General features: G+C 37.2%; 92 protein-coding genes (1 of these 92 running past the window's edge). 24 read left to right on the top strand and 68 right to left on the bottom strand.

Features of this window, described 5'->3' with window-relative positions:
• Positions 1-402 precede the first annotated feature (402 nt).
• Entirely contained in the window at positions 403-723 is a 321-nt protein-coding gene (locus JFL43_RS11355; protein ID WP_200749134.1) for a PaaI family thioesterase, read from the top strand.
• 76 nt (positions 724-799) lie between these two features.
• Here JFL43_RS11355 and JFL43_RS11350 read toward each other — a convergent pair whose 3' ends face one another.
• Positions 800-2,269, bottom strand: a complete 1,470-nt coding sequence (locus JFL43_RS11350; RefSeq protein WP_200749133.1) for a UDP-N-acetylmuramoyl-L-alanyl-D-glutamate--2,6-diaminopimelate ligase — start codon at positions 2,267-2,269, stop codon at positions 800-802.
• A gap of 87 nt (positions 2,270-2,356) precedes the next feature.
• On the opposite strand from JFL43_RS11350, the gene JFL43_RS11345 reads away from it, so the two are divergent.
• Positions 2,357-3,157 carry an amino acid kinase family protein gene (locus JFL43_RS11345; RefSeq protein ID WP_234447736.1) on the top strand — a complete coding sequence of 267 codons (801 nt, stop codon included), beginning with the start codon at positions 2,357-2,359 and terminating at the stop codon, positions 3,155-3,157.
• On the opposite strand, the gene JFL43_RS11340 is transcribed toward JFL43_RS11345, so the two are convergent.
• Positions 3,124-4,194: a CAP domain-containing protein gene (locus tag JFL43_RS11340; protein WP_198517888.1), complete on the bottom strand. Its 1,071-nt coding sequence runs from the start codon at positions 4,192-4,194 to the stop codon at positions 3,124-3,126. The genes JFL43_RS11345 and JFL43_RS11340 overlap by 34 nt on opposite strands.
• Positions 4,195-4,341: 147 nt before the next feature.
• Between JFL43_RS11340 and JFL43_RS11335 the strand changes: the two genes are divergently transcribed.
• Together JFL43_RS11335 and ytvI are read left to right on the top strand one after the other, a co-directional pair.
• Positions 4,342-4,707, top strand: a complete 366-nt coding sequence (locus JFL43_RS11335; protein WP_200749132.1) for a YugN family protein — start codon at positions 4,342-4,344, stop codon at positions 4,705-4,707.
• A 105-nt stretch (positions 4,708-4,812) separates the two neighbouring features.
• On the top strand, positions 4,813-5,868 hold the full coding sequence (gene ytvI, locus JFL43_RS11330) for a sporulation integral membrane protein YtvI (protein WP_200749131.1): 1,056 nt from the start codon (positions 4,813-4,815) through the stop codon (positions 5,866-5,868).
• Between the two features lie 40 nt (positions 5,869-5,908).
• Here the strand turns inward: ytvI and JFL43_RS11325 are convergent, their stop codons facing one another.
• From JFL43_RS11325 to cyoE, 7 genes are all read right to left on the bottom strand, one after another.
• Positions 5,909-6,370: a DUF420 domain-containing protein gene (locus JFL43_RS11325; protein ID WP_100796352.1), complete on the bottom strand. Its 462-nt coding sequence runs from the start codon at positions 6,368-6,370 to the stop codon at positions 5,909-5,911.
• A gap of 31 nt (positions 6,371-6,401) precedes the next feature.
• A complete protein-coding gene (gene ctaG, locus JFL43_RS11320) occupies positions 6,402-7,322 on the bottom strand; it encodes a cytochrome c oxidase assembly factor CtaG (protein WP_200749130.1) in 921 nt (306 codons plus the stop codon).
• A 1,120-nt stretch (positions 7,323-8,442) separates the two neighbouring features.
• Entirely contained in the window at positions 8,443-8,772 is a 330-nt protein-coding gene (locus tag JFL43_RS11315) for a cytochrome C oxidase subunit IV family protein (RefSeq protein WP_100796349.1), read from the bottom strand.
• Entirely contained in the window at positions 8,772-9,398 is a 627-nt protein-coding gene (locus tag JFL43_RS11310) for a cytochrome (ubi)quinol oxidase subunit III (RefSeq protein WP_100796348.1), read from the bottom strand. Before JFL43_RS11310 ends, JFL43_RS11315 begins: the two co-directional genes overlap by 1 nt.
• A complete protein-coding gene (ctaD, locus tag JFL43_RS11305) occupies positions 9,398-11,269 on the bottom strand; it encodes a cytochrome c oxidase subunit I (protein ID WP_200749129.1) in 1,872 nt (623 codons plus the stop codon). The genes JFL43_RS11310 and ctaD overlap by 1 nt, the downstream gene beginning before the upstream one ends.
• Positions 11,270-11,303: 34 nt before the next feature.
• Positions 11,304-12,386, bottom strand: a complete 1,083-nt coding sequence (gene coxB / locus JFL43_RS11300) for a cytochrome c oxidase subunit II (RefSeq protein WP_200749128.1) — start codon at positions 12,384-12,386, stop codon at positions 11,304-11,306.
• Positions 12,387-12,482: 96 nt separating this feature from the next.
• On the bottom strand, positions 12,483-13,400 hold the full coding sequence (gene cyoE / locus JFL43_RS11295) for a heme o synthase (RefSeq protein WP_100796345.1): 918 nt from the start codon (positions 13,398-13,400) through the stop codon (positions 12,483-12,485).
• Positions 13,401-13,724: 324 nt separating this feature from the next.
• On the opposite strand from cyoE, the gene JFL43_RS11290 reads away from it, so the two are divergent.
• Positions 13,725-14,645: a COX15/CtaA family protein gene (locus JFL43_RS11290; RefSeq protein ID WP_100796344.1), complete on the top strand. Its 921-nt coding sequence runs from the start codon at positions 13,725-13,727 to the stop codon at positions 14,643-14,645.
• A 65-nt stretch (positions 14,646-14,710) separates the two neighbouring features.
• Here the strand turns inward: JFL43_RS11290 and pyc are convergent, their stop codons facing one another.
• The 3 genes from pyc to JFL43_RS11275 all read right to left on the bottom strand — a co-directional run bounded on the left by pyc (position 14,711) and on the right by JFL43_RS11275 (position 19,666).
• On the bottom strand, positions 14,711-18,142 hold the full coding sequence (gene pyc, locus JFL43_RS11285; protein ID WP_200749127.1) for a pyruvate carboxylase: 3,432 nt from the start codon (positions 18,140-18,142) through the stop codon (positions 14,711-14,713).
• On the bottom strand, positions 18,132-19,316 hold the full coding sequence (locus JFL43_RS11280) for an FtsW/RodA/SpoVE family cell cycle protein (RefSeq protein ID WP_200749126.1): 1,185 nt from the start codon (positions 19,314-19,316) through the stop codon (positions 18,132-18,134). Before JFL43_RS11280 ends, pyc begins: the two co-directional genes overlap by 11 nt.
• 68 nt (positions 19,317-19,384) lie before the next feature.
• Positions 19,385-19,666 (bottom strand): YlaN family protein, encoded by a 282-nt coding sequence (locus tag JFL43_RS11275; RefSeq protein WP_100796341.1) that lies wholly within the window; start codon positions 19,664-19,666, stop codon positions 19,385-19,387.
• Between the two features lie 178 nt (positions 19,667-19,844).
• Between JFL43_RS11275 and JFL43_RS11270 the strand changes: the two genes are divergently transcribed.
• Complete coding sequence (locus tag JFL43_RS11270) at positions 19,845-20,345, top strand: hypothetical protein (protein ID WP_100796340.1); 501 nt, start codon at positions 19,845-19,847, stop codon at positions 20,343-20,345.
• A 13-nt stretch (positions 20,346-20,358) separates the two neighbouring features.
• On the top strand, positions 20,359-20,562 hold the full coding sequence (locus JFL43_RS11265) for a YlaI family protein (RefSeq protein WP_100796339.1): 204 nt from the start codon (positions 20,359-20,361) through the stop codon (positions 20,560-20,562).
• A 111-nt stretch (positions 20,563-20,673) separates the two neighbouring features.
• Here JFL43_RS11265 and JFL43_RS11260 read toward each other — a convergent pair whose 3' ends face one another.
• Together JFL43_RS11260 and typA are read right to left on the bottom strand one after the other, a co-directional pair.
• On the bottom strand, positions 20,674-21,063 hold the full coding sequence (locus JFL43_RS11260; RefSeq protein ID WP_234447734.1) for a YlaH-like family protein: 390 nt from the start codon (positions 21,061-21,063) through the stop codon (positions 20,674-20,676).
• 29 nt (positions 21,064-21,092) lie between these two features.
• On the bottom strand, positions 21,093-22,934 hold the full coding sequence (gene typA / locus JFL43_RS11255; protein WP_100796337.1) for a translational GTPase TypA: 1,842 nt from the start codon (positions 22,932-22,934) through the stop codon (positions 21,093-21,095).
• Positions 22,935-23,120: 186 nt separating this feature from the next.
• On the opposite strand from typA, the gene JFL43_RS11250 reads away from it, so the two are divergent.
• Positions 23,121-23,306, top strand: coding sequence for a DUF5325 family protein (locus JFL43_RS11250; protein WP_100796336.1), 186 nt, complete (start codon positions 23,121-23,123; stop codon positions 23,304-23,306).
• Positions 23,307-23,371: 65 nt separating this feature from the next.
• Here JFL43_RS11250 and JFL43_RS11245 read toward each other — a convergent pair whose 3' ends face one another.
• A complete protein-coding gene (locus tag JFL43_RS11245) occupies positions 23,372-24,163 on the bottom strand; it encodes an inositol monophosphatase family protein (RefSeq protein ID WP_200749125.1) in 792 nt (263 codons plus the stop codon).
• Between the two features lie 142 nt (positions 24,164-24,305).
• On the bottom strand, positions 24,306-24,503 hold the full coding sequence (locus JFL43_RS11240) for a hypothetical protein (protein ID WP_100796334.1): 198 nt from the start codon (positions 24,501-24,503) through the stop codon (positions 24,306-24,308).
• 158 nt (positions 24,504-24,661) lie between these two features.
• Here JFL43_RS11240 and JFL43_RS11235 point away from each other — a divergent pair, with 158 nt between their 5' ends.
• Positions 24,662-25,294 carry a YktB family protein gene (locus JFL43_RS11235; protein ID WP_200749124.1) on the top strand — a complete coding sequence of 211 codons (633 nt, stop codon included), beginning with the start codon at positions 24,662-24,664 and terminating at the stop codon, positions 25,292-25,294.
• Positions 25,295-25,317: 23 nt separating this feature from the next.
• Here the strand turns inward: JFL43_RS11235 and JFL43_RS11230 are convergent, their stop codons facing one another.
• The 5 genes from JFL43_RS11230 to JFL43_RS11210 form a co-directional block, all read right to left on the bottom strand.
• A complete protein-coding gene (locus JFL43_RS11230) occupies positions 25,318-25,605 on the bottom strand; it encodes a UPF0223 family protein (RefSeq protein ID WP_200749123.1) in 288 nt (95 codons plus the stop codon).
• 39 nt (positions 25,606-25,644) lie between these two features.
• Positions 25,645-26,607: an NAD(P)H-dependent flavin oxidoreductase gene (locus JFL43_RS11225; protein WP_100796331.1), complete on the bottom strand. Its 963-nt coding sequence runs from the start codon at positions 26,605-26,607 to the stop codon at positions 25,645-25,647.
• 129 nt (positions 26,608-26,736) lie between these two features.
• Positions 26,737-27,414 carry an LrgB family protein gene (locus JFL43_RS11220; protein WP_200749122.1) on the bottom strand — a complete coding sequence of 226 codons (678 nt, stop codon included), beginning with the start codon at positions 27,412-27,414 and terminating at the stop codon, positions 26,737-26,739.
• The gene (locus JFL43_RS11215) at positions 27,411-28,034 is read right to left on the bottom strand and encodes a CidA/LrgA family protein (RefSeq protein WP_234447733.1); all 624 of its coding nucleotides are present in this window, start codon (positions 28,032-28,034) and stop codon (positions 27,411-27,413) included. Before JFL43_RS11215 ends, JFL43_RS11220 begins: the two co-directional genes overlap by 4 nt.
• A 160-nt stretch (positions 28,035-28,194) precedes the next feature.
• Complete coding sequence (locus JFL43_RS11210; RefSeq protein WP_200749121.1) at positions 28,195-31,284, bottom strand: efflux RND transporter permease subunit; 3,090 nt, start codon at positions 31,282-31,284, stop codon at positions 28,195-28,197.
• A 60-nt stretch (positions 31,285-31,344) separates the two neighbouring features.
• Between JFL43_RS11210 and JFL43_RS11205 the strand changes: the two genes are divergently transcribed.
• Positions 31,345-32,220, top strand: a complete 876-nt coding sequence (locus tag JFL43_RS11205; RefSeq protein WP_157812946.1) for a TetR/AcrR family transcriptional regulator — start codon at positions 31,345-31,347, stop codon at positions 32,218-32,220.
• Between the two features lie 400 nt (positions 32,221-32,620).
• On the opposite strand, the gene JFL43_RS11200 is transcribed toward JFL43_RS11205, so the two are convergent.
• From JFL43_RS11200 to pdhA, 5 genes are all read right to left on the bottom strand, one after another.
• Positions 32,621-33,403 (bottom strand): SDR family NAD(P)-dependent oxidoreductase, encoded by a 783-nt coding sequence (locus JFL43_RS11200; RefSeq protein WP_200749120.1) that lies wholly within the window; start codon positions 33,401-33,403, stop codon positions 32,621-32,623.
• 348 nt (positions 33,404-33,751) lie between these two features.
• Positions 33,752-35,167, bottom strand: coding sequence for a dihydrolipoyl dehydrogenase (gene lpdA / locus JFL43_RS11195; RefSeq protein ID WP_200749119.1), 1,416 nt, complete (start codon positions 35,165-35,167; stop codon positions 33,752-33,754).
• Between the two features lie 4 nt (positions 35,168-35,171).
• Positions 35,172-36,494, bottom strand: coding sequence for a dihydrolipoamide acetyltransferase family protein (locus tag JFL43_RS11190; RefSeq protein ID WP_200749118.1), 1,323 nt, complete (start codon positions 36,492-36,494; stop codon positions 35,172-35,174).
• A gap of 30 nt (positions 36,495-36,524) precedes the next feature.
• A complete protein-coding gene (locus JFL43_RS11185) occupies positions 36,525-37,502 on the bottom strand; it encodes an alpha-ketoacid dehydrogenase subunit beta (RefSeq protein WP_100796324.1) in 978 nt (325 codons plus the stop codon).
• Between the two features lie 3 nt (positions 37,503-37,505).
• Positions 37,506-38,621, bottom strand: a complete 1,116-nt coding sequence (gene pdhA / locus JFL43_RS11180; RefSeq protein WP_100796323.1) for a pyruvate dehydrogenase (acetyl-transferring) E1 component subunit alpha — start codon at positions 38,619-38,621, stop codon at positions 37,506-37,508.
• Between the two features lie 365 nt (positions 38,622-38,986).
• On the opposite strand from pdhA, the gene def reads away from it, so the two are divergent.
• A complete protein-coding gene (def, locus tag JFL43_RS11175; RefSeq protein ID WP_200749117.1) occupies positions 38,987-39,544 on the top strand; it encodes a peptide deformylase in 558 nt (185 codons plus the stop codon).
• A 53-nt stretch (positions 39,545-39,597) separates the two neighbouring features.
• Here the strand turns inward: def and JFL43_RS11170 are convergent, their stop codons facing one another.
• Entirely contained in the window at positions 39,598-40,371 is a 774-nt protein-coding gene (locus JFL43_RS11170) for a Cof-type HAD-IIB family hydrolase (protein WP_200749116.1), read from the bottom strand.
• Positions 40,372-40,651: 280 nt separating this feature from the next.
• Between JFL43_RS11170 and JFL43_RS11165 the strand changes: the two genes are divergently transcribed.
• Both JFL43_RS11165 and rnjA read left to right on the top strand, forming a co-directional pair.
• Positions 40,652-40,861, top strand: a complete 210-nt coding sequence (locus JFL43_RS11165; RefSeq protein ID WP_200749115.1) for a DNA-dependent RNA polymerase subunit epsilon — start codon at positions 40,652-40,654, stop codon at positions 40,859-40,861.
• A gap of 4 nt (positions 40,862-40,865) precedes the next feature.
• Complete coding sequence (rnjA, locus tag JFL43_RS11160) at positions 40,866-42,533, top strand: ribonuclease J1 (protein WP_100796319.1); 1,668 nt, start codon at positions 40,866-40,868, stop codon at positions 42,531-42,533.
• 242 nt (positions 42,534-42,775) lie between these two features.
• Here rnjA and JFL43_RS11155 read toward each other — a convergent pair whose 3' ends face one another.
• From JFL43_RS11155 to aceA, 7 genes are all read right to left on the bottom strand, one after another.
• A complete protein-coding gene (locus JFL43_RS11155; RefSeq protein ID WP_100796318.1) occupies positions 42,776-43,435 on the bottom strand; it encodes a potassium channel family protein in 660 nt (219 codons plus the stop codon).
• A 143-nt stretch (positions 43,436-43,578) separates the two neighbouring features.
• The gene (locus tag JFL43_RS11150; RefSeq protein ID WP_100796317.1) at positions 43,579-44,037 is read right to left on the bottom strand and encodes a TlpA disulfide reductase family protein; all 459 of its coding nucleotides are present in this window, start codon (positions 44,035-44,037) and stop codon (positions 43,579-43,581) included.
• A 105-nt stretch (positions 44,038-44,142) separates the two neighbouring features.
• The gene (locus tag JFL43_RS11145) at positions 44,143-44,685 is read right to left on the bottom strand and encodes a peroxiredoxin (protein ID WP_100796316.1); all 543 of its coding nucleotides are present in this window, start codon (positions 44,683-44,685) and stop codon (positions 44,143-44,145) included.
• 365 nt (positions 44,686-45,050) lie between these two features.
• Complete coding sequence (locus JFL43_RS11140; protein ID WP_198517887.1) at positions 45,051-45,329, bottom strand: hypothetical protein; 279 nt, start codon at positions 45,327-45,329, stop codon at positions 45,051-45,053.
• A gap of 119 nt (positions 45,330-45,448) precedes the next feature.
• Positions 45,449-45,571 (bottom strand): YhfH family protein, encoded by a 123-nt coding sequence (locus tag JFL43_RS11135; RefSeq protein ID WP_198517886.1) that lies wholly within the window; start codon positions 45,569-45,571, stop codon positions 45,449-45,451.
• A gap of 19 nt (positions 45,572-45,590) precedes the next feature.
• The gene (aceB, locus tag JFL43_RS11130; protein ID WP_200749138.1) at positions 45,591-47,189 is read right to left on the bottom strand and encodes a malate synthase A; all 1,599 of its coding nucleotides are present in this window, start codon (positions 47,187-47,189) and stop codon (positions 45,591-45,593) included.
• A gap of 25 nt (positions 47,190-47,214) precedes the next feature.
• The gene (aceA, locus tag JFL43_RS11125) at positions 47,215-48,498 is read right to left on the bottom strand and encodes an isocitrate lyase (RefSeq protein WP_200749114.1); all 1,284 of its coding nucleotides are present in this window, start codon (positions 48,496-48,498) and stop codon (positions 47,215-47,217) included.
• 183 nt (positions 48,499-48,681) lie between these two features.
• On the opposite strand from aceA, the gene JFL43_RS11120 reads away from it, so the two are divergent.
• The 7 genes from JFL43_RS11120 to JFL43_RS11090 all read left to right on the top strand — a co-directional run bounded on the left by JFL43_RS11120 (position 48,682) and on the right by JFL43_RS11090 (position 55,361).
• Positions 48,682-49,353: a LytTR family DNA-binding domain-containing protein gene (locus JFL43_RS11120; protein ID WP_234447732.1), complete on the top strand. Its 672-nt coding sequence runs from the start codon at positions 48,682-48,684 to the stop codon at positions 49,351-49,353.
• Positions 49,354-49,725: 372 nt separating this feature from the next.
• Complete coding sequence (locus JFL43_RS11115; RefSeq protein WP_200749113.1) at positions 49,726-50,268, top strand: helix-turn-helix domain-containing protein; 543 nt, start codon at positions 49,726-49,728, stop codon at positions 50,266-50,268.
• Between the two features lie 15 nt (positions 50,269-50,283).
• Positions 50,284-51,390: an ABC transporter ATP-binding protein gene (locus tag JFL43_RS11110; RefSeq protein WP_100796312.1), complete on the top strand. Its 1,107-nt coding sequence runs from the start codon at positions 50,284-50,286 to the stop codon at positions 51,388-51,390.
• The gene (locus JFL43_RS11105; protein ID WP_100796311.1) at positions 51,380-52,204 is read left to right on the top strand and encodes an ABC transporter permease; all 825 of its coding nucleotides are present in this window, start codon (positions 51,380-51,382) and stop codon (positions 52,202-52,204) included. Before JFL43_RS11110 ends, JFL43_RS11105 begins: the two co-directional genes overlap by 11 nt.
• A complete protein-coding gene (locus JFL43_RS11100) occupies positions 52,188-52,991 on the top strand; it encodes an ABC transporter permease (protein ID WP_200749112.1) in 804 nt (267 codons plus the stop codon). The genes JFL43_RS11105 and JFL43_RS11100 overlap by 17 nt, the downstream gene beginning before the upstream one ends.
• Positions 52,988-54,061 carry an ABC transporter substrate-binding protein gene (locus JFL43_RS11095; protein WP_200749111.1) on the top strand — a complete coding sequence of 358 codons (1,074 nt, stop codon included), beginning with the start codon at positions 52,988-52,990 and terminating at the stop codon, positions 54,059-54,061. Before JFL43_RS11100 ends, JFL43_RS11095 begins: the two co-directional genes overlap by 4 nt.
• A 130-nt stretch (positions 54,062-54,191) precedes the next feature.
• Positions 54,192-55,361: an MFS transporter gene (locus JFL43_RS11090; RefSeq protein WP_200749110.1), complete on the top strand. Its 1,170-nt coding sequence runs from the start codon at positions 54,192-54,194 to the stop codon at positions 55,359-55,361.
• A 34-nt stretch (positions 55,362-55,395) separates the two neighbouring features.
• On the opposite strand, the gene JFL43_RS11085 is transcribed toward JFL43_RS11090, so the two are convergent.
• The 17 genes from JFL43_RS11085 to JFL43_RS11005 all read right to left on the bottom strand — a co-directional run bounded on the left by JFL43_RS11085 (position 55,396) and on the right by JFL43_RS11005 (position 78,591).
• Positions 55,396-57,996: a VWA domain-containing protein gene (locus JFL43_RS11085; RefSeq protein ID WP_200749109.1), complete on the bottom strand. Its 2,601-nt coding sequence runs from the start codon at positions 57,994-57,996 to the stop codon at positions 55,396-55,398.
• Positions 57,980-59,749, bottom strand: coding sequence for a vWA domain-containing protein (locus JFL43_RS11080; protein ID WP_200749108.1), 1,770 nt, complete (start codon positions 59,747-59,749; stop codon positions 57,980-57,982). Before JFL43_RS11080 ends, JFL43_RS11085 begins: the two co-directional genes overlap by 17 nt.
• Positions 59,750-59,759: 10 nt before the next feature.
• Positions 59,760-60,638, bottom strand: coding sequence for a DUF58 domain-containing protein (locus tag JFL43_RS11075; protein WP_200749107.1), 879 nt, complete (start codon positions 60,636-60,638; stop codon positions 59,760-59,762).
• A complete protein-coding gene (locus JFL43_RS11070; protein WP_200749106.1) occupies positions 60,635-61,630 on the bottom strand; it encodes an AAA family ATPase in 996 nt (331 codons plus the stop codon). Before JFL43_RS11070 ends, JFL43_RS11075 begins: the two co-directional genes overlap by 4 nt.
• Before the next feature lie 12 nt (positions 61,631-61,642).
• A complete protein-coding gene (locus JFL43_RS11065; protein WP_200749105.1) occupies positions 61,643-63,103 on the bottom strand; it encodes a hypothetical protein in 1,461 nt (486 codons plus the stop codon).
• Positions 63,104-63,115: 12 nt separating this feature from the next.
• The gene (locus JFL43_RS11060; RefSeq protein ID WP_100796302.1) at positions 63,116-63,964 is read right to left on the bottom strand and encodes an ABC transporter permease; all 849 of its coding nucleotides are present in this window, start codon (positions 63,962-63,964) and stop codon (positions 63,116-63,118) included.
• Positions 63,961-64,890, bottom strand: a complete 930-nt coding sequence (locus JFL43_RS11055) for an ABC transporter ATP-binding protein (RefSeq protein WP_200749104.1) — start codon at positions 64,888-64,890, stop codon at positions 63,961-63,963. The genes JFL43_RS11060 and JFL43_RS11055 overlap by 4 nt, the downstream gene beginning before the upstream one ends.
• Positions 64,887-67,277 carry a DUF7408 domain-containing protein gene (locus JFL43_RS11050; protein ID WP_200749103.1) on the bottom strand — a complete coding sequence of 797 codons (2,391 nt, stop codon included), beginning with the start codon at positions 67,275-67,277 and terminating at the stop codon, positions 64,887-64,889. Before JFL43_RS11050 ends, JFL43_RS11055 begins: the two co-directional genes overlap by 4 nt.
• 434 nt (positions 67,278-67,711) lie before the next feature.
• Positions 67,712-68,842: an N-acetyldiaminopimelate deacetylase gene (locus JFL43_RS11045; RefSeq protein WP_200749102.1), complete on the bottom strand. Its 1,131-nt coding sequence runs from the start codon at positions 68,840-68,842 to the stop codon at positions 67,712-67,714.
• Positions 68,843-68,855: 13 nt separating this feature from the next.
• Positions 68,856-69,569, bottom strand: a complete 714-nt coding sequence (gene dapD / locus JFL43_RS11040) for a 2,3,4,5-tetrahydropyridine-2,6-dicarboxylate N-acetyltransferase (protein WP_100796298.1) — start codon at positions 69,567-69,569, stop codon at positions 68,856-68,858.
• Between the two features lie 64 nt (positions 69,570-69,633).
• Entirely contained in the window at positions 69,634-70,542 is a 909-nt protein-coding gene (locus tag JFL43_RS11035; protein WP_200749101.1) for a LysR family transcriptional regulator, read from the bottom strand.
• Positions 70,543-70,850: 308 nt separating this feature from the next.
• Positions 70,851-71,294: a cyclic-di-AMP-binding protein CbpB gene (gene cbpB, locus JFL43_RS11030; protein WP_100796296.1), complete on the bottom strand. Its 444-nt coding sequence runs from the start codon at positions 71,292-71,294 to the stop codon at positions 70,851-70,853.
• A 207-nt stretch (positions 71,295-71,501) separates the two neighbouring features.
• Positions 71,502-71,741, bottom strand: coding sequence for a hypothetical protein (locus JFL43_RS11025; protein WP_100796295.1), 240 nt, complete (start codon positions 71,739-71,741; stop codon positions 71,502-71,504).
• Between the two features lie 60 nt (positions 71,742-71,801).
• Positions 71,802-72,569, bottom strand: a complete 768-nt coding sequence (gene fadH, locus JFL43_RS11020; RefSeq protein ID WP_100796294.1) for a 2,4-dienoyl-CoA reductase — start codon at positions 72,567-72,569, stop codon at positions 71,802-71,804.
• Between the two features lie 130 nt (positions 72,570-72,699).
• Positions 72,700-74,727 (bottom strand): sensor domain-containing protein, encoded by a 2,028-nt coding sequence (locus tag JFL43_RS11015; RefSeq protein ID WP_100796293.1) that lies wholly within the window; start codon positions 74,725-74,727, stop codon positions 72,700-72,702.
• A gap of 210 nt (positions 74,728-74,937) precedes the next feature.
• Positions 74,938-77,049 carry an RNA degradosome polyphosphate kinase gene (locus JFL43_RS11010; protein ID WP_200749100.1) on the bottom strand — a complete coding sequence of 704 codons (2,112 nt, stop codon included), beginning with the start codon at positions 77,047-77,049 and terminating at the stop codon, positions 74,938-74,940.
• A 3-nt stretch (positions 77,050-77,052) separates the two neighbouring features.
• Positions 77,053-78,591, bottom strand: a complete 1,539-nt coding sequence (locus JFL43_RS11005) for a Ppx/GppA family phosphatase (RefSeq protein ID WP_200749099.1) — start codon at positions 78,589-78,591, stop codon at positions 77,053-77,055.
• 149 nt (positions 78,592-78,740) lie between these two features.
• Here JFL43_RS11005 and JFL43_RS11000 point away from each other — a divergent pair, with 149 nt between their 5' ends.
• Positions 78,741-79,214 (top strand): YkyB family protein, encoded by a 474-nt coding sequence (locus JFL43_RS11000; protein WP_200749098.1) that lies wholly within the window; start codon positions 78,741-78,743, stop codon positions 79,212-79,214.
• A 69-nt stretch (positions 79,215-79,283) separates the two neighbouring features.
• Here the strand turns inward: JFL43_RS11000 and JFL43_RS10995 are convergent, their stop codons facing one another.
• The 5 genes from JFL43_RS10995 to JFL43_RS10975 form a co-directional block, all read right to left on the bottom strand.
• Entirely contained in the window at positions 79,284-80,183 is a 900-nt protein-coding gene (locus tag JFL43_RS10995; protein ID WP_100796289.1) for a chemotaxis protein, read from the bottom strand.
• Positions 80,184-80,250: 67 nt separating this feature from the next.
• On the bottom strand, positions 80,251-81,570 hold the full coding sequence (locus tag JFL43_RS10990) for an MFS transporter (protein ID WP_100796288.1): 1,320 nt from the start codon (positions 81,568-81,570) through the stop codon (positions 80,251-80,253).
• Positions 81,571-81,790: 220 nt separating this feature from the next.
• Entirely contained in the window at positions 81,791-82,660 is an 870-nt protein-coding gene (locus JFL43_RS10985) for an NAD(P)-dependent oxidoreductase (protein ID WP_100796287.1), read from the bottom strand.
• 242 nt (positions 82,661-82,902) lie between these two features.
• The gene (locus JFL43_RS10980; protein ID WP_100796286.1) at positions 82,903-83,097 is read right to left on the bottom strand and encodes an aspartyl-phosphate phosphatase Spo0E family protein; all 195 of its coding nucleotides are present in this window, start codon (positions 83,095-83,097) and stop codon (positions 82,903-82,905) included.
• Between the two features lie 91 nt (positions 83,098-83,188).
• Positions 83,189-83,377, bottom strand: coding sequence for a hypothetical protein (locus JFL43_RS10975; RefSeq protein ID WP_100796285.1), 189 nt, complete (start codon positions 83,375-83,377; stop codon positions 83,189-83,191).
• 123 nt (positions 83,378-83,500) lie between these two features.
• Between JFL43_RS10975 and JFL43_RS10970 the strand changes: the two genes are divergently transcribed.
• Positions 83,501-83,689 (top strand): YkvS family protein, encoded by a 189-nt coding sequence (locus JFL43_RS10970; RefSeq protein ID WP_100796284.1) that lies wholly within the window; start codon positions 83,501-83,503, stop codon positions 83,687-83,689.
• Between the two features lie 244 nt (positions 83,690-83,933).
• Positions 83,934-84,545 (top strand): CPBP family intramembrane glutamic endopeptidase, encoded by a 612-nt coding sequence (locus tag JFL43_RS10965; protein WP_200749097.1) that lies wholly within the window; start codon positions 83,934-83,936, stop codon positions 84,543-84,545.
• Positions 84,546-84,617: 72 nt separating this feature from the next.
• On the opposite strand, the gene JFL43_RS10960 is transcribed toward JFL43_RS10965, so the two are convergent.
• The 3 genes from JFL43_RS10960 to JFL43_RS10950 all read right to left on the bottom strand — a co-directional run bounded on the left by JFL43_RS10960 (position 84,618) and on the right by JFL43_RS10950 (position 86,613).
• The gene (locus JFL43_RS10960; protein WP_100796282.1) at positions 84,618-85,064 is read right to left on the bottom strand and encodes a MarR family winged helix-turn-helix transcriptional regulator; all 447 of its coding nucleotides are present in this window, start codon (positions 85,062-85,064) and stop codon (positions 84,618-84,620) included.
• Positions 85,065-85,166: 102 nt separating this feature from the next.
• A complete protein-coding gene (locus JFL43_RS10955) occupies positions 85,167-86,120 on the bottom strand; it encodes an ATP-binding protein (protein ID WP_200749096.1) in 954 nt (317 codons plus the stop codon).
• Positions 86,080-86,613 (bottom strand): PAS domain-containing protein, encoded by a 534-nt coding sequence (locus JFL43_RS10950; protein ID WP_200749095.1) that lies wholly within the window; start codon positions 86,611-86,613, stop codon positions 86,080-86,082. The genes JFL43_RS10955 and JFL43_RS10950 overlap by 41 nt, the downstream gene beginning before the upstream one ends.
• Before the next feature lie 279 nt (positions 86,614-86,892).
• Between JFL43_RS10950 and JFL43_RS10945 the strand changes: the two genes are divergently transcribed.
• The gene (locus JFL43_RS10945) at positions 86,893-88,641 is read left to right on the top strand and encodes a B12-binding domain-containing radical SAM protein (protein ID WP_200749094.1); all 1,749 of its coding nucleotides are present in this window, start codon (positions 86,893-86,895) and stop codon (positions 88,639-88,641) included.
• 283 nt (positions 88,642-88,924) lie between these two features.
• On the opposite strand, the gene JFL43_RS23055 is transcribed toward JFL43_RS10945, so the two are convergent.
• From JFL43_RS23055 to JFL43_RS10905, 9 genes are all read right to left on the bottom strand, one after another.
• The gene (locus JFL43_RS23055; protein WP_267907788.1) at positions 88,925-89,053 is read right to left on the bottom strand and encodes a hypothetical protein; all 129 of its coding nucleotides are present in this window, start codon (positions 89,051-89,053) and stop codon (positions 88,925-88,927) included.
• Positions 89,050-89,205: a hypothetical protein gene (locus tag JFL43_RS22565; protein ID WP_234447731.1), complete on the bottom strand. Its 156-nt coding sequence runs from the start codon at positions 89,203-89,205 to the stop codon at positions 89,050-89,052. The genes JFL43_RS23055 and JFL43_RS22565 overlap by 4 nt, the downstream gene beginning before the upstream one ends.
• A 154-nt stretch (positions 89,206-89,359) precedes the next feature.
• A complete protein-coding gene (locus JFL43_RS10935) occupies positions 89,360-90,709 on the bottom strand; it encodes a TrkH family potassium uptake protein (protein ID WP_100796277.1) in 1,350 nt (449 codons plus the stop codon).
• A 178-nt stretch (positions 90,710-90,887) separates the two neighbouring features.
• Complete coding sequence (locus JFL43_RS10930) at positions 90,888-91,652, bottom strand: TerC family protein (protein WP_200749093.1); 765 nt, start codon at positions 91,650-91,652, stop codon at positions 90,888-90,890.
• Between the two features lie 283 nt (positions 91,653-91,935).
• A complete protein-coding gene (locus JFL43_RS10925) occupies positions 91,936-93,021 on the bottom strand; it encodes an SDR family oxidoreductase (protein WP_200749092.1) in 1,086 nt (361 codons plus the stop codon).
• 20 nt (positions 93,022-93,041) lie between these two features.
• Positions 93,042-96,110: an efflux RND transporter permease subunit gene (locus JFL43_RS10920; RefSeq protein ID WP_200749091.1), complete on the bottom strand. Its 3,069-nt coding sequence runs from the start codon at positions 96,108-96,110 to the stop codon at positions 93,042-93,044.
• A 316-nt stretch (positions 96,111-96,426) separates the two neighbouring features.
• On the bottom strand, positions 96,427-98,001 hold the full coding sequence (locus tag JFL43_RS10915) for a peptide chain release factor 3 (RefSeq protein WP_200749090.1): 1,575 nt from the start codon (positions 97,999-98,001) through the stop codon (positions 96,427-96,429).
• Between the two features lie 168 nt (positions 98,002-98,169).
• Complete coding sequence (locus JFL43_RS10910) at positions 98,170-99,645, bottom strand: UDP-N-acetylmuramoyl-L-alanyl-D-glutamate--2,6-diaminopimelate ligase (protein WP_200749089.1); 1,476 nt, start codon at positions 99,643-99,645, stop codon at positions 98,170-98,172.
• On the bottom strand, positions 99,645-100,390 hold the 3' portion of the coding sequence (locus JFL43_RS10905; protein ID WP_200749088.1) for a M42 family metallopeptidase. The gene runs 322 nt beyond the window's last position; only the last 746 of its 1,068 coding nucleotides appear in the window; its start codon lies beyond the right edge, outside the window; its stop codon occupies positions 99,645-99,647. Before JFL43_RS10905 ends, JFL43_RS10910 begins: the two co-directional genes overlap by 1 nt.

Below are 100,390 nucleotides of genomic sequence, written 5' to 3'. Positions count from 1 at the left end.
CGCTTTCCGCGGGCAAGCACCGAGCCGCTTCCTCCGCTACAATCAACTAAAAAATGTAGTAACATACGTTAATATTGAATATAAAAAAATATTTTAACGGTAAATAACAACCTAATATTCCCCTAATCAACACACCTGTTGCCATAGATAATTATAGTAACCAGATCCGTCTTTTTTAAACTAATGAGCCAAATTATTTTGCTAACCTATTAACGAAGTAATATAAAGCAAGTATGGGAGGCAATAAGCCCCACCACCTACTACAGTTACACCAACAGTTTGAGTTTTCTGCATTTTTTTAGAATGAGCTCTAGCTACTATTGTTCGAGAAGTTTTACGAGGGACAAGTTATAAAACTTATCAATAGATATTCCAGAAAGTGGATCAAAAAAAGATACAATCATGTTAGATAAAATTCTGACAGGCATAAGAGATTGTCAACAAGGTGAGCGTTATACCTATATAGATGCCCTCTTGAATATAGATTATGCTATTACAGATAATTACTGCACCATTACCGTTCCAATTTTATCTGTTAATCAAAATACATTAAAGCTACCACATGGTGGTGTCGTTGCAAAAATGGCAGATACTTGTATGGGAACTCATGCTAATCATGTCATAGCAGATGGTCACAGTGTAGTAACGAGTAATTTGACAATGCATTATGTGACGTCAGCTAAGTTAGATACTTTGACAGCGAAATCACAATTTTTTAAGTAAAGGGAGCCATACAATGGTGCTCGAAGCTTCAGTTGAACAAGCAGATGGCAAACAAATTGCGTTTGCAACTGACTCATTATTCGTCATTGAGCCCCATATTTAAAAGACTTACATAAGCTCTTGAAATTTCAAAATCAGAAAATGGAACAACTTGACTACCAATAATTTGGGTCGTTTCATGCCCTTTTCCTGCGATTAAAACTGTATCACCTGGACTAGCTTCAGCAATTGCACTTTCAATTGCTTGCTTGCGATTAATTTTAATCGCATATGGCGTCAGTTTAATGCCTTGCGCAATTTGTGCAATTATCATATCTGCTTGTTCCCTGCGCGGATTATCACTTGTTAACCAAATTTTATGTGCATAGCAATCCGCTACCTTCCCCATCTCCTGTCGTTTTCCGTGATCACGGTCCCCGCCACAACCAAAGACTACCGTTAATCTTTTCTTCGCTGTTTGTTTTAAAGATTGTAATACAGCTGCAAGAGCACTCGGTGTATGAGCATAGTCAATGACGATACGTATACCTTTAGTATTTTCTACTTCCTGTTGTCTACCTAACGGCAAAGTGAGCTGCGGAATTTTTGGGGCAATCATTTGTAGTGGATAACCTAGTTGTTGCACGGTCGCAACTGCTGCTAAAACATTTTGTTGATGATGATCTCCAATAAATGGTATCTTCAGTTCGACTGGATTTTCCAAATATTGTACAAGTAAAATTGTTGATGTGTCTTCAATTTCCTTATGAATGATGCTAATATCTGCTGTTCGATACTTGCCAAACGTAAAAGTTCTTACATGATGCTGTTTCATACTTAAGCAAAATGGGTCATCAGCATTCACGATAATTTTCTTCGCTAATGTCGTTAATTTTCTCTTCGCTAATTCATATTTTTCCTTACTACCATGTTCATCATAATGGTCTCTACTCATATTTAAATAAACACCATAATCGATCGGGCAATGATCTAGACGATGCTGTGAAAGTCCTAAGGAAGACGCTTCTATAACAACATGCGTCACGCCCATTTGTACGCATTGTGAAAAAATACGATACAAATAGGCAGGAGGAGGAGTTGTCATAGAGGAAGTGTACTGATCCTGGCGTTCACCATTAATCCATAATCCTAATGTGCCAAGTACCGCTACTTTAGCACCAAGCTGTTGTAAAATTTGTCCGATAAAGTGTGTTACCGTCGTCTTTCCGTTTGTTCCGGTCACCGCAACAATCTTCAACAGTTCAATTTGATCACCTACAAAAGCTTTACATGCATAGGATAAAAATGTTGAACAATCAGGCACCCAAATATGGGGGACTTCTGCATGTTGAATTGGCTGGTCTTGGTCATACACAATGGCTACTGCGCCTTTTTCCATTGCTTGCGAGACAAAATCCCAACCATTATGCTGTTTCCCCCTTCTTGCTACGAAAATGTTACCTGGCTCGATTTGACTTGCTTCATCTGTAATTCCATTGATTTGTATACGTATCGAGCCACCCTGTACTTCACAAGGCCAATCCTTAATAAGCTCTGCTAAGATCAACTGTTTTCCTCCTGCACCTTTTTAACATCATAGAATACATTATTACAATCCGCTATTCACTTTTATCGTATGAAGAGAGTGCACAAAATGACACGAAGAAAGATGGGAGTATTCACTATGATTATTCAAAAGTTTGGTGGAATGGCAATGCAATCCGAAGCTTCGCGTAAACATTGCATCCTTCATATACGTAACGCTATTCGTCAATATAATAAAGCCGTCATTGTTGTTTCAGCAATGGGACGCGCTGGCGATGCTTATGCCACTGACACTTTAATAACATTAACTAGCGCTTTTAAGAGCGACTCCAAGGCAAAGGATCTCGTTGCAGCTTGTGGAGAAATGATTGCCGCGGCTGTCATTTCGGCAGAGCTAGAACGAACCGGTATTGAGAATAAATTATTGTATGGTCAAAGCATCGGCCTTGAAACTTCCGAAAATTTTGGCGATGCTGAAGTTCAAGCTGTTCACACATCAGCTATTGAGAAGGCATTAGATGAAACTTCTTGCGTCATCATTCCTGGGTTTCAAGGAACGACAGCTGAAGGAGATATTACAACGCTAGGACGTGGCGGCAGTGATTTAACTGCAGCACTACTCGGCGCTGCCTTGAAGGCTCAATTTATCGAATATTATAAGGATGTTCCAGGTGTTATGACTTACAATCCTAAGGAAAATGCCGACGCCGTATTAATTTCAAAATTGACGTATCCTGAATTCCATCAACTATTAAATAACAGCCATCCAATTGTGCAAAAAAAAGCAGCGGAGACGGCTGAACAACACCATCTCACGCTGCATATACGAAATACCTTTTCTATGGACCAAGGGACTTTAATCGTTCCTGCCATTCATCACGGCTCATCTGACATACTCTCCACTCGTTGAATAAACACTTGTGAAAAGTGTTTGCCAAATGCGCCTGAACCAAGCTGATTGAAATCTTCATTTAATAATGTATCTCGGTGTTTCTCAGAATTGAGCAAGCCATTAATCGCTTCTGGAGCATCTAAGTAGTCCTCTGCAATATTTTCTGCAGCAACATCAAATTCAATCGTTGCATTTTTCAATCGGTTTTTTAGCGTGTCAGACTGGACTGTCTCTTGCGAAATTTTACCGAGGGCTAAGCTTTCAGTATGACTTTGTGCAATATTGTTTAAATCTATTGCAGCATTTAATGCTGGCAAGCCTTTTTGAATGCGATAAACATTTGTCAAATCAAAAAGTTGTTGCTGATTAGCTAAATCGATTTCAGCTTGTAAATAGGACGATGGTACGCTCGGTGTAATCATATCGCCGACGTAAGTCATATCATATGGTTGCTGTTTTACGAGCGTTTCGCCATCTATAAAACGTACCGCCCTTAAGGACTGATCTGTCGCATCAAAATACATTTGTGCATACAAACCATCATACATCGTTAATATCCGCGTTTTCATATCCACTTCATTTAAAATAAATGTGTAAATATTTTCATCTATTTGCACATTCACTTCTGTATCAATAATTGTTGATCGATAAATATCATCTAGAGATTGACCAATCTTAAATGGTTCGGCTTCCACATTAGCACCAGAGATATACACTTGTGTCACTTTACCAGCCTCTACACCGAACATCATATAATTATCGTAATTCTTATCGTACACCCACCAATCATAGCCATAGGCAGAGGGTTCTTTACGAGAAGGCTCGCCTTTTAATTTTGCTAGTGACTTAGTTGATTTTCCTATTAGTGTAGATAAACCGTCTTTAGGTCTAGGGATTGCTTCACCATTAACAGTTGGTGCCTCTTTTTGCGGAATCACTTTCCCATTTGAATTTGGAGCTGTTAACAATTCATTTTCCTTTACGGATTGATTTGTATAAAAGAAAACGACTAAAATAGCCGCTAATATGAGTAAAATTCGAAATAATGCTTTCACAAGGCCTCTCTCCAATTTGTTTAGTTATTTTATTATACCAATTGCAACGATGTATTCACAATGTTGTCATTGCAACCGGTGCATTTTTGTTCTATTATAAAATGGAACGTATATATCGTACGATGAGTAAAAGGAGGACGAAAAATTATGTATTTCGAAAATACAGGACTTGAAAATACTTTAGCTGACATTACACTTCTTGATGATCTTATGCGCGATCATGGTTTAATCCGTGCTACAGGCTGGGATTACGAGCGCGTAACTTGGGACAGACGCTTTGATGTACGTGAAGGAACATTCTACCTACGTGTATTCGGTTTTACAAAAGACGGTGATATCGGTGCTAACGATGCGATGATCACTCTTTTCAAACCAGCTCTTGGTAAACATTACTTCCCACACGGTGTTGAATATGGTGAAGGTGAAGCATTCCCTGCTCATCTAGTAAAATCTTGCCAAGAAATTTTGAAATCTCTTGAAAAACAAATTAAAGTATTTGAAATTCATGCTTAATTTGTTTTAATCGAAGTGCTGGAATCTTCCAGCACTTTTTTAGTTGCATAAAAAAGCCGAAATCACCCATACTATGAGCCTAAATTTAAAAGATAGGTGATTTGATTGGCCAAATCCAACTTTTTTACAGTATTAAAAAAAGGCTTACTAACAATCATAGTTCTATTACTATTATATATTTTAATTCCCGCATCTATTCCTATTTTACTCGCCCTTCTCACTGCACTTTTACTAGAGCCAACTATTCAATTTCTCCAACGAAAATGGATAAAATCTAGACGCTTGTCTGTCGTTATCATATTCTCATTGTTTTTAATTTTGCTGTCAAGCATCCTTTACTTTGTCATTACAAATGTCTTCACTCAAGTCACCCACTTTTCAGCTAGGGCTCCTGAACTTTTCGATCAATTAACAGCCTCTTGGATTAATCTGCAAACCCGTTTAGCAAAAATCACCTACGATTTTCCTATCGAAATTATTACTGAGATACAACTCGGTATTAATCGTCTATTAGAAAGACTCCAATCATCTTTTATCGAATTTTTTAATTATGAGCGATTGAAAATGCTCGTATCTAAATTACCACAGTTCTTGCTCAACTTATTTGTATATATATTTGCCCTATTCCTTCTAATGTTAGAATTGCCACAACTAAAAAAACGCTTTGCTATATATATTTCTAAAAACAAGGCGGAAAAATGGAAAGTGCTCATTCAAAAACTTCATATTGTATTATTCGGTTATATAAAAGCAGAATTAATCGTTAGCTTAATCATTTTAGTCGTCACTTTTTGCTCTTTACTATTCATCATTCCTAAATACGCTTTTATCATGGCTTTAGTTATCTGGTTCGTCGATTTATTACCTATTTTAGGGTCTATTATTATTTTAGCTCCTTGGGCTCTTTACGCTATGCTTACTGGACAGATGGCACTGGGAGTAAAGTTAGGTATATTAGCGATTGTTTTAATTATTCTCCGCCAAATTTTAGAAACAAAGGTGATGAGTGCCCAAATCGGCTTACCTCCACTTGCTACTTTAATCAGTATTTACGTAGGTTTGCAGTTATTTGGCTTTTTTGGCTTTTTTATTGGCCCATTAATTGTCATGGTATTCGTAACTGCAAAAGAAGCTGGGTTGCTATCTCGTTTTATCAAATAAAAAAGCTATCCCGTAAATTTGGGACAGCTTTTTTTGGCGTTTAGCTATTTAAAATAGCTTTAATAACTGAGGTTGTTTCTCCACCTTTGTACAACACATAGAGTAAAGTATACACTGCTACGCCAGTTATCGCAGTGAAGAACCAAATCACACTTGTAATTGGTCCAATTTTGCGATGACGTACAAGATTGTTTTTGAACCCTGCAAGTAATGTCACGATACCGAAAACGGCACCTGTAGTTGCTAAACAGATGTGGAACACTAGGAAAACTGTGTAATAGATTTTCAAGTTATCTGGGCCACCAAATGCTGTATTACCAATGAATACAGTACGTGACGCATAGATGATAAAGAATAGTAATGCTGATATTGCGGCAGCAATCATCGTTTTCTTATGTGCTTCAATCTTTCTTTGCTTAATCAGAATCCAACCAATCGCTACTAAAATAGCACTTAACGCGATAAAAGCGGTACTGATCGTAGGTAAAATAGGTACACTCATCCGTTTTTCTCCTAACAATCTTTTTTTGTAATTAGCGATATTGATTTGCGTTTAATTGCTGTCTTTCCAATAAAGCTTTTTGCGTAATTTCATCCGCATTTTGTTCTTCATTACGATACCATTTAATAAATACTTTACCTAATACAACTGCGAAGATAATCTCTTGAATGATTTTCATAATGACTCCGCCTAGTTGCTGATCGTACATAGGATCCATATTGGTAAATAATTCAGGACCCGATAAAGATAGTCCTGCTAAAGTTGATGAAGGTACGCATAGTTCCATTGCTTTCATCCACAATTCACCGTCTGTATACGTAGCATAGAATGGTGCTGAAGCAAACATAATTAACGCACAAGCAGGCGTAATAAGTATCGCATTTCCGATAATATAGCCCATTTTGTGTAAATCCTTCATACGTGGTTGTCCTTCCACTGTATTAATAAGTGGCCAGTACATAAATAATGCTGCTAAAAACAGAATGAATGTATACATCCCATGTAATGTTTCATCTAATTTAATATAGTCCAATACCATTGGTAGATGATAGAATGAGAATAATGCAACAAAAAAACCTAAAGCAAATATCGGTCTAGTCATAAAATGAAATACTGGCTTGATATATGGTAGTTCAATAACATACTTCCATAACCAATTCGGAATACCTTGAATCAAGACAATAGGTATTAATAAAAGTAGTAAAGCCATTTGCACCATATGCATTGTAAACATAATATGGGCCATTAAATCTACTGGCGAACCCATAACAATATATAGCAAAATCATACTGATTACGAAATTGATCGCCTCACGTTTCTTCAAAGGTTCACTCTCTTTGAAGTCCGTTCTCCATTTAACAGTAACAAGAAAATACAGTACAGTTAAAAACAAAATGACGCCTATCAAATACGGGCTCCACATTGCTTGAAATCCAAATATACTTAGAGGCATTGAAATTCGCTCCTTTAGTTTCAGTACCTCCATTATAAGTCCCAACCCCACGAACATCAATGAACGAATCATGACAATTTATTTTTAGTGCTTTGCGCGTTCGTTCAGCGGCGACTAGCACTGGAATTTTCGAATCAAAGTCTTCTTTTCAGACTTTGACCGAGGAAATGGAAGTGACCTCGAGCCGCTAACGCGCAAAGCTGGATATCTACTTAATGCTGAAGGCGCTCGTTCAGCGGCGACTAGCACTGGAATTTTCGACTCAAAGTCTTCTTTTCAGACTTTGACCGAGGAAATGGAAGTGACCTCGAGCCACTAACGCGCAAAGCTGGATATCTACTTAATGCTGAAGGCGCTCGTTCAATCCCGACAAGCGTTGTAGAAAGGAACACAGTCTAAGACCACCACATCCTGTGGCAACGACTGCGTGACCCGCATCGTGCGGGCCTGAAACAAAAGCTTCCTTTCAGCTTTTGTCCGAGGAGACGAAAACGACCTCGAGGGATTGGCCGCTGAAGCTGGATATCTTACTTAATGCTGAAGGCGCTCGTTCAGCGGCGACTAGCACTGGAATTTTCGAATCAAAGTCATCTTTTCAGACTTTGACCGAGAAAATGGAAGTGACCTCGAGCCGTTAGCGCCTGAAGCTGGATAGCTACTTAATGCTGTAGGCGCTCGTTCAACGGCGACTTGCACTGGACTTTTCGAATCAAAGTCATCTTTTCAGACTTTGACCGAGAAAATGGAAGTGACCTCGAGCCGTTAGCGCCTGAAGCTGGATATCTACTTAATGCTGAAGGCGCTCGTTCACCGGCGACTTGCACTGGAATTTTCGAATGAAAGTCATCTTTTCAGACTTTGACCGAGAAAATGGAAGTGACCTCGAGCCGTTAGCGCCTGAAGCTGGATCTCTACTTAATGCTGAAGGCGCTCGTTCAACGGCGACTTGCACTGGAATTTTCGAATCAAAGTCATCTTTTCAGACTTTGACCGAGAAAATGGAAGTGACCTCGGAGGGTTTGACCGATCAAGGTGGATCTCATCTCACAGCTTCAAATGCAATCTAGTAAAAAAACAAAAAACCGAGCCTATAAATAGACTCGGTTTTTTGCTCTGGTTCTTACCACCAAATAATTGTTATGAAAGCAAGAATCATTGTAAATGCTATGAATGCGGCTGAGTACATGAAGAATTGAGCCATACCATGTCCTTTTTCGCTCCAATGCATGAAGTAATACAATTGTAACGCTACTTGTACAGCCGCAAATAATAAAATTAACGGTGCAACTAAGTAAGCTGACATTCCTGCTTGAACAGACGCAAATGCGATAAATGTTAAGAAAATCATAAGCGCAAATACTGTTACCTGATTACGCATACCAAGGTTTGCGCGTTTACGATCATATTCATACTCTTGTTGAGTTCTTGTATGTGTTACGTCATGTGACATTAGTCCAACACTCCCATCAAGTAAACTACAGTGAAGATGAATACCCAAACAACATCGATAAAGTGCCAGTATAATGATGCTAAGTAGTACTTAGGTGCATTATACAGGTTTAAACCACGTTTAGAGTTACGCAGCATTAATAGGATGAACCAAGCTAAACCGATTATAACATGCAGTCCGTGAGTTCCTACTAGTGTATAGAATGAAGATCCGAATGCACTTTGAGTAAATGTAAATCCAAGATGTACATAGTGATAGAATTCATAGATTTCAAGGCCAAGGAATCCAAGACCTAAAACAACTGTAACTGCTATCCAAGCTTGCATTGCTTTGAAATTATGATTTTTCATATGGTACATTGCATAAACACTTGTTAAAGAAGATGTTAAAAGTAACATCGTCATAATGAATGCAAGTGGCAACTCAAAAAGACTTTGAGTTGAGAATTCCATACCATTTGGTCCTTTATTTTTTAGTGCTAAGAATGTAGCAAATAAAGTGGCAAATAAAACTGTTTCACCGCCAAGGAAAATCCAAAATCCTAAAGTTTTGTTTTTCCCTTCAAGAGTTGCATTCTCTGGATGTGCTGGCCAAGATTGTGGGGTAAATTTAGTTTTCAAATCCATTATTTTTTACCCCCTTTTTCATTCATTAATTCCTCTTTATGAATATGATAACCTAAGTCATCTTTCAGAGAACGAACGATCATTGATAAGAATGTAATCGCTAAACCAGCAATTAGAACTGGAAGTGACCACGCTTTGTCAGCATCTTGGTGATAAAGTGCACCGAATGCTGCTACGAATAAACCAAATGAAATCATGAACGGAATGAAAGAATTGTTTGGCATATGGATATCTGAAATTGGCTCAGCATATGTCATACCTTCTTTATTTCCTTCCATTTTTTCAATCCAGAAAGTATCTAGACCACGAACAAGTGGTGTTTGTTTAAAGTTGTAATATGGTACTGGTTGTGGAATAGCCCATTCAAGAGTACGACCATCTTTCCAAGGATCGCGTCCTGCTGGTTCACCTTTAATAGCAGTAATAATTACATTTACTACTAATAAAATAACACCGATTGCCATTAAGAAGGCACCAATTGTACTGATATAGTTAAATAGGTCCCAACCTTGGTCGCCCTGGTAAGTGAATACACGACGTGGCATACCCATTAAACCTAAGAAATGTTGAATAAAGAATGTGCAGTGGAAACCAACAAAGAAGAATACGAATGTAATCTTACCAAGCGTTTCGTTTAACATTTGGTTGAACATTAATGGCCAGTAATAATGTGCTGCCGCAAATAATGCCAATACGATACCACCAACGATAACGTAGTGGAAGTGAGCTACGATAAAGTAAGAATCGTGTAGTTGGTAATCAAGAGGTGCAGATGCTTGCATAACCCCAGTTACCCCACCAGCTACGAACGATGGGATGAAACCTAATCCATATAGCATTGGTGTCGTTACTTTAATGTTTCCGCCCCAAATTGTTAGTAGCCAGTTGAAGACTTTCATACCAGTTGGAACAGCAATCGCCATTGTAGCAACAGCGAAGATTGCGTTTGCTGTTGGCCCAAGACCTACAGTGAACATATGGTGAGCCCACACCATGAAGCCTAAGAAACCGATTAAGATTGTCGCAAATACCATTGAAGAGTAACCGAATAAACGTTTACGTGAGAATGTTGCGAAAATCTCAGAGAATAAACCGAATGCAGGAAGTACTAGGATATATACTTCAGGGTGCCCAAAGATCCAGAATAAATGTTCCCAAATAATTGTGTTACCACCATTAAGATGATCAAAGAAATTTGCATCAAACATACGGTCAAAAATCATAAAGAATAATCCCACAGTAAGTGGAGGGAAAGCGAATAAAATTAATGCAGACGCTACAAATGTAGTCCATGTGAATAATGGCATACGCATGTAAGTCATACCTGGTGCACGCATGTTAATAATCGTTACAAGGAAGTTAATCCCGGCGATTAACGTACCAGCACCTGAAATTTGTAAACCTAAAGCATAAAAGTCAATACCATGGGTTGGTGATGCTAGAGATAATGATGCATATGAAGTCCAACCAGCATCAGGAGCTCCACCAAGGAACCATGAAAGGTTTAAGAATAAACCACCAAATAAGAACAACCAAAAACCTAATGAGTTTAGGAATGGGAATGCAACGTCACGTGCACCAATTTGTAATGGTACAGCAGCGTTCATGAATGCAAATAACAATGGCATTGCAGCTAAGAATATCATTGTTGTACCATGCATTGTAATAATTTCATTGAAAAGACCCGCACTTACAAAATCATTATTTGGTTCTGCAAGTTGGATACGAATGAGCATTGCTTCTATACCACCGATTACGAAAAACAATGTACCGGCAATAAGGTAAAGAACGGCGATTTTTTTATGGTCTACTGTAGTTAAGTAGTCCCAAATAGTTGCGCCAAAGCCCTTTTTCTTTGCAGTTGAGCTCACAACTTTAACCTCCTTCAAAATGATTTGACTCAAATTATTTTTCTACAGATAAGCCCATTAAGTATGCAGCTAATGCATCAAGCTCTTCATCTGTGAATTCTTTACCTTTATTTAAATCTTTTTCTACCGGCATTAGATTTCCTGGTTTAAGCTTTTGTGAGTTTTTAATCCAGTCTTTAATACCCTCTTCTGAGTGTTCGATGAAACCAGCAACACGGTTACGATCTCCAAATGTAGCTAAGTTAGGATAAATAGCTGCAGTACCTTCACCAGAAACTGCATGACAAGAAATACAACTATTAGCAAATACTTGTTCACCTAAGTCAGTTGAATTCTTATCAGCTTTTTTACCTTTTGTAGCTTGCATATTTTTAACCCAAGTGTCGAAGTTATCTTTGCTAAGTGTCTTAACTTTGAAATCCATTAATGCATGTGAAGGACCACAAAGCTCAGCACATTTACCATAGAATACTCCGTCTTTAAGACTATCTGATTCTTTATCAAATGTTAAATAGAATGTGTTGATATTATCAACGTTTGTATCCAATTTACCACCGATTGCTGGAATCCAGAATGAGTGTTTTACATCAGCAGCTTTTAAGTTGAAGTAAACTTTCTCACCTGTAGGAACTACTAATTCTTGAGCAGTTATGATACCTTGCTCTGGGTATTCGAATTCCCACCAGTATAATTTAGCTGTTACATTTACAGTAACTGCTGTTGCATTACCATTTTCGTCTTTAGCTTCCATAGCTTTAGTGTCCGCCAATTCGTAAGTTAAACTTACAGTCGGAACTGCTATGATTAGTAATAGGACGATCGGTATTGCTGTCCAAATAATTTCTAGAATATGGCTACCTTCAACTTGCTTAGGAATTGTATTCTCTCCAACTTTTTTGCGTCGGAACTTAACAATAACAAGTACATAAATGATAACCACTACAATAATAACTAACAGCATGATTACAGATGTTAAGAGCAATAGTTTGTATTGTTCTTTAGCAACTGTGCCTCCTGGAGTTAAAGTCGATAAATACTCTTCGCCACACCCAGAAAGGAAAATTGTTAGCGCTGCTAACAATCCGAATAGACGCCATTTTTTAAGCCCTTTCATCATAGCCTAATTAAACCCCTCTTTCTTTGTTGTATTTGCATGTGTAACTAGGACTGTGGTTCGTTCTATATGAATTCTTTTAAAGAAAGAATCCCGAAGTTAGGCAAAGACAGAGAAAATAATCATTGAAACAAATAAGATTGTCATATAATTCAAGGAATAAATAAACATCTTATTGGCCCATTTTAAATCATCTGCCGCTTTAAATCCTGTTAAAGCGAGTCCGAACCAACCAAGGTTCAATACTGTTGCGAGAATAATAAATCCAATTCCCAGCTTCATTAGCAAGAATGGTAGTGGGAACAACAATAGTACCCATGCTAACATTGAACGTTTCGTTCTTGCAAAGCCTTTGACAACTGGTAGCATTGGAATATTTGCAGCTCGGTATTCTTCCGTACGTTTCATAGCAAGTGCATAGAAATGCGGTGGTTGCCATACAAACATAATTAAGAATAATGCCAATGCCCCTGAGCCAAGTGCTGGCTCAACAGCAGCCCATCCGATTAACGGCGGAATTGCACCGGAGATACTACCTACAACTGTATTACTGACATGCTTTCTTTTTGACCACATGGAATACAAAACAACGTAACTAAGAATGCCTGCAAGTCCCCACATACCGGCAGCAAAAGATGCCATAAATAACAAAATTTCACCTACAATTAAAAGTGAGAGAGCGATTGCCAATACAAAGCTCGATTTGAATCTACCAGTAACTGTTGGTCTAGATTTTGTCCGTTTCATAATTGGATCAATATCTTGATCAATATAGTTATTCATTGCACCGGATCCTGCAATAATGAATGCCGCACCTACTAAGGTATAGAACATAACATCAAGTTCTTGTAGAAAATGTTTATCGGTGAATTGAAATGCTAACCAGAGCCCTGTAAACGTAGTCACTAAATTTGAATTGACGATTCCAATTTTTATAAGTGCTAAAAAATCTTTTACAAATGAACTTGCTTCTGGTTCCGTATTTCGACTAGCAGTCAATGTTCGACCATTTGACATATTACTCCTCCTTTCGATTGGTAAGCATATTCCGTTAACCCTACTATAACGAAAAATAACAATGATTTCTAGACGAAAAGTTAAATTTCGTATCGCAGGTGAATGGGAACCGGTTTATCTAACACAACATATCTATAGTAAATCATTTTGGCGATTCAATTGTGAAGGTTCTTGTACGAAATTATGAACAATTTGTGAAATGGCCTTCTCTTTAGAAAGTCAATCCTCATTACAAGTTGTTTTTTAACCCTATTTTCGCTATCATCAGAAAGGCAGGTACCACCTTTCTAAAGGTGATTACTATATACAAAGTAGGTGGCAATTATGCAATATAGTAAATACATGAAATGGTTTGCTGTTGCTGCAACAATTGGAATGTTGCTCATTTTATTGGGCGGAGCACTCGTCACAAAGACTGATAGCGGTATGGGCTGTGGTAGAAACTGGCCTGATTGTAACGGATCTCTAATACCAAAGGACATTACTACAGAAGTATTAATCGAATTTTCTCATCGTGTCATTACCGGAGCTGTATCCCTTTTCATTTTAGTTTTAACCGTATGGGCTTGGAGAGCATTGGGACATATTCGAGAAGTGAAATTCTTATCTGCCATGGCATTATTCTTCTTGGTTGCACAAGCTTTAATCGGTGCTGCTCAAGTTTTATGGGGACAAGGTAATTTCATATTAGCACTTCATTTTGGTATATCGCTTATTTCATTCGCAGCAGTACTCTTACTCACATTAATTATTTTCGAAGTTGATCAAAAGTTTGATGCAGACAAGGTGAAAATCGGACGTACGCTAAAACGACATACCATCGGCGTAACTTTATACTCTTATCTTGTAGTATATACCGGAGCACTCGTTCGCCATACAAAAGCAAGCTTAGTTTGCCTTGATTGGCCGTTTTGTAATAATACAGAGATTGGTTTACCCACTAACTTTTATGAATGGGTTCAAATGGGACACCGATTCGCAGCTGGCTTAATCTTTGTTTGGATTTTAATTATTGCAATCCACGCCATTAAACATTATAAAGAACAACGCGTCCTTTATTGGGGTTGGGTTATTGCATTAATTATCGTAACTCTTCAAGTATTAGCTGGTATGGCTGTAGTACTTTCACGCTTAGATATAACATTAGCATTACTACACTCATTATTAATCACACTATTATTCGGCCTATTGTGTTATATGATTCTATTATTATCGAGAAGCCATGAAAATGAAAAGGGTGATTAAGCAATATTATTAACACAATATAAAACACGCCTCCGCGAATGCAAAGGCGTGTTTTTATATGCTTATTATTCCATTTCAATTAGTAGATCACCGGTTGAAATTGCGTCACCGGCTACAACATAAATTTCTTTAATAACGCCGTCCTTAGGTGCTTGAACAGTCGTTTCCATCTTCATCGCTTCTGTAATAAGTAAGTGCTCGCCGCGTTTTACAGAGCTACCTTTAGAAATCGCTACCTTCAAGACCGTACCAGGCATTGTAGCACCAATTTGATTTGGATTTGCAAGGTCGGCTTTCGACTTACGATCACCATCTACTTCAATTGTCATATCCTGAATAAGGATTTCACGAGGCTGACCGTTTAACTCAAAATAGATTACACGTGTACCATCATGCTGTGCTTCGCCAATAGATACGAGCTTAATGATTAGTGTTTTTCCTTTTTCAATCTCAACTTCAATTTCTTCACCAAGTTTTAAACCGTATAAGAATGTCGGCGTATCTAGGACAGATACATCCCCAAATTGTTCAGCTGTCTTCATATAGTCTTCAAATACTTTAGGATATAAAGCAGCTGCAAGTACTTCATGACTTGTAACTGGGCGGTTATATTTTTTAAATAAGTCATCACGAAGTGCTTGTAAATCTATTGGTTCTAACAATTCACCAGGTCTCACTGTAATAGCTTCGCGGTCCTTCAAAATAACCTTTTGTAATTCTTCTGGGAAACCGCCATATGGTTGGCCTAAATAACCTTGGAAGAACTCAATTACTGAATCCGGGAAATCAATTGTTTTACCACGTTCAATAACTGTATCCTCATCTAAATCATTTTGTACCATGAATAAAGCCATATCTCCTACTACTTTAGAAGAAGGTGTTACTTTAACGACATCCCCAAACAATAAGTTCACGCGGGAATACATCTTTTTCACTTCTTCCCAGCGGTCCCCCAGCCCTACACCTTTTGCTTGCTGTTGTAGGTTACTATATTGACCACCTGGCATTTCATGAACATAAATTTCAGAATGTGGGCTGTTCATACCACTTTCGAAATCACTGTAATATTTGCGAATATCTTCCCAGTAATATGAAAGTTTTTCTAGTCCATCGATATCAGCTCTTACTTGGCGTTTGCTACCTTTCATCGCATAGTAAAGCGAGTTGGCACTTGGTTGCGATGTAAGTCCTGCCATTGAACCTAGTGCTGTATCGATAATATCAACACCTGCTTCAATTGCTTTTGCGTATAAATAAATACCATTTCCGCTCGTATCATGTGTATGCAAGTGGATTGGTAAATCTGTCGATGCTTTCAACTCCGATATTAAACGATACGCAGCTTCTGGCTTCAATAAGCCCGCCATATCTTTAATAGCTAAAATATGTGCTCCTGCAGCCTCTAATTCCTTCGCCATGTCTTTATAGTATTGCACTGTATATTTCGCTCTAGAGTCGTCTAGAATGTCCCCTGTATAGCAAATAGCGGCTTCTGCAATCTTACCTGACTGTCTAGTCGCATCAATTGCCACTTCCATTCCTTTAACCCAGTTCAGACTATCGAAAATACGGAATACATCTATACCTGCATCTGCAGATTTTGAAATAAACTCTCTAATAATATTATCTGGATAGTTTTTATAACCTACTGCGTTCGCTCCACGCATCAGCATTTGGAATAGGACATTCGGCATTTTCTCGCGGAGTTTCATTAAACGATCCCATGGGTTCTCTTTTAAGAAACGATAGGCAACGTCAAAGGTTGCACCGCCCCACATTTCAAGTGAGAAGAAATTATTCATAATTTGTGCTGTTTCATCCGCAATATCGAACATATCACGAGATCGTACCCGTGTTGCAAGTAATGATTGGTGTGCATCACGCATCGTTGTATCAGTTAATAACACATCATCTTGCTCTCTAATCCATTGCACAAGCCCCTCTGGACCTCGTTCGTCTAAAATTTGCTTCGTACCTGCAGGAATCGATTGCGCAATTTTAATTTCAGGCATATGAGGTTTTGGGAAAATTGGTTTTTGTTTATATTCAATACCAGGGAAGCCATTAATCGTTACATTCCCGATATAACTTAATAATTTTGTTCCACGGTCTTTACGTGGGGAGAATAAAAATAGCTCTTGCGTCGAATCGATGAAGCTCGTATCAAATTGACCATCGATGAAATTTGAATGACGGACAACATTTTCTAAAAACGGAATATTTGTTTTAATACCACGAATACGGAACTCTTGTAAATTTCGATCCATCTTCGCAGCAGCTTCTTTAAACGTCATACCCCAAGTCGATACTTTCACTAATAACGAATCATAATATGGTGAAATTACTGCACCTTGGAAGCCGTTACCAGCATCTAAGCGGACACCAAAACCTCCACTTGAACGATAAACCATCAATTTACCTGTATCAGGCATGAAGTTATTCAATGGGTCCTCAGTCGTTACACGAGACTGAATAGCAAATCCAAATAGTGGGATTTGAGATTGTTCAGGAATTCCTATTTTCTCATCATGTAATGAAAGACCCTCTGCAATTTTAATTTGTGCATGAACAATATCAATTCCTGTGATCATCTCAGTAATCGTATGCTCTACTTGAATACGAGGATTTACTTCGATGAAATAAAAATGATTGCCTGCAACTAAAAATTCGACCGTCCCAGCATTTATGTAAGACACATTTTTCATTAACTTTATTGCAGCTTGGCAAATTTCCTCACGGAGTTCCGCTGTAATCGAGTTAGAAGGTGCGATTTCAACAACCTTTTGGTGACGACGTTGAATCGAACAATCACGTTCATATAAATGAACGATATTACCTTCTTTGTCTCCTAGAATTTGTACTTCAATGTGCTTTGGTTTTTCTACAAATTTCTCTACATATACTTCAGCAGAACCAAATGCCGCTTTCGCCTCGGATTTTGCACGTTCGTATGCTTCAGTAGTATCGTCAGCAGTGTTTACAACGCGCATACCACGTCCTCCGCCTCCAAGTGAAGCTTTTATCATGAGCGGGAACCCATGCTCCTCACCAAACGCTAACACTTCATCAACGGATGCAACTGGCCCATCTGTTCCAGGAATAACTGGAATGTTAGCTGCAACAGCTTGCTCACGTGCTTTTACTTTATCACCAAACATGTCCAAATGTTTAGAGGTTGGACCGATGAAAATAATACCTTCTTCTTCACAACGTTTTGCAAAATCTAAATTTTCAGATAAAAAACCATAGCCGGGGTGAATCGCGTCCGCCCCAGAGTCTTTAGCAATGGCTAAAATCCCCTCAATATCTAAGTACGCATCAATTGGTTTTTTGCCATCCCCAACAAGATAAGCTTCATCTGCTTTATATCTGTGATAAGAGCCACTATCCTCTCTCGAGTAAATTGCGACGGTCGTAATATTTAACTCCGTACACGCTCGAAATACACGAATAGCAATCTCACCACGGTTTGCCACTAGAATTTTTTTAATTGCCATTGCCATTTCCCCCTTTACTTTCTCTTTTCACAAACATGGAGACGTTTATGAGAATCCCCATAGCTAAAGATAACAAAATTAATGATGTTCCGCCATAACTAATAAACGGTAGAGGTACACCGGTTAACGGAATAATTCCTGTTAACCCACCCACATTGATAAACGTTTGAAAACCTATCATACTCGCAATTCCAGCAGCAATCATACGCGCCATAGGATCCTTTGTACGTAGAGAGATTACCAATGCGCGAATGACGATATAACCAAGACCAAACAGTACAATGGCTACACCAAAAGTGCCAAGTTCCTCAGCGATAATAGCTAATATAAAGTCGGTTTGAGGTTCTGGCAAATACCCCATCTTTTGTACAGATTGACCTAATCCTAATCCTTTAATACCGCCAGCACCAATTGCTAAATAACCATTTACAACTTGATATCCGAAAAATTGCTCATCCTCAAACGGGTTAAAATAAGCGTTAATCCGTCCCATTCTTTTTTCAGTAAAAAATCTATCTCTTATAAAGAAAATACCAATCAACGCAATTACCATACAAGCACCTAATACACCAAGAATTTTACCAAAGGTTTTAAATTTAATGCCACTTGCTGCAATAACTGAAACAGCGATAAAGAATATAATGACCAATGTACCTAAATCCGGTTCGAGAAAGATAAGAAATGAAGCTGCAAATAAAACAACAATAGGCGGAATAATAGATTCATTAATATTATCGAGTTTACCTTTTTCATATTTCTTCGCAAAGACAGCGGAGAAATACAAAATAATAATAATCTTCACAAACTCAGATGGCTGTAAACTAGCAAAACCTAGATTAAGCCAACTTTTCGCTCCAGAGTCTCCTGGACTAAAGCCAAAGAAGTAAACAGCTAATAGCAAAGCAAACATGACTCCCAGCATTGAAACAATCACATTATTTTCTTTGTAAATTTTGTAAGGAATAAAAGCTCCAACTACAAAAGCAACTGCCCCTATACATAGGTTCGTGATTTGCTTTTTATAAAAAAAGTCAGGGCTTCCTCCTAATTGATTCACTGCCCACACCATACTGGCACTATAAACCATAACCAAACCAAAACAGCAAAGTAATAAGTATGTAAAAAACAGTGGATAATCGAAATTTCTGGCGTATCTTTTTAAGTATGATTTCATGAAACAACCTCTTTTTTATTAATCTTGTAGCAAAAAAACCCAAACAATAAGATGTTTGAGTTTTTTACTTATTTCTCTGTGAATGCCTCATGCAACACAGATAATTCTTTTTCAAGTGAATCAAGAATCTCTTTTCCCTTTTCACGTTCAAGCAAGCCTAACTTAACTGCGAAATCAATTTCACGTGATAAGCCAAACATTTGTGTATCTAAAACTTCTTCGTACAGCGGACATTGTGGCATTGTCAAATGCTCCATTTGTACTCTAATAAGCTTAGCAATTTTATCAGCATCGCCAATAAGAAGTTCCAATGCTTTTTCCTGATACGAACTTTGCGATATTGTATCCATGAGGACGCCCCCATTACCTGATATTTCTTCTATTCTATCTTAATAAAGTTTATCTTTTGCACAGGAAAATTGCAAGTATATAACTGTTTAAACCGATTAACTCATTTTATTTCTTTATAAATTACACAAAATAGCTGTATACTGAGATATGAAATGTACTATTCAAGGAGGAATAAACATGGAATCCATCGTCCAAATTAAAGGTGCCGTGAACTTTGCTATCACATTAGATCCAACTGTATGGATTTTTGATGATCGTAAATTAGATCTAGACACATATTTTACAGAAGAACGCGTAATTGTAAATGCTGATGAAGAGTATATGGAAAAAGCCGGAAAACACTGGTCGCGTGAAATTATGGAAGGCGCAACTTTCCCACCAACTTTACAATCCGAACGTAAATTTGAACGAAAGAAAATGATGACAGGTACATTCGGTATCGAATTAAAGCCTTTCCTCAAAAATGCTGAAATCAAAGACGGAGCAACTACAGTTGTTCTTGAATGTCGCGATGGTGAAGAATATAGCTTCACAGTAGAACAAGCAGATACACTTATTTTAAAATATAGCCAAGACGGTAAAATGCTTACAGATAACGGCCCTGTTTATGTATTAAACGGAGACGGTTCAAATGTAGAAAAACCAATTAAGGGTCTTGTTGCAATCCGAGTAGAATAGGAGGCTTTGAACGATGCGAGTAAAATGTGTCATTTGCGATACAATTAACGAATTACCCGATTTTTCACCAGAAGCCAAAAAATTACGTAATCGCCCTATTCATACGTATATGTGTAACACTTGTCATGATCGCATTACAGAGAAAACAAACGCTCGTATTGCGACCGGTCAATTCATTTTCAGAAAAAGGCATTCGCTTATCGAAGATGATTTTTAATTGATCAGTGACAGCAGTCTATTTTAAAAAACAAAAAGAGCAATTGAGTATTAGCTATAAGCTTATCCTCAATTGCTCTTTTATATTGTTCATCTACTAAATACTAGCCAATTATTGTGCTGCTTGCGCTTTTTTATCTCTGCGTAAACCAATTTTATACATGATTAGCACAAGTGCGATAATCAATAATCCCTCTACAACAGGTAAATAGATAGCAAAGAATGTTAAAAAGATACAACCAACAAATAAGAAGAAGTAAATAACGATGTTTTGCCAAAATTTGAGTTTTTTCGCAAAGCCAAGATTGTAAACAATAATCGACAAAGCAAAAATGACAATTAATAAAATCATACTAGCCATACTATAATCAGATGCATGTTGATAAACATACTTGGCTACCGGATACATTTTATCAAATACAAATGCATCTTTATTTGATACATCAGGTGCGGCAAGTTGAATAAAATTCAGTTCATTTAAAAAACCGGATTTAATATCCAAGACTTTCCTTCCTTTCATTTAGCGAATGATTACTCAGCGCTACGTGTTTTTTTGGCTGATTTTTCACGTTCGTTTTTGTTTAAAATTTGTTTACGAAGGCGAATAGATTCTGGTGTTACTTCACAGTACTCATCATCAGCCAAGTATTCTAAAGCTTCTTCAAGAGTTAAGATACGAGGTTTTTTAATAACATTCGTTTGGTCTTTATTAGCTGAACGCACGTTTGTTTTTTGTTTCATCTTGATGATATTAACAGTGATGTCGCTATCACGTGTATTTTCACCAACGATCATACCTTCATAAATATCAGTACCTGGTTCAACAAATAGTGTACCACGGTCTTCAATTTGCATCATACCATAAGTAGTTGATTTACCTGTTTCCATAGAAACTAGCACACCTTGACGACGTCCGCCAATTTTACCTGATAGTAGTGGTTGATAGCTATCGAATGTATGGTTGATAATACCGAAGCCTTTTGTTAAAGACATAAATTCAGTTGTATAACCAATTAATCCACGAGCTGGTACCATGAAGATTAAACGAACTTGGCCACTACCATTGTTCACCATATCTAACATTTCACCTTTACGTAAACCTAATGATTCAATAATTGAACCTACAGCATCTTCTGGTACATCGATTTGTACACGTTCTACTGGTTCACATTTTTTACCATCAATTTCTTTAATGATAACTTTTGGTTTAGATACTTGTAATTCGTATCCTTCACGACGCATATTTTCGATTAGAATCGATAAGTGAAGTTCACCACGTCCTGAAACAGTCCAAGCATCTGGTGAGGCAGTATCTTCTACACGTAAACTTACATCCGTTTGTAATTGAGAGCGTAAACGTTCTTCAATTTTACGAGATGTTACCCATTTACCTTCACGACCTGCGAATGGTGAGTTATTTACTAAGAAAGTCATTTGTAATGTTGGTTCATCAATACGTAATGGTGTTAAAGCTTCTTGGTGCTCAGTCGGACAAACAGTTTCACCTACGTTAATGTCTTCCATTCCTGAAACTGCGATTAAATCACCTGAGTATGCTTCTTCAACTTCCTCACGTTTTAAACCGAAGAAACCAAAGATTTTAGTAACACGGAAACTTTTCACAGAACCATCAAGTTTCATAAGTGAAACTTGTTGTCCAACATGGATTTTACCGCGGAATACACGACCGATACCGATACGACCTACGTAATCATTATAATCAAGTAATGCTACTTGAAATTGTAATGGTTCTTCACGAGTATCAGCTGGTGCTGGGATGTGGCTAATAATTTCCTCGAATAAGCATTTCATATTTTCTTCTTGTTTAGATGGGTCTGAATCAAGTGATGCAGTTCCATTTACACCAGAAGCAAATACGACTGGGAATTCTAATTGATCTTCATTAGCACCTAATTCGATTAGTAAGTCGATTACTTCATCTACTACTTCTGTAGGACGAGCTGAATCTTTATCGACTTTGTTTACTACTACGATTGGTGTTAATTTTTGTTCCAATGCTTTTTTCAATACAAAACGCGTTTGAGGCATACATCCTTCATATGCATCAACAACTAAAAGTACACCGTCAACCATTTTCAGGATACGTTCTACTTCACCACCGAAATCAGCGTGTCCAGGTGTATCTAAAATATTAATTCTAGTACCTTCGTAGTTAACTGCTGTATTTTTCGCTAAAATTGTGATACCACGTTCACGTTCGATGTCGTTTGAATCCATTGCTCTTTCTGCGACATTTTCGTTTGAACGAAAAGTACCTGATTGTTGTAATAATTGGTCAACCAATGTCGTTTTACCATGGTCAACGTGAGCTATAATTGCAATATTTCTAATGTCTTGACGTAAATTTGTCATTGTTCCACTCCACATTCTTTTTTTCGAGTCCATAACTGTGTTATTATAACACAAGAGATATTACTTGTCTTTTCTTAACAACTAGTATTTCAAATTTTTTTATAATTTCACAGTATAATCATTACTTCGACATTAAGTTATTATTACTTATTAGTCAAATGAATTCATAAACTGGAGGATTTTAAAATGAAAAATGCTAAATTCGTTATGGCTGTTTTTGCGTTAGCTGCTGTGCTAGCAATGTGTTCAATCGGAATCGCTGTTGCCTATAATAGTCTACTCGGTATAATTGGTGGCATTCTTTTAGTTTGCGCTATTATGGGGTTCGGCTTCAAAACAAAGCGTCAATTCCGCGAAAAAGGCTTGCTATAACTTTTCCAAATAAAAAGAATGAACTTGCGATTTGCGAGTTCATTCTTTTTATTTATATTTATATTCTATTTCAAATTAATGTATTGTTCAATGATTGTCTTATGAATTTCCGGATTTGCGATGATAAATGTGTCTTGCTTCTCCAAATTTACCGCTTCATTTTTCAAATTTGAGACAATCGCACCGACTTCAGATGCAATTACTGCGCCGCCGGCAATATCCCATGGTGATAAACGCATCGACATATATGCATCCATACGCCCACAAGCAACTGCGGCGATTTCTAATGTAGCAGAACCATAAGATCTTGTCCCTCTTACAAAATGCACTAAATCGATCATCTTCTCATGTTCAATATAACGATTTGGGGTAGCCCATGTAGCGTTAACTCCAATAATAGCTTCATGTAATGGCAATGGCCGTAAATGCTCAAGCTTACGCTCATTCAAATAAGCTCCTTGCCCTTGGATTGCATAGTACAAATCATTGCGCATTACATCATATATGTATCCTAATTTCCCGATGCCATTTACATAAATACCAACTGAAATCGCAAAGTTACAATGTTGGCGTATAAAATTCATCGTGCCATCAATTGGATCAATTATCCATACGACACCTTCTAATGAATCCAGGGGTTCCCCCATGCCTTCTTCACCGAGAATTTTAAATGAAGGATCATAGGATTTAATTTGTTCAATAAAAAACAGTTCTGTTTCACGATCAATATTCGTTACAAGGTCATTGGCATTCGCTTTTGTTTCAATTTCCAACTTTTCTGAAAATGATTGGCGAATTCGCTCCCCTGCTTCTTGAATAATTTTAAGTGCAAAATCATGCATTACTGTAATCTCCACAATAGCCCCACCTTTCGAAGCAAAAACACATCGATTATTTAGTCCAAATTCTATGGTCATTGCCTATTTCTATTATAACAAAAAAAAACATCTGCTTCTCATTTGATTAGCAGATGTTCACCGGCGAATATTTATTCTCTCTTTAGGCAAAAGCATGAAATGCCTCCAGTTCCATATGAATTTCAGAAAGGCGACCTTTACTCAGCTCGATTTGTTTTACATCCTCACCTTGCAGAGCATCGAATAATGTTGCTAGTTCATAATCCATTTCTAGTTGCAGACCTTTTACATATTGCTTTTCAAAATCAACTTTGCGAATAATGTGTACTACCTGTTTCATACTAACCAGCTCCTTTTTATTTACTGTTTGCGCAAGCAGGACTTAAAGTGTCTTATAACATTATATGCACGTTGTGAAAAATGATAAGTCCTTCTACAAGATTTTTTCCCACATTTCTAATAAAATAAACATAAACTTTCTAAAGGAGTTAAATTATTATGCCAAGTACTAAATGGACTCAAAAAGATTTCGACGTTTTCACTATCGATGGTCTAGAACCTCGCATGGAAGCACTTATCAATACAGTTAGACCAAAATTCGAAGAATTAGGGACGACTTTTTCTACATATTTCTCAGCTAAAACTGCTGATGAATTTTTCCCTCACGTAGCAAAACATGCACGTCGTAAAGTAAATCCCCCAAAAGATAGCTGGGTTGCTTTTGCTCCTTACAAGCGTGGCTACAAAGCAATTCCTCATTTCCAGGTTGGCTTATTTGGTACACATTTATTCATTATTCTTTGTGTAATTTACGAAGCACCGAGCAAAATAGAAATAGCAGAACGTTTATTAGAAAAACAAAATTTATTTAAAAAGCTACCCGGTAATTTTTATATTTCAGGTGATCATTTTTCACCATTGGGTATCAATGTAAAAGAAGCTGTGAAAGATGGCCAATTAGAAGGCTTACTTGAGCGTTTACGCGATGTGAAAAAAGGTGAATTTATCGTTGGTTTACAACTTCCAAAAGAAGAAGCCATTCACCTATCTGCAGAGGAGTTTGAAAAATTAACAGAAGAAACATTTGATGCATTACTCCCTATTTACAATATTATGGTCAATAAAAAATAAAAGAACAGGCAAATGCCTGTTCTTTATTTTCTTTTTCTTGACTCACCTTTAACCTTTGCACCAGCAGGGGCATCTTTCATTTGCTTAATAATTGAATAACTAACATATCCACTTTCTTCTTCAAATTCCCGAAAGATTGTTTTTTCCTCAGCCATCGTTGGGACAATTTCTTTAAAACGTCTATATCTTGGCATTAATTCTTCACGTTTAACACCAGTTTCGTATGCTTTTTCTATCGCTTGAAAGAAAGCAATAACATCTACAATTTCATCTGTCGACCAGTCCGTTGAGAACGGATAAGAGTATTCCATTATAATACCTACCTTTTGATTTAGGCTGTCACAAGCCTTTTATTGTTCTCCCCATTTTAAGCGTATTTCCATAGCTTGTGCAACCATTCGCTGTAGAAGTTCCTCTACAGTAGGTTCGTCATGAATTAAACCCATCACTTGGCCTGCCCATCCAAATCCCTCTTGTTCTTTACCTTCATAGATGAACTTTTTATTTGCTTGACCACTTATATGATTTTTTAAAGCTTCGTATGTTGGTGTTTTTTTCTCAATATCATGAATTTGCTCTGTCCAACTATTTCTAATAGCGCGTGCTGGCGAACCAAGAGAGCGTTTAATAACAGTCGTATCTGCTTCAGTACTATTAATCAAAGCATTTTTATATACAACTGATGCATCGACACATTCTTTCGTGGCAATGAAGCGCGTACCCATTTCAATACCTTCTGCACCTAAAGCTAATGCTGCCATCCAACCACGGCCATCACCAATGCCGCCTGACGCAATTACGGGAATTGATACAGCATCCACAACTTGAGGTACAAGCACCATCGTACCGATATCATCACGCCCTAAATGACCGCCACCCTCCTGCCCTACAACCATCACCGCATCTGCGCCTAACTCCTCTGCTTTTTGGGCTTGTCTACGCGCTGCGACTAATACCAACTTCTTAATCCCTGTCCCTGCTAGTTGCTCGAGAATCGGTGCAGGATTGCCGCCTGTCATCGACACAACTGGCACCTTCTCTTCAATCGCTACCGCTAACATTTGCTCAAATGAACGACCATGCTGACCAATTGCATAATTGACTCCGAATGGTCGACTTGTTAATTGACGTACTTTTTGAATTTCTTTTCGCAATGCTTCAGGACTTTCTAAACTCATCGCTGTAATTTGCCCTAATCCACCCGCATTCGATACAGCAGCAGCTAAATCCGCGTATGCTAAATATGCAAGTCCCCCTTGAATGATTGGATATTCTATTCCTAATAAATCTGTCACTCTCGTTTGCCATTTCATAAGTTGCACCCCTTTGTTTTCCCATACTATTTTGGTTCGCCATAAGCTGTTAAAATCCTCTTTCTATTTTTATTGCCCAGGAAATAAAAAAATATGTGAAAGTCCAACAAGAACTTTCACATATCTATTTCAGAAAATAAGCAGTGCAAATAATGGGCAAATGAAAGCACCGATTACAGCGCTCAAAGTCATAGATACTGATCCCATTGATAGTGTTTTTTCACCGTATTCTGTTAGTTTTGATACGCCGAATCCATGAGCACCACTTCCCATTGAAACGCCTCTGCTCACTGCACTTTCAATTTTGCAAACGCGGAAAATAAAAGGTCCTAGAATGGCTCCAGTAAATCCAGCTATCATAACAAATACCGCTGTCATTGGAGGAACCCCGCCTAATGAATCACTAATTTGCATCGCAACTGGTGTCGTAATTGATTTCGGCAAAAGTGATCTTATCATTCCATCATCAAAGCGCATTAGCTTTGCCAAGGAAAAAATACTAATTAGCCCTGAGATCATCGCTATAACAACACTCGAAATGATAGATAATTTATACTTTTTAATCATATCTCGTTGTGTATACAATGGATATGTTAAACTTACAACTGCTGGTCCAAGCATCACGTCAATCCATTTACCGCCTGTCATATATGTTTCGTACGGAATATCAAACTGCATTAATAGAAGAACACCGATGATCGTCGTCGTTAATATTGGCAACAAAAATGGAGTCGAATATCGCGCATACAATTTTGTCATTAAATAATATATGACAATAGTTATTAGGATAATTGCAATTACTTTCATTTAATGACCTCCGCCACTTCTTCATGTTTTGCCATTTCTTTGCTCTCTATATACTGACAAATTTTCCCTGAAACAAAAATAGTGAAGATTGTACTAACAATAACAGATAATAATAGCAGCAAACCATGAAGTGATATTAGCTCAGGATAATTAATTATTCCAACTGTTGCAGGTACGAAGAACAAAGGCAATATCGCTAACATAAATCCCGCGCCATTTTCAATAAACGTAACTGGTATAACTTTACATAGTAATAGCGTTAGTAAAATGAGTAGCCCTGCAATGCTACCAGGGAAATTAATGCCTAATAAATCTACAACATATGTACCTAAAAATGAAAAAAAGTAGAGCACGGCGATTTGGAGAATGATACGAACATATTTAACTAGTTGTGTTTTTACTGAATTAAATTGGGCAAATATTTTCTGCTTAAAACTTTTTGAATCTACTTTTCTTTGATTTGAATCTTTTACATGTGATTCTTTTCTATTTTGTTCTTGCACATCTAATTCTTGTGTTTGTAACTCTTGTATCGCCATTTCTTGTACTTTATATTTTTTCAAAACTAATTTTTTTGATTGATTTTTAACTAATTTATATTTTGCTAATTTATTTCGCATTGTCAGCTCCCCCTTAACATTCGACAATTCTTTAAGTAATACGAAATATTGTACGCCTATATTTCCCAGTTGTCTATGACTCTCAAATAAACACAAAAGAAGCTATCTCCATCAATAACATGATGATAGATAGCTCCTTTTAAATTTCTAGCAATAAAATCTATTCGTCAAGGTTTTCAGTCGCACGATTCTTTTTCAATAGTTTAGATAGTAGTTCATAAACTAACGGTACGACGATCAATGTTAAAGCTGTAGAACTAATTAAACCACCGATCACTGTTACACCTAAACCTTTTGAAATCAAACCGCTTCCTTCTGCACCAATTGCTAATGGAATTAAGGCACCAACAGTTGCTAGTGCAGTCATTAAGATTGGGCGAAGACGTGTTGCTCCCGCTTCTAAAATAGCTTCACGCATTTTCATACCAGCGTGTTCCATATGGATTACGCGGTCGATTAAAACGATTGCATTTGTTACTACGATACCGATTAACATTAGTAAGCCAATCATTGAAGATACACTAATCGTTTCACCAGTTATCCATAGTGCTACTAACGCACCAATCACGGTAAATGGTAGTGAGAACAGGATTGAAAGTGGTGCTAATCCTTCACCAAATGTTACAACTAGAATGAAGTAAACGATCGCAATTGCAGCTAGAATCGCTAAGCCTAATTGAGTGAATGCTTCTGCCATATCTTCTGCCACACCGCCGCTACTTACTTCGACGTTGTTTGGCAAATCTAATTTATCGATATTTTTTTGTACAGCACTTGACGCTTTTGTAACGTCTTTTGAAGTAACTGTAGCTGTTACGCTCGCATAGATTTTACCTTTACTACGATTGATTTGAGATAAGGTTGTCCCCTCTTTGACATCCACTACTTCTGAAAGTTTAACTTCCATACCAAGAGGCGATTTGATTTTTTGTTTTAATACATCATCAAAGTCGTCTGGTGACGCAGTTTCTTTAAGAACAGAAACTTCGATTTTCTTGCTGTCCTTATCAATCGATGTTAATACTTCTGAGCGGACGTTCGGGTTAATCGCCATTGCAATTTGACCTGTTGTTAAGCCAAGTTGTTTTACTTTATCTTGGTCGATTACTAACGTGTGTTCATCATATGCTTCAGACAGTGATGCTTTAACGTCTTTTAAATCATCACGCTTTTTCATCATTTTTTCAATATCTCTTACAACTGGTTTGATTTCCTTCAACGTATTCCCGTAAACAGAGTAAGATAATTCACTACTTGACCCCGTAGTTGAGAAATCTTGGCTTTTCCAAGTTCCTGTTTGGTCAACAGCAACAACTTCTTTTATTAATTTAGCTTTTACATCACTAAATTTTTTCGTATCCGGATTATAAATGATGTACATTAAAGCACCATTTGAAGCTCCTGGCATCATTGGATTTGCTCCGCCAATCGATACTTGAACCGTTTGGACGTCCTTTTTATCCATAATCATCTTCTCTACTTCTTCAACGTCTTTAATGACACTATCACGTGTTTTACCAGGCTCTGGTGTATACGTTAAGTAGACCATTTTTTGTTCATCATCTGGTAAAAAACTAAATCCAACAAACGGCGCTAAGAATAGACTTGCTACTAAAACTGCAATTGTCGCAATTGATGTAACTATTTTATGGTCAAGTACCCAGCTAAGTAATTTTTTATAGCTTTGTGATAGCTTGCCATGTTCTTCTTTTTTCGTTTGTTTTTTACCATATAACTCTTTTTTGAACAATGTATGCGCTAATACTGGTACAACTGTAATCGCAATGATTAATGATGCACCAAGTGCGAATGTCATCGTTAATGCGAACGGCATGAACAATTCGCCTACCATACCGCCAACTAACCCAAGTGGTAAGAATACAGCTACTGTTACAAGTGTTGAAGATAAAATCGGCTTGAACATTTCAATCGTTGCTTCACGAATTAATGCTCGCCCATGTAATTTCTCGTCTTCTAAATAAATTCGACGATATATATTTTCTACTACAACGATAGAGTCATCGATCACTCGACCGATTGCTACCGTCATCGCGCCAAGTGTCATCATATTCAACGTAATATCAAATTGTTTCAAAATCAATACCGCGATTAATAATGATAGTGGAATTGATACGATTGAAATGATTGTTGAGCGAAGGTTACGTAAAAACAGCATAATAATAACTACGGCGAAAATAGCACCGAATAATGCTTTGTTCAACATTGTGTTGACAGATTTCTCGATTGGCTCACCTTGGTCAAGTGTTAGGTCAATCGCCATCCCTTTATTATCTTTTTCAAATTGTTTCGAAGCTTCTTTAACATCGTTTACAACGTCAACTGTATTTGCTTCTTGTGATTTCACAACTTGTACTGCAATGGCTGATTGACCATTTGTACGAGAAACTGATTCAACTTCACCAATCAATTCGATTTTCGCAAGCTTTCCTAATTTCACAAACGGCTCAGCTGGTGGTTGTTGTGCTTCAAGCCCAGCTCCACCTTGCATCTGCGCTGGAATCTCTAAGTCTTTCAACTCTTTTAATGTTGTTAATTTACCATCAACTACGACAGATTGTTCTGCATCCTTGAATTGGAACATACCTAGTGGCACTGTAAGGTCCATCGCTTGGATATATTGCTTAATCGTAGCTTCATCTAGCCCGTATTGCGCTAGTTTTTTGGGGTCGTAAGTTAATTGAACTTTTTCAACTTGTTGACCTGTTACTGCTACTGAAGAGACACCATCGATTGCTTCCATTTTCGGAACGAAGTAATTTTCTACCGTTTTTGTTAGCTCTTCAATTGTTTCATTTTTGTCTGAAACACTTAACGCTACAACCGGAAATGCGTTAATATTTACACGGTCAATAGTTGGTGCTTGTGCTGTATCAGGAAGGTCAATTTTCGCGATTGCTTCCTTTACATTATCAGCTGCTTCTTTCATATCAGCACCATATTCGAATTCTATTTGAATACTTGATGCATTTTGAAATGAATTTGAGGACACAGATTTTACTGATTTTAAATTGTTTACTGCCTTCTCAAAAGGTATCGAAATATCATCTGTCACTTGCTCTGGTGTTGCACCAGGATAGACTGTCATTACTGTGACAATTGGAATTGAAATATCGGGAATTGTCTCAAGCTTCATTTTCAAGCCTGCGTAAACCCCCGCAACTGCTAGGATAATAGTTAATAACCATACCGCTAGTTTGTTTTTGAGCATAAATTTAATTGTAGAATGCATCTTGCACCGCCTTTTTGACTATTTGGTCACTATCCTATATAATAATGACTGATCAGTCAGTTGTCAATTTTAAAGAGTAGGGAGTGGGTTATTATTTCAAAACAACAACTAATTATTGAGAAGGCCGTAGCTTTATATGCACAAGATGGTATGGCATCAACCTCTATTCAAGATATAACCGATGCATGCGGTATTTCAAAAGGCGCCTTTTACTTATCCTTTAAATCAAAAGACGAATTACTCGTAGCCATTTTCGAGCATTTTTTACGTGAAATTATTGGTCAATTTAATTGTTTATTAGAAAAAGAAATGCCTGTAAAAGAAAAACTTGCTCACTATTTCCTATTACATTTTCAACTATTTGAAGAAAAACTGCCCTTTATATCTATGTTTATGAAGGAACAAATGAATCCAATTAATGAACAAATTCTTAACAAATTCAATTATTATAATGAACTTTCAGATAAAACGACACTTGCATTACTAAAAGAAGTATACGGAGAACGCATTGAACCTTTTCAATACGATCTTCTCACTACTATAAAAGGTATCCTGAAAGGCTATTCAGAATTCATCGTTTTCCATAGACAACCGTATGATTTCATCCATTTGAGCTCTACGCTTATAGAAAAAACAGATATTTTAGTAGAATATACAACAAAAACTTTCCTTACTGAACAACTGTGGCAAAGCAAACCCCGTAGCATGCAAGAGTACTCAGTAACTACATTTGAAGTGCAAGAAGAAGTAAAACGTTGGCAAGAGGTTTATAAAGGGCACCCTATTATTGAGGACACTTTGTCTTTAATACAAGATGAACTACAGCTTGCTAAACCTCGCCCTGCATTATTACATGGTATGATGGCCAACCTTAAACAGCAGGATAACTTGCAATGGCTTGCTTTATTATTAAAGCAGTTTACAGTGCAGCTTTAATCATAAACAAAAGAGATAGTCGCGTTTCTGCCGACTATCTCTTTTAATTTGCAGGCGCAAAGCCCCATCTAGCTAGACTACAAGCATATTAACCTATTATAAGGAACGTATTATTATTGAGAAAGATGACTGCACAGTCACATATAAAGACCACACTATAATTGATTACACCTTCAAGTTTTTACTTTCCGTGTTGCTTGATATGGCGGCTAAACTTATGAGCAAAGTCTCCTTAAGTTGACTAGCAATGTACCGAAGACTGTTACTAATCCAGCTAATACAGCATAAATAACACTACGCTTTACAAATCCTTATTAAAATCCGGTGACTATTATAATTAGCAATTATATTAATAGTATTAAATTCCATTATATTAATTTCGTTCCTCAGTTTCGTACTTTTATAGAGCAGGCGAAGAGCCACCGTCGATGTTAATAGCTGTGCCACTGACATAAGAAGCGGCATCTGATACTAAAAATGTAATAACATTTGCAGCTTCCTGCGGATCCCCAATCCGACCAATTGGAATATTCTTGCCCATTTCTTTTGAAAACTCGTCCCAACTAAGTTCCGGTGCTTGTTTATTCCATTTTCTTTCAATTTGCGAACTACGTATTAAGCCGATGCAAACGCTATTCACACGAATATGATCTTTGCCCAAATCCTTACTCATCGCCTTCGTTAGAGCTAAGCCCGCTGCCCGACTTACAGATGTCGGTAAAGATGATTCAGATGGGGATTTTCCTTTCACAGCTGTGACATTCACAATTGCCCCACCTCCTACTGCCCGCATATGCGAAAGAGCGTATTTTGAACAATTCACGGCACCAAATAATTTTAAATCTAGATCTTGTTGCCATAACTCGTTTTCTACACTTTCAAACGGATTGGCCGAGCTTGTCCCTGCATTATTCACTAAAATATTTAGTTGACCAAAGTGTTCCACTGTTTCGCAAATGATTTTCTCACAATCTTCTTTTTTCGATACATCCGCACTAATCGTAAGTACTTTCTGGCCTGTCTCTTTGAATATCACCTTTTCAGCTTGCTCTAAATTTTCCTCGTTACGTGCACAAATTGTTACATTAGCACCCTCTTTGACAAGTTGTAATGCTGTTGCAAGTCCAATTCCCTTACTACTCCCAGTTACAATCGCTACTTTCCCCTTTAAACCTAAATCCATTTTTCAGCACCCCTTTATTTTTCAATTTAAAAATATTCTATTTTGCAGCACTCTTCGACTCTTTGTTATCATATTTTACCATAAAAAACAGTAACTAAAGAACAAATTCAAACTCTCGTTTTAAGAATGAATCGAAAAGTACAACGTCCTCATTAATGAAGAGAAATAAATACTTTAATGACCTACTGCCCCTAAAACAGGCCATGTTCATTTATCAGAATAGAACAGATTTTTTGATATATTTCACTTTATATCACATTACCATTCAATCTAAGCAACCACTTTTTTGTAATAAAAAACCTCTCAAAGCCCAAAGACTTTAAGAGGTTTGTAAATTGACTAGGTCAATTATTTTTTAGCTACAATGTGAATTGGGTTACCAAGTAATACTTCAGCAGTTTCCATAGTGATTTCACCTAATGTTGGGTGTGCGTGAATTGTCATCGCAACATCTTCTACAGTCATACCCGCTTCAATTGCTAAACCAATTTCAGAGATCATATCAGAAGCACCAGCACCAACGATTTGACCACCTAGTAATAAGCCATCAGCTTTACGAGAAACTAGTTTCACGAAGCCTTCTGTTTCATTTAATGCTAATGCACGGCCGTTAGCACCGAATGGGAATTTACCAGCCACTACTTCATAACCTTCTTCTTTTGCTTGGTCTTCAGAAAGACCTACAGTTGCCATTTCTGGATCTGTGAAGCAAACAGCAGGGATTGCTAAGTAATCTACTACTGATTTTTCACCAGCGATTGCTTCAGCAGCAACTTTACCTTCGTAAGAAGCTTTGTGAGCAAGTTGTGGTCCAGCAACGATATCACCGATTGCATAAATGTTTGGTATATTTGTACGGCATTGTTTGTCGACTTTTAATAGTCCACGTTCACCAAACTCAAGACCTAGTTCTTCTAAGCCAATTTCGTCAGTGTTAGGACGACGACCAACAGTCACTAATACGTAATCGGCTTCAACAGATTTTGCTTCGCCTTTTACTTCGTATTTAACAGTAACGCCTGTTTCTGTTTCTTCAACGCCTTGAGCAAGTGCGCCTGTCTCGATTGTAACGCCTTTTTTCTTAAGACCTTTTTTAACAATCATTGTCATTTGTTTTTCGAAGCCAGCTAGAATATCTTTGCCGCCTTCTAGAATCGTTACCTCTGAACCAAGGTTTGCAAATGCAGATCCAAGCTCAGTACCGATATAACCGCCACCAATAACAACAAGTTTGCCAGGAACTTCTTGTAAAGAAAGTGCTCCTGTAGAGTTTATTACGCGTTTAGAGAATTTGAAAGTTGGGATTTCAACAGGGCGTGAACCAGTTGCTAAAATCGCATTTTTGAATGTATACGTTTGTGCAGAATCTTCGTTGATAACACGGATTGTGTTCGCATCTACAAAGTATGCTTCTCCACTTACTACTTCTACGTTGTTGCCTTTTAATAAGCTTGATACGCCGCCAGTTAATTTTTTAACTACACCGTTTTTAAATTCTTGTGCTTTTTTGAAATCAATGCTAACTTCAGGAGCCACGATACCCATGTCTGCTGAGTTTTTAGCATGTTCTAAACGGTGACCGACTGAGATTAATGCTTTTGAAGGAATACAACCAACGTTTAAGCACACGCCACCTACGTATTCTTTTTCAACAACTGTTACTTTTTGTCCAGTTTGCGCTGCACGAATTGCTGCAACATATCCACCAGGGCCTGCGCCAATTACAAGTGTATCTGTTTCGATTGGGAAATCTCCTACTACCATTTTCTTACGCCTCCATTAATAATAATTCGGGCTCGCTTAACAAACGTTTAATATGATTTAACGCATGTTGCGCTGTAGCACCGTCGATCATTCGATGATCAAAGCTCAATGATAATGCTAACACAGGTGCAGCTACAATTTCACCATTTTTTATTACAGGTTTCTCTGAAATTCGACCAATTCCTAAAATTGCTACTTCAGGATGGTTAATTACTGGAGTAAACCATTGGCCACCTGCTGAACCAATATTAGTGATTGAACATGATGCACCCTTCATTTCGTTTGGCGCTAACTTACCATCACGGGCTTTTGTTGCAAGCTCATTAATTTCATCAGATACAGCAAATACCGATTTGCGATCTGCGTGTTTAATAACTGGCACAAGTAAACCTTTATCTGTATCGGCAGCTATACCGATATTATAATAGTGTTTTTGTACAATTTCTTGTTTTTCATCATCAAGCGAACAATTAAATGCAGGGAATTCACGTAAAGTGCTTACTAAAGCTTTTACTACATATGGTAAATATGTGAGCTTGATACCTTTTTCAGCCGCGATTTCTTTGAATTTTTTACGGTGTGCAACAAGTTCTGTCACATCTACTTCATCCATTAATGTTACATGTGGAGCTGTATGTTTCGAGTGAACCATTGCTTTGGCAATTGCACGACGAATTCCAGACATTTTCTCTCGTGTTTCAGGGAATTCACCTTCCAATGTCGGCTGTACAGATGCTTTTTCACTTACTGTATCGGCAGCTTGTGAAGCTTCTTTAACAGGCGCCTCTACAACTTGAGATTGGCCACCATTCATGAACGATTCCACATCTTCTTTTACAATACGGCCATTTTTAGCTGAGCCAGCCACTTGTTTAATATCCACGTCATTGTCACGTGCAAATTTACGAACAGATGGCATCGCAATAACGCGTTTATTTGGATCAATTTCTACAGATGCTTGTGATACTCCAGCTGGTACTGTATCAGCTTTTGGTACTTCTTCAACTGAAGCTTGCACTGCCTCTTCCACTTGTGCTTTCGGCGCTTCTTCATCGTCATGATGACCTTTTAGCTGAATGTCTTCATAGCCGGGTGCATCTACGCGTAATAATACTGTACCTACTGTTGTTAAAACGCCTTCTTCTACAAGTACTGCCTCTACTGTTCCTTCTACCGGAGAAGGGATTTCAACAACTGCTTTATCATTTTGAACTTCACAAAGCACGTCATCCTCTTGAATTTTGTCCCCTGCTTTTACGAACCATTTTACAATTTCACCCTCATGGATACCTTCACCAATATCTGGTAGTCGAAATTCAAATGCCATATGATTCACCCTTTCTGTTTCGAAAATAAATTAAAATGTTAATACTTTTTTCGCTGTTTCAACGATATCTTTTGCGTTTGGTAACCACACAGCTTCTGCTTGTGGGAATGGATATATAGTATCTGGCGCTGTAACGCGTAGTACAGGAGCCTCTAAACTAAGAATTGCGCGCTCTGTAATTTCAGAGACAACATTCGCTGCAATACCTGCCTGTTTTTGTGCTTCTTGGACAACAACTGCACGGCCTGTTTTTTCAACAGATGCAATAATTGTTTCAATATCTAACGGTTGAATTGTACGTAAATCCACAACTTCAACTGAGTATTCTTCTTTTTCTAGTTGTTCCGCAGCTTTTAGTGATTCATGCACCATAGCACCGTATGCAAAGATAGATAAATCTGTTCCTTCACGCTTAACATCTGCTTTTCCTAGAGGAATTGTATATGACTCTTCAGGAACTTCTTCACGGAATGAACGATACAATTTTAAATGCTCAAGGAACACAACTGGATCATTATCACGAATAGATGAGATTAATAAACCTTTTGCGTCATAAGGAGTTGATGGTACAACTACTTTAATACCTGGTTGCGATGCTACTAAGCCTTCTAAGCTATCTGAGTGCATTTCTGGTGTATGAACGCCACCACCAAATGGTGAACGGATTGTCACAGGTGCGCCAAGTGCACCGCCTGTGCGGTAACGCATACGTGCTAATTGTCCGCTGATTGAGTCCATCACTTCATATACGAAACCAAAGAATTGGATTTCAGGTACAGGACGGTAGCCTTGAAGTGCAAGACCGATAGTTAAACCACCAATTCCTGACTCTGCAAGTGGTGTATCGAAAACGCGATCCTCACCAAATTCTTTTTGAAGACCTTCAGTTGCGCGGAATACCCCGCCGTTTACACCAACGTCTTCACCGAACACTAATACGTTTTCGTCATCTTTTAATTCGCAGCGTAGTGCGTCTGTAATTGCTTGAATCATCGTCATTTGTGCCATCGGTTACTTCGACTCCTTCTCTTTGAAGATTTCGTATTGTTCTTGTAAGTTATATGGTAAATCGCCGTCATGCATATTACGGATAAGCTCTGTTACTTTTTGTTTTGGTGCTGCATCCGCTTCTTTGACAGCTGCTTTAATTTCTTCTTTTGCATTTTCAATGACTTCTGCTTCTTTTTCTTCGTTCCATAAACCTTTTGCTTCTAAATATTTACGGAAACGTACGATTGGGTCTTTCTTTTCCCACTTAGAATCTGTATCAGAAGTACGGTAACGAGTCGGGTCATCCCCAGCCATTGTATGTGGGCCATAACGGTAACACATTGTTTCAATTAACGAAGGACCTTCACCATTAACTGCACGTTCGCGCGCATCGCGAGTTGCTACATATACAGCAAGTGGATCCATACCATCTACTAAAATACTCGGCAGGCCAGCTGAAATCCCTTTTTGAGCAATTGTTTTCGCTGCTGTTTGCAATTCACGTGGTGTTGAAATAGCGAATTGGTTATTTTGAACGATAAAGATTGCTGGTGAACGGAATGCACCTGCGAAGTTAATGCCTTCGTAGAAATCCCCTTGTGATGAACCTCCATCACCTGTATATGTTACAGCAACAGCCTTTTTACCTCGTTTTTGCATACCAAGAGCAACACCTGCTGCTTGGATATATTGAGCACCAATAATAATTTGCGGTGGTAAAACATTTACACCCTCTGGAATTTGGTTACCAATGAAATGTCCACGTGAGAATAAGAACGCTTTAGAAAGCGGTAGGCCATGCCACACAATTTGAGGCACATCACGATATCCCGGTAAAATATAATCTTCTTTTTCAAGTGCATAGTGTGAAGCAATTTGAGAAGCTTCTTGTCCCGCTGTTGGCGCATAGAATCCTAGGCGACCTTGGCGATTCAATGAAATTGAACGCTGGTCTAAAATACGTGTAAAGACCATTCGGCGCATTAACTCTACTAATTCATCATCCGATAATTTCGGATCTGCATCTGTGTTAACAATTTCGCCTTCCTCATTCAAAATCTGAAACATTTCAAATTTTTCTTCAATCTCATGCAGGTTTGCTACTGGATCGAATTGCTTTGATTTTTGTGAAGCCATGCTATCACATCTCCTTTGTGTCTGTATTATAAATATTTTTCTTTTTAGTAATACAAGGTTTCTTCTTTTTCAGTATACTGAATTAAAATTAATTGGTCAATCATCGTTATGATAATGCTTACATTATCTTTTATAACTTTCTAAGAAATTCTGTACTATACATATTTGAACTTCCGTATTATACAACAGCACTATTTTTCCAACCTTTACTAGAACAGTAATTACCTCGCCTTATGTATTCCCACCTGTCGTAATCTTAAACAAATAATCATTTATTATTTATTCTTTTTCATTGAACGTTTGTCGTCGTACGTTATACTATTAGTATTGATCATTTGTATATTGTATTGAAAGGAAGAACCGAAATGATTTTAATGGATAATGTTATTCGCGAAGGCCACCCAACATTACGTGCTCGCGCGAAAGAACTAACTTTCCCCCTATCAAAAGAGGATAAACAATTAGGGCAAGACTTAATGGAATTCCTCATTAACAGTCAAGACCCCGAATTAAGCGAAAAATACGACTTGCGTTCTGGCATTGGTATTGCAGCACCGCAAGTAAATGAATCAAAAAGAATATTCGCTCTTCATCTACCGGACGATTCTGACAATCCACTCAGCTTCGTCGCTGTGAACCCGAAGATTGTCAGCCATTCAGTAGAAAAGACTTATTTAACAAATGGTGAAGGCTGTTTATCAGTTGATCGTAATGTAGATGGTTTCGTACCACGACATGCACGTATAACAGTTAAGTTTTTTACACTTGATGGTGAAGAAAAGAAAATGCGACTAAAAGGCTTACAGGCCATCTTATTCCAACATGAATTGGATCATTTAAATGGCGTAATGTTCTACGATCATATTAATGAATCAAACCCCTTCGCTGAAGTACCAAATTCTCAACCAATTGTGAATAATTAACACAAAAAGCCTTGCTATGAACCATAAAACCATAGCAAGACTTTTTATTGTTTTTATACCAATTGTAATTTTTCCATTGCTTTTACTAATCCATCCTTGTCTACATGCTCAGTTACAAAGGTTGCAGCCGTTTTCGCTTTCTCATGGCCATTCCCCATTGCAACACCTGTTCCAACTGCTGTTAGCATTTCCACATCATTTAAACCATCACCAAAAGCAATCGAATCATCCATTGAAAAATCAGTATATTCTAATAATCGTTCAATTCCATACGCTTTAGAAACACCTTTATTTAATACATCACAAGAATGGGTGTGCCAACGAATTAGTTGCAATTCAGGGAATGTTTTTTCATACTGCACTTCTTCCTCAATATTCACAAATAGCAAAACTTGATAAATCGGTCGAGTTAAGTAGAAATCTTTGTCCAGTCTTGGCATAGGATAGTGTAAGGAAGTCAAACTTTCCTTTATTTTGAGGTCCTCTGCTATAGAAGAAACCATCTCTTGATCATCTAAAAAGACTAATGGTTTATGCTGTTTTTGCACATAGTCAACAAGAGCCTTCAATTGTTCGAGCGGAACTGGCTTCCGAAAGACGGGCCGTCCCTTATATACAACATATTGGCCATTGAAACAAATATACGATTCTACTTCTAAAGTTTCTAGTACTTCCTTAATCATAAAAGGCGCTCTACCTGTTGCAATGACCACTTCATGACCATTAGCTTTCGCCTTTTTGACTGCATTAATCGTCGTTTGTGGAATTTTTTTCTCTGAATTATATAACGTACCGTCTATATCAAAAAATAATATTCTTTTCTGCATCCTAAAATACTTCCTCTCTCTGTCAAAAATTCATTGTTAAGTAAAAAAACTTTACAGCAAAAGTAAAATTGTGTATAATTTACACAAGGAGTGATATGCCATGTTTAAACGCCTAAAAAAACAATTGTTGAAACGGCTTAATGGCTTGCTCGGTAAAAAAACAATCGCTTAAGTATATTTGCCCTTCATAATTTTGGAGGGCTTTTCTTTATTTTAAGTTACTCGCATGATAATATAAAGGAAATGCAATTATTTTGAACGTGTTAAAGGAGAGCATAATATGATTTACAAAGTTTATTACCAAGAAAATGCTGTAGAAGTTCCAGTTCGCGAAAATACTAAAAGCTTATATTTAGAAGCTATAGATGAACGCGATGTCCGTATGAAGCTAAAAGATCGTAACTACAATATCGAGTTTGTTCAATTGCTAGAAGGAAACTACCTAGAATACGAACAAGCAAGTGAACATTTCCACGTGGAGAAAATCTAAACACATGAAATTTGTGAAAAATGACCAAACAGCTGTTTTCGCACTCGGCGGACTGGGCGAAATCGGCAAAAATACGTATGCCGTTCAATTCCAAGATGAGATTATCTTGATTGACGCAGGGATTAAATTTCCTGAAGACGAACTACTAGGCATTGACTATGTTATACCTGACTACACTTATCTCGTAAGAAATGTAGACAAGATTAAAGGTCTCTTCATCACTCACGGTCATGAAGACCATATTGGTGGTATTCCATATTTACTTCGTCAAATTAATATTCCTGTGTATGGCGGTAAGCTTGCACTTGGTCTATTACGCAACAAATTGGACGAGCACGGGTTACTACGTCAAACAAAAATGATTGAAATCCAAGAAGATGACATTATCAAATTCCGTAAAACTTCTGTGAGTTTCTTTAGAACAACACACAGTATTCCAGATGCATACGGTATCGTTGTTAAAACACCACCTGGTAACATCGTACATACAGGGGATTTCAAATTTGACTTTACACCTGTTGGCGAACCAGCAAACTTAACAAAAATGGCCGAAATTGGACGCGATGGCGTATTATGTCTATTGTCTGATAGTACAAATGCAGAAGTTCCTAATTTCACGATGTCTGAACGCAAGGTTGGAGAAAGTATTGAGGATCTTCTACGTAATGTAGAAGGACGTATTATTTTTGCAACATTCGCATCAAATATTCATCGTTTACAACAAGTGACAGACGCTGCCGTTAATCACGGACGTAAAGTCGCTATATTCGGTCGTAGTATGGATAATGCCATTACACTCGGCCGTGAATTAGGGTATATTACTGCTCCAAAAGAGACATTCGTTGATGCACAATCGTTAAATCGTTTACCTGCTAATGAAGTAATGATTCTTTGTACAGGTAGCCAAGGTGAACCGATGGCAGCACTTTCTCGTATTGCTAACGGTACTCACCGTCAAATTCAAATTCAACCTGGAGATACTGTTGTATTTTCATCTTCACCAATCCCAGGTAACACAATTAGCGTCAACAAAACAATCAACTTGTTATTCCGCGCTGGTGCAGAAGTTATTCATGGTTCATTGAATAATATTCATACATCTGGTCACGGTTCTCAAGAAGAACAAAAATTAATGCTACGTCTTATTAAACCAAAATTCTTCATGCCAATTCATGGTGAATATCGTATGCTTCGTATGCATGCTGATTTAGCGATTGATTGTGATGTAGAACCAGATAATACATTTATCATGGAAAACGGTGACGTTCTTTCACTTAGTCCAAATGAGGCTGCTGTTACAGGACGTATTCCATCTGGGGATGTTTATATCGATGGTAACGGCATTGGTGATATCGGTAATATCGTCTTACGTGATCGCCGCATCCTTTCTGAAGAAGGTTTAGTTATTGTTGTTGTTAGCGTGAATATGGAAACACAAAAAATTGTTTCAGGTCCAGACATCATTTCACGTGGTTTCGTTTATATGCGCGAATCAGGTATGATGATTAATGAAGCACAACAAATGTTGAACCGTCACCTACAACGTACATTACAAGATTCTACACCCCAGTGGTCTGAATTAAAAAATGAAATCACTGATGCATTAGGACCGTATTTGTTCGAAAAAACAAAACGCCGTCCAATGATTTTACCGATTATTATGGAAGTTTAACTTAAATGCTGAAGGCGCTCGTTCAACGGCGACAAGCGTTGGAGTTCTCGAATCAAAAGTGTCATTTCAGCTTTTGACCGAGAGAACAGAAACGACCTCGAGCCGTTAGCGCCTGAAGCTGGATATGCTAAATGCTGAAGGCGCTTATTTAGCTACTAAGGCACTAAACCTCTTCCATCTCTAAATAAACATAGCAAAAGCGACGAGGATATATCCCCGTCGCTTTTGCTATGTTTTTTATTTTAATTCATCATCTTCTTCTCAAATCGACTAATATCTACATCCGCTCCAATAACGATTAAAATATCTCCATCATGGATTGTCTCATCTGCCGGCGGTGACACGATGATTTCCTGCCCTCTTTTAATTGCTACAATGTTAATGCCATATCTTGCGCGAATATCTAAGTTAATGATTGTATGACCTTCTATTAAGTGATTAGCTTTAATTTCCATAATAGAATGCTCTTCAGATAGCTCTAAGTAGTCGAGTACGTTATTCGACATCATATTATTTGCAATACGAATACCCATATCGCGCTCCGGATGAACGACATGATCTGCACCGATTTTACGTAATACTTTTTCATGGTAGTCATTTTGAGCTTTTACAGTTATTTTCTGTACACCAATTTCTTTTAACATTAACGTTGTTAAAATACTCGATTGGATATCATCACCAATTGCGACTATGACATGTTCAAAGTTACGAATACCTAGCGATTTTAACACAGATTCATCAGTCGTATCCGCTACTACTGCCTGTGTCGCAATTGGAGCAAACTCGTCGACTCTTTCTGAATGTTTATCGATTGCCATTACATCTGCGCCTTGCTGAATCAGCTCAGAAACGATACTGCCACCAAAACGCCCTAATCCAATGACAACAAACTCTTTTTTCATGAAAATTTCCCCCGATACATTCAAGAATGGACATAGTGTATCACAATCCATTCAAGCATACAAATTTATCCTAATGCTATTATTTTAAATAAAAAAAGAATTGCCCGTATTAATTAGACAATTCTCATTCCATAATAAATTAATCATGCTTCAGCGTTACGTACTTCATCTAATACACGGTTAACGCGTTTTTGAAGCATTTTCATACCACTACCACCCGCTTGGAAGTGACGAAGTTGACCTTCTTTATCGAAAACGTAATATGCAGGTACATATTGGTTATCAAAAGTGTCAGTTAATTTCATTTCACCATCAACGAAGATTGGCTGTGTAATATCATGTTCAGCTGCAGTTGCCTTAATTGTGTTTAAATCTAAGTCACTTTCAGAACGTGGCATATGAACAGCAATAACGTTTAACTCTTTTTTATATTCATCACGAAATTGGTTTACCTCTGGCATTGCTTCTTTACATAAATGACAACTTACTGACCAGAAATGGATTAGCGTTGGTTTGTCACCAATTAAATTAGCTTTTGATACTTTACCGTTTAACCAAGCTGTTTCGCCTACTAATTCAGGCATTTGAGCACGTAGTTTCATGTTTAATCACCTCATAATGGAATTCGTTCATAGTATATTCTCATGTTTTAAAAAAAGACCTAACATTTGTTAGGCCTTTTATATGTTAAAAACAAAGTTTATAACTTAAAGAGTTTTTTGACCTGGGCGCCAGTTAGCTGGGCAAAGACCACCAGTTTGTAATGCTTGTAGTACGCGAAGAGTTTCATCTACATCGCGACCGATGTTGTTATGATTGACAACTTGATATTGAAGTTCGCCTTCTGGGTTAATGATAAATAATCCACGAAGTGCTATACCTTCATCTTCAATTAATACACCATAATCGCGAGATACACGTTGATTGTGGTCAGCTGCTAATGGGAATTTTAACTGACCAAGGCCATTTTCAGTACGATCAGTGTTAATCCATGCTAAGTGAGTGTGAATCGTATCAGTTGATACACCAATTACTTCTGCATCAAGATCTTCAAATTCGTCGAAACGATCTGACATTGCAGTGATTTCTGTTGGGCATACAAATGTGAAGTCCATTGGATAGAAGAATAAAACAGTCCATTTGTCATTTTTCATGTTTTCTTCTAAATTTACTTTACCGAATTCTTTATTAGCCAATACTGCTTCCATTTCAAAGCGGGGTGCTTGTTTTGCTACCATACGTTCTGCCATGTTGAATCCCTCCAATTATTGTTATATATGCATAAGCGAAAAACTGTTCTTTTCACCTTTATCCATTTCCTACAATAGCAAATCGCCTTAGTGAAATCAACGATTAACACTTAATAATTATTCTAATCTACTTCTTATTGTGACAAATATTCGACATTTTATACATTCAAAAATAAATGCATCTATTTTTAATAAAAAACCAGTAAATTATACTAAAAAAATGATATAAAAAGAAAAAACCCCGTAAATGGAGTTTGAATTCAAGTATTATAACTAGAAGGATTTGGGTTTCTAAAATTATTTTGAATAGGATTTATTGGTAAAAATAAGCCGTTTATTGAGAACAATTCATTTTGAAACGCCACTTAAAAAGGTCTCTTAGGTCGGTCTTTACAACTGTCGCAAGTAGGGTCATCGCATTCTTCTTCGCGCCATTCATTGCAATTCACACAAAACAGCGAGTCATATTCATCAGAATAGCGTAATAACCCTAAACAATTAGGGCAATAATCTTCTAATGCAACGGAGTCAATTAAACGATGGTTTACCATCAAGAATGTACCTTCAAAAACGGGATTACTTGGAACTTTCACTGTGCCCTGTCGCTCTTTAGGATCTAGATAAAAAAACATTTTCTTTCCCAATTCTTCCTCCTCCTTAGATTTCTAGTTTAGCATAACTCATCGCTATTTTTCTCCAAAATGCCTGTTTTTTCTCAATAAAAAAACTCATCGGCCAATAATTGACTGATGAGCTTCTCTTATTACTCTTCACTTATGCCGATGCAGCGCTCACATTCATACAGAGTTGATTCCACCCGCTCAATAATTACGCATCCGCACTCACGACAATGTTTTTTCACTACTTCTTGATTCGTTGTTTTCATAGTAATCTCCTCCGGTATTTTATTGAATATGACTATAACTGGCTAAAGTTAAAAATTCTTCAAATGTCGGCTTCAATGTCAAAAGTCTGAAAATGTCTGCCGCTTCTTCATAGCGATCCTTTTTGAAGCTTTCCTGACCTACTTGCTGCTCAATTTGCGCAAGTTCTTCTTGTAGTACGGCAACAAATAGCTGTTCATTAATATCACGCCCATCTTCTAATACCCCTTGCGGATGACGAATCCATTGCCATATTTGTGAACGTGAAATTTCTGCTGTCGCTACATCTTCCATCATATGATTGATTGGTGCTGCACCGTTGCCTCGTAGCCATGAAGCTATATACTGAACCCCTACACTGCAATTGACACGTAAACCCGCCTCTGTAATCGTTCCTACAGGTACCGCTAACAAGTCATCTGCTGAAATATGCACATCTTCCCGCTTACGATCGATTTGATTTGGTGTTTTCATATGTTCATTGAATTGCTCCATCGCTACTGATACTAGCCCAGGATGTGCAACCCAAGTACCATCATGACCATCCGTTGCTTCACGACGTTTATCTTCACGCACCTTTTCAAAAGCAATATCATTTGCCTCTGGATCATCTTTAATTGGAATTTGTGCAGCCATTCCCCCAATAGCTGGTGCATTCCTTTTATGACAAGTTTGTACGCATTTCAATGTATAAGCGCGCATAAATGGTGAAGTCATTGTTACTTGACCGCGATCAGGTAAAATGACTTCTGGCTGATTACGCAAACGTTTTAAATAACTGAAAATATAATCCCATCGTCCACAGTTCAGCCCTGCTGAATGCTCACGCAATTCATATAAAATTTCATCCATTTCAAATGCAGCTGTAATCGTTTCGATTAAGACAGTCGCCTTAATCGTCCCTTGCGGAATGCCTAGTTGCTGTTGTGCAAAGATAAACACATCGTTCCATAATCGTGCTTCTAAATGACTTTCAAGCTTTGGCAAGTAGAAGTATGGACCTGAACCACGGGCCACTAATTCCTTCGCATTATGAAAAAAATATAAACCGAAATCGAATAGACCACCTGCTATTTGTTCCCCATCGATTTCTACATTTTTCTCTACTAAATGTAAGCCTCTTGGACGAATCAGTAAGGTAGCTGGATTGTCATTTAGCTTATACGATTTACCGTTAGATTCTTGTGTAAACGAAATCGTTTTGCGCACCGCATCGTGCATGTTCACTTGACCCTCAATCATATTGTCCCAAGTAGGTGAAGTTGCGTCCTCAAAACATGCCATGAACATTTTCGCACCAGAATTCAATGCATTGATGACCATTTTACGATTGACAGGACCTGTAATTTCTACTCGACGATTTTGTAAATCAGCAGGGAGTGGCGCAATAGTCCACACTCCTTCACGGATCTCTTTTGTGTCTGCTAGAAAATCTAGCTTCTCTCCTGCATCAAGGCGTTTTTGTCTATTTTGACGCTCATTTAGTAATTTTTTTCTTCGTTCATCAAATTGATGGTGCAGTGAAGCTATAAATTGAAGTGCTTCAGCTGTTAAAATTGCTTCACTTGCAACCGTCTGCTTACCTAAAATTTTAATGTCTTTAGAAGTTACTTGCTGCATACTCATATCCATACCTCCGTTTTGGTTAAATGAATTGTGCTGTTTCTGTTGAACCCTTCATAGCCGTTGTAGAAGATGTTCCACCAGAAATTACTTGCGATACTTCATCAAAGTAACCAGTACCTACTTCACGTTGGTGCTTCGTAGCTGTATAGCCTTTTGTTTCATTAGCAAATTCAGCTTGTTGAAGCTTAGAGTACGCAGCCATGCCGTTATCTTTATAATCATGTGCTAATTCGAACATGCTATGATTTAAAGCATGGAAACCTGCTAGCGTTACGAATTGGAATTTGTAGCCCATTTTACCAAGTTCCACTTGATATTTCGCAATTGTCTCATCATTTAAATTCGCTTTCCAGTTGAATGATGGAGAACAGTTATAAGCAAGCATTTTACCTGGGAATTTAGCATGGATTGCATCTGCGAATTTTTTTGCTTCTGCTAAATCAGGTGTAGATGTTTCACACCAAATTAAGTCTGCATACGGTGCATAAGCAAGGCCTCGTGCAATCGCTTGGTCAATGCCTGGTCTTGTACGGAAGAAACCTTCAGGAGTACGTTCGCCTGTTAGGAACTCCGCATCTCTCGGATCAATATCGCTTGTTACCATATCCGCCGCATCTGCATCTGTACGTGCAATTAAGATTGTTGGTACATCTAAGACATCAGCTGCAAGTCTTGCAGAAGTCAAATTACGAATCGCGTTTTGTGTTGGTAATAACACTTTGCCGCCTAAGTGACCGCATTTTTTTTCTGAAGCTAATTGGTCTTCTAAGTGAACGCCTGATGCGCCCGATTCAATCATACCTTTCACTAATTCGAAGACGTTCAGTGGTCCACCAAATCCTGCTTCTGCATCTGCAATAATCGGTGCGAACCAGTCAAAACCATCGTCGCGCCCTTCAGCATGATCAATTTGGTCTGCACGCTGTAATGCTTGATTAATACGCTTAACAACTGCAGGTACACTATTTGCTGGGTATAAGCTTTGGTCAGGATACATTTGGCCTGAAAGGTTAGCATCCGCTGCTACTTGCCAGCCACTTAAGTAAATAGCTTGTAGACCCGCTTTTACTTGTTGTACAGCTTGATTACCCGTTAATGCTCCTAAAGCATTGATGAAATCTTCTTCATGTAAAGATCTCCATAAACGTGCTGCACCTTTTGTTGCTAATGTATGTTCAACAATTACAGAGCCACGTAATTTGATGACTTCCTCTGCACTGTACGGACGTTCAATTCCTAACCAACGACCCTCTTCTGCCCAATTTTTTTCTAATTGCTCCACTTGTTGTTTTCTAGATACCATAAAAACTCACACCTTCCAATTAATTTACGTTAATAACTGTTTAAATTTGTTGTTGCATAACAGTTAGCGTTGTTATAAATTAATATATAACAGTTTCTGATTTTTGTTATTGTTTTTTGATAAAAAGCCATTTTTTAACGATGAATGAATGTTTTTCCACGATAAATTGAGGAGGCGCTTCAAATGGTTGAGAAAAAAATGGGTTTTGCAAATGGGATAGCTGAGCAATACAAGAATTTGTTAGCAGATTGGATACCGCAGGAAGCAACATTGGCAATTGCTGTAGGAGACTCTTACATTTATTATGTTGCAGGTGCTTATGATGTACATTTAAATTGTGGTAAGGGTATTAAGGAAGGGAGTATTGCAGATCAAGTCATTCGTGAAAGAAGAAAAATAGAAGCTGTTGTTGAAGAAGAGTTATTAGGTATTCCATATTACGGCATTGGTTATCCTATCGAATTGCATGGTGAGCCAGCCGCGCTAATTGTCATCTTACCGCCTGATCATAAGTTAGCTATTAAAGAGCCCTACCGTTTTATAACAGGCAAACAGCAAGATGAATGGTCCCCTATCCCTATTGAAAAAGTATCGCATTTTGAAAGCTTAAATAAGAAAAGTTGGTTTTATGCTAAAAGTGAACAATATAAAACAAACTTAACACTTAAAGAGTTGCATAGACGTTTACCTGATTGTTTTTTACGTATTCACCGTTCCTATATAGTAAATATTCACTCTATTCGGAAAATAACGCGTGATTTCTCATCAAATTTACTGATCGTTTTGCAAGATAACACGGAATTACCCGTCAGTAGTTCCTATATAAATGATGTAAAGAGAGCGTTAGAATTTTAATAAAATAATAATGATACTAACCGAGTGCAATTTTGCACTCGGTTTTTCTTTTATGCACATTTTGGAAAACCGACTTTTTGAATTACCTCCATATTAAATTTCCTTAATTATTCGAATACTAATACAGCGCTAAAATTTTATACTATTCTCATAGGATTATATTTGTCCATAATGATTGGTTGACCTATTTCCCTTACAATTTCGTTTACTTTCTAATAATCTTTCAGAATTACTATTATTTTTTTCTGAAAAAGGTTGAAAAAAATCGTCAATTTTGTATAATAGATATCGTTTGAGTAAACTTAAAGTTTCGTTAAAGTAAACTTTCGTTTCTATAAGTTTACGAATAGTAAACAATCGAGGAGCAAGAAGATGCAAATCGGCAAAAAGATTAAACGACTTCGCCTAAAAAAAGGACTCACCCAAGAGGAGTTAGGTGAAAGAACAGATTTGAGCAAAGGTTACATCTCACAATTGGAAAGAGATTTGAACTCTCCTTCTATTGAAACACTCTTCACATTATTAGAAGTTCTTGGTTCAACACCTAAAGACTTTTTTGATGATGAACAAGAAGAACAAAAAGTCGTCTACACTGACGAGGACCAAACCATCTTTACTGACGAAGATAAAAAATATCGTATTCAATGGCTTATTCCAACTTCTAATGAAAAAGAAATTGAACCTGTCATTTTAACATTTGAACAAAACGGTGAATTCAAGCAATTTGAACCTTCTTTATCCGAAACATTTATCTATGTTTTATCAGGGCGCATTCGACTTGTATTAGGTAAGGAGGAATATATCGCAACAGCAGGAAATGCGGTCTATTTCGATGCTTCAGATACTCATCAGCTGTTTAATGCTCACGCAGGGAAAACCGATCTTTTACTCGTCGCAACCGAATCTTATTTATAGTTTAGGAGGCCCAACATGACTGAAAACTCAATTATTCGCTTTGAAAATGTGTCGAAATCATATTCTGACGGCACTGTCGTATTAAAGGATATCAGCTTTGAATTAGAAAGAGGTGAGTTTTACACCCTACTCGGCCCATCTGGTTGTGGTAAAACAACGATTCTCCGTCTAATCGCCGGATTCATGGAACCAACAAGCGGCTCTATATATTTCAATGGTAAGAAAATCAATAATGTTCCTGCTAATGAACGACAAGTGAATACTGTATTCCAAGACTATGCTCTATTCCCACATTTAGATGTGTTTGAAAATGTAGCGTTTGGACTGCGTATAAAAAAACTAAACAATTCTGAAGTAACAAAACGTGTACATGAAGCATTAAAATTCGTGAACTTAGAAGGCTATGACAAACGTGAAATTTCTGAAATGTCAGGTGGTCAGCGCCAACGTGTTGCTATCGCTCGTGCTATCGTCAATGATCCAGAAATCATTCTTTTAGATGAACCACTATCAGCTTTAGACTTAAAACTTCGTACAGAAATGCAATATGAATTGCGTGAGTTGCAACAACGACTAGGTAAAACATTCGTTTTCGTCACACATGATCAGGAAGAAGCTCTTGCGATGTCAGATGAAATCTTCGTGCTAAACGAAGGGGATATCCAACAAAGTGGTACACCCGTTGACATTTATGACGAACCAATTAACCGCTTCGTTGCAGATTTCATCGGTGAATCTAATATCGTTCCTGGTACGATGATCGAAGATTTTGTTGTAAATTTCGCTGGCAAATCGTTTGAATGTGTCGACCAAGGCTTGAATCCAAATGAAAAAATAGATATCGTCATTCGTCCCGAAGATCTAGAAATTACTTCACTAAAAAACGGCAAGCTAGAGGTAACTGTAGATACACAGCTATTCCGCGGTGTACATTATGAACTATCTACCTATGATGAAGATGGCAATGAATGGCTTGTCCACTCATTGAAAAAAGCAACAGTTGGAGCAAAAATCGGGCTAGACTTTGATCCTGAAGCTATTCATGTTATGCGTCTAAACGAAACAGAGGCAGACTTTGATAAACGTTTAGAATCATACGGAGATGAAGAAGATGCGAAATAAAAGAAATAGTCCATTTGCTCTCATCCCATATTATGTATGGATTGCCCTTTTTGTTATAGCACCAATTATACTTGTCGCTTATTATTCATTACTTGACTTAAATGGCAATTTTACTATTGCAAACTATCAAAACTTCTTTACGGGCGTGTACTTAAAAATGACGCTAAGCTCATTTTGGTACGCATTTCTAATTACACTGTTTTCATTATTAGTATCTTATCCAGCGGCGTATTTAATTACAAAAACAAAGCATAAGCAGCTTTGGCTCATTTTAATTATTATCCCATCATGGATTAACCTACTTTTAAAAACGTACGCATTTATCGGGATCTTCGGTATGAGCGGTCCGATTAATTCTTTCTTGAAAACGATCGGTATCCCACAGCAGCAAATTTTGTTTACAGATTTTAGTTTCGTTTTTGTAGCTGTTTATATTTTCATTCCGTTTATGATTTTACCGATATTTAATTCCCTTGATAAACTAAATCCGGCACTCATCTATGCAGCTCGTGATTTAGGGGCTTCAAGACTTACAACATTCCGTCGCGTTATATTACCTCTTACGATGAACGGTGTGAAATCAGGGATTCAAGCTGTTTTTATCCCAGCGCTATCTCTATTCATGATTACACGATTGATCGCGGGTAACCGTGTTATTACACTTGGTACAGCTATCGAACAACAATTTTTAGTAACGCAAAACTGGGGAATGGGTTCGACAATCGCAGTATTCTTAATTCTATTTATGTTTATCATCATGTTATTCACAGGCCAAAAAGAGAAAGGGGCTACACAATATGGAAAAGCTAAGTAAAAGTTCGAAGCTGTATTTAGCTTTGGTTTTTGTCATTTTGTATGCACCCATTCTGTTTTTAGTATTCTACTCTTTCAATAGTGGCGGTACAATGACAAATTTCAAGTCTTTTACACTTGAACACTATATAGCAGTATTTGAAGATACGCGCTTGTTAACCATTCTTATTAATACAGTAGTAGTGGCATTATTATCTGCATTAATTTCCACTATGATTGGAACGCTTGGAGCAATCGGTATTGTCTCGATGCGTAATCGCAAACTACGTAATACTGTATTATCACTAAATAATATTCTAATCGTTAGCCCAGATGTTATTATCGGGGCATCGTTCTTGATTTTATTCACAATGGTTGGGGTTAAATTAGGTTTCACTTCTGTGTTATTAGCACATGTTGCTTTTAGTATTCCAATCGTGGTAATTATGGTTTTACCTAAGCTACAAGAGATGAGTTCTTCTTTAATCGATGCTGCACTTGATCTAGGGGCAACACGTCGTGACATTTTAACACGCGTCATTTTACCTTATATCAAACCAGGTATTTTCGCGGGATTCTTCTTAGCGTTAACGTATTCTCTTGATGATTTCGCCGTGACATTTTTCGTTACTGGGAATGGTTTCAGTACTTTATCTGTTGAAATCTATTCAATGGCTCGCGCTGGCGTTTCATTAACTGTTAATGCCATCTCAGGCTTAGTATTCTTTGTGACAATGCTGCTTGTTCTCGGTTATTACTTCGTCACAAATCGTAGTAGAGGCGCAAGTGGAACGGGGGGGCGTAAATGAAATCATTAGTACGAGCAACAGTTGTCATTTTACTTGTTTGCGGCTTACTGATGTATGCAGCAAGTGTGATGGACCAAACTTCCGGGAAATCAGGGAAAGATGTTTTAACCATTTATAACTGGGGCGAATATATTGATACAGATTTAATTAAACAATTCGAAAAAGAAACAGGTATTCACGTTATTTACGAAACATTTGATTCAAATGAAGCAATGATGACGAAAATCGAACAAGGTGGTACGTCTTACGATATTTCAATGCCATCAGAATACACAATCGAGCAAATGAAAGAACGAGATTTACTGCTTCCAATCGATTACAAACAAATTCCGAATATCAAAAATATTGATCCAGACTTTTTAGATTTAGATTTTGATCAGGATAACAAATTTTCCGTTCCATATTTCTGGGGTACTGTTGGGATTGTGTATAATACGGCTATCCTAGATGGTCAAAACTTTGATAGCTGGGATGATCTTTGGGATCCTTCTTTAAAAGGCAAAGTAATTTTAGTAGATAGTGCCCGTGAAGTGTTAGGTGTTAGCTTAAACAGTATGGGGAAATCTCTGAATTCAACTGATAGTAAAGAACTGAAGGCTGCTACTGACAAATTAATTAAAATGGCACCAAACGTTAAAGCGATTATTGGAGATGAAGTGACACAATTAATGGTAAATGGCGATGCTTCTGTCGCTTTAACTTGGTCTGGTCAAGCAGCTGATATGATGTTTGAAAATGAAGATTTAACGTACAATGTACCAAATGAAGGTTCAAATTTATGGTTTGATAATATGGTAATTCCGAAAACATCTAAAAATGTTGAGGGAGCTCATAAATTCATCAACTTCATGCTAGATGCCGAAGTTGCTGCACAAAACGCAGATTATGTCGGTTACTCAACACCTAATAAAGCAGCATTAAAATTAATGGACCCTGAAGTAGTAAACGATGAACGCTACTACCCTTCAAAAGAGGTTCGTGACAATTTACATGTATATAAAAATTTAGGTAAAGAAAAAATCGGTGAGTACAATGAATTATTCTTGAAATTTAAAATGTCTATACGATAAGCTTAAAGAAGCTCGGAAGGTGCATACCTTTCCGAGCTTCTTTTGTTGCTTAACATCGTGACAAACTGTATAATTCATACATTACTATTAATTAGCAATACGAAATGTTTTACGAGAAAGAGAGAAAAATATGAAATCTTCCAATAAATTAGCATTAATCTTATTAATGTTTAATATGTTTATCTCGATGAGTTCTGTCGGTCTTATTATTCCCGTTATGCCTAGCTATTTGAAACTATTTGGCGCTGCTGGACAAGTGTTAGGCTTTCTAATAGCCATTATCGCTTTTGCTCAGTTCCTATTCTCCCCTATAGCTGGGAATTTATCTGATCGCATCGGCCGAAAAAAACTAATTGTTTTTGGGCTATTTGTAAATGGTATTGCTCAAATCGCATTTGGTTTATCTACAGAACTGTGGATGTTATTTGTTTGCCGCTTTTTAACAGGTGTCGGCTCGGCCTTTATCGTACCGCCAATTATGGCTTATGTAGCAGATATTACGACCAATGAAGAACGAGGCAAAGCAATGGGGCAAATTGGTGCAGCGATTTCTCTAGGCTTTATGATTGGGCCTGGTATTGGCGGTTTTTTATCCAACGTTAGTTTGCACTTCCCATTCTACTTTGCTGGGTCTGCTTCTATTATTGCAGGCGTATTATCACTAATCTTATTACCAGCGACAACACCAGTAATTCAGAATGCTGTAAAAGGCGATAACTTGTTCAAACAGATGTCTCGTTCATTCCATGCATCGTACTTTGTGCTGTTAATAGTTGTCTTTGTATTCTCATTTGGAATATCAAATTTCCAAGCCACCTTATCAATGTTCTTAACATATAAGTTTGAATACACAGCAACTGATATTGCCATTTTAATGACTGTTGGTGGTTTTGTTGGTGTAATTGTTCAAGGCTTCGCATTAAATAAGTTATTTAAGAAATTCGGAGAAATGAAAATCATTTTATTTGGCCTTGCAGTTTCAGCCATTAGTATGTTAGGTATATTATTTGTAAATGCCTTCTTTATCATGTTACTAGTGGCAACTATATTCTCAACAGCAACGACTTTAATCCGCCCTGCTGTGAATACACTGATTTCAAAAACAGCTGGCAACGAACAAGGCTTTGCTGCTGGTATGAATAATGCATATATGAGTTTAGGTAATGTGATTGGACCTGCTCTTGCTGGCATATTATTCGATTGGAATATGAATACTCCCTATATATTCGGAACAGTTATTTTAGTAGGGTGCTTCGCTTTAACGGCTGTTTGGACAAAGCGTAAAACAGCAATAGCGTAATATGAAAAGGCGGCTCAATGATGAGCCGCCCTTTTTAACGTTTCTTTCTATTTTTCAATAGTTCTCCAACGTTAAGTTGTTCTTCTTGATCAGTAACGTCTTTCTTTCTTCGGAGCCCTTTTGGTATATTGCGTAATGTAGTCCATCCGAAGCGTCTGAGCGTAATGTCGATAAAGAAAAGTAACATCGCTGCTAATATCAACCACTTTGCAATATTTTGTTGCTCTGCGCTTGATGTAGGGAGCTTACGAAACGCTTCTGCTGGATCAGTTAGCTCTTTACCATTTGTGCTTGTTGACAGCTCTGTTAATAGCTTTGTATTATCCTGCTGCATACGATATTCCGAACTGTACGGTATTGTGAGTCCAGCTTGATACATACCTTCATCATCATTTGATACTCTGAAGTATACGAGACCAGGACCGTGCTCAAAGTTCACACGCGTTTTCCCTGGTGCTAATGGTTCTTCTGTTATTGGTAACTCTCCCCCTTTTTCATCTACAACGACAATATCCATAAATGCTGATTTTGCAGTTGGATCCGAAACGATAAAGGAACCGTCATCTTGCTGCTGAATATTATAGGGCACCTCATTATATGAAGGTAGTAGCTCTGATACGGTTGTATTCCAAAAGTTCGACCATTCTTGCCAGCGAGCCCAATCCCCTGTCCATTTACCCTTTGTATCTGATGTGAAGGCCATCGTCTTACCGAGGCCATATTTCCATTCAGCAAGTACAGGGTCATCCTTTTCACTTTCTACAATAACATTAGCCGTTTGCTTCGCCGTTGTAGCAATATAAGCGTTCATTTTCGGCACGCCCTCTGTAAATAGACTTTGCCATTTCGCACCACCATCGATAATTGGATAAAATGGATTATCTTCAATATACGTACGCGTTAACATAGACGTTTCTCTTGATAGAATTGATGGAATTGTTTCTTCATCCGCCACATCATAGAAACGACCTGCTCCTACTTCCGCTAAGTATTGTAGTAAACTGCGATCCGAATCTTGTCCGATTGCAACAGTAGAAAGCGTAATATTCGCATTTTTACCTTCTTCAATTAGCTGGTCATAGGAACTACTTGTAGCTGCCTCACCATCCGTTAATAAAATAATATGCTTACGCTGTAACTTTAAATCTCGCAAACTTTCATAAGCAAAGCTTAATGACGAATAGATTTCCGTTCCACCATTTGGTGGAACAGATAAAATCTTTTCTATAGCTTGCTCTTTATCTGTTAGTGGAGCTGGTGGAATTATTTCCCACGGCCGATCATCAAATGCGATAAAGCCGAATGTATCATCATCACGTAGTAATTCAACTGAGCGTACGGCTGCTTCCTTTGCTAATTTAATTTTATTACCGTCCATACTACCAGACTTGTCTAAAACAATTGTTAAACCAAGTGAAGGTAGCTGTTCCTTCCCTTTCACTTCCATTTCAACAGGTAAAATGGTTTCAATCGGTGTTTTGAAATAGCCTCCAAGACCAAAGCTATTTTCCCCACCAATCATCATAAAGCCCATGCCAAAGTTTTTCACTGCCTGCTCAATCATCGACATTTTCTCTTCACCAACTAAATGGCCTGAAACGTTGTCAAAAATAATGGCATCATAGCCAATATAAGATGATTGCATCGACGGTAACTCCATTGCTGAAATGTCTTCTACCACCAATGTATTTTGGTCAATGACATTAGCAAGACTACTTGCTTTGACATCATCTCCATGTACGAGCAGTATACGAGGCGTTCCTTGTACTGTTGTGACACTAGTTAACTCATTATTTTCAAGCAAGGCATCCTCGGCCATTTTGAGCTGAGCTTTATATTTAAAAAGGCCATCTCCTTTTGGTTTATGACGGAATGTCACTGTATTAGAGCCACTATCTAATTGAACTTTTTGCTTTTCAATGACTTGATCGTTTGCTGATAAGCTCAGCTCACCTGTCGTATTTGTCGAAGATTCAATTTGTACTGTTAACTGTTGCTGTTCACCTTTGTATGCCACTGGTGGTGTGTCAAATGAAGTAATCGCAACATCCTGCTTCACCGGTTTATCAATCTTTACTGTATCAATTTGAATATTACTATTTTGTAATTGACTTAGTTGATCTGTTGCAGAGCCCGCTGTTTCAACACCGTCAGAGAATACGACAATACGTGTCGCCTTTTTACTATCTACAACATTCGAAGCTAACTGTAACGCATTCGCTAAATTAGTTTGACCAATATTTTTTAGCGCTGGCCATTCTGGTAAATTTGTTTTTTTAGATGATAAACTAAGATCTGTTTGGAAACCATCAGCAAAGCTGTAGACCCCTTTAATTTGGTAGTCCTTGCTACTTTCCATACTTTCTTGAATCCAGCTAGCGATTTCCTTTTTAGTACCTTTCATAGAGGCAGAACGATCGACTAAAAAAACAACTTGCTCTTCCTTAATCGGCAATAAAATATAAGGCGCACTTAAAGCAAAAACGAGTAAACTGATTGCTAACACACGCATATAAAAAATAATTTTATGTTCTCTTTTATATCGTTTGCCACTTTGTATCCAGGCCCAACCAAAATAGAGTAAAGTTGGTATAAATAATAGTAGCCATAGTGGGTGATCAATGCGTAAATCCATAACGACGTTGCACCTCCCATTCAGCTAGTAATAATCCGATGATTAATAATACAAACAATGGCATTAGCGATTGCTGTACATAATCTGTTGTCGCCTTGTCTGCTGTCTCACCATATTCAAATGATGTTCCTTTTTTAATTACTTTCTCTTGTTGCTGTAATGAAACAGCTAAACGTTTTTCTTCATTACCAGATTTTAGCATATAAAGTCCAGGCTTAGCTGGTGCGATAAAACTGCCCCCATCTTCAAAGCTACTAATATATTCTCCATCTTGCGAGTACATTTCATAACCTTTCGTTCCTTCATCTGTTTTCTCCAATGAGATAATGCGTCTTTCATTTGGAGAGAACGTACCAATATCACTGCCACTAGCAGCAAGATTTTCCTTAGCACTCCACAAGAATAACGGGAATGAAGGATGTAGCGGCCAATCTGTCATTTGTATATCCGCTAAAACGGCAATATGCCCTGCCGGCGAAATTTGAATAAAAGGCTCATCATTGATTGTTGCGATTGTTTTATAATCTTTAAACGATGGATACAGCTCATTAACATAAACATCCTTTATCGGAGCGTATGCAAAAAGATTGGAATCCCTTGTTTTCACTTCACCGCTAATTTCCTGCGCCTTTTTATCATCTCGTCCAATTAGAAGTACCGGTTTCTTCTTTTGTTCTAACAGCTTCGTTTGATTCGTTACGATGATTGCATCTTCTTTAGAATCTTCTAATTGTAGAGGCGGTACGATACTTACTGGGAAATCCATCGCTTGGAATGCCTTTTGTACGAGCTGCTGTAAGCCTTGATCAACAAGAATCTTCGTTGTATTTTGCTGCAAGAGAATGGTCATTTCGTTATCTGCTTTGTAGTCATCTTCCACCTTCAACTTGGCCTTTAAAGCTGTTGAATCTGCTAACTTTTCAAAAGAAAAGCGTTCTTCCCCATTTGCTGGAATGGTAATTTTCTTCGTTGTCAGCTCTTCTCCTTTATCATTAGAGATAATGATCGTTGCCTTTTGCTCTTTGCTCGTATCATTTTTCACTTGGGCGATAGCCTTTAGTTCCCCTTCTAACTTTGTTGCGCCAAAGCGCTGCAATGAAATATTTTGCAAATCATCAGGTGCACCTTTGACAATCCATTTAATATCCGCTACTTCAAGTGGCAATTGATCGCGATCTACTGCATCTGTAAATAAATAGATGGCAGTTGATTTCTTGCCAATGAATGTTTGTACAAAGTCGAGCGTTGTTGGCAGCTGTTCATTGGCATATGTAACTTGTAGTGATTTAATAGCATTTTGAATTGTCTTAGCATTTGTTTCATTACGTAAAACAACTTGCGGCTCAGTCCCTGTCGTAATAATCGTGACAGCTTTGCCCCCGAGTTGATCTGTTAAATCGAGCATTTCTTTTTGATGGCTCTCAAAAATCGTTTCACCATTTTTGTCTGCAAGCATTGTAGCTGAAGTATCGACTACCCAAATGATTTGATCCCCAGCAATTGTTTTTGTTTTCCAATACGGCTGTAATAAGGCGAAGACGAGTAAAATAAGTCCAAGCATTTGCAAATAAAATAAAGCATTTCTTTGTAAATGTTGCAAATAGGGTGAAGCCTTCGTTTCCTTCATTACTTCATCCCAAAAAAGAGTAGAAGAAATTTGTTTTTCTACATACCTCTTACGGAAAAAATAATAAATTAAAACCGTTAGAGGAATAATTGCTGTTAATAGAAACGGTAGTTGATTAAATCCCATTTACTTCACCTCACTGTAGCCATTTTGCTTTGATGAATTGGTTGAATAGTGCATGCTGAATACCATCTGCAACTTGCACGATTATATGCTGAACACCATATTTTCGACACAATGCCTCAAGCTGTAATTGATGCTCCTGCTGCTTTTCTTCATAAGAGCGTAAGACGTTTTGTGACATTGATACATTAACACTTGCCGATGTTTCAACATCTATTAATCGTACATCTCCAGAGTAAGTCGGCAATTTTTCATCAAGTGATTGTACTTGAATAAGGCGCACATCTCCTGCAAAGCGGGGTACTTTACTTAAAAAGGCACTCCATTCCTCAAGGGGCTCAAGTGCATCTGAAATAATCAGAAGAATCGTCATATCTTTTGGCAAAGTGCGGATAGCATTCTCTGCAAAAGATTCTGATGAAGTAGGCTCCCTTAAATCCGCAATCGTTTTTTCATATGCCTTTTGATAAGTAGAACCTTTACGCCGAAATGGTGGAGTCGGCTTGTTCGAAACATATGAAAAAGATAATCGATCATCTCTATTTAGCACAGTCAACCCTAGAGCTGTAGCAAGCTGCCTTGCAAAAAGCCATTTTGCTTCATCCCCCATCGATTTAGTTGTATCAAGTAAAATATGAACACGCATTTCCTGCTCATCTAAAAAGCGTTTAATAAAATATTTCTCTGTCCGTGCAAAAACGTTCCAGTCAAGTTGTCGAACATCATCACCTGGATGGTATTCTCTAAAATCAGAGAAATCCAGGGATGCTCCAAAACGTTGTGAACGGTGAGAGCCTTTATGATGACCACGTATTTTCGTAGCCGTATTCAAAGAGAGACGGCGAATTTTACTAGCCCATTCATTTGGTAGTAAAAAGTTCGACTGCGTCATACCGCTTGCCCTTGTTTCATTTTTTCAAGTAATGTTTCCAACACATCATCGATTTGTAAACCCGCCGCTTCCCCCTCATAATTGAGCATTAAACGATGACGAAGTGCTGGTTTTGCTACTGTTTTAATATCTGCAATTGACACGTGATAGCGACCATTGATGAGGGCACGTGCTTTTGCGAGTTTAACAATACTTTGTAAACCACGTGGGCCACTACCATACTCAATATACTGCTTCACTTCATCAATTGTATCAGGGCTATTTGGATGCGTAGCAACGACTAAATCTACAGCATAAGAAAGCATATCATCAGCTATTAAAACTTCTTTTACCATCTGTTGGAGTTCAACGATTTCTGTATCGTTCATGATTTTCTGTAGTTCAACTGAGATGGAACCTGTCGTTCTTTTCATAATTTCCATTAACTCTGCCTTTGATGGGGTAGGCACTAGTATTTTACAAAAAAAACGGTCCATTTGTGCTTCTGGTAATGGATATGTTCCTTCCATTTCAATCGGGTTTTGAGTCGCTAAAACGAAAAATGGTTTAGCCATTTTCTTTGTATCACCAAGAACAGTTACCGTTTTTTCACCCATAGCCTCTAAAAGTGCACTTTGTGTTTTCGGCGTCGCACGGTTAATTTCATCCGCTAATACCATTTGGCTAAAGATCGGTCCTTCTTGGAAGGAGAAGCGTTGATTGCCATCTGCGGAACGTTCTATAACACTCGTACCAGTGATATCTGTTGGCATTAAATCGGGTGTAAATTGGATTCGTGAAAACGATAAATCGAGCACCTCAGAAATCGTGCGGATTAACATCGTTTTCCCTAAACCCGGAAGCCCCTCTAATAAGGCGTGGCCATCTGCAAGGACCGCGAACATCGTATAATCGATAGCCTCCTCTTGCCCAACGATAAAGCGACCAATTTCATCTCGAACTGATTGTAATTTCTCACTCATCGCTACGTATTGCTCTGGTGTATAAGACATGAACTTCCTCCTCTATTTGTTATCAATTGTAGAAAAATAATCTTGTACAATATTTTGTAATTCTTTCGGTAATTGCAGGCGATCCGTCGTTTGAATATACGAATCCTCATAGCTTCCAACGACTTCTTCATAAGGTCTGATAGAGCCTTTTTGTACTGGGCCTTTTTCTGTTTCATGAATTTCTGCTGCACTACCCTCGCCCGTTTTCCCGGAGTCTACCGATGTATCACCTTTACTACCAATACGTTCTGGAATTGCTAGTAAATTGCGCTCACCTTGACCAAGTCCTCCACCTTTGGAACCAGAGCCAGACCCTTGTCCCTGCCCTTTTCCTTGGCCTTGACCTTGGCCTTGACCTTGGCCTTGACCTTGACCTTGGCCTTGACCTTGGCCTTGACCTTGACCTTGGCCTTGACCTTGACCTTGGCCTTGGCCTTGACCATTCTGATTGGTATTGCTATTTTGATTACTTGTTTGAGAAGAGCTTTGCGATGAATTGCTATTTTGTGCACTATTCGCACTTTGGCTTGAACTTTGACTTGCACTACCATTGGAAGTAGTTGCTTGATTTTGACTATTCGCTTGTGCCTGCTGATTTTGTAAGGCAGTTTGGATCGATTGGTTGAGCGGTTTACCTTCTTGGCTCATCGCAGTCTGCACATCCCTCGCCTCATTCATTAAGATGTCATTTGCTTTTTGTAAATCCGCTAGTTCCTTTAATTCTGTATCCGTTAGCCCTTCGCCTTCCTTATCATTTTTGACAAGTTCTTTCTTTTCCTGTAATTGCTGTTCTTTTAATTGTAATTCCTTTTGTTTTTTCACGAGCTCTCTCAATGCTTCTTCAGATGTTTTCGTATCTCTTAACTTCTCCTGAAGCTTAGCTAGTTCTTTTTTCACTTCCTCTGATTTCGTTTTTTTCTCTAGCTTCTTCACTTCTTTTTTTATATCTGAAATGATTCTATTTTCTTGTTCTGTATCTTTTGCAGCTAATTGTGTTGTCGCGGGAAATAAAATAAGCGCGAATATAGCGACAGCTATAAACAAACTTCCCAGTATATAAGGCCCTTGCACAATTCTCTTCTCTCGTGCTTTAAATAGAACAAGAGCAGTATCTGCATTGTTATCGGTTTGCTGCAATAAATGCTGAAACAGCGGTGATGTAGTATCGTCAATTGAATATACAGCACGGAGCTGATTATGTGGGAAATAGCCATCCAGAGCACGTATAGACTGCTCTTTCGATGGCTTTCTCCAAATAATTAGAAGTACCCATGATGTGACGATGACGATGGCCGATATCAGCGCAGTTTGTGCATAATAAGGAAAAACAAAAAATCGAGAAATAATCAGCAAAACAAAACTAACACCCAGTGCGAGCAATATACCAAACTGAATCTTAGTGAAAAAGTGTTCTACAAAAAGGCTCGTTCTTGCTCTCTTAACTGCTTGTGCTAAACGACTTTGACCGTTCATCGATTACCCACCTCATTTCACTTTTTTCATGTTAACACGTAGTCTTTTTACTGCTATTAATAAACAGACAATCGTCACCAGTGAATAAAAAATTAAATAACCTGCCCAGATTGGAAAATGGATATTTGTTACTTCATAAAAACTATCAAGCATTAATGGATCAATCAATGTCATCATTAAAGCAATTGGATTAATCGTACCCCAAAAATGTGCAAAAATTGATGGACTACTCGTTACACCAGTCATGCCTGATCTATTCATCTCCATTGAGATCAAAAAGAAAAATGCTGTAACACCTGTTAAAACTAACATCGAGCCATATGTTGCAATCATAGAGATAATTGTTTTCCTTAGTAATGTCGAGAACATGACACCGATACTACCAACTGCCAACATTGTAACGATTAAAAACGCGAAAATAACAATTAATTGTGACGGTGAAACGCCTCCGAATAAAAATACTAAACTATAAATTGGTAACCCTGCAATCAATAGAAGCATTAAAAAGACGATAGAGGAACTCATTTTCCCAAAAATAATTTGGAAGGAAGATTGCGCCGTCGTCAGTAAAATGTTCAACGTTTGCTTTTCACGTTCAGAACTTATTGAACCAGCAGTCATACCTGGCGTTATGAACAGAATTAAAGCCAATTGCACATACGTCAGCAAACTAAATAACATTACGCTTTCTTCTGAACTAATAAAACCACTAATATTAAAATCCATCAGCACAAAAATAAAACCAAAGACAAATATACTAAGTGCTAGTAAATAAAACATGATGCCTGAAAAACTTTTAAAGGCGCGGAATCTTAGCTTGAACTCTTTTATTAACACTGGATTTGTGAACATTGATTTCATGCCTCATCCACTCCCTTCGTTATCGCCATAAAGACATCCTCTAAATCTTTTTCTTCTTCTGCAAATGATGTAATCGGGATATTTGCTAACACCGCTTTTTTCAATAGCGCCATTTGTTCTTCATCTGATCCGCGATATTGGAATGTCAATTGCTGCTCATTCACCTCAATACCCGTAACAAAAGGATCCTCCTCAAAGAATTTCACAGCCTTGTCTACTGTTTCACGCAGTTTCACTGTAATTACCTTCTCACCTTGCAATTGCGTTTGGATAGCTGATACTGAACCGTGAGCGATTAATTTCCCACTATCAATAACGCCAATTTCATCACACATCTCTGCAAGCTCCGGCAAAATATGGGAGGAAATTAAAATCGTCTTGCCCATTGATTTTAATTGCTTCAAAATATCACGCATTTCAATTCGAGCACGAGGGTCTAATCCCGATGCCGGTTCATCTAAAATAAGTACTTTAGGGTCATGGATAAGCGTTCTAGCTAAACATAGACGTTGCTTCATACCACGTGATAATACATCTACATATTCATAGCGTTTATGCGTTAAATTGACTAGTTCTAATAACTGCGGAATTAATTTCGCACGCTCTGCTGCTGGAATACCATAGCTTGAACCAAAGAAATCTAAATACTCATCTGCTTTCAATTGATCATAGACGCCAAAAAAGTCGGGCATATATCCGATTAATTTTCGAATATCTTCTGGATTTTTCGTTACACTCTTACCATTAATCCATGCATCGCCTGCAGTAGGTTGAAGAAGCGTTGATAAAATCGAAAATGTCGTTGATTTCCCCGCGCCATTTGCACCAACAAAGCCAAATACTGTACCTTCACCAATTGAGAGGTTCAACCCTTGTAATGCATAAAAAGAACCGTATTTTTTCGTAAGTCCTTTAATTTCTATCATTTTTGGACCTCCCCTTTCAATTGTAGCTCTGGTAACACAGTCCTCATTTCACCTTTGTTTCCAGCATCCTTCATTAGTTTATAAATGACTTGACCATCTTTTGAAATATATTGTGAAACATCCTTATCTACTATTAATCTTGCGTCGGTTATTTCTTCAAACTTATCTTTTTTCACATTAAATAAATGGAGCGTTACAGTTTGCTTATCTGTATTGGCTAGTTGCAATTCTACCCATTTCACTTTTTTATCTAATATGGAGTCTGGAATCGTCCAACTCACATCATACTCACCATCATCTAAATACCAAGAATTTATATCCTCAGCATTTTGTTCAATATAACCTCCCATCTTTGAATTAATGTCTTTAGCCATTGCATTTGCTGGTAATACAAATTCACCCGACAAATTTGTTTTTGGATTAAAGTTTTGGACGATTAAACTCAGAGATGTCCTTTCAGCCTTTTGCGTTTTCAGTTCAATTGGAAGCAATACTTCATCTACCCACGCCACAATGGCAGGTTGGTCATTCCCATCTAATAATTGATAAGCCAAGTTTCTAGCACTTTGCTGGCGATTTTTTAAGAGTTCTTTCTTATTTTTTGCTTTTTCCATCCATGTCATTCCTATTTGCATTGGAGACAATAATATAGAACCATTAATTGTTTGTGTTACATTTAATGTTTCATTTGGTTTAATATCACCTAGTTCCAACCATTTAACACCAGACCAAATTGAAACATCCTTAAGTGCAAATGGGAAGTTATTCTTTACAGTACCTTTAACAGCACCATCTTCAACATTTAATTGAATATCTAAACGACCAATATCGTTAATTCGCGTTTGACCAAACATACTATTTACACCCCAGTAACGACTATTACGAATCGTTAAAGATTGATGGTCCGCAAATTGTTCAAACATTGATTTTTGATGTACATCATTTAGATTCATGTAGCCTGAGTATGTAGACATGGTCATTGACGTATTCTTTGGGGCTGTAAATTCAAAATCACCACTGCGATTTGATAACAATGCCGATGCATATACACCTGATAAGCTATTATCTTCATTTACTTTATATACAGCCGTTTGTTGAATTTGTGGATTTAACAGACGATCCTTAGCCCCGTACCAGAAAATTAACAAGGACGTGACAATTGATAATACAGGTATAATCCACCATGCATGTTCGCGTTTATCTTTATTTTTTAGTAAGAAATAAAGTAATGGCCCTAATAGGAAAATATACAAAATAACAATTACTAGTAAAAAAATTGCTGATACTTGGAATGATGGGAAGATTTCATTATGCTGAATTAATTCCCCATTCATTTGATTCATAGTTCCTTGTGTTGATAGGTTAGTAGCTTTCATCGGTATAAGTTGTTCAAGAAGTTTTGTATAATCATCCTCTTTTGCTAAAGGGGCATTTCCTAGAGAAAATGCTGTTTGAATAATCTCACCTTCACCAACTGCAAGTTTAGCAACAAGTGGGGTATGATTCGCTTCTAATATCACTTGTCCATTTTTATTTAAATCAGCTTTATATGCTGTTATGTCCTCTTTAAATTTACCGCCTTTTGTTAATGCTCCTAGTGTTTCTTTAGATATCGTTTGCTCATCACCTAAAGTCAGCGGCAAATATTCTTTCATTAAGCCAACTTCGGCAACTACGTTGGCAGAAGCACCAATGATTGCTTTACCACCATTTTTCACCCATTCAATAATGGCTTGTTGCTGATCTTCTGTTAAGTCAGCTAATTTATATTCGTCTATAACTAGTACGTCCCCCATTGACCATGATGTGGCCTTTGATGGTAATGTGAAGTTCACTAATTGTGCAACATCGATTACTTCCATTCTAGATATATTAGGTGTATTATTTTTCCCTAGCTTAGTGAAGCCTAATAATCGGTCCGCATTACTCGTTAATGTGAGGACAATTGTTGTTTCTTCTTCATATAATTGTGGATTTACGTTTGCTTTTCCAGTGTAGTCAATCGACTTCCCTTTTTTCCAACCACCTTCGTAAAAGTGAATCATTTGCTGATTTGATCCACTCCAACCCCTAACGTCCGAATATTGTTCTAATGCAACTTCTATCGTTTTCGTCTCATTTTCTCCAATTTCTAACGGGATTGAGATACCACTTCCTGTATTATAGTCTTGTATTCCGTCTATAACGATGTCTCCAGAAAATGCTGTTCCTGTGTTTTTAACTGTAATGCTCAAAGGCAATCCTTTTCCATACTTCCCCTTATTTGCAAATCCAGCTGATGTCTTCACATCAAGCTTTGGTGCTGCGGACGCTTCCATTGGAATACCCAGCAAAAAACTGTAAATTAATAAAAAACATGAGACCAATAATAAAAGTCTGCTTCGCAAAGAATGTTCCCTCCTCTTTCTTCTTTTTCAATAGTACGTTTTATAAGTACATTGGTTGCATATATAACAAAATATATACTTTTTTACAGTTATTAATTAATTTTTCAATATTTTGTTATGAAAAGACAGGTGTATTGATTAGGGGACTATTAGGTTGTTATTTACCGTTAAAAATTTTTTTATGTTCAATACTAACGTATGTTACTACATTTTTTAATTGATTGTAACGGAGGGTGCTCGACTCCTGCGGGAAATGCACGCGAACCGAGACCCTGCCTGGAGCGTAGCGAAGGAAGCGGCTCGGTGCTTGCCCGCGGAATTCAACCTACCACTTTAATAGTAATAGTTAAAATTAGTTAATCAACACACCTGATGAAAAGCCGTATTATACAACAAGAAAACCCGACGTGTCAGTCCACACCTCGGGTTTCAATTTATTCACTTAAAGTAAATATACGTAAAAAATGCTCAACAAATTGTAAATTGACAGCAATCAAATCCTCATCTGGTTGAATAGCAGAATGGTGCAAGCCATATGCTGTATTTGCACCTGTCCAGAACATAGCACCTGGCAGTTCTTTTAAGAAGAAACCGAAATCCTCACCAGTCATGGCTGGCGGGCATTCATAAGCGTCCACACCAGGGAACCGCTCAGCAAAATCCAGTAAAGCATGCGCACAATGCGTTTCATTTTCCACTTGATAGTAGGAAGAGCCATAATCAATGGTTACTTCACATTCATAAGCAATTTCAGTCGCCCTACAAAGCGCTTTAATACGCTTTTTAATCAGTTTCATTGATTCTGCCGACATTGTACGGATCGTTCCTTCAAGCCGGGCATTTTCCGCAATAATATTCTGAACTGTACCAGATGTCATCTTGCCAATCGTGACAACAGCACTATCTAAAGGGTTAATATTACGACTAACAATTGTTTGCAGTTGGATCATTAGATTTGCTGCTGCAACTGTCATATCTCTCGTATTATGAGGATATGCCGCATGGCCACCAAAACCTTTTAAATCGATAAAGAGTTCAGAAGTATTCGCAAATAGCATGCCTGCTCTCGTCGCAATTGTTCCGACAGGATATTCAGGTGCGATATGTAGAGCAAAGATAGCATCAGGCACTAAATCTGGACGCTCACTACGTAGCCACTCGAGCATTGGCTTTGCACCACCCGGTCCCTCTTCAGCGGGTTGAAAGTAAATTATAACTGTATTTTCTGGTTGTTTTTTAGAAAATGCTTGTACTAAACCTAATGCAATAGTCATATGAAAGTCATGACCACAAGCATGCATAAACCCTTGATGCTCAGATTCGTAGGATACACCCGTATTTTCTTGAATTGGTAAGCCATCGATATCTGTACGCCAACCTACTTTAAACTGCGGATCCGATCCTTTAATCGTCACGATAATACCGGTTCGCCAAACATCAATTTGAATGTATGGTTTCCACAATTTTTCGATAATTGCTAGTAAATATTTTTGTGTTTTTTCTTCTTGAAAACCGATTTCCGGAATTTTATGCAACTCACGTCTGATTTCCAGTAAGTTCTCCATCTTATACACCTACTTATAATTTACGAAGGTCTTGCATAATTTCTGTTTTAGATTTTGTCTTTTCATCAATGACTTTGATGACTTTCGCTGGTGTTCCTGCCACAACTGTAAACGATGGTACATCTTTTGTAACAACTGCTCCCGCCGCGACAACAGCGCCTTCACCCACTCGACATCCTTCTAAAACGACGGCATTGGCACCAATCATTACATTGTCTTCGATTACTACAGGTGCTGCTGAAGGTGGCTCAATCACACCCGCTAAAACTGCTCCTGCTCCGATATGGCAATCCTTGCCTACAATGGCCCGCCCGCCTAGTACTACATTCATATCAATCATAGAACGGTCGCCAATTTCAGCACCGATATTAATGACACTGCCCATCATAATGACACAGTTATTACCTATTGTAACTTGGTCACGAATAATTGCACCTGGCTCAATACGAGCGTTGATGCCTTTTAAGTCCAGAGTTGGTACCGCAGAATTTCTTCGATCATGTTCAATAACATAATCAGTAATTTGCGCTTCGTTAGTAGCTAAAGATTTTTCGATTTCAGACCATTCTCCAAATACGACAGCTGAATTGCCTTCACCAAAAACTTTACTACCTTCACCAAATGAAAGCTTAGCTACATTGTTACCCTTTACATACACTTTCACCGGCGTTGCTTTTTTGGCATTTGCTAAAAAAGCGATAATTTCGTGTGCGTCTAATTTCTGCATTTGATACGTCCCCCTACTATTTCTGAAAATATGGACTAATTGTACATGAAAAATAATAGAATTGTCATTTATTTTCTTCCGAGTTATTTGAATAATCATATAAACACTCTGCATGCTTTTTCACAAGTTCTACAAATGCAGCTACTTGACGTAACTCAAAAGACGATTCATAACCAATGAGCCAAGTATCGCGTGTCAGTTCAAACTCTTTTTCATTATTCGTCAATGGAATCGTATTGACATCCTCATGTCCACTTAAAGTAATTGAAGGTAAAATTGCGTATCCAATACCATTTAAAGCCATTTTCTTACACGTCTCAATTTGATCGACAGTAATTTGACGGCGTGGATTAGCCGAAAAATGCCGCTGCCACCATTGCTGTATTTCTTGAAAATAATTCGAGTCACTTTTGAACTGGATAAATGGTCTGTCTGTTGTAAAAACTTCTTCTATCGACTCAATTTCCTTATCAACTAAATAAAGTGTATCACGAAATAAATGAATTTTTGGGCCCTTCCACTCTGTATGACCACGTACGATTCCTACATGTGCCTCACCATCATAAAGAGACTTCACAATTTCTGAACTCCAACCGGTTATGAGCGAAATTTTTGCCTCTGGATATTGCGTCACAAAATCCTTCAGCACTTTCGGTAGCCAGGTATGTCCTACAATCGATGCACAAGCAATTTTTAATGTGCCATGAACTTTCGAATTCAACGACTGGATCATTTCATAAATTTCTTCTTTTTTAGCAATCATTTCGATGGCATATTGAATCACCAATTCTCCTGCTGGTGTGGGTGTTAACCCCTTTTGTGAGCGCAAAAATAACTGTGCACCCCAGTCCTTTTCAATAGATTGTAAACGTTGGGAAAGTGCTGGCTGTGATAAAAACAAGCGTTCTGCTGCTTTTCTCATATTGCCCTCTTCAGACAACACTTTTACAATTTGTGCCTCTGTTGTAGTCATCTAAAAGAACCTCCTTGCTGTCCATTTATAGCGTAATTTCATTATAATATATCAGGCGTGTTGATTAACCAATTTTAACCATTACCATTAAAGTGGGAGGTTGATTTCCGCTACGGGATGCTTGCATTTCCCGCAGGAGTCGGGCACCCTCCGCTACAATCAACTAAAAAATGTAGTAATATACGTTAATATTGAACATAAAAAAACCATTTTAACGGTAAATAACAACCTAATTTTTCTCTAATCAACACACCTGATAATATAATAAAGAAGGTCTCTAAATCGAGACCTTCTTCCATTTTGTCATATTAAGAATTTAATTGATAGATATGTTTTTTTAGTTGTTTCAAAATCACACGACGCGTCATGATACCAACGAAGGTACCTTCATCATCAATAACGCATAAAAATGCATGATTAATAACAAGGTCTAATGTTCTTTGGAAATTATCGTTAATGTTTAAAGTAGCCACATTCTTATCCATTATTTCATCTACTTTAATATCTGGTAGTCTCTCATATTCAATATGATTCATTCCCAAGATTGGTTCTGTAATCATACGCATACTTAGCATGCCATGTAGACGGTATTTTGCATCGAGTACAGGTATTGAAGAATAGCCAGTTTTCGTAAGTACTAGCAAGGCATGTTCCGCATTATTACCCATTTGTACGTGTGCAACTTTCTCAGATGAAATAATAAAATCGGCAATTGGCATTTCAAAGAACTCTCTGCTGCTTAAGGGACTCATAGTATTCTACTCCTTTTTCTGTTCCTTGTTTCAGAACAGCAAAATACATACTAATCATACCATAATCCCCCGCAAAATTTCCATTTTGGTACATATTATTTTGCAAATAATTAATTTTATTTCACCAACATGAATATTTATACATTATTTTATGACTAAAGAAAGGTTAGAAGAGATTTTGTTATACATCCCTCTTCTAACCTTCTGTTATGCCTGATATTGAATGACATAATAAGCAATCAAAATGAACACGAATATAAAGGCAATTCCATAAGCCCAAACAATCGGATTGAGTATCATTGGATTATCTTTAACCGCTTGACTAACAGGTAAATCATTTTCCGAAACACGCTGCTCTTCTATTTTCATAACATGCCTCGTGACGACATACCCGATGCTACAAATCAATAAAATTGTTGCCATTAATGGCCAAGTCCACAAGTCCATAGCGTCACTTCTTTCTGAATTGTTTCGCCTAGTATGTACACCTGTCATCTTTTTTAGTCATTAAAACGGATACTGATTTAAGTGTTGCCCACCGTCTAGTGTGACAACTTCCCCATTCATGTAAGCTGCCTTATCTGACATCATGAATGTTGCTAAGTCGGCAATTTCTTCTGGCTTTCCTAACCGACCCAGTGGCACCGAGCTCAAAGTGCGCTTCGCTGCTTCTTCTGATTGCCAAAGCCTATCTGCGCCTCCAGTTCGTTCAATCGGTCCCGGTGCAATGGCATTAACCCGGATACCATACTGTCTACCCCACTCGACTGCTAGCGTTCTAGTTAAGGATAATACCCCAGCTTTAGCTGCTGCTGAATGCGCAACCCCTGGACCTGCATCCCATGCGTATGTTGCAACCATATTAATAATGGAACCACCTATTTTATGCTCCATCCAATACTTTCCGACAGCCTGTGAACAATAGAAAGTACCATTTAACACAATATCAATAACAGATTTCCAACCATTGGGTGATAGATCCTCTGCACGGACGATAAAGTTTCCGGCTGCATTATTTACTAAACCATCGACTTGTCCAAAAGTATCAATTGCGAATTTCAACATACCAGCGACATGCTCCGGCTCCCTTACATCCATTTGGAAGATGGCAATATTATGCCCATTTGCTGAAATTTCATCCTTAGCATTATTTAAACGATCTAAATCACGACCTGTAATGACGACATTTGCACCTTCAGCTACAAATGTTTTCGCCATATATTTCCCCATTCCATTTGAACCACCCGTGACAATAATTGTTTTCCCCTTTAACAATTGCAATTCCCCCTTTGAATGAATGTTCATTCATAATTTTACCATATTTCGAAATGACTGTCGTTATTTCGAAACAAATTAAAAACCTTAATGTCTGCAATTGCTCCATTAAGGTTTACATTTATAGTTACTAACAAAAATACATTTCGATAATATTTTCAATCGGCACCGGTCGGCTAAAATAATAACCCTGCCCCTTTTCACAATTTACTGCCTTTAAAATTTCTACATGATCTTTCTTCTCGACACCCTCAGCAATAACTTCCATACCAAGACTATGTGCTAAATGGATAATTGTTTTCGCAATCGCTTCATCTTTCTCATCTTGCTCAATTTCCTTTATAAAAGATTGATCGATTTTAATAATATCAATCGGATATCGTCTCAAATAGCTTAGTGAAGAATAGCCCGTGCCAAAATCATCAATCGAAATAATAACGCCCATTTGCTTCAATTCTTTTAAAATCGAGAGCGTTTCATGAATGTTCGTCATCGAGCTCTCCGTTATTTCGAGCTCCAAAGCTTGTGGATTTAATTCATACTTGTAAATATACTTTTTGATCGCACTCGCAAAGGCTTCTTGCTTAAATTGCTTAGAAGAAATATTCACTGCAATCCGCGCATCTAAAAAGCCTCCATTCTGCCATTCTTTTAACTGTATACAAACTTGATCAAGAACCCAATCACCTATTTCTAAAATCAGACCCGAATCCTCTGCAATCGGTATGAATACACCCGGAGCTACAAAGCCAAACTTCGGATTATTCCATCTCAGTAACGCTTCAAAGCTATTAATATTCCCTGTATCTAAATCGACTTGAGGTTGGTAATGGATCGACAATTCCTTCTTTTCTATTGCCCGTCTTAGATGTGATTCCATTACTGCCTCAGTACGGGAAGTATCAAGCATTTTTTTATGATAAAAGCGATATCCAGCACGTCCACGTTCTTTTACATAATAGAGTGCTTGATCTGCTTTTTGTACTAAAGTATCTAATTCCACACCATCATCTGGATACATAGAAATCCCAATCGAACCCGAGATATTCAATTCTTGTTCGTCTATACTATAGGGTTGTTTTAGTAATGTTAATATTTTATGAGCAAAGCATTCTGTTATTGTGACATCCGCTTGCTGTATAAGGAAGATAAAATCATCGCCATTTTGTCTATACATATGGCAATTTGGCTCTGTCAAAGTAGACAATCTTTGTGCAATTTTCCTTAGTAATTCATCACCCTTATTCAGACCGATCGAGTCATTAATCTTTTTAAAGCGATCCAAGTCTAATAAAATGATCGCCATCTGATTACCTCGACGCTTTGCACTGCTTTCTTCCTCTTTAAAATGTTCGTTTAATGCACGTTTATTCCAAATACCTGTTAATTGATCATGATAAGACAAGTAAAAAACAGTCTTCCCTGTTTCCCCATATGCTGTAATATCTCGTAATATAATTTGAATTTCTTTCACTTCGTTATTTTCAATAACTGGGATACTTTTCACATATGCTCTTAATGTTTTTTCTTCTACATTTTTTATGTTGCATTCGCTTAATTCTTGAGGCTGTCTTTTTTCAATTGTTTTCTCTATCAATTGTTTCATATCCTGTATTGCGTGCTTAGAAACAATTTCTAAGAGCGTCATTTGCAAAAGTGCATCCTGTTTATATCCGTATACCGCAGTCGCTGATTTATTACTATTTACAATATACCCATTTCTATCAATTGTAATAACAGGGTCCAGATTGTGATCCATTAACGCACAATATGGCACCTCACTTACTATTTTAGTGAATGACAAACAAATAAGTTTATGTTGTACTGCTGGAACTGAAAACACCCCTACATCAACGGTATGTTGCTTGGCATTCCTTATAAATGTTAACTGTTTAACATTTTGTTCTATCTCTTCATTACTTTGCAGTAGGATTTCTTCTAATTCAGTCCCTATTTGATGTGTGAAAAATGTAGATGCTAAAGCATTTTGTTCAAAAGAAGTATCAAAAAACGTTTTAAAGGATTCATTTGCGTATGTGATCCAGTATTGCTTTTGAGAATCTTGCTCTATTAAAATTGTCATTGATTCAGGATATAACCGTACCAATTTCTGCACAAAACCAAGAAATTGTTGCGGACTCAAGGATGAGTTATACATATAATGCCTCCATTAACAGAAGTATACTACTATGTCTTATCATAATTGATTTTAATTCGGTTGAATACCATTTTATTCTTATTATACCCTTTGTCACGTTATTTAAATTGAAATTATAAAATGCATATGATAATTAGGATCTTCCCACTAAAGTAAAAAGACTTTCGTCATGCAGAACCGAAAGTCTTTCTTTACAATATATAGCCTCAATTACTCTTCATCTATTAGGACACGATATGCTTCCTTTAAGAAAATTTCCTGACTGTTAATGCATTTATCACCTGCGTTTTTATCGTTATAACGATAATCGCCATTCACATCTTGAATACGCGCCTTCACGTTATCACGCAATTGAGTCTTCATAGATTTCATAATACGTTTCTTTATTTCTGTATCAAAAATCGGGAATAGTATTTCTACACGCTTAATCATATTTCTAGTCATCATATCCGCTGAAGATAAAAATAATTTGTTTTCCCCGTTATGGTAGAACCAATAGATACGAGAATGTTCAAGAAAACGACCGACGATACTTGTGACTGTAATATTTTCACTAATGCCCTTTATACCCGGACGTAAGCAGCAAATACCTCGAATAATTAACTCTACCTTCACACCAGCAATTGAAGCCTCATACATTTTCATAATCAAATCTTTATCTGTTAATGAATTCATTTTCGCTCTGAAGTACCCTTTTCCATGTTTCAAATGATGTTTGATTTCTTCATCGATTAATTTTACAAATTCAGAACGAATGTCATTTGGTGATACAACTATATGATGGAAGTTTGGTTTCTCCGTATATCCACTTAGGAAATTGAAAAAGTTTGTCGCATCAATACCGAATTTCTTTTTCGTCGTAATGATGCCCATATCCGTGTAGATTTTCGCTGTTGCATCGTTATAGTTACCCGTGCCTAAATGAACGAAGCGCTCTATTTTACTTTGTCTACGGCGGACAACTAGTGTTATTTTAGAATGTGTTTTTAAATTATGCATGCCATAAATGACAAGACAACCTGATTGTTCAAGCTCTTTTGCCCAGTGTACATTATTTTCTTCATCAAAACGTGCTTTTAATTCGACGAGAACGGTCACTTGCTTACCATTCTCAGCCGCATGCTTTAAAGCATGAATGACTGGAGAGTTACCACTTACACGATAAAGTGTTTGTTTAATAGCTAAAACAGTTGGATCATTTGCTGCCTCATTAACGAAGTCCACAACCGGCGCAAATGATTCATAAGGATGATTGAAGAAGATATCTTGCACCAGTGCTTTTTCAAAAATATTTTCGTCTGATTCAAGGTCTTGCGGTGGTTGGGGAATAAAGCTTTCATATTCTAAATGCTCCCTACCTTCGCCCACAATCTTCACAAATGAGAACAAGAATGTTAAATCGAGCGGGCAATCTACACTATATACTTCAGCTTCCCAATCTTCTAACTCTTTAAGTAGGAACTGTAATACACTATCATCCATTTCTCCGGTGCGAACTTCTATACGGCTTACCGCACCCCATTTACGTTTTCTTAATTCTTTTTCAATTTCTACGAGTAAATCACGTGCACCCTCTTCATGAATTGTTAAATCTGCATTTCGTGTTAAACGGAATGATTGTACAGATTTTACGCTGTAGCCATAAAATAATTTATTAATATTAGCACTAATAATATCTTCAAGAAGTACGACACAAATCTCATCATTTTTAGCTGGTACTTGAATAAAGCGCTCTAATACAGACGGTACTTGTACAACTGCTACTTTTTCACGAAATTCCGATTCTGCATTCTCTTGCTCCAACAGCACAATCATATTCAATGTTTTACTAATCAATGTAGGAAACGGACGATAAGCATCTACCGCAACTGGTGTTAACACTGGAAAAATTGTTTCTTCAAAATATTCATTAATAAAATTGGTTTGCTCTTCATTCATATCTGCCATTTTGCGCAAATGGACATTCTCTTTTGGCAAAAGTTTCATCATTAATTCTTTATAAATAGCTGTTTGTCTTGATACAAGTGCTCGTGCCCTTTCAGAAATACGCGCCAATTGTTCCTTCGGCGTTAAACCTGATTTATTTTCTGGTTTGTTAAAGCCGGCCTTCACTTGATCTTGTAGACCTGCCACACGCACCATGAAAAACTCATCTAAATTCGAACTAAATATAGCTAAAAACTTCAATCGTTCAAGAAGTGGATTTTGTGCATCTTCTGCTTCTTGTAACACTCGTTCATTGAATGCTAACCAACTTAACTCTCGATTGTTGTAGTATTCTGGTTTTGTAATTTCTGTATGCTTAACTTGGACTAATTCCATTATTTACTCTTCCCTTTTTATATAGTGTAGTGTTACTTCCCCTTTAAAAATACGATTAATATGCTTTTTTTGGCGATCTGCCTGATACATCTCAGCCATTGCATTACCTGTCGTAAAAATAGTCAATTCTATATTATCGCCCGACTGTTCCATAGCAATCGATTCTACGATATTTCGCTTCGAGGCATCTAACGCATATACAAATTTAAGTAATGCTCCAATGTCTCGCATTTTTTTAAATTCGCCCTTCGAGAACCACTCCATAAATGGTTCTGAATAACGACTGAAATCATCACGGTTTTTGTATGAAGCAAGGAGCGCTAAGTGTACACGCTGCTCGTGACTTATTCCGTCAATTGAACGATTTGACAGCAAGTAAAACGTATGCTGACTTGCTGCATCAACCTCGATATACTCGCCAATATGAAATAATCTCGCAGCCTGCTTCAACATATGTAAATCTTCGGCATTGTACAAAAATGCTCCTATTTTACAAAATTCAAAATAGGCTATCTCTGTTAATCGGACAAAATGGGCCGTTTTTTCTAACGGCTTATCAAATTCTGCTGCTAAAAATTTAGTACTCCGCTCAAAAACATTTTTCTTATTAAAAGCAGTTGGATTCTTTTTTAATATACGTTCAATAACCAGACCTTCACGTAATCCTTTACGACTAAATTGAAACGTCTCACTACCAACAACATCCATCAATGCTTGAAATACTTCTAATACCGGTACGATAATATCCGCACGATCACTAGATAGTCCATCAAGCTGCATTAATTCTTCAAAAGATAATGATAGAACTTCTTGACTAATACTTGTAAAGTCTTCCTTTGTCATTTCATATTGATGAACGCCAGAAATAGGATAATCTTTTTTTCGCTGATCTAATTTCGCCATATTACGAGCACTACCCCCGATACCAACAACGGGTAGCTTTATATTGTTTAGCCAAGGCAAGATCTCGAATTTTTTTTTTGCAAACTCATATATCTTTTCCCCTTCTTCTTTCGTCATCGTGTCACCTTCGATAAATTGTTGCTTAAGTGAAACGGAACCAAATGGAAAACTGTGCGAGTATTGAAGTTCCTTATCCCTAAAATACGTCAGTTCTGTACTACCACCTCCAATATCAATCGTTACAGCTGAGGGCGTTGCTAATGTATGCGCTACTGCAAAATAACCAAAGTAGGCTTCCTGTTCTCCCGTTATCAATTCAATCTTAATGCCTGTCTTCTTCAACATTCGTTCAATAATTTCAGTACCATTTTGAGCCTGTCGAATTGATGCTGTGGCAATAGCTCTTACATCTTCAATACGATAATCATTTAATATGTCACGGAAAAACAACAATACTTGTTCAAGTTTCTGTATTCCTTCCTCAGTCATCACATGATCAGCTTGTAAATAATTTCGTAAACGTGCTACTGCTTTAATATTTTCTACTTCCTTTAAACCTCTTTGTGGATCATACGTATAAAGTACAAGACGGATCGTATTTGAACCGATATCGATAATAGCTGTCTTAAAATAAGTCATTGGGAGCACATCCTTAGAATTTTTCTTCGCTCTCTATACAATGGAGTATAATATTGGTATTATAATGTATATTATAAATTGAATGCTCTGAATTTTCTTCTAAACATACTCAACTACAGACATTAACTTTGGTAGAAAGGCGGTATTGTATGCAAAGAGAATATTGCGATGAACAATTAGCTACTGCTATTTATACTGTAAATAGACATGCAAAAACTGCACCTGACAATAAACCTCTTTACGAGCTCAAACGCCTTGCACTTGAGAAAATGATTCATGCAAGCAGAGCGAAGAAACTTGGTTTGCATTTCGTGAAAAACCCACGCTTCAGTAAGCAACAATCATCCGTTCTTATTCAATGCGCAGATTATTATTTTCACTCTTTACCTAAAAAAGAAGATTTTGCTTCATTACCCCATTTAGGACATCTTGATGACAGCTATCGAAACCCTCAAAGAAAAATGAGCTTAAATACCGCTAGAAATGTATTAAAAGACTATTTAGGTATAAAAACCCAATCGACTGCAAAAAAAGTAACTACTCCCCCAAAAAATATTGAAAATAAAGGTAGTAATAAAAAGAAACCTACCTTAAATAATACAAGTTATTTCTATGGACACTAGCTACTTGAGTTGTTAGAAAAAAACCGGATCCTCACTAATGAAGGTATCCGGTTTTTAGCATTCTCATGCTTATAAAATATACTGATCTATTTTCAAAATCAGTTCTGCAATTTCTGGCTTACTGATTTGGTCTTCAGCACCGACTTGATCGCCTTTATGTCGTAAATCATTCGTTATTAAACTTGAAAAAATAATTACTGGTAATTGTGATAATATTGGATGTGTTTTAATTTGTTTTGTTAAATGGTGACCATCCATTTGTGGCATCTCAATATCAGTTACAACTAATTGTACATACTTTGAAATATCACTTCCCTTATCTGCTAAAGCCAACAAATAATCTAATGCATCTTTACCATTCTCAAAGAATTCTAAGTTCACATAACCTGCTTCATGCATCGTATCATGCAATAATTTGCGTAGTAACGGCGAATCTTCTGCAATGACAACTTTTTTATCTGAACGTTCACGATCACCTAATTTTTTTACAGAGTCTACACTAATACCCGAATCTGGGTTAATATCTACCATAATTTTTTCAAAATCCAATAATAGTAGCATTAAGTCCTCTTGTTTAATCACTCCGATTACTTGTGAACCCCCGCCTTGATACATATCAGATGGTTTTTCGATTTGATTCCATGAAATACGGTGAATTTGAGTTACATTATCAACATGGAATACAACGCGCTGACGGTTAAACTCTGCAACTATATATTTTTGTTGATCATTGAAACCAGCAGATAGACCTAACACTTTTTTCATATCTACAACAGGTAATACTTCTCCTCGTAGCTGAATAATCCCCTCAACATGCTTATGAGCATGAGGTATAAAAGTAACCGGAATCGGTTGAATAATTTCTTTTACTTTAATAACGTTAATCCCAAATTTATTGGAACCTACTTCAAACTCTACAATTTCAAGTTCGTTTGTGCCGCTTTCCAGCAAAATCCCTTTACTTTCCATCCTTAGGTTCGCCTCCTTGAGTCATACTTTTTCTTACTTCAATTGTAACATACCAGGTACAATACTCCTATAAAGATTTAGTGACATCCGGGCGAACTCTGAGATGAATGATTAGGCCGATGATAGTTAAAACGATTAATGTTGATAACGCTACACGACTAGCAATCGTTCCATAGTCCTTTAGTAACAATGTCACTGTTCCATAAATGGCAGGACCAATAATAGACGACACCTTTCCTGAGAATGCAAATAATCCAAAGAATTGCCCTTGCTTCTCCTGTGGACTCAGTTCGATGATAAATGTACGAGAAGTCACCCACATCGATCCGAGCGATATCCCAAACATACTACCTGCAATCCAGAACATCCAATGTTCAAATGCGAATACCGCAATAATAAGAGCTATAATCATTAATAGTGCTACATAACTAATCGCTCTCTTAGCACCTACCCTTTTTGTAATATATCCGAACGCAAGTGAACCTACAATAGTGGAGATGGTAGATACTAAGTATAGGATGACAAATTGACCTGATGAAAAACCGACAATTGCAGTTGCATAAATAGCCATCATCGCTATAGTCGTTGCAATCGCATCATTTAAAAAGAAATAAGCAATCATAAAAGTAAAGATAGCTTTATATGAACGCATTTCTTTAAATGTCTTGATAATTTCCTTATAACCTGATAGGAACGAATTTACTTTACGCTGCTCCTTTGGCACTAGTTGATCTTTGTTAATAAAAAATAAAGGTAATGAAAAAATTAAATACAACACCGCTGTAGGGATAAAGGCTCGGTGAAAATCACCATCACCGACAAATAAATAGACGAGTAAGCCAACAATCGTACCAAAATAACCAACTGCTACACCAAATCCAGAAATAAGAGGCATCTCTTCCTTCGTTCCTAAACCAGGCATCATGGCATCATAAAACACTAAACTCGAATTAAAGAAAAATTTCGCGATTACAAAGCTGACAACAACTAAAAACAGGCTCATCGGCACGCCACCAAATGTATTATCTGTTTGCCAGTAGCTAAATACCCCCATCATAAAAGTGAAAAATATAGAAATCGACGCAAACCATACGATAAACCTTTTTTTCAATCCCGTGTTATCAATCCAAACTCCAAAAAGTGGTGAGAAAATAACAAGGAAAAAGCTCGCAATCGCATTGGCGTACGATATAAATGTACTTGCTACTTGCTGCTTAATTTCATCCGTGCCAAGTATTTCATCCATATAAAAGGGGAAAAAAATAGTATTAATATTTGATGAAAAAATGGTATTTGCAAAATCATAAAAAGCCCATGATAAAATTGGTAAAGATAAATATAATCCCCATGAGCCCCTTGTTTTTGACTTATCAATCCCTACACTCATCACATCACTCTCCATCTTTTTAACTATTCCACACTAATAGATAAATATCCTGTATTTTTGATTGATTTTACAAAATCCTTACAATTTAATTATTATGTTTCCCACTGCATTTATTGAAAAATGTTATTTTACACATTTCTCCATCATATGTTAAAAGAACTTTTTCATTAATAAAAACCGCTCTAGCAAAGTAATGCTAAAGCGGTTTAGTTAGTCAATTTTATTGGTAATAGTTAATTAACGCCTGTGTACCGTTATTGGCATAGCCATTAGTAGCTATTTCATCATACATTTTTTTCGCTAGCTCAAGGCCCGGTAACTCCAATTGCATTAACTCTGCTTCTTGCAAAGCAATTTTCATATCTTTAATGAAATGCTTCACATAAAATCCGGGGTCTAAATCTTCCTTAACAATGCGCGGTGCTAAGTTACTTAATGACCATGAGCCAGCTGCTCCAAATGTAATTGAACTAAGTACATTGTTAATATCAAGACCCGCCTTTTTACCGTAAGCAATCGCTTCACATACACCAATCATATTCGTGGCTATTGCAATTTGATTACACATTTTCGTGTGCTGACCAGCACCAGCTGACCCTTGATAAACGATGTTTTTCCCTATTAAATTAAATAGTGGCGAGACCTTTTCAAATATTTCTAGCTCTCCGCCAACCATAATGGATAGCGTACCATTTTGGGCGCCAATATCACCGCCTGAAACAGGTGCATCTAAAGCTTCCATTTGTACTGTTTTCGCATGTTCAGCAATTTTCTTTGCTAATATAGGCTGTGATGTCGTCATATCAACAACGATTAAACCTACATGTCCATTTTTGAAAACACCATTCTCTTCAAAGTATACTTCTTCTACATCTTGGGGATAGCCAACCATCGTGAAAATAATGTTTGATTGACTTGCTACTTCACCTGAAGTTTGAAACCATTTGGCTCCTAATTCAACTAACGGTAAAGCTTTTTCCTTCGTTCTTGTGTAAACATTAACTGTATGACCTGCATTCAAAAAATGCTTAATGATGCTAGATCCCATAACACCTGTACCAACAAAACCAATATTCCACTTTTTAGTCATAACCATTCCCCCATTTATATGTAAACCCTTTATATTGTATCAGAAAAATTTCTGAATTGTATGTCTACTATAACTAATACTCATAAAAAAGGACAGATGCGCATAGCATCTGCCAAAGAAAGGGGGAAATGAGATTGTTGCTGTGTTCTCTCTTATTATTCCACTTTCCAACTATTTTAAACCTCTTACTTTGTAATAATCAGAAATTTCAACAAGTATAAAAAGAGCACCAGGAAATCCCCCTAGTGCTTAAAATTATCCATTGATACTTGATAATCATTCATTTCATTGACATTCTGAAGTTGATAAATATTTAATAAATGATCTAGCTTTTTACTCAAGCGGATGGTTTCGACATTCGAAAAACCATTTTCAATTCCCGAACGAATCATCTTCTCTCTTGTATACTCTAATTTTTTCAAGATGGAATTAGTCATTTACCATCCTCCTCTCAAGCCAAATTCTGTTCATTATTATACTATTATTCCCACTTTTTTGGAAATGAAATTTCCGACATTTTTCGACAAATTAACTTCTCGAAATTTCCATATATTTATAAATTACAGTACCACCCTGCTTAGCAACCCCACGGAAATGCTTAAAATCTTCTCGTTTTACAAGAACTTCTCTTAAGGTATAAAAATCATTCTTGTCTATTGTAATGTCATCTCTCGTGCCATTTTTTAATTCATTTAGCATATTATTGTATAAATCCATTAGTTAAACTTCCTTTTCATTTAAAAATTTCTTTTTTTAATAAATATTGATAGAAAATACTTTACGTCCGACACAATTTCGTGCAAAATGTAAAGTATTAGTAGGTAAAGGAGCTGAATTTCTATGAAAATCGCTGAAATCGGAAATGTCATTGAATTTAACGACGGTCTACAGGGCATTGTTGAGAAAGTAAATGAAAACTCTGTAATCGTTAACCTTACTTATATGGAAAACTTCAATAGCCTAGAAGTTGAAGAAAAAACAGTGGTCAATCACAAACGCTATAAAATATTATACAGTAACGAAGTTTAAAAATACGTTCTATGCTCCGAATGAATACATACGTAACCGATGCGACATACTAATAGTAATTACTATTAGTTGATAGTATCCTTTACTAGACATCGGGCACACGAAATACTACAATGATTATATTTGAGTCTGCGCCGTCCCTCAGAAACTGAAGGACGGCGTCTCTTTTGTCCAAAGGCTGCAATTATGTTAAAGATGATTATAAAGGTCTACTTTAAATATTAAGTTGGAGGTGATATTGAATATGAAGAATCGCGCGAATATTCTAGTGCTAATTCTTTCATTGGTATTCATATATGTTCTGTTATATCTTAGTTTTGATCAAAAAGCTGTCTTCTGGTACTTATACACATTTACGATGTTAGTCGGAATGGCTGTTTCCTTTGCTTTTGGAAAGATTGAAGACAAGATTAAAACTTGGGAATACTTATTGTTTGGTGTAGGCTACGGAACGATTTTATATGGTCTAATCGCGTTAGGCTACCGTTTGCTTCCTAATTTGTCAAACGATTTATTGATTTCTGTTAATAAATTTATCGAAACATTTGGCCCCAGTGCATTATGGCACTATATTTTACTCATATTAATCATTGCTGTCGCAGAAGAATTATTTTGGCGTGGTTATGTGCAACAACAGCTGAAACAGCATATGAAGGCCCCCTATGCCGTTATTTTAGCAGCGACTCTATTTGCTATGTCACTTGCAGTAAGCGGCTTCTGGCTAGGCGTATTAGCTGCTTTCGTCACTGGAGTCATCTTCGGCTTTCTATATGAATGGAAAAAAAGTATGCCGATTATCATCGTTTCTCACATTGTTATGATAACACTATTATTCCTATTATTGCCACTACATTAATTTTTAAACCTGTTTGAACATAAAATGCCAATCGACCTTTTTAGTCGATTGGCATTTTGTCATAAAGGCAAATTAATATGACAGATCTTTGATGGATAAACCCATTTTTTTCAATAACCCAATAGCTTGATCCTTTTCTTCTGGAGAAAGGGCACTCGTAAGCTCATATAATTGTTCTTCGTGCTGTGGAAATAATTTCTCCATAAAGGCTTCTCCTTCTGGCGTAATTTCAGCATATGTGATACGGCGATCAGAAGGACAAGATATACGCTTCAGGAAGCCTCTCTTTTCTAATTTATCAATTACATATGTGATTGATCCACTCGCTAAGAGGATTTTATTCCCTATTTTTTGTAATGGCTGACGTCCTTTATGGAATAGTAATTCCAATACCGCAAATTCTGTTGGATTAAGCCCGTTTTCTTGAAAAAAATGATTCGTACATTCATTAATTGCTTTATTAGCTCTCGATAAAACTATAAATAGCTTCAACGATTGTTTAATTTCCTCTGAGGTCATTTAAATTCATCCTTCGTGTCCATTATCTTAATTTAAGGCTATTATAGCGATAATGGCGAAGCTTTGTCAAAATAGGCCAACCAAAAATCATAACTGACCCAGTTAACTTGTATAAACGCTCTCTGGCTTCGGCTCATACGATGCGATTGTAGGATCTACTCCTAAAGGCAAAGTAATTTCAAAGCTTGTCCCCTTTAGTAACTCACTAGAAACTTCAATTTTTCCACCATGCTCTTCAATTGTTTTTAACACGAATGGTAAACCAAGGCCTGTACCACTACTTTTAGTAGAATAAAACGGCACGAAAATCTTCTGCATATCAGACTCACTCATACCTGTACCACAATCTGTTATCGTCAACTTCAATTGTCCTATAAAATCAAATGATTGAGTAATCGTTATTTCTCCACCATTTGGCATTACTTCTATTGCATTTTTAATAAGATTTATAAGTACTTGTTTAATTTTAAAATCATCGGCATATATATAACCTGGTTCAAAATCTGGTTTGTGGTATACGATGTTAACACTTTTCATTAGAGCATTAGGTAACATTAGCTCAATAACTTTCGTCACAATCCCACTTAATGACAACAAACTTTTTGTCCACTCATTCGGTTTTGATAATATCAAAAATTCACTAAGGATTGCTTCCATTCTCTGAAGTTCACTATCAATAACTGATAAATAACGTTTATTTTCTTCCGTTGCGCTTATTTTTAATAATTCGGTAAAACCTTTCAATGATGTCATTGGATTACGAATTTCATGCGCGATACTGGCTGCAAGCTCTCCTAGAATGTTAAGCGAGCCTTGATGTTCAAGCTGTTGTTTTAAAGTCACCTTTTCTGTTTCATCACGAATAACAGTCATATGGAGTTCTGATGTTGCATCGTAATTACTGACAATATTAAAATAACGTATATATTCATTTGTAAATTGAAATTTGAGAGTAATATCTGCATGACCTGTCGTCAATAATTTCTTAAAGAATTGAGAAATGTCATTTTTTCTTTCAGGAAAAAAGCCCATTAATATTCTCGATTTTTTTTCCAAGAATATCTTTCTTAGGCATTTGCATAAATTCTTCGGCTTGGTTATTTACTTCTACAATAGTACCATTGTTATCAGTTAATATAATGCCATTTGTAGAACAGTTAAATACACGGTTAAACTTCTTCTCACTCTCATTAGCCAAATTAACATTGGGCACTACAGCAGTAATTTGCTCAAATCGTACCATCATGACATTAAATTTAGTATAATGGAAACCTGTAATTCTAATTCCCTTTATAATGGTTTGATTTATATGTAAATTTAGTACGCATGCTGCATGCTTTTCAATTTTTAGCTCATGGATAAAATGTTGCCAATCTGCTTTAAAAGACGCCTCTACAATTGATTCCATGTCCGTACTTTGATCAATACGCAATATTTCTTTGGCAGGGTTATTGACCCTAACGATTTTGCCATTAGTATCTAAAATTGTAAGCGGATCTTTTATTTCCTTAAATAAATAGTCTAACGTTGGATTAATACTACTCGTCATACGCTCTTTCACCGTACCTTTCGTTTACATACTATAACCCTATGCATCCTATTAAAATAGTATTCGAACATATTCGAAAATAAAAAATTTCCACAAAAAAGACACAAACCATACCTATAATATTCAGATTATTCCATAAAAAACGCACTATAGGAATAGGTATTTATGCTTATATTGTGTATTTTTCTCAATATTACCACAAATAGGTTCAGTTACACATATGTTACTTTCTCATTAATAACAGCCTACAATTCGCTGTTTACAAAGGAGTTCACTAATATGAACATAGTACTATCAACATTAAACGCTAAATATATCCATACAAATATTGCCTTGCGTTATTTAAAATCATTTGCTAAACCCGAGTTTGAACCAATTATTGCTGAATATACTATTAAAGATCCTTCTTTTAATATTGTTTCAGAAATTTATCAAAAGCACCCTGATGTTGTTGGCTTCAGTTGCTACATTTGGAATATAGAAGAAACGATTCGAGTAATCCGTATGTTAAAAAAGGTTAGTCCGAATACAACAATCATTCTAGGCGGTCCAGAAGTTTCTTATGATGTACATGATTGGCTTCGTCGTATTAAAGAAGTCGATTATATCATTATGGGGGAAGGTGAATATTCTTTCAAACAGCTTCTATTTTACTTGAAAGGTGATATTCCACTTGAAGATGTTCCAGGCATCTGTTATTTAAAAGACAACAAAGTCGTAATCCACCCTCAGCCAAAAAAAGTTGACTTACGTGAAATGCCAAGCCCTTATCGTTTTGAAGAGGACATTCCTGATATTCCAAAGCGTATTTCTTATATTGAAACAAGCCGTGGCTGCCCATTTAGCTGCCAATTCTGTCTTTCCTCAATCGAAGTAGGCGTACGTTACTTTAGCCGTGAGAAGATAAAAGATGAAATTCGTTACTTAATGTCTAAAGGTGCTAAAACGATTAAATTTGTTGACCGTACTTTTAATATTAGCCGTAGCTATGCGATGGAAATGTTCCAATTTTTAATTGATGAACATGAACCTGGCGTCGTATTCCAATTCGAAATTACAGCTGATATTATGCGTCCTGAGGTCATCCAATTTTTGAATGATAATGCCCCAAAAGGTTTGTTCCGTTTTGAAATTGGTGTACAATCGACAAATGATTTGACCAATGAGCTCGTCAAACGCAGACAAAATTTCGAGAAACTTTCACGTACTGTTACAATGGTCAAAGAAGGCGGTAAGATTGATCAGCATTTAGATTTAATTGCTGGACTACCTGAAGAGGATTACGCGAGTTTCCGCCAAACCTTTAATGACGTTTTTGCCATGCGCCCTGAAGAATTGCAACTAGGTTTCTTAAAACTACTACGTGGCACTGGCTTACGCCTGCAAGCGCAGCAATTTGGCTATGAATACGTCGATATGGCGCCTTATGAAATTTTCGCCAATAACTTATTAACATTTGATGATATTTTACGTATAAAGCAAGCTGAAGATGTGTTGGAAAAGTATTGGAATGATCATCGCATGGATCGCACTGTCGAATATTTAGTAACTGAAGTATTCGAATCTCCGTTCGATTTCTTCCAAGAATTCGGTACGTATTGGGAAGAACGTGCATGGTCTAGAATTGGGCATCAACTCGAAGATTTATTTAACCGGTTGCTCCTATTCTTACATGACCGCGGTAGCGTGAATTTAGAATTTGTAACAAGCTTAATGCAACTTGATTATTTAGCTGTACAACAGTTCCAGCCACGTAAAATTTGGTGGGACAAACGTGTTGCTAGTGATGTATCAAAAAAACTTCTCCAACAGTTGCGAGAAAATCCGGCAATTGCTGGAGAGGAATTTGCTTCTTTCCAACTAAATGAAAAGGAATTATATAAACATACATTACTCGTTCCTTTCTCACTTGATTATGAAGCATTAGAAAATGGTGAGCTTACCGCTCAAAATGGTTATTTGTTAACGTACTTCAGAAAAGATGAAAAACCATATTTCACAACGATATCAAGCAGTCTTATTTCTTAATAAATACACAGGGCAGACTCCATTTCAAACGGAAGTCTGCTCTTCTTTTTTATATTTTAAATTTGTCAAAGAAACGAATGCTTTCTTGAATATTCAAATCTTGCTCATTGTCCAAAGTGGCAAAATGATAACTATCTGTTAATGTGAAGAAATATTTCTCTTTTGAAGATACTTGCTTGAAAATTACTTAGAACTTTCCCTTGGCACGACATGATTCTCTACCTTCAATCATTTCCTCAGCCAACTTAAAACAACGACAATACCGTTAATCTGTTCATACCGTTCAGCTAACATGAGCGGCAAGTGTCCCACCCATTGAAAGGCCAACGACAAATTGTCTAGACGTTCTATTTTTCAACCATTCATACGCATTAACTGTGGATTGTATCCAGTCTTCTTTTGTTTCACTCATATCTTCCGCAGTAGTCCCATGCCTTTTAGCAAAGGCATTTTCACCGTATAGCCCTGTTCCTTATATGCTTCTGCTAAATGTCTCATACTTTGTGGAGAACCTATAAACCCATGAACAACTAAAACACCAATCTCATTTCCTACTACTTCCATAGGCTCAGCGCCTACCAAAATCAATTTTTACTTATTACTTGCACCTCCATAATGTATTTTCACTGTACCCTTTTATTTCCAATGTCGAGTGTATATAAAATAAAAAGCCGTCCTATTCTCAAACTAATTTGAGAATAGGTCGACTTCTTGTAAATTATCCAATAATGACACGTTCTTTCGGATAATGATATTTCGTTTTCTTCCCTTTTCCTCCTATTGAATACAAGAAGGAAATAAGGCCAACACGACCAATGAACATGAGTAGCATCATAATAACTTTACCTATTGGAGATAAATGTTCAGTCAAGCCAAGTGACATCCCACAGGTTCCGAATGCAGATGTAATTTCGAAAATAATTTGTATTAACGTTGCATTTGGTTCTGTAATTAATAAAATCATCGTTGCCACAAGTACCATCGCTACAGCTAAAATAATGACTACATATGAACGGTACACATCAATAATATGAATTTCTCGATTAAAAACTTGGATTTCTTCCTTTCCTCTTGCAAAATTAATTAAAAATAATATGGCAATCGCAAAAGTAGTTGTCCGAATTCCTCCCCCTACTGAACTTGGTGATGCTCCGATGAACATAAGGAAACTCATAAAGATATCTGTCGCTTCACTCAATTTCGTGACGTCTAAGGTCGTTAATCCAGCAGAACGGGCCGATACAGAATGGAACATTGCTGAGAAAAATGCCTCATGCCAACTCATCCCTCTAAATGCTTGGAATGACTCAATAATTAATATAACGAATGTACCGAAAAGAAATAATGCTCCATACGTTGCCGTCGTAATTTTCGTAAATAATGAGAAACGAAAATTTCTATTTTTATTTGACAAAAAGGTTTTAAGTTCAATTAATACAGGGAAACCAATCGCTCCTAAAGTGATAAGTAGCATATTGATAACTTGTACAAAATAATCACGGTGGAAAGGCAATAAAGATAAGCCTGTTATATCGAAGCCTCCATTTGTTGTCGCTGAAATAGAACCGAAAATCCCGTGTAATAATGCCTCTTGGAAATTATCGAAATATTGTATGAAATAAAGCGTTAATACTGCTGCTCCCACAAGCTCAATCGTTATTAGTATTTTCACGATTTCTTTAATTAAATGCACAACGCCTGATATTTTATATTGATTATGATCAACCATAATTAACTGCCGTTCACGCATACCAATTTTTTTCCCGACAAGTAGCCAAACAAAAGTACCTAAGGACATAATCCCAATTGCACCTAATTGTAAAATGAGTAGTAACATAACAATGCCAAAAACTGAATATGTTTCGGATATATTCATAACCGTTAATCCGGTTACACTTACTGCACTGACTGCGGTAAATAAACTATCGAGTAAGGATAAATGTACACCAGGTTTATGTACACCTGGTAACCTTAAAAGCACGAAAGAAATTGCAATCGCAATAAAATAATATGAAACAATCGCTTGGAACGGTGTTGCACGACGATTGATATCTTTAGTAAAACCCATATAAATCGAATCCTTTCACTCTTGAGACCAAGATACTCCCTATTGTATGAAAAAGTAAGTAAAAAGGAAAGTACCCAAAGAGATTCCATTTGTGATATTTATATTTATCCTAAATTCACCTCTTTATAACATAAAAACCCTACTCAATCACGCAAATGAAGAATAGGGTTGAACGTATTTATTTTGCTGCATCCGCTTTTTTCTTATTACGAACGCCCATAAGATAGCCACCAGCAGCTAATGCGACAAGTATAATCCAGAATGTTGCTTTCCACGGAGTTGAATGTGGGAAGTGTTCAGTCAAAATAGCTACTTTCGGATGTGCTAATGTTAATACTAATAATTTTACCCCTACCCAACCAACGATTAAAAACGCTGCCGTTTCTAAAGATGGGTAAGATTGTAGTAATTTCACAAACCTTTGTGCTGCGAAACGCATAATGACCAAGCCAATAACACCACCTAATAACATAACCGTAAATTGACCACCATTAATGCCACCAACATGGAAGTTACCCAATTCAGGTAATGTAACAGCTAAGGCTACTGCAGCAAGCATAGAATCGATCGCGAAAGCTAAGTCAGCTAACTCTACTTTGAATACCGTCATCCAGAAGCCAGACCCATTTTTCTCTTTAATATCTTCTTCCTGATTCTTCTTCTTCCAATGGTCATATAAATGTTTAAAAGAGATGAACAGTAAGTATGCAGCTCCTAGTGCTTGAATTTGCCAGAAGTTCACTAAAAAAGTAATCATAAATAACGCTGCAAAACGCAATACAAACGCACCTAGTAAGCCGTAGAACAATGCTCTTTTCTGTTGCACTGGTGGTAAATGTTTTACCATAACAGCCATAACAACTGCATTATCTGCAGCTAATAATCCCTCTAATATAATTAGCACTAATAGTACCCAAGCATATTCCAATAATATTGCATCCATCCAATTTCCTCCTTTTTTAAACAAAATAAAAGACCCATGCCTAATAAAAGGCAAAGGTCTCGCTTAGCAACTTTAAAATTCATTTGCTCTCATAACCGATGGCGGTTAGGCCACGTAATGACGACTATGAGGTAGGTTTCCCTATAGCTACTCCCCTTTGACAAAATGTCAAAAGTTATTAAATTTGTTTGTAGTATTAGTATAGCTAAGGTTTTAGAAAAAGTAAACTTTTTCACTCGATAATTACCTATTCTTTTCGAAAAAAACTATCGGTTTATTTTCCTCATTTAATCTGAATATGGAAGGTTTTGTTGCTTTTATGTTCATCGTAAAATTCAATCATGGCAGGCATTGATTGGATAAAATCCGCACATTCAATAGATGACCCAGCTAAAAGCTGCTTTGCAACCGTCGTATCAAATACAGCACTCCAAGTTAAATAGTCGAGCGTTTCATACTCCACACCGAGCGCCTTACGCACTGGTAATATACTCATTGATTTTCTAGCGAGACTTATCGGTATACGCCCTCTCGGCTTATGCCCGGTCACCTCATGCACCATCGCACGGTAAACTTCTTGAACAGGGTGTGGATTCGGATCTGTTAAATGTACAGTTTGTCCGATAGCCGCCTCCAGTACGCTCAGATAAACAACACCATCCGTTATATAATCGATTGGTACAACATTCAATCTGGCTTTAGATTGACCAATATACGGAATGAATGGAAAACGCTTCAACCGATCGATCATATTCAAAAAGAAATAGGGTCCATCAAATTTCACTGTCTCACCCGTTTGCGAATTTCCTCTCACAATACCTGGACGAATAATTGTAATAGGTATTGTGGATTTTAATTGGTCGACTAAAATTTCTGCTTCGTATTTTGTTTCTTCATAGAAATTTTTAAAAGTTTTTGGGCGAATTAGTTCTGTTTCGAGTAAAATACCTTCACGTGTACCTGCGACATATGCTGTACTAAAATACATGTAACGTTTTAAATTTTTCATCTTACTAACGACCGCATTAACCATTTTCGTACCTTGAACATTTACTCTCCAAGCAACATCTTTTGGCACTGCTAAATCATAAATAGCAGCCAAATGCCAAACGACATCAACATCATTCAATAATCGCTCTAGCCGATCATCGTTAATAGCTAGGTTTGTTAATGTAATATCCCCTACTATGATACCTATTTCTTTGTCCGGAAAATCTCTTAATATTCGCTCTGCCTCAGCTTCTGCACGTTCCTTTTCCGTTATTAATACAACAGCATACACTTTATCGTACTTGCCTTGATTAAATGCCGTACGAATAATTTGACTAGCAATAAAGCCGGGAAATCCAGTGAAAAATCCTGTTGTCATCCCATACACCCCTTCAGTGATTAAGCTTTTCTCTTTTTATGCAAAAATCGTGTTTCACGATCAAACAAACTATACACAATCGGTACAATATAAAGAGTTAATAAGGTCGAACTTACTAAGCCACCAATTACAGCAATCCCCATCGGTTGATTAATTTCTGTTCCTTCACCTAAACCAATTGCCAAAGGTATTAACCCTAGCACCGTCGTTGAAGCCGTCATTAATATCGGTCTTAAACGATCTCTAGTAGCAAAGACAATTGCTTCATAAGATGGTAACCCATCCGCTTTTCGCTGATTAATATAATCCACAAGGACTATCCCATTATTTACGACAATACCGACTAACACGAGAATTCCAATAATGGCAGTCACACCAATTGGCGTACTTGTTAACAATAAGCCAAGTGCTACTCCAATTGTCATTAATGGTACAGTGAACATAATAACAAATGGATATTTGAAAGATTCAAACTGAGCCGCCATAACGATATAAACAAGTACAACTGCTAACACAAGAGCTAACAACATATCATTAATCGAATCATCAAATAACTCACGATCTCCACTAAATTTAATCATTGTACTATCTGGTAGCTTTAACTGATCAATTACCTCATCAATTTGCTTTGCAGCACCACTTAATGATTGTGATGATTTATAGTTCAACATAAATGCAACGGATGGAACTTGGTCAGTACGTCTTATTGAAACAGGGCCTTTCATCACTCTCACATCGGCCACTTCCTGCAATTCAACAAATTCTCCTGTTGCACTGCGTAATTGGAGCTTGTTCAATTGTTTAATACTGTTTTTATAAGCATCTCCGTAATTCACAACGACCGATTGCACCTCATTTTGATTGGTTAAAATTTGAGTTGCTGTAACACCTTTTGTCATTTGCTGTACTGTTTGCGCAATTTGCGTAGGTACAAAACCTAGTTGTGCGGCCTTTTTCTTCTTCACATTCACTTGCACTTCTTCTATTGTATTAATGAGATCATTTTCAACTTCTGTAATATCCGAGATCCCTTCGATCTTCTTTTGAATATCTGTCACTGCCTGTTTTAAGCGCCTATCATCAGTATCGGATACTCTAAACGTCAAAGTGTTAGGTGAAGAACCAGAAGCCGTTTGCATATTAAAACTAACCTCTGCTTTATCTCCCACTTCCTTTTGCACGTCATCTTGTATATTGTCTACAAATTCAAAAACGGAGCGTTCCCGCTTACTTAGTGGTACAAGTTTCACAGAAAGCTCGGCTTCATTTGCCTTAGAATTACCTCGTGATTGTGTTTGCTGATTACCACCGATTAAGCTAACGTAAACTTCAACATCCTGTTCTTCTTGCAATCTGGCCTCAATTTGCTGGACAACTTCTTCTGTTTTCGATAAAGCTGAGCCATTTTCAAGCTTTACAGAAATTGAAAAGAAGCCTTCATCCGTCGCGGGCAAAAATTCAGTTCCTGTACGTAAAATCCCGAAGATTGAAAGGACGAGTAATAAAACCGTTACAGCAAGCACTAAGAAACGATGTTTTAACACCCATTCAACTGAATTTTTGAACGTAGTATACCCCTTTGAATTACTGCGCTTTTCTTCCATATCAGCAGGTTTTACTTTTAACATATGTCCCGCCATCATCGGTACAACTGTTAATGCAACAACTAACGATGCAAATAAGCTAAATGAAATCGTCAATGCAAATTCGGTAAAAATTTGACCAATTAACCCTGTAATGAATATAACCGGTACAAACACTGCAACCGTCGTTAGAGTAGATGCAGTAATTGCTAGCGCTACTTCCTTTGTCCCTTCAGATGCTGCCTGCTTTGGTATTTTCCCCATGCCTAAATGGCGCTCAATATTTTCGATTACGACAATGGCATTATCTACGAGCATCCCAATTCCTAATGCTAATGCACCAAGCGTTAATACATTCAGCGAAAAATCCGCAAAATACATGAGCACAAATGTCACGATGACGGAATACGGAATTGCCACGGCAATAATAATTGGACTACGAATTCCTCTTAAAAAGACAAATAGTACTAACATGGCGAAAATTCCACCGTAAATCAGCGAAGAACCAATATTATCAATCGCTAACTTCACATAATCTCCTTGGTCAAATAAAATATCCGCCTTTACACCTTCATACTGCTCTTTCGCTAATAAATTTTTGAGAGAAGCTTTGAAATTCTTCGAAACATTAGCTGTATTAGCACCGGACTCTTGTAATACGGACATTAATACAGACGGCTGTTCATTAGCTCTAGTAATTGTGGTAGAAGGTTGCTCAGCGACTTTTACCTTTGCTACGTCCCCTATCTTAATCTGGTTTCCGTTTAATGGACTCGTCTTTACAATTAGCTGCCGAATATCTTCTGCCGTTGTGATTGTACTTAAAACTCGAACAGTCAATTGTTGCCCTAGTTCCGTTTCAATCGGATCTCCTGGTAGCGATACATTATTTCCTTGAATCGTCTGTACAATATCCGATTGCGTTAAACCGTTTTCAACTAGTTTGTTCTTATCCAATGTAATGCGCATTTCCTCAACGAGAGTACCTGACACGTTGACACTCGCAACGCCTTCAGTACGCAGTAAATCCCGCTCTAGCTGACGTGCTAAAACTCGAACATCTTGCTCAGCCCCCGATGCTTGTAATGCCAGCTGAATAATAGGAAACTGCGCTGGATCAAATTTTAGGAATTGAGGTCGATCAGCATCAGCTGGAATGGGTGTTTGATCAATACGCTGCAACACATCTGTTTGAATTTTATTTATATCCGTTGACCAATTGAACTCCAGCATCATAAAATTTGCGCCCTCTTGAGAAGTCGACTGTATCGATTTAATACCAGGTAAAGTTGACAACGTACGCTCCAAAGGCTTCGTCACTTTTTCATTCACTTCAGTTGGACTAGCACCAGAATAATTTGTGACAACTACGCCAATTGGTGGATTTAGCTCCGGAATTAGCGTCACCGGAATTTTGAAAAATGACACTACACCTAAAATAACAACGAGCAGCATCGTTACTAGTGTAAAAACTGGCCTCTTGATAGAAAAATCACTTATCTTCATCACGCTCGCCCCTTATTTACTCATTCCTTTTATCATATTGAATTCTTTCTATAACTACAAATATTATTCAAAAATCTAAAAAGATGCCCTGATAAATATAATATTGACATAAGAAGAGCTATGTCTTATGGCGACACTTTTGAAATTAGAAATGAAATAGATTTCCCTAGAATTCACTTTATTTTGCCAAGAAAATTTCCATATAGAAATAGATTCTACTATTCTGCTAGAGATTCACCTAAAAAACAACAACCTCTTTCCCTCGACAATATATTAAAAAACCGTCCCAACTAAATAGGACGGCTAAAAAAGGATCTTATAATAAGCTATAAAGCTCGATATTTTCATTTTTGTCTTGGAACCAGCGCATCGCGAATTCGTTTTCAAATAAGAAAACAAGATTATCATAGCGATCACGCACTAGCATGCTACGAGGGCCTGTCATTGATTCTTTTACGTCTTCTTCATTTTGGATCCAACGAGCCATTTTATTGCCCATTGGCTCCATGCGGACATCTACATTGTATTCCGCTTTCATACGGTGCTCGAATACTTCAAACTGTAGTTGACCAACTGCCCCCAGCATAACTTCTTCTGTATGCAAAGTTTTGTAATATTGGATAGCACCCTCTTGTACAAGTTGCAAAATACCTTTGTGGAAATGTTTTGATTTCATAACGTTTTTCGCTGTTACTTTCATGAACAATTCCGGTGTAAACTGTGGTAATCTTTCGAATTGGAATGTTTTCTTACCACCCACGACTGTGTCACCTATTTGATAGTTACCTGTATCATATAGACCAATGATATCGCCTGCTACAGCTTTATCAACTGTTTCGCGGTCATCTGCTAAGAATTGAGTTGATTGTGTTACTTTAAAAGATTTATTAGTACGTGATAAAGTCATGCTCATGCCACGTTCAAATTCACCTGATACAATACGCACGAACGCAATACGGTCACGGTGAGCTGGATTCATATTCGCCTGAATTTTAAATACAAAACCTGAAAATTCTTTGTTTAACGGTTCAATAATTTGCTCATCTTCTGTTAAACGAGGTTGTGGTGTTGGTGCAAAATTTAAATATGTTTCAAGGAATGTTTGAACACCAAAGTTTGTTAATGCGGATCCGAAGAATACGGGTGTTAACTCACCTCTTGTAACGCGTTCTTCTGAAAATTCATTACCTGCTTCATTTAAAAGCTTAATGTCTTCCATTGCTTGCGTATAATAAGAAGTTTTCTTCATCTCGTGATCAACAGCTAATTCGCCGTTTTCATCTATTGGTAAGAAACGGTCTTCTTCCTCTGTACGGAACTGCTCGATTCTTTTATTGTATCGGTCATAAATCCCTAAGAATTCTTTCCCCATACCGATTGGCCAGTTCATCGCATAAGATTGAATGCCAAGAACTTCTTCAAGTTCTTCCATTAATTCAAGTGGCTCTTTACCTTGACGATCTAATTTGTTAATGAATGTGAAAATTGGAATACCGCGCATGCGACAAACTTTAAATAGTTTCAAGGTTTGTGTTTCAATACCTTTTGCTGCATCTACAATCATCACAGCACTATCTACTGCCATTAACGTACGGTACGTATCTTCTGAGAAGTCTTGGTGCCCTGGTGTGTCCAAAATGTTAACACGGCGACCATCATAGTCAAATTGCATCACTGAAGATGTAACAGAAATCCCACGTTGTTTTTCGATTTCCATCCAGTCAGATGTAGCAAATTTACCTGTTTTTTTAGCTTTAACTGTACCTGCATCGCGAATTGCGCCACCGAAGTACAAAAGCTTTTCTGTCATCGTTGTTTTACCAGCATCCGGATGAGAGATGATGGCGAACGTACGACGAGATAATATATCTTGTTCAAGATTTGAACTCATTTTATCGTCTCCTTTTTATATACTTACTTATCATAAAAGAGAAAGTGTTTCAAATACAACCATTTTTCCTTCATTCGTCAAAAAAATACAACAACCTTCAGAAAAAAACCCCTCAATTCTACTAAAATCGAAGGGGCTTCCATCTTTCTTATAGTATGAACATGAATTTTAAGCTTGTGGTTGGAATTTTCCGCGAGCAGCTTCTAAAGCAATTTCTGCGTCGCTATGAGGATATTTTGTATTCTCAACAATTTGATAATCCTCATGACCCTTACCTGCGAAAATGATCAAATCGCCAGGCTCGGCCACTTCAACAGCTTTTCTCACTGCTTCAGCACGATCACCTATGCATGCATATTGATCATGTGTCATCCCCTTTTCAAGGTCTGTTAATATGCTAGCATACTCTTCATAGCGTGGATCATCTGTCGTTAAGATTACATAATCCGCCATTGACGCTTTTTTTGCCATATCAGGTCGCTTTGATTTATCACGATTACCACCTGTACCAATGACAAAGATCATTTTATTTTTTTTATAAGGCATAGCTGCATTAATCGCTTTTTCAATAGCATCTGGTGTATGTGCATAATCAACGAAAATAGAGATTGGCAGATCACCTGTTGGAATACCTTCCATACGACCTTTTACAGATTGAATTGCCTCAACTTGTTCAATAATATCTTCGATAGCGTGGCCTTTAGCATATAAAGCGGCAGTAGCTGCTAGCACGTTATAAATATTGAATTCACCCAGTAGATGCATTTCTACAGGGTAAGTTCCTTCTGGCGTTTCCATATCGAAATAAGTCATATGATTATGGTATTGACAGTTAACGCCTTTAAAAATGGCGTCATTTTTTAAACCATAAGTCCATACTGGGTATGGTGTTAGTTCTTTAAACCGCTCAGACCAAGGATCGTCTGCATTTAGTACAGCATGCTTGTCTTTCTCAAGATCTTGTCCAAGTTGCGAGAAGAGCATACCTTTTGCATTGCCGTAGCTTTCCATTGTTCCGTGGAAATCTAAGTGATCATGCGTCAAGTTTGTGAAAATTGCCACATCAAAGTCGACGCCAGCTAATCTCCCTTCCACTAAACCGTGTGAAGAAACTTCCATAATCATATCACGGCAACCTTCAGCTACTGCACGGAAAATCATCTGCTGTGTACTAAGAGCATCACTTGTTGTATTGGCAGATTCATACATCACACCATTTAAGTTAAATCCGATTGTGCCTGATAAAGCCGTTTTAATACTAAGTCCATGGAATATTTCTTGAATAATCGATGTTACACTCGTTTTACCATTGGTGCCAGTAACGCCGAACATTGTTATATCTTTAGAAGGATAATCGAAAAATGTCGCTGCTAATAATCCAAGTGCACGACTCGTATTATCAACAATCACTTGTGCTACACTACCCTCTAGTTGTAATTCACGTTCAACAACAATAACTGTTGCACCGTTGTCAACGGCTTTCTGTGCATAGTCATGACCATCTACTGTATAACCTTCAATACAAACGAAAACGCTTTTTGGTTGTACACCACGAGAGTCAATGGCAATATCTTTAATATTTTCAGGTAATTGACCAATTACTTTTTTCATTGGCAAACATTGAAGTAATTCGGTGGCTTGCATTATTCTGCCTCCTTTTCATCAATCATTGTTGATGTGACGTATGCTAATAATAGTTCTGTTGTATTGCGAAGTGAGTCGACATGTGTACGTTCATACGCATGTGATGCCTCAATACCTGGTCCAAATAATGCATGACGCACGTCTGCACCAGCTCTAATAGCAGCTGAAGCATCAGAACCGTAATATGGATAAATATCTATTTTATAATCTATGTTGTGGTCTTTTGCAAGTGCTACAAGTTGTCTAGTTAAACCGTAATGGTAAGGTCCACTTGAATCTTTAGCACAAATAGAAACTGTATATTCATCAGACTGTTGTCCATCACCAATGGCTCCCATATCAACAGCAATATATTCCACTGTTTGTTGTGGAATATTAGAGTTACCACCGTAACCGATTTCTTCATTGTTAGAAATATAGAAATGTGTTGTATACGGTAATTGGACTTTTTCATTTGTTAAATTTTCAAGTAATTTTAATAGTAAAGCTGTACTTGCTTTATCATCTAAATGACGCGATTTTACGTAGCCGCTCTCAGTCAATTCAAAGCGTGGGTCAAATGATACGAAGTCCCCAACCTCAATACCTATTGAACGGATGTCATCTGCATTAAATACTTTTTCATCGAGACGAACTTCTATATGATCCTCGTTACGCGGTAAATCTCCTGCACCACGATAAACGTGAACTGTCGTTTCATGCATTAAGATTGTCCCGCGAATTTTATCCCCTGAAGCTGTATGGA

This window comes from Viridibacillus soli, assembly GCF_016612995.1.
GTDB classification, from domain to species: Bacteria; Bacillota; Bacilli; order Bacillales_A; family Planococcaceae; genus Viridibacillus; species Viridibacillus soli.
Note: the sequence above shows the minus strand (reverse complement) of the source record. Positions and strands in the feature narration are given on the sequence as shown.

Coding starts and splice junctions, on each gene's coding strand:
- JFL43_RS11355 (WP_200749134.1), top strand. CDS start 403: ATGTTAGATAAAATTCTGACAGGCATAAGAGATTGTCAACAAGGTGAG.
- JFL43_RS11345 (WP_234447736.1), top strand. CDS start 2,357: ATGACACGAAGAAAGATGGGAGTATTCACTATGATTATTCAAAAGTTT.
- JFL43_RS11335 (WP_200749132.1), top strand. CDS start 4,342: ATGTATTTCGAAAATACAGGACTTGAAAATACTTTAGCTGACATTACA.
- JFL43_RS11325 (WP_100796352.1), bottom strand. CDS start 6,370: ATGAGTGTACCTATTTTACCTACGATCAGTACCGCTTTTATCGCGTTA.
- ctaG (WP_200749130.1), bottom strand. CDS start 7,322: ATGCCTCTAAGTATATTTGGATTTCAAGCAATGTGGAGCCCGTATTTG.
- JFL43_RS11315 (WP_100796349.1), bottom strand. CDS start 8,772: ATGTCACATGACGTAACACATACAAGAACTCAACAAGAGTATGAATAT.
- JFL43_RS11310 (WP_100796348.1), bottom strand. CDS start 9,398: ATGGATTTGAAAACTAAATTTACCCCACAATCTTGGCCAGCACATCCA.
- coxB (WP_200749128.1), bottom strand. CDS start 12,386: ATGATGAAAGGGCTTAAAAAATGGCGTCTATTCGGATTGTTAGCAGCG.
- cyoE (WP_100796345.1), bottom strand. CDS start 13,400: ATGTCAAATGGTCGAACATTGACTGCTAGTCGAAATACGGAACCAGAA.
- JFL43_RS11290 (WP_100796344.1), top strand. CDS start 13,725: ATGCAATATAGTAAATACATGAAATGGTTTGCTGTTGCTGCAACAATT.
- pyc (WP_200749127.1), bottom strand. CDS start 18,142: ATGGCAATTAAAAAAATTCTAGTGGCAAACCGTGGTGAGATTGCTATT.
- JFL43_RS11280 (WP_200749126.1), bottom strand. CDS start 19,316: ATGAAATCATACTTAAAAAGATACGCCAGAAATTTCGATTATCCACTG.
- JFL43_RS11275 (WP_100796341.1), bottom strand. CDS start 19,666: ATGGATACAATATCGCAAAGTTCGTATCAGGAAAAAGCATTGGAACTT.
- JFL43_RS11270 (WP_100796340.1), top strand. CDS start 19,845: ATGGAATCCATCGTCCAAATTAAAGGTGCCGTGAACTTTGCTATCACA.
- JFL43_RS11265 (WP_100796339.1), top strand. CDS start 20,359: ATGCGAGTAAAATGTGTCATTTGCGATACAATTAACGAATTACCCGAT.
- typA (WP_100796337.1), bottom strand. CDS start 22,934: ATGACAAATTTACGTCAAGACATTAGAAATATTGCAATTATAGCTCAC.
- JFL43_RS11250 (WP_100796336.1), top strand. CDS start 23,121: ATGAAAAATGCTAAATTCGTTATGGCTGTTTTTGCGTTAGCTGCTGTG.
- JFL43_RS11240 (WP_100796334.1), bottom strand. CDS start 24,503: ATGAAACAGGTAGTACACATTATTCGCAAAGTTGATTTTGAAAAGCAA.
- JFL43_RS11235 (WP_200749124.1), top strand. CDS start 24,662: ATGCCAAGTACTAAATGGACTCAAAAAGATTTCGACGTTTTCACTATC.
- JFL43_RS11230 (WP_200749123.1), bottom strand. CDS start 25,605: ATGGAATACTCTTATCCGTTCTCAACGGACTGGTCGACAGATGAAATT.
- JFL43_RS11225 (WP_100796331.1), bottom strand. CDS start 26,607: ATGAAATGGCAAACGAGAGTGACAGATTTATTAGGAATAGAATATCCA.
- JFL43_RS11220 (WP_200749122.1), bottom strand. CDS start 27,414: ATGAAAGTAATTGCAATTATCCTAATAACTATTGTCATATATTATTTA.
- JFL43_RS11215 (WP_234447733.1), bottom strand. CDS start 28,034: ATGCGAAATAAATTAGCAAAATATAAATTAGTTAAAAATCAATCAAAA.
- JFL43_RS11210 (WP_200749121.1), bottom strand. CDS start 31,284: ATGCATTCTACAATTAAATTTATGCTCAAAAACAAACTAGCGGTATGG.
- JFL43_RS11200 (WP_200749120.1), bottom strand. CDS start 33,403: ATGGATTTAGGTTTAAAGGGGAAAGTAGCGATTGTAACTGGGAGTAGT.
- lpdA (WP_200749119.1), bottom strand. CDS start 35,167: ATGGTAGTAGGAGATTTCCCAATCGAAACAGATACACTTGTAATTGGC.
- JFL43_RS11190 (WP_200749118.1), bottom strand. CDS start 36,494: ATGGCATTTGAATTTCGACTACCAGATATTGGTGAAGGTATCCATGAG.
- JFL43_RS11185 (WP_100796324.1), bottom strand. CDS start 37,502: ATGGCACAAATGACGATGATTCAAGCAATTACAGACGCACTACGCTGC.
- pdhA (WP_100796323.1), bottom strand. CDS start 38,621: ATGGCTTCACAAAAATCAAAGCAATTCGATCCAGTAGCAAACCTGCAT.
- def (WP_200749117.1), top strand. CDS start 38,987: ATGATTTTAATGGATAATGTTATTCGCGAAGGCCACCCAACATTACGT.
- JFL43_RS11170 (WP_200749116.1), bottom strand. CDS start 40,371: ATGCAGAAAAGAATATTATTTTTTGATATAGACGGTACGTTATATAAT.
- JFL43_RS11165 (WP_200749115.1), top strand. CDS start 40,652: ATGATTTACAAAGTTTATTACCAAGAAAATGCTGTAGAAGTTCCAGTT.
- rnjA (WP_100796319.1), top strand. CDS start 40,866: ATGAAATTTGTGAAAAATGACCAAACAGCTGTTTTCGCACTCGGCGGA.
- JFL43_RS11155 (WP_100796318.1), bottom strand. CDS start 43,435: ATGAAAAAAGAGTTTGTTGTCATTGGATTAGGGCGTTTTGGTGGCAGT.
- JFL43_RS11150 (WP_100796317.1), bottom strand. CDS start 44,037: ATGAAACTACGTGCTCAAATGCCTGAATTAGTAGGCGAAACAGCTTGG.
- JFL43_RS11145 (WP_100796316.1), bottom strand. CDS start 44,685: ATGGCAGAACGTATGGTAGCAAAACAAGCACCCCGCTTTGAAATGGAA.
- JFL43_RS11135 (WP_198517886.1), bottom strand. CDS start 45,571: ATGAAAACAACGAATCAAGAAGTAGTGAAAAAACATTGTCGTGAGTGC.
- aceB (WP_200749138.1), bottom strand. CDS start 47,189: ATGCAGCAAGTAACTTCTAAAGACATTAAAATTTTAGGTAAGCAGACG.
- aceA (WP_200749114.1), bottom strand. CDS start 48,498: ATGGTATCTAGAAAACAACAAGTGGAGCAATTAGAAAAAAATTGGGCA.
- JFL43_RS11120 (WP_234447732.1), top strand. CDS start 48,682: ATGGTTGAGAAAAAAATGGGTTTTGCAAATGGGATAGCTGAGCAATAC.
- JFL43_RS11115 (WP_200749113.1), top strand. CDS start 49,726: ATGCAAATCGGCAAAAAGATTAAACGACTTCGCCTAAAAAAAGGACTC.
- JFL43_RS11110 (WP_100796312.1), top strand. CDS start 50,284: ATGACTGAAAACTCAATTATTCGCTTTGAAAATGTGTCGAAATCATAT.
- JFL43_RS11105 (WP_100796311.1), top strand. CDS start 51,380: ATGCGAAATAAAAGAAATAGTCCATTTGCTCTCATCCCATATTATGTA.
- JFL43_RS11100 (WP_200749112.1), top strand. CDS start 52,188: ATGGAAAAGCTAAGTAAAAGTTCGAAGCTGTATTTAGCTTTGGTTTTT.
- JFL43_RS11095 (WP_200749111.1), top strand. CDS start 52,988: ATGAAATCATTAGTACGAGCAACAGTTGTCATTTTACTTGTTTGCGGC.
- JFL43_RS11090 (WP_200749110.1), top strand. CDS start 54,192: ATGAAATCTTCCAATAAATTAGCATTAATCTTATTAATGTTTAATATG.
- JFL43_RS11085 (WP_200749109.1), bottom strand. CDS start 57,996: ATGGATTTACGCATTGATCACCCACTATGGCTACTATTATTTATACCA.
- JFL43_RS11080 (WP_200749108.1), bottom strand. CDS start 59,749: ATGGGATTTAATCAACTACCGTTTCTATTAACAGCAATTATTCCTCTA.
- JFL43_RS11075 (WP_200749107.1), bottom strand. CDS start 60,638: ATGACGCAGTCGAACTTTTTACTACCAAATGAATGGGCTAGTAAAATT.
- JFL43_RS11070 (WP_200749106.1), bottom strand. CDS start 61,630: ATGTCTTATACACCAGAGCAATACGTAGCGATGAGTGAGAAATTACAA.
- JFL43_RS11065 (WP_200749105.1), bottom strand. CDS start 63,103: ATGAACGGTCAAAGTCGTTTAGCACAAGCAGTTAAGAGAGCAAGAACG.
- JFL43_RS11060 (WP_100796302.1), bottom strand. CDS start 63,964: ATGAAATCAATGTTCACAAATCCAGTGTTAATAAAAGAGTTCAAGCTA.
- JFL43_RS11055 (WP_200749104.1), bottom strand. CDS start 64,890: ATGATAGAAATTAAAGGACTTACGAAAAAATACGGTTCTTTTTATGCA.
- JFL43_RS11045 (WP_200749102.1), bottom strand. CDS start 68,842: ATGGAGAACTTACTGGAAATCAGACGTGAGTTGCATAAAATTCCGGAA.
- dapD (WP_100796298.1), bottom strand. CDS start 69,569: ATGCAGAAATTAGACGCACACGAAATTATCGCTTTTTTAGCAAATGCC.
- JFL43_RS11035 (WP_200749101.1), bottom strand. CDS start 70,542: ATGACTACAACAGAGGCACAAATTGTAAAAGTGTTGTCTGAAGAGGGC.
- cbpB (WP_100796296.1), bottom strand. CDS start 71,294: ATGAGTCCCTTAAGCAGCAGAGAGTTCTTTGAAATGCCAATTGCCGAT.
- JFL43_RS11025 (WP_100796295.1), bottom strand. CDS start 71,741: ATGGACTTGTGGACTTGGCCATTAATGGCAACAATTTTATTGATTTGT.
- JFL43_RS11015 (WP_100796293.1), bottom strand. CDS start 74,727: ATGTATAACTCATCCTTGAGTCCGCAACAATTTCTTGGTTTTGTGCAG.
- JFL43_RS11010 (WP_200749100.1), bottom strand. CDS start 77,049: ATGGAATTAGTCCAAGTTAAGCATACAGAAATTACAAAACCAGAATAC.
- JFL43_RS11005 (WP_200749099.1), bottom strand. CDS start 78,591: ATGACTTATTTTAAGACAGCTATTATCGATATCGGTTCAAATACGATC.
- JFL43_RS11000 (WP_200749098.1), top strand. CDS start 78,741: ATGCAAAGAGAATATTGCGATGAACAATTAGCTACTGCTATTTATACT.
- JFL43_RS10995 (WP_100796289.1), bottom strand. CDS start 80,183: ATGGAAAGTAAAGGGATTTTGCTGGAAAGCGGCACAAACGAACTTGAA.
- JFL43_RS10990 (WP_100796288.1), bottom strand. CDS start 81,570: ATGAGTGTAGGGATTGATAAGTCAAAAACAAGGGGCTCATGGGGATTA.
- JFL43_RS10985 (WP_100796287.1), bottom strand. CDS start 82,660: ATGACTAAAAAGTGGAATATTGGTTTTGTTGGTACAGGTGTTATGGGA.
- JFL43_RS10980 (WP_100796286.1), bottom strand. CDS start 83,097: ATGACTAATTCCATCTTGAAAAAATTAGAGTATACAAGAGAGAAGATG.
- JFL43_RS10975 (WP_100796285.1), bottom strand. CDS start 83,377: ATGGATTTATACAATAATATGCTAAATGAATTAAAAAATGGCACGAGA.
- JFL43_RS10970 (WP_100796284.1), top strand. CDS start 83,501: ATGAAAATCGCTGAAATCGGAAATGTCATTGAATTTAACGACGGTCTA.
- JFL43_RS10965 (WP_200749097.1), top strand. CDS start 83,934: ATGAAGAATCGCGCGAATATTCTAGTGCTAATTCTTTCATTGGTATTC.
- JFL43_RS10960 (WP_100796282.1), bottom strand. CDS start 85,064: ATGACCTCAGAGGAAATTAAACAATCGTTGAAGCTATTTATAGTTTTA.
- JFL43_RS10950 (WP_200749095.1), bottom strand. CDS start 86,613: ATGACGAGTAGTATTAATCCAACGTTAGACTATTTATTTAAGGAAATA.
- JFL43_RS10945 (WP_200749094.1), top strand. CDS start 86,893: ATGAACATAGTACTATCAACATTAAACGCTAAATATATCCATACAAAT.
- JFL43_RS23055 (WP_267907788.1), bottom strand. CDS start 89,053: ATGAGTGAAACAAAAGAAGACTGGATACAATCCACAGTTAATGCGTAT.
- JFL43_RS22565 (WP_234447731.1), bottom strand. CDS start 89,205: ATGGAAGTAGTAGGAAATGAGATTGGTGTTTTAGTTGTTCATGGGTTT.
- JFL43_RS10935 (WP_100796277.1), bottom strand. CDS start 90,709: ATGGGTTTTACTAAAGATATCAATCGTCGTGCAACACCGTTCCAAGCG.
- JFL43_RS10930 (WP_200749093.1), bottom strand. CDS start 91,652: ATGGATGCAATATTATTGGAATATGCTTGGGTACTATTAGTGCTAATT.
- JFL43_RS10925 (WP_200749092.1), bottom strand. CDS start 93,021: ATGACAACAGGATTTTTCACTGGATTTCCCGGCTTTATTGCTAGTCAA.
- JFL43_RS10920 (WP_200749091.1), bottom strand. CDS start 96,110: ATGAAGATAAGTGATTTTTCTATCAAGAGGCCAGTTTTTACACTAGTA.
- JFL43_RS10915 (WP_200749090.1), bottom strand. CDS start 98,001: ATGAGTTCAAATCTTGAACAAGATATATTATCTCGTCGTACGTTCGCC.
- JFL43_RS10910 (WP_200749089.1), bottom strand. CDS start 99,645: ATGCAAGCCACCGAATTACTTCAATGTTTGCCAATGAAAAAAGTAATT.